This is a genomic window from Bacillus sp. SB49 (assembly GCF_000469135.2).
Classification (GTDB): Bacteria; Bacillota; Bacilli; order Bacillales; family Halobacillaceae; genus Halobacillus.
Genome location: NZ_CP048117.1, coordinates 173,015 through 288,357 on the forward strand (window position 1 = coordinate 173,015; position 115,343 = coordinate 288,357).

The following is a 115,343-nucleotide window of genomic DNA, read 5'->3' on the forward strand; positions in this document are numbered from 1 at the left end:
AGTTGAAGCGAACATTGGTGCTCCACAAGTTGCTTACCGCGAAACATTCCGCGGAAGTGCGCAAGTTGAAGGTAAGTTCGTACGTCAATCCGGTGGTCGTGGACAATTCGGTCACGTATGGGTTGAATTCGAGCCTAACGAAGAAGGCGCTGGATTTGAATTCGTCAACAAGATCGTTGGTGGTGTTGTACCACGTGAATACATTCCATCTGTAGAACAAGGTATTAAAGAGTCTATGGAAAATGGTGTATTGGCTGGTTACCCTATGGTAGACATCAAAGCGACTCTTTATGATGGTTCTTATCACGATGTCGACTCCAACGAAATGGCCTTTAAAGTTGCCGCTTCCATGGCACTTAAAGAAGCTAAAAACAAGTGTAAGCCTGTTCTACTTGAACCGATGATGAAAGTAGAAGTTGTTATTCCTGAGGAATACATGGGCGATATCATGGGTGACGTAACATCCCGTCGTGGACGTGTTGATGGTATGGAAACTCGTGGTAATGCACAAGTGGTTAAAGCGTATGTTCCACTATCTGAAATGTTCGGTTACGCTACAGCATTGCGTTCCAACACTCAAGGTCGCGGTACGTACACTATGCACTTCGACCACTACGAAGAAGTTCCTAAGAGCATCTCTGAGGAAATCATCAAGAAAAATGCTGGTCAATAATTGATTTTTTAAACGAGTTAAAGTATAACTTGTATTGTAAGCACAGGAGTGGCTTTCACTCCTTTGCTTCATCATAAATCAAATGAACTTTCACTTATTTTAAAGGAGGAAATATACAATGGCTAAAGAAAAATTCGACCGGTCCAAGTCCCACGTTAACATTGGTACTATCGGACACGTTGACCACGGTAAAACTACTCTAACGGCAGCGATCACTACTGTACTTCACAAGAAATCTGGTTCTGGTGAAGCTATGGCATACGACATGATCGACGGTGCTCCAGAAGAGCGCGAGCGTGGAATCACAATCTCCACTGCACACGTTGAGTACGAAACAGAAACTCGTCACTACGCACACGTTGACTGCCCAGGTCACGCTGACTACGTTAAGAACATGATCACTGGTGCTGCTCAAATGGACGGCGCGATCCTAGTTGTATCTGCAGCTGACGGTCCAATGCCACAAACTCGTGAGCACATCCTACTTTCTAAAAACGTAGGTGTTCCAGCTATCGTTGTATTCTTGAACAAAGTTGACATGGTAGACGACGAAGAGCTTCTTGAACTAGTTGAAATGGAAGTTCGTGATCTTCTTTCTGAGTACGACTTCCCTGGCGATGACGTACCAGTAATCAGCGGTTCTGCTCTTAAAGCCCTAGAAGGCGATGAGAAGTATGAGCAAGCGATCTTCGATCTAATGGATGCTGTTGACGAAAACATCCCAACTCCAGACCGTGACACTGACAAGCCATTCATGATGCCAGTTGAGGACGTATTCTCTATCACTGGTCGTGGTACAGTTGCTACAGGTCGTGTTGAGCGTGGACAAGTTAAAGTCGGTGACGAAATCGAAATCATCGGTATGGCTGAAGAGTCCAGCAAAACTACTGTAACTGGTGTTGAAATGTTCCGTAAGCTTCTTGACTATGCAGAAGCTGGAGACAACATCGGTGCACTTCTTCGTGGTGTAAGCCGTGAAGATATCAACCGTGGACAAGTACTAGCTAAGCCTGGTTCTATCACTCCACACACAAACTTCAAAGCTGAAGTTTATGTACTAGCTAAAGACGAAGGTGGACGTCACACTCCATTCTTCTCTAACTACCGCCCACAGTTCTACTTCCGTACTACGGACGTAACTGGTGTTATTCAACTTCCTGAAGGCGTAGAAATGGTTATGCCTGGGGACAACGTTGAAATGACAGTTGAACTTATCTCCCCAATCGCGATCGAAGACGGTACTCGTTTCTCTATCCGTGAAGGTGGACGTACAGTAGGTTCAGGCGTAGTTTCTACAATTACTAAGTAATTAGAAGCTATGATTACAAGCGAGCATAGGCCTTGGCCTTTGCTCGCTTTTTCTATTCGTGCGCATGTGCTGTCGGGGTTGAATTTGACGCGGTTCGCTAGTATAATGTGAAAAGTGCTTGCGGATAAATTAAATGTTGATTTATCCTTGCAATGACCGCATTTCTTCTATATAATGAATAATGTTGGTCATAAAAGGCGATGAAGCGAAAGGTTGTTGACACACCCGGCCCCTTTGCCATGGCGGGTAGTCAAGTTTTTTTCGCGGAGAATGTCTATTTTAAAAATGGGCGAAGAAGGAGGGAACATAATGGCAAAAGAGAAAATTCGTATTCGTTTAAAAGCGTATGATCACAGAGTGTTGGATCAGTCCGCAGAAAAGATCGTAGACACAGCGAAGCGTTCCGGTGCTAACGTATCAGGTCCGATTCCGCTTCCTACAGAGCGTTCTATCTACACAGTACTTCGTGCGACGCACAAGTATAAAGACTCTCGTGAGCAGTTCGAAATGCGCACACACAAACGTCTTATCGACATTGTTAATCCGACACCACAGACAGTTGATTCATTGATGCGTTTGGATCTACCATCTGGTGTGGATATCGAAATCAAACTATAAATTAATCTGATAAATAATAGGAGGTGTAACGGATGACGAAAGGAATCTTAGGACGTAAAGTCGGTATGACTCAAATCTTCTCCGAAGATGGCGAATTGATCCCAGTAACAGTTGTTCAGGCTGAGCCGAACGTTGTTCTTCAAAAGAAAACAACTGAAAACGACGGTTACGAAGCGATTCAACTAGGTTTTGCTGACGAAAAGTCTAACCGCTTGAAGAAAGCTGCTCAAGGGCACGCTGATAAAGCAAGCACAACACCTAAGCGCTACATTCGTGAATTCCGTAATTCTAACCTTGACGACTTCGAACTAGGTCAAGAGGTTAAAGTAGATATTTTTGAAGCTGGTGACGTAATTGACGTTACAGGAACTTCCAAGGGTAAAGGTTTCCAAGGTGCAATCAAGCGCCACAACCAATCCCGCGGACCAATGAGTCACGGTTCCCGCTACCACCGTCGTTCCGGTTCTATGGGACAAGGTGCAGACCCATCTAAAGTATTCAAAGGTAAAAACCTTGCTGGACAAATGGGTGGCGAACAAGTAACTCTACAAAACCTTGAAGTAGTAAAAGTGGACGCTGAGCGTAATCTACTACTTATCAAAGGTAATGTTCCAGGCGCAAGAAAATCTTACGTTAAGATTACAAGTGCAATTAAGGCTAGCAAATAATAAACGAAGGGAGGATATGTCATGCCTAAAGTAGCACTATTAAACCAAGGCGGATCCAACGTTGGAGAAATCGAACTGAACGATGCCGTTTTTGGTATTGAACCTAATACTCACGTATTACACGAAACTGTGTTGATGCAGCGCGCGAACCTTCGCCAAGGCACACACAAAGTAAAAGGACGTTCTGAGGTATCCGGCGGTGGCCGTAAACCATGGCGTCAAAAAGGTACAGGCCGTGCACGTCAAGGGTCTATCCGTTCACCACAATGGGTTGGCGGTGGAACTGTATTCGGTCCTACACCACGCAGCTACAGCTACACAATGCCTAGAAAAGTACGTCGTCTAGCTCTTCAGTCTGCTTACTCTTCTAAAGTGAAGGAAGAGAACATCATCGTTCTTGAAAGCCTTTCTCTAGAAGCTCCGAAGACTAAAGAGGTAGTAAACATGCTTAAAGCGTTGGACGTCAATGAAAAAGCGTTGATCGTAACGGCTGGCAAAGATGAAAATGTTACTCTATCAGCTAACAACATCCCTACAGTGAAAAGTCTTCCTGTAGAAGAAGTAAGTGTGTTAGACTTGCTAACGCATGACAAGCTGATCCTAACGAAGGAAGCAGCTGAAAAAGCAGGGGAGGTGCTCTCATAATGAAAGAACCACGCGATATTATTAAGCGCCCTGTCATTACTGAACATTCTGCTGATCTTATGGGAGAAAAGAAATATACGTTTGAAGTTAGCACAAAAGCTAACAAGACTGAGATCAAAGATGCAGTCGAAGAAATCTTTGGTGTAAGTGTTGCTTCTGTCAACACAATGAACCTTAAAGGTAAATTCAAGCGTATGGGTCGTTACGGCGGCTATCGTTCTGACCGTAAGAAAGCAATCATTACTTTGACTCAGGACAGCGAAGAACTAGAATTCTTCGAAGTTTAAATAAAACATTTGACTAAAGAAGGAGGGAAAAAAGATGGCGATTAAAAAGTTCCGACCAATTACAAACGGTCGTCGACACATGTCAGTATCTGATTTCGCTGAAATTACAACTGATAAACCTGAACGCTCCCTTGTCGCTCCACTTCACAAAAAAGGTGGACGTAACAACCAAGGTAAGCTGACAGTTCGTCATCAGGGCGGTGGCCACAAGCGTCAATATCGTATCATCGACTTCAAACGTGATAAAGATGGAATACCTGGACGCGTTGCTACAATCGAGTACGATCCAAACCGCTCCGCTAACATTGCACTAATCAACTATGTTGATGGTGAAAAACGTTACATCCTTGCTCCAAAAGGAATCAAGGTAGGAACGGAAATCATTTCTGGTGAAGGCGCGGATATCAAACCAGGTAACGCACTTCAACTGAAAGACATTCCAGTTGGTACTGTCGTACACAACGTAGAATTGAAGCCAGGACGCGGAGGACAGCTTGTACGTTCTGCAGGCGCTTCAGCACAAATCCTTGGTCGTGAAGAGAAGTACACACTAGTACGTCTTACTTCCGGTGAAGTTCGCTTGGTACTAAGCACTTGCCGTGCAACAATCGGTCAAGTTGGTAACCTTGAGCACGAACTTATCAGCGTAGGTAAAGCAGGACGTTCTCGTTGGAAAGGTAAACGCCCTACAGTTCGTGGTTCTGTAATGAACCCTAACGATCACCCACACGGTGGTGGTGAAGGACGTGCGCCAATCGGTCGTCCATCTCCTGTATCTCCATGGGGTAAACCAACGCTTGGATACAAAACGAGAAAACGCAACAAGCCGTCTGATAAATATATCGTACGTAGACGCGGTAAAAAATAACGGGATTGTCGGGCGGGCAATTAAACCCGTCTTCCAATCGCGAAGGGAGGTTATTTCATGGGCCGCAGCTTGAAAAAAGGACCTTTTGTAGATGATCACTTGATGAAGAAAGTCGAAAAGTTGAACGAAGATAGCAAAACACAGGTCGTGAAGACATGGTCTCGCCGTTCTACTATCTTCCCTAACTTTGTGGGACACACAATTGCCGTTTATGACGGTCGTAAACACGTGCCAGTTTATGTGACTGAAGACATGGTAGGTCATAAACTTGGTGAATTCGCGCCAACCCGTACGTTCAAAGGACACTCTGGCGACGATAAGAAAACAAAACGTTAATATAGAGAGGAGGCACTCTAATGCAAGCTAAAGCAGTTGCTAAAACCGTTCGAATCGCTCCTCGTAAAGCTCGTTTGGTAATTGATTTAATTCGAGGAAAAAATGTAGGTGAAGCTCTGGCTACACTTCGTTTGAACAACCGCGGCGCTTCTCCGGTAGTTGAGAAACTTCTTAACTCCGCGATCGCCAACGCAGAACACAACTATGAAATGGACACGGAAAACTTGTACGTTTCCGAAGCGTTTGTAAACGAAGGCGTAACTCTTAAACGTTTCCGCCCTCGCGCAATGGGCCGCGCAAGCCAAATCAACAAACGCACAAGCCACATCACAGTGGTCGTATCAGAAAAAAAGGAGGGATAATCAGTGGGTCAAAAAATTAATCCGATTGGTCTTCGTATCGGCGTAATCCGCGACTGGGAATCCAAGTGGTACGCTGGCAAAGACTATGCAGACTTGTTACATGAAGACATTAAGATTCGTGAATATGTTGAAAACCGTCTTAAAGATGCTGCCCTTTCTAAAGTCGAAATCGAACGCGCAGCTAACCGTGTGAACATTACTGTACACACAGCTAAACCAGGAATGGTTATCGGTAAAGGTGGTTCCGAAGTTGAAGCACTTCGTAAAGCACTAAATCAACTGAGCGGCAAACGTGTTCACATCAACATCGTTGAAGTGAAAAAGCCTGATCTTGACGCTACTCTTGTAGCTGACAATATCGCACGTCAATTGGAAAACCGCGTATCTTTCCGTCGTGCTCAGAAACAAACAATCCAACGCGCTATGCGTGCAGGAGCGAAAGGTATTCGTACTCAAGTATCTGGCCGTCTAGGCGGAGCAGACATCGCTCGTGCTGAATATTACAGTGAAGGAACAGTACCACTACACACACTTCGTGCAGATATCGATTACGGAACTGCAGAAGCTGACACAACTTACGGTAAGCTTGGTGTCAAAGTGTGGATTTATCGTGGCGAAGTCCTTCCAACTAAATCAAACAAGTAAGGAAGGGGGAAAAGCATTATGTTAATGCCTAAACGTGTTAAATATCGTCGTCAACACCGTACAAGCTTAAAAGGCCGTGCAAAAGGCGGTACTGAAGTAGCTTTCGGTGAATATGGTTTGCAAGCAATTGATCGTGCTTGGATCACAGCCCGTCAAATCGAGGCAGCGCGTATCGCGATGACTCGTTACATGAAGCGTGGCGGTAAAGTATGGATTAAAATCTTCCCAGATAAGCCTTATACTGCTAAACCCCTAGAAGTACGTATGGGTTCCGGTAAAGGTGCTCCAGAAGGTTTCGTAGCTGTAGTGAAACCAGGGAAAATTATGTTCGAGATCGCAGGTGTATCAGAAGAAGTTGCACGCGAAGCGTTGCGTCTTGCTTCACACAAGCTGCCGATCCGTACGAAGTTCGTAAAACGTGAAGAAATTGGTGGTGAAATCAATGAAGGCTAATGAGATCCGTGAATTAACCACTGCCGAAATTGAACAAAAAGTTAAGTCTCTTAAAGAAGAACTTTTCAACCTACGCTTCCAATTGGCAACAGGTCAACTTGAGAACACTGCACGTATCCGTGAGGTTCGTAAGTCTATCGCTCGTATGAAGACTGTTGCTCGTGAACGTGAGCTAGGCGTAAATAACTAATAGATGAGAGGAGGTCACCCTCACATGACTGAACGTAATAATCGTAAAGTTTATACTGGCCGTGTCGTATCTGACAAAATGGACAAAACGATCACAGTTTTAGTAGAAACTTATAAGTTCCACAAGCTTTACGGCAAGCGCGTAAAGTACTCTAAAAAGCTTAAAGCACATGACGAAAACAACCAAGCTAAAAACGGCGATATCGTGCGTATTATGGAAACTCGTCCACTATCCGCATCCAAGCGTTTCCGTTTGCTAGACGTTGTTGAAGAGTCTGTCATTATCTAATAAAAGTTCGCTCGGATTTAATCCGAAGGGAGGTTACATGGTATGATTCAACAGGAATCTCGTCTTAAAGTTGCAGATAACTCCGGCGCTCGTGAAATCCAAACCATCAAAGTTTTGGGTGGATCAGGTCGTAAAACAGCCAACATCGGTGATATCATCACTGCTACTGTGAAACAAGCAACACCAGGGGGCGTTGTTAAAAAAGGTGAGGTAGTTAAAGCCGTCATCGTCCGTACTAAGAGTGGAGTTCGCCGTAAAGATGGTTCTTACATCCGTTTTGATGAAAACGCAGCAGTAATCGTGCGTGATGATAAAGGCCCACGCGGTACTCGTATCTTCGGACCGGTAGCTCGTGAACTTCGTGATGCTAAATTCATGAAGATTGTATCTCTAGCTCCAGAAGTATTGTAAAACCTGAATGAAATGCCTTGTTAAGGAGGTGCGCGAAGCATGCACGTAAAAAAAGGTGACAAAGTAATGGTTATTACTGGTAAGGATAAAGGCAAGCAAGGTACAATCCTTGAAGCTTATCCAAAGAAAGATCGTGTCCTTGTTGAGGGTGTGAACGAAGTTAAGAAACACGCTAAACCTTCTCAAGATAACCCACAGGGGGGTATCTTGACACAAGAAGCACCGATCCACGTATCAAACGTTATGCCAATCGATCCAAAGACTGGCGAGCCAACACGTGTTGGATACAAAGTCGAGGACGGCAAAAAAGTTCGTATCGCGAAAAAATCTGGTGAAGCGCTAGATAAATAACCCATAGAGGAAAGGAGGGCCACACGATGAACGAACTAAAGAAACAATATAAAGAAGAAATTGTTCCATCGTTGATGAACAAATTTGAATATGAATCTATTATGCAAACACCTAAGATCGAGAAGATCGTTATCAACATGGGTGTTGGTGATGCGGTTCAGAACGCAAAAGCACTGGATACAGCAGTAGAAGAGTTGACTCTAATCACTGGTCAGAAGCCAGTTATCACTAAAGCTAAGAAATCAATTGCAGGATTCCGTCTGCGTGAAGGTATGCCGATCGGTGCGAAGGTTACACTTCGCGGTGAGCGCATGTACGAATTCTTCCACAAGCTAGTCGCAGTATCTCTACCGCGTGTGCGTGACTTCCGTGGTATTTCTAAGAAAGCTTTCGACGGTCGTGGAAACTACACACTAGGTGTTAAAGAGCAATTGATTTTCCCAGAAATCGACTACGATAAAGTAAGTAAAGTGCGCGGCATGGACATCGTTATCGTTACAACTGCTGATTCCGATGAAGAAGCGCGCGAACTATTAGCTCAATTCGGAATGCCGTTCCAAAAATAATGAGCTAACATTAAGGAGGGAAAATAGTGGCTAAAAAATCAATGGTCGCGAAGCAACAGCGTAAATCGAAGTACCAAGTACAAGAATACACTCGCTGTGAACGTTGCGGACGTCCACACTCCGTACTTCGTAAGTTTAAGCTTTGCCGTATTTGTTTCCGTGAACTTGCATATAAAGGACAAATCCCTGGTGTCAAAAAAGCCAGCTGGTAAACCCCTAACAGGGAAGGAGGTAAATGAGTTATGACAATGACAGATCCAATTGCAGATATGCTGACACGTATTCGTAACGCTAACATGGTGCGTCACGAGAAGCTTGAGCTTCCAGCTTCCAACGTGAAAAAAGAAATCGCTGATATCCTTAAGCGTGAAGGTTTTGTACGTGACTACGAATTTGTTGAAGACAACAAGCAAGGCGTCCTTCGCATCTTCCTTAAGTACGGTCAAAACAACGAGCGCGTAATTACTGGTGTGAAGCGTATCAGTAAACCAGGTCTTCGCGTTTACGCTAATGCTGAAGAACTTCCAAAAGTTCTTAACGGTCTTGGTGTAGCCGTCGTATCTACTTCTAAAGGTGTATTGACAGACAAAGAAGCTCGTGAACAAGCCATCGGTGGCGAAGTTCTAGCTTACGTCTGGTAAAAAAACAGATCAGACAGGAGGTGCAACAATATGTCTCGCGTAGGTTTAAAAACACTTGAAATTCCTGAAGGTGTAGAAATCACTCAGGATAACAATACAATCACAGTGAAAGGTCCTAAAGGGGAATTGACTCGTACATTCCACCAGGACATCACAGTTAAGATCGAGGACAACGTACTAAGCGTATCTCGTCCAAGCGATCATAAAGATCACCGTGCACTTCACGGAACTACACGCAGCCTGATCGGAAACATGGTTGAAGGTGTATCTAAAGGTTACGAAAAGAGCCTTGAAATCATCGGTGTAGGTTACCGTGCCCAGAAACAGGGTCAGACAGTAGTCATCAACGCTGGTTACTCTCACCCGGTTGAAGTGGAAAACCGTGAAGGCATCGAAATCGAAGTACCGACGAACACGAAAGTAATCGTTAAAGGTATCGATAAAGAACTAGTCGGCGCTGTTGCAGCGAAGATTCGTGCAATCCGTCCTCCAGAGCCTTACAAAGGTAAAGGAATTCGCTACGAAGGCGAACATGTACGCAGAAAAGAAGGTAAGACAGCTAAGTAAGTCTTAATGTAACGTATAGAAAGGAGTGACCCAGATGATCACGAAGGCAGACAAGAATGTCGTACGTAAGAAGCGTCATGCTCGCGTACGTAAGAATGTTTTCGGTACAGCAGAACGTCCTCGTTTGAACGTGTACCGCTCTAACAACCACATTTACGCTCAGCTTATCAACGATGAAGCACAAGTTACAGTTGCTAGCGCATCTACTGTAGACAAAGGATTCGATCTTGATAACACAAGCAACGTAGAAGCTGCACAAAAAGTCGGTGAAATGGTAGCGAAACGTGCGATCGACAACGGTTTTAAAGTTGTTGTATTCGACCGTGGCGGTTACTTGTATCATGGACGTGTGAAAGCTCTAGCTGAAGCCGCTCGCGAAGCAGGCCTAGAATTTTAATAGCCAAAGGAGGGACATAAATGATTACAAACATCGACCCTAACAAACTTGATCTTGAAGAACGCGTAGTTACGATCAACCGCGTAGCTAAAGTAGTAAAAGGTGGACGTCGCTTCCGTTTTGCTGCACTAGTAGTAGTCGGAGATAAAAATGGTCATGTAGGTTTTGGTACAGGTAAAGCCCAAGAGGTACCAGAAGCTATCAAGAAGGCCATCGATGACGCGAAGAAAAATCTAATTACAGTTCCAGTTAAGGACACGACAATCCCACACGAAATCACTGGACGCTTCGGCGCTGGAAGCATTCTTATGAAACCAGCTGCAGAAGGTACAGGAGTTATCGCAGGTGGACCAGTACGTGCGGTACTTGAGCTTGCAGGTGTTCAAGACATCCTTTCTAAGTCACTTGGTTCTAACACACCAATCAACATGGTGCGTGCTACAATCACTGGACTTAGCGAGCTTAAGCGTGCGGAAGACGTCGCTAGACTTCGTGGTAAGTCTGTAGAAGAACTGTAGGATAAGGAGGGAAATAAAATGGCTAAACAGTTAGAAATTACCCTCACGCGCAGTGTTATTGGTAGACCGCAGGATCAGCGCTCTACTGTCAAGGCGCTAGGTCTGAATAAGATCCGTCAAACTGTCGTACTTGAAGATAACCCAGCGATCCGAGGTATGGCTAAAAAGGTGTCTCACCTAGTTACAGTTAAAGAAGTATAATCAAACAAAAGTAATAAGGAGGTGCAACGAATGAAACTGCATGAACTTAAACCTGCTCAAGGTACTCGTAAAGAACGCAACCGTGTAGGACGCGGAATGGCTTCCGGTAACGGTAAAACTTCTGGACGTGGACATAAAGGTCAAGGTCAACGTTCTGGTAGCAAAACACGCCCAGGCTTCGAAGGTGGTCAAATGCCATTGTTCCAACGTCTGCCTAAGCGTGGTTTCACTAACGTTCACCGTAAGGAATTCGCGATCATCAACCTTGATGCATTGAATCGTTTTGAAGAAGGCACAGAGGTTACTCCAGAACTATTGCTTGAAACTGGCGTGGTAAGCAACCAAAAAGCCGGCATTAAAGTACTAGCTAAAGGAAGCATCGAGAAGAAACTTACAGTGAAAGCTCACAAATTCTCTGCTTCTGCTAAAGAAGCTATTGAAGCTGCGGGCGGTCAAACTGAGGTGATTTAATGTTCCGGACAATCTCCAATTTTATGCGCGTAGGTGATATTCGACGCAAGATCATCTTCACTTTGTTGATGCTTGTAGTATTTCGCCTTGGAACATTCATCCCGGTCCCTTTTACCAACAGAGACGCCATCAACTTCATGGATGATCAGAATGCGTTCGGATTTCTGAACACATTCGGAGGCGGGGCATTGCAGAACTTCTCCATCTTTGCTATGGGGATCATGCCCTACATTACTGCCTCCATCATCATGCAGTTATTGCAGATGGACGTTGTTCCGAAATTTGCGGAATGGAAGAAACAAGGTGAAGTTGGCCGTCGAAAGTTAGCTCAGTTTACCCGCTATGGAACCATCGTTCTTGCCTTTATTCAGGCTATTGGTATGTCTATCGGTTTCAATGCTCTCGCAGGTGGTCAATTGATCACAAACCCGGGAGTAGGGAAATTCTTAGTCATTGCCGTTGTTCTGACTGGCGGAACGGCATTCCTTATGTGGCTTGGTGAGCAAATCACTGCACATGGTGTCGGAAACGGGATATCCATCCTGATTTTCGCAGGAATCGTTGCAGCAATCCCGACGGGTGTCAATCAATTGTATGATCAGTACATTTCCGGTGCCGGAGAAGAGCTGTTCATCAATCTGATTATTATCGCGTTGATTTTGCTTGTCATCGTGGCGGTCATTGTCGGAGTTATCTTCATCCAACAGGCCCTGCGTAAAATACCGATCCAATATGCTAAACGATTAGTAAATCGTTCACCTGTAGGCGGGCATTCCACCCACTTACCGATAAAAGTGAATGCGGCAGGAGTTATTCCCGTTATCTTTGCGATATCCTTTATCATCGCACCGAGAACGGTCGCTGGATTCTTCGAAGACAGTGAAGTAGCCTCCGTCATTCAATATATCTTTGATTATCAAAACTGGCCTGGAATGATTATCTATGTTGCGTTAATCATTGCTTTCACTTATTTCTATACATTTGTTCAGGTAAACCCGGAACAAATGGCGGATAATTTGAAGAAGCAAGGCGGCTACATCCCGGGGATCCGTCCTGGTGCCAATACGGAAACGTACTTGACACGTGTGATGTACCGATTGACTTTCGTAGGTTCCATCTTCCTAGCAGCTGTTGCTATCCTTCCAATCATATTAGGTTCTGTGGCTAATCTGCCTGCGAGCGTACAAATTGGAGGCACCAGCCTGCTCATCGTAGTCGGGGTTGCCCTCGAAATGATGAAGCAACTGGAGAGCCAGCTTGTGAAACGCCATTACTCAGGATTTATTAAATAATTAGCTTCAACCGCTAATGAAAATGAGAGCGAGGGGAACACGTTGAATTTAATTCTGATGGGTCTCCCTGGGGCAGGTAAAGGTACTCAGGCTGAGAAGATAGTCGAAAAATATGACATCCCTCATATCTCAACTGGAGATATGTTCCGTTTAGCTATCAAAGAAGGAACAGCACTTGGCAATGAAGCCAAATCATATATGGACAAAGGCGAATTGGTTCCGGATGAAGTTACCATCGGAATCGTTCGCGAACGTCTGAGCAAGCCGGATTGCAATCAAGGCTTCCTGCTCGATGGTTTCCCTAGAACCATTGCACAGGCAGAAGCTCTTGAAAATCTGCTGAACGATATGGATGCATCATTGGATTATGTGCTTCATATCGATGTTCCACAAGACCAACTCATCGAGCGTCTGACTGGACGACGCGTCTGCCCGACTTGCGGCGCTACGTATCACGTAATCTTCAATCCTCCACAAGAGGAAGGGAAATGTGATCACGACGGCTCCGAGTTGATTCAGCGTGAAGACGACCAGCCGGCAACTGTGAAGAAGCGTTTAGAGGTTAATGTTGAACAAACTCAGCCACTCATCGATTTCTACCAGGATAAAGGCTACCTCGTATCCTTTGAAGGTGACAAAGATATCAACGAAGTTTTTCAGGACATCGATCAGAAGCTGGGAGCCCTGGCTGAATGATTATATGTAAAACACCACGGGAGTTAGACATCATGCGTGAAGCAGGCAGAATTGTTGCCTTAACGCACCAAAAGTTGAAAGAAAACATTCGACCTGGTATAACGACGGGCGAATTGGATAAGATTGCAGATAAGTTCATACGCAGTATGGATGCAATCCCTTCTTTTAAAGGTTATAATGGATTCCGTGGCAGTATATGTGCATCTGTTAACGAAGAACTTGTTCATGGTATTCCTGGTGACAGGGTCCTGAACAACGGAGATATCATCAGCATCGACATAGGTGCGAAGTATAAAGGTTATCACGGGGATTCGGCCTGGACGTATCCGGTCGGTACCGTCGATGACGATACAATGGAGTTGCTGAGAGTTACAGAACAATCACTGTTTAAGGGACTTGATGAAGCAAAACCAGGTGTACGCCTTTCAAATATATCGCATGCCATTCAGAGCTGTGTAGAGCCGGAAGGGTTCTCCATTGTTCGTGAATATGTCGGGCACGGCGTCGGCAGGGAACTTCATGAGGATCCGCAGATCCCTCATTATGGTCCGCCGAACAAAGGCCCGCGTTTGAAACCAGGAATGGTTTTGGCAGTTGAGCCGATGGTTAACGCAGGTTCACGCTATGTGAAGACACTGGGTGACCGTTGGACGGTAGTTACTCAAGATGGAAAGATGTGCGCACACTTTGAGCACACCATCGCGATAACGGATGAGGGTTATGAGATTTTAACAAAATCCTAAATGAAGGTGATCGTTTTTGAACGAATCTGAGTCGAGTCCTCGAATAGGTCAAATTGTTCGTATTGTGCAGGGGCGAGAGGCAGGACAGTATGCGGTTGTGATCGATGTGCTGGATGGCCGCTTTGTGCTGCTTGCCGACGGAGAGAAACGTAAGTATGATCGACCAAAGAGAAAGAATTTGCAACATGTTGAGCTTATGGATTTCATCTCTCCGGAAGTCCAGGACAGCCTTCTGGAAACTGGTCGTGTCACAAATGGCAAGCTTCGATTTGCCGTATCAAAATATGTCAATGAAGCAGTGACTGATTTGAAGAAGGGAGATCAACTCGATGGCGAAAGACGATGTAATTGAAGTAGAAGGGACCGTCGTTGAAACCTTACCGAACGCACAGTTCAAGGTTGAACTCGAGAACGGTCACTCCGTTTTAGCTCACGTATCCGGTAAAATTCGCATGCACTTCATCCGAATCTTACCAGGAGATAAGGTAACGGTAGAACTTTCCCCTTATGATTTAACTAAAGGACGTATTACGTACCGTTATAAATAAAACTCCGATCTAAAAGGAGGTATGGATGATGAAGGTAAGACCTTCTGTAAAACCAATTTGCGAAAAATGCAAAGTCATCAAACGAAAAGGTAAAGTCATGGTTATCTGTGAAAACCCTAAGCATAAACAAAAACAAGGCTAAACTGAAGGAGGTGCACGTACCATATGGCACGTATCGCAGGAGTAGATATTCCGCGTGACAAACGCGTGGTAATTTCATTAACTTATGTATATGGAATCGGTAATTCCCTTGCTAAAGACGTACTGGCTGAAGCCGGCGTATCTGAGGATACACGTGTTCGCGATCTTACAGAGGACGAACTAGCGCAAATCCGTCAAGCAGTGGAACAGTACAACGTTGAAGGTGACCTTCGTCGTGAGAACTCTCTAAACATCAAACGTTTGATTGAGATCGGTTCTTACCGTGGTATCCGTCATCGTCGCGGTCTTCCACTTCGTGGACAAAGAACGAAAAACAACTCTCGTACACGTAAAGGCCCACGTCGTACAGTGGCTAACAAACGTAAATAATAAGCAACACAAAGGAGGTAAGCAAACTATATGGCACGTAAAGGAAACACTCGTAGTCGTAAACGCCGCGTGAAAAAGAATATTGAGTCCGGTGTGGCACACATCCGCTCTACATTCAACAACACAATCGTAACAGTCACTGATGTCCAAGGTAACGTAATCAGCTGGAGCAGTGCTGGAGCTCTTGGTTTCAAAGGTTCCCGTAAATCTACTCCATTCGCTGCTCAAATGGCTTCTGAAGCTGCAGCGAAAGATGCTATGGACAACGGTATGAAAACTCTTGAAGTTACAGTTAAAGGCCCTGGTGCTGGTCGTGAAGCAGCAATCCGTTCTCTACAAGCAGCAGGTCTTGAAATCACGGCAATCCGTGACGTAACACCAGTACCACACAATGGTTGCCGCCCACCAAAACGTCGTCGCGTATAATAAGTTCTGAATAGAATTTGTCACCCTGTCTATAATGGGTTATGATAGCTTTTATCATCACCGCAGTAGACAGAGAAAATATGCAGTTGTCTTTTTATCGGGACTGCCTACCTGAGGAATTTCGGTTAGACCGTTTGTCTAACCGGGGTTTCGACGTTTTGAAGGAGGGTTTAGTGTAAATGATCGAAATTGAAAAGCCAAAGATTGAAACGGTCGAGATCAGCGATGAGTCTACTTTTGGTAAGTTCGTCGTCGAACCGCTTGAGCGTGGGTATGGTACAACTCTAGGGAACTCCTTGCGTCGTATCCTATTATCCTCACTTCCTGGCTCTGCAGTCACATCTGTTCAGATTGATGGTGTTCTTCATGAATTCTCCACTATTGATGGAGTAGTAGAAGATGTTACAACTGTCATTCTGAATCTGAAGAAACTAGCTTTGAAGGTTTACTCCGACGAAGAAAAGACTTTGGAAATTGATGTACAGGGTGAAGGAAAAGTTACAGCGGCTGACATCACGCACGATAGTGATGTGGAAATTCTTAACCCGGATCTCCATATCGCTACACTGGACAGCAGTGCCAGCTTCCGTGCGCGCATCACTGCGGAACGCGGCCGAGGATATCGTCCGGCAGAAGGAAACAACCACGAGGATCTACCAATCGGCGTTATTCCGGTTGATTCTATCTTTACACCGGTATCCCGTGTAACGTATCAAGTAGAGAACACAAGAATTGGTCAAACGTCTAATTTTGACAAGTTGACATTAGACGTGTGGACGGATGGCAGCATCCGCCCAGAAGAAGCAATCTCCTTAGGGGCTAAAATCTATATGGAACACCTCAATATCTTTGTCAGCCTTACTGATGAAGCTCAAAAAGCTGAAATCATGGTTGAGAAAGAAGAGGACCAAAAAGAGAAAGTCCTTGAGATGACGATTGAAGAACTTGACCTGTCTGTACGTTCCTATAACTGCTTGAAGCGTGCTGGTATCAACACCGTGCAGGAGCTTGCGAATAAATCTGAAGAAGATATGATGAAGGTCCGTAACCTTGGTCGCAAGTCACTTGAAGAAGTGAAGCACAAGTTGGACGAGTTGGGATTAGGTCTAAGAAAAGAAGATTAATCGATATAGAACATCTAAGAGATTCAGTTAAGGGAGGGATTATCAATGGCTAGAAAACTAGGACGTACAACAGATCAGCGCATGGCGTTGCTTCGCAACCTGGCGACTGACCTGATTGTTCACGAACGTTTGGAGACAACAGAAGCTAAAGCGAAAGAACTTCGCTCTGTAGTAGAGAAAATGATTACTCTTGGTAAACGCGGCGATCTTCATGCCCGTCGTCAAGCTGAAGCATTCCTTTACAACGTGAAGGCGGAAGGCGAAGAGCAAACAGCTTTGCAGAAGCTATTCTCTGAAATCGGCCCACGCTACGAAGACCGCCAAGGTGGTTATACTCGCGTGCTTAAGCTAGGCGAGCGTAAAGGCGATGGAGCGAAAATGGCGATCATTGAACTAGTTTAATGAATACCATTGGGGTAAAAGGGCAGGAGTGAATCTCATCGCGAGGTTACATCCAGCCCTTTTTTTATACACAATTATCGCTTGCTGACGAATAGGAGACTACTCGTCAGCAGTCGTTTGCGGGGAATAGTGTCATATTTCCTGGGAAATAGTCAGTTGAGCAGAGGAGGAACACAGATGGGAGAGAGACAAGTCGAGTTTCGGAATGTATCCTTTCGTTATCAGGAGGACATGCCGTGGGTTTTAAATGACGTTAGCTTCACGCTTGGCCCGAATGAATGGGTAGCCATTATCGGACATAACGGCTCCGGGAAATCGACGATTGCCAAGCTTATGAACGGGCTATTATTTCCTCAAGAAGGGGAAATATTAGTGGATGGTCAGGCGGTAACGCAGGAGAGCGTATGGGAAGTCAGGAAGAAGGTCGGTATGGTCTTCCAAAACCCTGATAACCAATTCGTTGGAACCACGGTTCGTGATGATGTCGCTTTCGGGATGGAGAATCACGGTATGCCCAGAGATTTGATGCAGCAGAGAATCAAAGACAGCCTTGCTTCAGTCCGTATGCAGGAGTATGAGCGTCACGAGCCCCACCGTTTGTCCGGAGGGCAGAAGCAGCGCGTGGCGATTGCGAGTGTGCTTGCTGTATCACCGGCTTTCATCATCCTGGATGAAGCGACCGCTATGCTGGATCCGAAAGGTCGGAAAGAGATCATGGAAACGGTCCGTGATGTTCAACGGGAAAGAGACTTATCCTTGATCACTATAACGCACGACCTTCATGAGGTGACCCAGGCATCCCGGGTAATCGTCATGAATAAAGGACAGGTATGGATGGAAGGAACTCCGAGAGAGGTCTTTTCAAAGAAAGATAACTTAACCGAAATTGGCTTAGATACTCCATTTGTCAGTAAATTGGCAGATCACCTGAAGACAGAAGGTGTGATGCTTTCTCGTGAGCCACTCAATCACCAGGAGTTATTGGAGGAATTATGGACATCACGTTCGACCATGTAAGTTACGTCTATCAACCGAACAGCCCGTTCGAGCATAAAGCATTGGATGATCTATCCTTCGAAATACCTTCCGGCTCTTTTGTCGCCGTCATCGGTCATACAGGATCGGGGAAATCCACGCTGATCCAACACTTAAATGGACTGCTTCAGCCTACGAGCGGAAACGTTCAAATCGGCGACTACAAGCTTACGGCTGGAGAGAAGAATAAAGATTTGAGAAATCTGCGGGAGAGTGTCGGAGTTGTGTTCCAGTATCCCGAACATCAGTTGTTTGAAGAAACGGTTGCGAAGGATATCGCGTTCGGTCCCCAGAACTTCGGGGTGGAACAGAAAGAAATCGATCGCAGAATCAAGGAAGCTGTAGAAGCTACCCATCTCCCGGAGGAATTGTTGGAACGTTCTCCTTTCGATTTAAGTGGTGGACAGATGCGCAGGGTGGCCATATCCGGGGTGCTCGCAATGAATCCGCGTGTCCTTGTATTGGATGAACCGACGGCCGGGCTCGACCCGCGCGGGCAGAAGGAAATTATGAATATGTTTTCCAATCTCCATAAAGAGAAGGAATTGACGACGATCCTCGTCACTCACAGTATGGAAGACGCGCTCTCCTATGCGGATTACATTCTTATTATGAATCACGGGAAGCTCTATATGGAAGGTGCCCCGTTGGATATATTTAAGCAGAAGGACGCTTTGGAGCAGGTGCAGCTCGATGTACCGGAAGTGATTCAGTTCCTTGCCAAAGTTAATGAGAAGTTCGGATGGGATATGGAATACAAAGGAGAAACCATGGAGGAATTGGCAGCTCTTCTTGCTGATAAAGGGAGAGGGGGTGCCGCTCGTGAGTAGTTCGATGATCATCGGGCAGTACATTCCTACGGATTCCTTTATCCACCGGCTGGACCCCCGCTCGAAAATCGCGTTGATCTTCTTTTTTGTCATCGTTGTATTTTTTGCTAATTCTGTTTGGAGTTACGGGGTTCTTGCTGTCTTTGCTGTCGGGAGCGCTCTCCTGTCTAAAGTGCCGTTTCGGTATATTATGAAAGGGTTGAAGCCGGTTTGGTTCCTGATTATTTTCACGTTCCTGCTCCACTTGTTTGTCACGAGACAAGGGGAGGTCGCTTTTTCTGTGTTCGGATGGAACGTGTATGAAGAAGGATTGATCCAAGGGGCAGCTATCTCTCTTCGATTCTTTCTTTTGATTCTGGTCACATCCCTGCTTACATTGACAACGACACCGATTGAAATAACCGATGCTATTGAAGATCTACTCGGTCCTTTGAAGAAGGTTCGATTCCCTGTCCATGAGCTGGCGTTAATGATGTCCATTTCCCTGCGTTTTATCCCGACACTTATGCAGGAAACAGAAAAAATATCAAAAGCACAGGCTTCCAGAGGAGTAGACTTCCGTACAGGTCGTTTTAAGGACCGTGTAAAGGCTGTCGTCCCTTTGCTTGTCCCACTATTCGTCAGCGCTTTTAAGCGTGCAGAAGAGCTCGCTATGGCGATGGAAGCAAGAGGATACCAGGGCGGTGAAGGCAGGACGAAGCTGAGGGAACTCCGCATCGGCCGAATCGACGTCTTTACGTATGTCGTTTTTGCTGTTGTGGTCCTTGTGCTCTTCCTCACCAGAAGCTGAAAAGGGAGGACTGGAAGATGCAGCGTATGAAGTTCACCCTGCAGTATGACGGTACGGCCTATGCCGGGTATCAGGTACAGCCGAACGGTAATACGATTCAGGCGGAGCTGGAGAAAGCACTGGCAAAAATCCATAAAGGAGAAACGGTCAAAGTGACTGCCTCCGGAAGGACCGATGCCGGCGTTCATGCCATGGGGCAGGTTATACATTTCGACACACCGCTTTCCATTCCGGATGAGAATTGGAAGAGGGCCGTCAACTCTCTGCTTCCGGATGATATTATGATCACTCATTCAGAAGCAGTTCCGGAGGATTTCCATGCCCGTTACGGGACCGTAGGGAAAGAATACCGGTACTATGTATGGAATGACAGGGACAGACAGCTGTTCAAGCGCCATCATACGTATCACGTGAAGGCAGAGCTTGATATGGCTGCGATGAAGGAGGCGTGCCGGCTGTTGGAGGGAGAACATGACTTTACGTCTTTTTGTTCTCCGAAGACAGATATTAAAGGCGACAAAGTCCGGACGATTTATGAAGCATCCATCCGGAAAGAAGGGGCAGAGATCGTGTTCCTGTTCCGAGGCTCCGGCTTCCTTTATAATATGGTCCGGATTCTTGTCGGTACACTTTTGGAGGTAGGGCGGCATGAGAGAGAGCCTGCTTCCATCCCAAGAATTCTTGCTGCAATGGATCGGGCTGCCGCCGGGAAAACAGCTCCTCCACAAGGGTTATTTCTCTGGGAAGTTTTTTACCAATAAAAGTTATTAAAAAAACAACGATTCCAGGTGTGCACGCCCTTGACATTTGGCTGTAGGGTGTTATATTATATTCTATGGCATTTTATTTCTATACCACGGTTAGCCCCGGAAATCTAATCGTATTTGAGATAAATGATAAAGTAGTTACGAAGTCTATGTGAAATTAAACAATTCAGGAGGGAAACAGATATGCGCACAACTTTCATGGCAAATGAAAACAACGTTGAACGTAAATGGTATGTTGTGGATGCTGCAGGGCAAACACTTGGCCGTTTAGCGAGCGAAGTTGCTGCGATCCTTCGCGGTAAACATAAACCAACTTACACACCACACGTTGATACAGGTGATCATGTCATTATCATCAACGCAGGTGAAATCCAACTTACAGGTAACAAGATCAACGATAAGATCTACTACCGTCACTCCAACCACCCAGGTGGATTGAAGTCCCGTACAGCTAACGAAATGCGTACGAAATACCCTGAGCAAATGCTTGAGCTTGCTGTTAAAGGTATGCTTCCTAAAGGAAGTCTTGGACGTAAAATGGGCAAGAAACTTCATGTTTTCGCTGGAGCTGAGCACAAGCATGAAGCACAAAAACCAGAAGTTTATGAACTTCGCGGATAATTAAAGGAGGTAATCTAAAGTGGCACAAGTACAATATACAGGTACTGGACGTCGTAAGAGCTCCACTGCTCGCGTACGCCTTGTTCCAGGAACTGGTCGTGTAGTAGTAAACAAACGTGATGCTGAAGACTTTTTCCCATACGAAACACTTCGTGTAATTCTGAAGCAGCCTCTAGCTGTTACGGAAACAGAAGGTAACTACGATGTACACGTAAACGTACATGGTGGTGGATTCACTGGACAAGCTGGTGCGATCCGTCACGGAATCGCTCGTGCTCTTTTACAAGCGGATCCTGAATACCGTACAACACTTAAACGCGCTGGTCTATTGACTCGTGACGCACGTATGAAAGAACGTAAGAAATACGGTCTTAAAGGTGCACGTCGCGCTCCACAATTCTCCAAGCGTTAATCGTACGAACGTACAAAAGCCATCTTTCCCAAGAGGAAGGATGGCTTTTTTTTGTTTGCAAACTTTCTGTATTTACGTTCGTTTGCTTTAGGATTAATCATCGTAACTCAATTGTGTTCATCCCTATGATGTACATGAACAGCTCACTATCTTGGGATGAAAGCGGATACAACGCGGTTGTTTCAGGTGCTACAATGAAATCGTGGAGGGAGGATAGATGGTGGAACTCAATGAGAGAAGTCACAGGATTCTTCAAGAAATAGTAGGCAACCCCAGGGTCACCAGTACGACGCTCGAAAAGAAATACCAACTGACAAGAAGGCAGCTTGGCTACAGTTTCAATAAGATTAATGATTGGCTTGCATCACACCGCCTTCCTGAAATAGAGCGTACCAGACAAGGACAGTTCATTATCGACCACTCGATTTTCGCGCAGGTCAATAAGGATCAGAAACCTGAAATGGATGCCGTCGTCTTGTCTGAGGAGCAGCGCGTTTCCTTGATTATTCTCATGCTCCTTACTCGGAGGGAGCTGTCGTTGAATCACTTCACCTATGAACTCGACTTCAGTAAGAATACCATCTTGAGTGATATGAAACAGGCGCAGTCATTCCTTGACAGGTACCATATAACCATTAACTATTCGAGGAAGTCTGGATACGTATTGGAAGGACCGGAAATTCAGATTCGCCGTGTTCTCCATAAGGTTGTTAGTGACTGGATAGCCTTGAATGGTTCAGGAAAAGTGGAAGCCATGACTTTGTTGTCACCGGATGATTTGAGCAGATATAAGGATATCATTGATGCGTTTGAAGAAAAGCTCAACATTCAGTTTACAGACGAAAAAATGGAAGCGCTACCTTATTTGCTGGCACTAAACATTAGAAGAATGGAAGACGGATATATCATTGAGTCTTTATCCGGGAACCATCAAGACATCATCCGGTCTGAAGAATATCGAGCGGTCGGAGATATATTGAAAGAGCATATCACCCATGAAGAGCGTCTCCTCTTAAGTCTCTATCTCTTAACCACCAATGTGTATCGATCCGAAGAGCTTGCACCGACAGATCCATTAACGACGCTGCCCCCGGTTATAGAACAAATGATCCGTCTTTTTGAACGGGGCGCCTGCGTTCATTTTCATAATAGAAGCCTTTTATCGGATAAGCTGTTCCAGCACATCCGACCTGCTTATTACAGGATCAAGTATGGACTGACAGAGACGCAGGTGATTCATGATTCGATTACGGAAGAATTAAAAGAAGTGCACCATTTGGTCAGACGCTCTGTGCGTCCATTGGAGAGGTACATCGGGGCCGACATTCCTGATAATGAATTGTCTTTTATGACGATGTTAATCGGCGGTTGGATGACGCGGCAGGGAGAGAGCATGAAAGAGAAAGTAAAAGCTGTTGTCGTCTGTCCTCAAGGCGTGTCCGTCTCACGACTGTTGTTTAATCAATTGTCGGAGTTGTTTCCTGAATTTGTTTTCCTCGACTCTTTGTCGGTCCGAGAGTATTGGAGGTGTGAGTTGGATTACACGCTTGTTTTCTCTACCTCACCGCTAGAAGGAGAGGATAAAGTCATTCAATGCAAACCATACCTTGATCAGGACGATCGACTGCGGTTAAGAAAGCAGGTCATGATGGAGGTTCAAGGTTATGTGATGAATGATATCCGTGTGGATCACTTGATGGATATTATCCGCAATCACACAACGATCCACGATGAGAAAGCTTTGAAGGAAACGTTGAGCGTTTATGTGCATCGAGAAGAGGAATCAGTAATCAAGCAGAGGGTGGAGAGCGTTCCGCTTCACCTGGAAGATTTCCTTCCGATCGATCACATTCAAGTAGTGGAATATGTGGACTCTTGGGAGAAAGCACTGTCTATTGCATCCGAACCGTTGATCAGGCATGGCTTTATCAAACAAAGTTATGTCGAGGCGATGCGGCAGCAGGTGAGAGATCCATACATCATCATCGCCCCGCACGTTGCTATTCCCCATGCAGCGCCTGAAGATGGTGTAGCACGAACCGGAATGAGTTTGTTGGTCGTCCGTTCAGGTGTTTCGTTTAATACAGAGGAGACCGTTCATATGATGGTCGTGATCGCGGCGGTGGATAAGAAGAAGCATATGAACGGTTTGATGCAGTTATTGAGCTTAGCCGGGCAGGAGGAAGATCGGGAACGCCTCATTCGTGAGGGGAAACCTAAAGATATACAGGAAGTGATCATGCGTCATTCTGTGTAGTGTCCGGAACAATATTTTATGGATAATGTGGTGAATAGGATGAGTAATGTTTATTTTAATGAATCAGTCATTTTATTAGATCTGGATGCGGGATGCAAGGAAGAAGTGCTCGAGGCAATGAGTAGGAACCTTGTGGATTTAAAGTTGGTCAAGGAGAGTTTTCCACCCGCCATCATCCGAAGGGAAGAGGAATATGCAACAGGGTTACCGACTGCCGGAGTCGCTGTCGCTATTCCGCATACCGATGTGGAGCATGTGCTCCGGAAGACGATAAGTGTGGGAGTACTGAAAGAAGCAGTGGAGTTCGGTGTAATGGGGGATGGAGAGGAAACGATCCCAGTCCGTATTGTCTTTCTGTTGGCTATGGACGAAGCCCACTCCCAGCTTTCTTTGCTTCAACAGCTCATGGGAGTTTTTCAAAACGAAGAAATTTTACGATTGATCCTGGAAGAAAAAAACAAATCAGGCATCCGGCGTTTATTGGAACAGAAACTTGCGTTTGATGCTATAGAAGGAGAGAAATCATAATGGCGAAAAAACAAGTATTGGTAGCATGTGGAGCGGGGATTGCAACATCGACGGTCGTGAACGGGGCCATTGAAGAAATGGCGAAGGAAAACAATTTGAGCGTAGACCTGGTTCAAATAAAAATTGCGGAAGTAGGCGGCTATGTCGATACAGCAGATCTGCTTGTCACAACAGCTATGACTCAGAAAGAATACCCTTTTCCGGTAATTAATGCACGTTCCTTCCTGACTGGAATTGGAACAGAGGCGACGAAGAAAGAAATTTTACAGGAGTTGCAGAAGTAACCGGCATGCTCGCCGGTGGATAGAATCGAGGGAGGACTTTACATGCAGGGTTTCGTCGACATCGTACAAGGATTTTTGGATTTGGGGGCAACAGTCATTCTTCCTGTTGCCATCTTCTTACTAGGTTTACTGTTCGGACAAAAGCCAGGAAAAGCGTTCCGTTCCGGACTGACGATAGGAGTAGCTTTTGTAGGTATATTCCTCGTCGTCGATCTCCTTGTTAACAACCTGGGGCCGGCAGCGCAGGGGATGGTCGATCGGCTTGGAGTGGAATTGAACGTCATTGATGTAGGATGGCCGGCTTCTTCATCTATTGCGTGGGCCTCCATCGTAGCTGCGTTTATCATTCCGCTCGGCCTTGTCGTTAATGTCATCATGCTGGTGACGAAGACGACGAAAACGATGAACGTGGATATTTGGAATTTCTGGCATTATACATTCATGGCTGCCATGGTCTATGCCATTTCCGGCAGCATCGTGCAAGGCTTGATCGCCGCAGTTATCTTCCAGGTTGTTTGTTTGAAAGTAGCAGACTGGACAGCTCCGATGGTCAGTAAATTTTTCGACCTTCCCGGTGTTTCGGTCGCTACAGGCAGTACGATTTCCTACGCGCCGGGAATTTTCCTGGTACAGTTGTTGAATAAAGTGCCGGTAGTGAAGAATTGGAATGCCGACCCGGAGACGATTCAGAAGCGTTTTGGAATCTTCGGTGAATCGATTTTCATCGGACTCTTTCTAGGGGCGGCAATCGGAATATTGGCTGGATACAGTGTTGGGGATGTCATCGAAATCGGCATGGCGATGGCGGCCGTCATGGTTCTTATGCCACGTATGGTCAAAATCTTGATGGAAGGCCTTATGCCTGTATCAGAATCTGCACGGGAATGGCTGTCCAAACGCTTTGGTGACAGAGAGATTTACATAGGCCTTGATGCTGCGGTCGCACTCGGGCATCCAGCAGTCATTTCAACAGCCCTTATTCTTGTGCCGATCACTGTGGCGCTTGCAGTCATCCTTCCGGGAAATGCGCTCCTTCCTTTCGGAGACTTGGCTACCATACCGTTTGTCGTTGCTTTCATTGTCGGTGCAGCCAAGGGGAATATCGTCCACTCCGTCATCGTCGGTACGGTGATGATTGCTTTATCCCTTTATATGGCGACCGATGTGGCCCCGGTATTCACGGAAATGGCAGTGAATTCTAATTTTGACATGCCGGAAGGATCAGCAAAGATATCGAGCATTGACCAAGGGGGAAACCTGGTGAACTGGGTCATCTTTAAAGTATTCAGCGTCTTCAATTAATGGAGGGATAAAAGGTGAAAGCACTTGTGAAAACAGAACTGGGCCATGGCCACCTGCTCGTTCAGGATAAACAGGAACCGTCGGTTGGACCTGGCCAAGTGAAAATTGAAGTGAAATATACCGGAATATGCGGTTCTGATATACACACGTATGAAGGTCACTATAAAGTAGGCGTTCCAGTTACACTGGGTCATGAATTTTCCGGGGTCGTCGTTGATGTCGGTGATGGAGTGACATCATTTCAGGAGGGTGATCGAGTCACGTCAGAGACCACCTTCTATATCTGTGGGGAATGCAAATACTGCAGGAGTGGTGATTACAATCTTTGCAATCACCGAAAAGGTCTGGGGACACAGCAGGATGGAGGATTTGCCAAGTATTTAATTGCGAGGGAAGAAAGCGTCCACCATCTCCCCGACCATGTAGATTTTCGATCTGGTGCGATGACAGAACCGCTCGCCTGTACCTATCATGCCGTTGCAAAAACGGAAATCACCAAAGGGGATGTTGTGGTCGTGATCGGTCCGGGGCCAATTGGGTTGTTCACCGCCCAAGTTGCAAAGAGCCGGGGGGCCGTCGTTATAGCAGCTGGACTATCCCACGATAAGATAAGGCTTGATAAAGCACAGGAGCTGGGAATCGATTACTCGATTAATATTCAGGAGAGTAATTTGAAGGAACTGGTCGAAGATTTGACCGGTGGATATGGTGCAGACGTCGTATATGAATGCTCCGGAGCGGTGCCGGCTGCGAACATGGCATTGGATTTACTGAAGAAAAAAGGGCAGTACGGACAAATTGGAATTTTTGCGAAACCTGAGATTCCATTTAATTTGGAGAAGATCATTCAGAAGGAGATTCGTGTCGTAGGAAGCCGAAGTCAGAAGTCGGCGGATTGGGAACCTTCCCTTGAGTTGATGAACAGTGGCAGCGTAAACGCGCAGTCATTGGTGACACATGAATTCCCCATTACGGAATGGGATCAAGCATATGATGTGATAAAAAAAGGAGAAGCGATCAAGGTTCTTCTGACGCCGGTTGATTAAGGAAGAAAGGTGGGGGATGCAATGGTCGATGCATGGCTGGATTTTATGCTGGGCCCGATGCGGTCGGTCGGCGACGTCTACTTCGAGCATCAAATGATTTTTAACACGCTCATCGTTGCGGCAGCTGTTTGGCAAGTAAGGAAGAAGCGGCCGTCCAGATCCGTAGAAAAAACGGAAAATCTATAGATGAAAAAGGTGACTTCAATGAAAACCTTGAATCTTTATGGAACCCAGGATATCCGATATGAAGAGAGGCCTGCTCCAGTATTGAACAGGGAAGATCACGTCGTCATTAAAGTAAAGGCTGTAGGCGTATGCGGATCTGATATATCAAGATATAAGAAGCTGGGTCCTTATGTAGAAGGAATGACGTTCGGTCATGAGTTTGCAGGGGAAGTAGTGGAAGTGGGCAGTGATGTCAATACTATGGTTCCCGGAGACCGTGTGGCAGCTTGTCCGACTTTCTGCTGTGGGGAATGTGTCAGCTGTTTGAAGGGCGACTTGAGCCAATGCGAGCATTTGACTCTCATAGGGGCCCGGCATCCAGGAGCATATGCCGAATATGTAACACTTCCTGCTTCTAATGTCCTTCCCCTTCCTGAGGGAGTCGATTATGATGCCGCTGCAATGATTGAACCCTCATCTGTTGTGGCTCATGGTTTCTACAGAACCAGTCTTCAGCCCGGATCAAGTGTGGCTGTCGTAGGATGTGGGAGTATTGGTCTGCTTGCAATACAATGGGCGAAGATATTTGGAGCAGCTAAAGTGATTGCGATTGATATTGATGATCAGAAGCTTACCGTTGCGAAACGTGTAGGAGCGGATGAAGTAGTCCATTCAAGAAACGCGGTTGCTCACGAACAAACAGCTGATTGGACAGGCGGGCAAGGTGTCGATCTTGCTGTAGAATGTGCCGGTTCTCCAATAACTTCTGAACAGGTTCTTGCTCTTCCGAAAAAAGGAGGAGAGGTTCTCTATATGGGAATTCCCTATGCCGATGTAGAGCTGAAGCGGTTTTATTTTGAAAAGATTGTCCGGAATGAGCTGAAAGTGATCGGATCCTGGAACGCCATTTCCAGTCCTTTTCCCGGGAAAGAATGGGATGCTACCCTGCACTATATGCAGACAGGGCAGTTGAACGTTAAACCGCTTATCTCTCATCGTCTCGCACTCGAAGAAGGGCCGCTCTTATTTGAACATCTCATTGAGAATAGCAGTGATCAATCGTTTATTAAGGTGCTTTTCCATCCGGATGGGCAACCTTAAATGAAAAGGGCCGCTTCCTGCGGTCCTTTTGCTGTTTATTGAGGAAAGGGATTTTGAGGTTCAGGTGGTACTGCACATTTATGTGGGAGTCTGTATCTCCGTCTTTATTTGCTTCCTTTACATAATCCCTGTTCTCGTCCCATATAGTTGATGTAGGGAGGAGTACAAGGGAGTGAGAGCGCAATGATACGAAGAATGAAGACATTTTTTTGGTTGGCAGGGATCGTTATTCTTGTCTGTGCCGTTTCCTATCCGCTGCAGGAAGCGAAGGATGCTTGGACAGTCTGGTCTTCTCCACTGTCTGGCAAAGTGGTCGTCCTTGATCCGGGCCACGGGGGACCGGACGGAGGAGCAGAGGGGACAGATGGGACACAGGAAAAAGAAATTACCCTCCGGCTGGCGGAATACGTCCGTGATTATCTGCAGCAAGCAGGTGCCATCGTCTATTTGACAAGGTATGATGATGAGGATTTATCCTCAGAAGCGGCCGGAAGTTTATCGCGAAGGAAAGCGGAGGATATTAAGAAGCGGGTACAATTTGTAAAGGATAAAGATGCGGACTTTTATTTGAGCTTACATTTGAATGCTATTCCTTCCCCCAAATGGAAAGGTGCACAAACCTTCTATAATCCGGACGTTTCAGAGAGTGAACAATTAGCAAAATTTATTCAGGACGAAATCCGTTCGAATATCGGTAATACGACGAGAGAAGCTATGGGGTTAACCAACATTTACATTTTAAAGCACATAGAAGCACCGGGGGCACTGGTAGAGGCGGGCTTCTTGTCCAATGAACAAGAGCGGGAACTGTTAAAGACGGAAGACTATCAGAGAAAGGTGGCTGCATCTGTCTACCAAGGTGTGCTCCGCTTCGTGACGGAACGTGAATATCCTTCTCCTGACTGATATAGGCAAATCCCTTAGAAAGCGTTTCACATATGTTATACTAACAACAGGAAACATTTTTTAAGGGATGGTGAAACGGTTTGTTGACTCAAGAAAAAGTACTCGAAGTCCTTCACTCAATCGAAGATCCGTTTTTACATAAAACGCTGGAAGAAACCGGTGGAGTCGAAGAAATAAAAATTAAAGAAGAAAAGAACCACGTCAGCGTCAAGCTGTTAATCGGCAAGACGAATACCGCTGAACAGATGGAGCTGCAGCAGCAGATCGTCAACGCTTTGAAGAAAGAAGGCGCGGCAACTGTCGGCCTCCGATTCGATCAGCTGCCGGAAGAGGTACTGAACAGATTCCAGCCGGAAGCGGAAAAAGCAAAAGAGCAGTCCCTATTGGGAAATGATGCGGACACGAAGTTCATTTCCGTTGCCAGCGGAAAAGGCGGCGTCGGGAAATCGACAGTTACTGTCAACCTCGCTGTCGCACTGGCTCGTCTCGGGAAAAAAGTCGGGATTATCGATGCTGATATATATGGTTTCAGCGTTCCTGATATGATGGGCGTGGAAGAACGCCCGGTCGTCCGCGGGGAAAAAATCATCCCGGTTGAACGCTTCGGCGTCAAAGTCGTGTCCATGGGATTCTTCGTTGAAGATAACTCTCCGATCATCTGGCGTGGTCCGATGCTTGGTAAAATGCTTACAAGCTTCTTTAAAGAGGTGGAGTGGGGCGATCTGGATTACTTGCTTCTCGATCTTCCGCCTGGAACCGGGGATGTTGCGCTTGATGTACACGCGCTGCTTCCTTCCTCTAAGGAGATTATTGTAACGACACCGCACCCGACTGCAGCTTTCGTTGCTGCTCGTGCAGGGCAGATGGCATTGAAGACAGAGCATGAAATATTAGGAGTCGTCGAGAATATGGCGTACTTTGAAAGCAAAGAAACCGGAAATAAAGAATTCGTCTTCGGACGTGGAGGCGGGGTTAAGCTGGCAGAAACGCTGCAAACAGCTGTTCTTGGCCACATACCACTTCAACAGCCGTACGAAGAAGAAGATGTATTTGCACCTTCTGTGTACCAAACAGATCATCCAATCGGTATGATTTATCGGAATATGGCTGCTAAAGTAATCGATAAGTATTAACAGAAAAACCACACGACCTGTTAGGTCGTGTGGTTTTTACTGCGTTAAGACGAGGACTGCGAATTATCTTCACTTTGCTTTTCGCCTTCGGTTTGACCGCTTTGCTCCTGACCTGAAGACCCGGATCCGGAAGACCCGGCCGATTCTTCGCTCTTCATCTTCTCAGCAGCTTTCAACAGCGTATCGCTCATTTTCGCTTGGAAAACCGGACTGTTGATGGTTTCCTCTATTGTTTTCTGCAAATGCTCACGGAATTTCTGTCCTTCCATGACGGTAACCATTTGATCCATCATTTCAGGGTTCTTATAAAGCTCGATCATCAGCTTTTGGTATTCCGGGTCCTTCATGAGACCTTTCATTAAATCCTTCTGCTGTTCTTCAAGGACTTTGCTGAATTCCTGAACGAATTTAGGGTCGGAAAACAATTTGCTCCAGAAGGCTTTTCCTTCTTCTGAAACAAGTGTCTGTTGAACAGCTTTCGATACAACCTCCGAATCGAGTGCCATAGACTGCTGCATCTTTTCATCAGAAAGTACTTCCTGCATCGCTTTTTTACCGTCATCAGACTTCAATATATCAACCATCATTTTCTTGGTTGTGTCATAATCCGCCTGTTCGCTCGCTCCGGAAGCACCGCTGCAAGCGGCCAGAACAGAGAGAAGCAGGACGGTACACAAAATGCGGAGTCTGGACATAAGGAATGTCCCCTTTCATAAGTTCTCCTTGTGTTTACTATTTACTTTTCGACTATTTTTATGCGGCTGGGCAAAAATGGAGGTTTTTCATGATAAAATGAATTTGGAAATGACTTGATATAGGGGGATCATTTAGTGAATAGTCGCAAGTGGGTCCGGTTATTTTTTACGACTTTAATGATTGGTGGAGGGTTAACGCTTCTCCTTAGCTTCTTGATCAAGAGGGAATCTTATGCAGAGGTACTTCAGCCTTTTCAGCTGTTTGAGTTGTTCGGTTTGCTGTTGTTTTTCAGTGGACTCGGGTTTATATTCAGTGTTATCAGTCAAATGGGCTTCTTTGCATACTTGACGGTCAACCAATTCGGTAAAGGCTTCTTCCGTAGTTTATGGGTTCCGGCGCAAGTATTTTTGATTGCGTTTACATTATTTGACCTGGTATATTTCCGCTACCAGGGGTCGGATTCAGGTGATTCGATTTGGTTTTACATAGGAACGGCTGCAGGGTTATTTACTGCCGGAGCAATTATTGCGTATATTAAAGCAAAAGAGACAAACCGTACGGCTTTCATACCTGGTTTGTTCTTTATGGTAGTCGTGACCTCCATTGAATGGGTGCCGGCATTAAATGCAGGGGGGAAGGATTATATATGGCTTATGATTTTTCCGCTATTCGTCTGTAATGCCTATCAACTTCTGCTGTTGCACCGTTTAACACGCAGCACGGATGAGAATATGTCTTAATGAAAGAGGGCCGCTGTTCATCCAGCGGCCTTCTTTTATTCCACCTGAGTCGTTTCTGATTCTCCGCCGCTGACCATTTCGGTGATACTTACAAATTTAAGGCCCTTTTGCTTTAACCCCGGAAGTATTACTTCCAGCGCTTTCGGTGTCTGTTTGACGGAATCGGAAGCGTGCAGAAGGATAATATCTCCTTTAGAACTTTCCTTTAGAACTTGATCAATGATTGCGTTCGTTCCCGGGTTCTCCCAATCCCTTGGGTTTAGACTCCATTGAACGGCCTGCATTCCCGATTTCTCAATTAAAGATAGAACTTCTTTATCTATGTGGCCGTGCGGGGGACGGATCCATTTTACTTCGCCCAAACCAAGCTTTTCAAATACCGCATCTGCTTGTTGGAGATCGGATGTTACTTGTTCAGGTTCCTTTTCCACGTAACTCTGATAGGTGTAGCCCATCATTCCGATTTCGTGGTTTCCTTCTTGGATTTCTGCAACGATGTCGGGATGCCTTTCCGCCCATTCTCCACTTAAGAAGAAGGTGGCCTGTACCTCGTGCGCCTTCAATTGTTCCAGTATGTCGTGCACTTTATCCGTACCCCAGCTGATGTTGAAAGTCAAAGCAACATGGGACTGTTCTTCACTCCCTTGAGTTAAGGCTCGTGCCTCCCCTTTGTTGGAAAACACAGCAAGTTGGCTCCACTGCCCGACCCAAAGCAGAAGGGCGCAGAACAGAGCAAGGACAACAACGATTCCATAACGTTTGAGACGTTCTGCTTTCCATGTGTAGAAGCTCATTGCAGGTATCTCCTTCCTTCCAATATGTTCTATACATATGAAAAAAAGGACAACCTATGCTAAAAGTAATGAAAAAGGGGTAAAAATAAAGAGAGTTGCTAATAGGGAGGTTTCTGCATGCACGGTCTAATGATTGATGAACAAGAGAAACGGGAGATTGAATATTTATTGAAGCGGGAAATGGATGAGATCATATTCGATCTTGGCGATCACCGTATTGATCAAGGACTTAAGAGAGCGATGGAGGACCGGTATGAAGTTCTGTTTCAAATCTTTCGTCGGTTTGCCACAAGACAGGAATGTATGCAATATATGCCCAGGAAGAAAAAACACAACTAGTCTAAGAGCCCTTCTATTAAAGGGCTTTTCTTATTTCGTGCGATCATTACAGTTTTTTGATGAAATTTCAAAAAAGCTATTGCCATCCTTTTGAATTATGTGCTATATTATTAAACGTTGTCGGGAAAACAACAACGAAAAATCAATTTTAAAAACATTGAAAAAAGTTGTTGACGAAACAAGGCAGGCATGATAAATTATTACTTGTCGCCAAAACGACATCAAACAAAACATTGAAAAAGTTGTTGACACAAACAACATTCGATGATAAGATAATAAAGTCGCTCCGAACAGAGCAGACAACGTAATTCGATCTTTGAAAACTGAACGAACCAACCAGTACGTCAAACATTCTTTCTATTATATAGAGGGAATTCAAACAAGCACATTCGGTGTGCAAAATGAGCAAGTCAAACACTTTTATGGAGAGTTTGATCCTGGCTCAGGACGAACGCTGGCGGCGTGCCTAATACATGCAAGTCGAGCGCGGGAAGCGAGCTGATCCCTTCGGGGTGACGCTCGTGGAACGAGCGGCGGACGGGTGAGTAACACGTGGGCAACCTGCCTGTAAGATCGGGATAACTCCGGGAAACCGGGGCTAATACCGGGTAATACTTTCTTTCGCATGAAGGAAAGTTGAAAGATGGCTTCTCGCTATCACTTACAGATGGGCCCGCGGCGCATTAGCTAGTTGGTGAGGTAACGGCTCACCAAGGCGACGATGCGTAGCCGACCTGAGAGGGTGATCGGCCACACTGGGACTGAGACACGGCCCAGACTCCTACGGGAGGCAGCAGTAGGGAATCTTCCGCAATGGACGAAAGTCTGACGGAGCAACGCCGCGTGAACGATGAAGGTCTTCGGATCGTAAAGTTCTGTTGTTAGGGAAGAACAAGTACCGTGCGAATAGAGCGGTACCTTGACGGTACCTAACGAGGAAGCCCCGGCTAACTACGTGCCAGCAGCCGCGGTAATACGTAGGGGGCAAGCGTTGTCCGGAATTATTGGGCGTAAAGCGCGCGCAGGCGGTTCCTTAAGTCTGATGTGAAAGCCCACGGCTCAACCGTGGAGGGTCATTGGAAACTGGGGAACTTGAGGACAGAAGAGGAGAGTGGAATTCCACGTGTAGCGGTGAAATGCGTAGATATGTGGAGGAACACCAGTGGCGAAGGCGACTCTCTGGTCTGTTTCTGACGCTGAGGTGCGAAAGCGTGGGTAGCAAACAGGATTAGATACCCTGGTAGTCCACGCCGTAAACGATGAGTGCTAGGTGTTAGGGGGCTTCCACCCCTTAGTGCTGAAGTTAACGCATTAAGCACTCCGCCTGGGGAGTACGGCCGCAAGGCTGAAACTCAAAGGAATTGACGGGGGCCCGCACAAGCGGTGGAGCATGTGGTTTAATTCGAAGCAACGCGAAGAACCTTACCAGGTCTTGACATCCTTGGACCTCCCTAGAGATAGGGATTTCCCTTCGGGGACCAAGTGACAGGTGGTGCATGGTTGTCGTCAGCTCGTGTCGTGAGATGTTGGGTTAAGTCCCGCAACGAGCGCAACCCCTGATCTTAGTTGCCAGCATTCAGTTGGGCACTCTAAGGTGACTGCCGGTGACAAACCGGAGGAAGGCGGGGATGACGTCAAATCATCATGCCCCTTATGACCTGGGCTACACACGTGCTACAATGGATGGTACAAAGGGCAGCGAAGCCGCGAGGTGTAGCAAATCCCATAAAACCATTCTCAGTTCGGATTGCAGGCTGCAACTCGCCTGCATGAAGCCGGAATCGCTAGTAATCGCGGATCAGCATGCCGCGGTGAATACGTTCCCGGGCCTTGTACACACCGCCCGTCACACCACGAGAGTTGGTAACACCCGAAGTCGGTGAGGTAACCTTTTGGAGCCAGCCGCCGAAGGTGGGACCAATGATTGGGGTGAAGTCGTAACAAGGTAGCCGTATCGGAAGGTGCGGCTGGATCACCTCCTTTCTAAGGATTTAGAACGGAAGCGTACTTGGTTGGTTGTTCAGTTTTGAGAGATCGAAAGATTTCTCTGAACTACGTGAACCTTGAAAACTGGATAAGGAATCATCGTATCATCTAACGATGAAACGATTGATGACAAGACATCAAACATCGAAAGTTTTAAACAAACGTCTTTTCACGACGATAGTTAAGTGAATAAGGGCGCACGGTGGATGCCTTGGTACTAGGAGCCGATGAAGGACGGGACTAACACCGATATGCTCCGGCGAGCCGTAAGTAGGCTTTGACCCGGAGATTTCCGAATGGGGAAACCCACTGTTCGTAATGGAGCAGGATCTTATGCTGAATACATAGGTATAAGAAGGCAGACCCGGGGAACTGAAACATCTAAGTACCCGGAGGAAGAGAAAGCAAATGCGATTTCCCAAGTAGCGGCGAGCGAAACGGAATCAGCCCAAACCAAGAGGCTTGCCTCTTGGGGTTGTAGGACACTCCTTTGGAGTTACCAAGGAGGAAGGTAGATGAATCGATCTGGAACGATCAGCCAGAGCAGGTAACAGCCCTGTAGTCGAAACCTTTCTCCCTCCGGAGTGTATCCTGAGTACGGCGGAACACGTGAAATTCCGTCGGAATCCGGGAGGACCATCTCCCAAGGCTAAATACTCCCTAGTGACCGATAGTGAACCAGTACCGTGAGGGAAAGGTGAAAAGCACCCCGGAAGGGGAGTGAAAGAGATCCTGAAACCGTGTGCCTACAAGTAGTCAGAGCCCGTTAATGGGTGATGGCGTGCCTTTTGTAGAATGAACCGGCGAGTTACGACCGTATGCAAGGTTAAGCAGCAGAAGCGGAGCCGCAGCGAAAGCGAGTCTGAATAGGGCGAGTGAGTATGCGGTCGTAGACCCGAAACCGTGTGATCTACCCATGTCCAGGGTGAAGGTCAGGTAACACTGACTGGAGGCCCGAACCCACGCAAGTTGAAAATTGCGGGGATGAGGTGTGGGTAGGGGTGAAATGCCAATCGAACACGGAGATAGCTGGTTCTCTCCGAAATAGCTTTAGGGCTAGCCTCAGAATAGAAAGTCATGGAGGTAGAGCACTGATTGGACGAGGGGCCCCTATCGGGTTACCGAATTCAGTCAAACTCCGAATGCCATAGACTTTGTTCTGGGAGTCAGACTGTGGGTGATAAGGTTCATAGTCGAGAGGGAAACAGCCCAGACCGCCAGCTAAGGTCCCAAAGTGTGTGTTAAGTGGAAAAGGATGTGGAGTTGCTTAGACAACCAGGATGTTGGCTTAGAAGCAGCCATCATTTAAAGAGTGCGTAATAGCTCACTGGTCGAGTGACTCTGCGCCGAAAATGTACCGGGGCTAAACACACCACCGAAGCTGCGGATTGATCGTAGGATCAATGGTAGGAGAGCGTTCTAAGGGCCGTGAAGTCAGACCGTAAGGACTGGTGGAGCGCTTAGAAGTGAGAATGCCGGTATGAGTAGCGAAAAAAGAGTGAGAATCTCTTTCACCGAATGCCTAAGGTTTCCTGAGGAAGGCTCGTCCTCTCAGGGTTAGTCGGGACCTAAGCCGAGGCCGAAAGGCGTAGGCGATGGACAACAGGTTGATATTCCTGTACCACCTCCTTTCCGTTTGAACGACGGGGGGACGCAGGAGGATAAGGAGAGCGTGCCATTGGATGTGCACGTCCAAGCAGTGAGACGGTCGGATAGGCAAATCCGTCCGGCATAACGTCAAGCTGTGATGGGGAGGGAACTATAGTACCGAAGCTCCTGAGTTCACACTGCCAAGAAAATCCTCTAGTGAGGAAAGAGGTGCCCGTACCGCAAACCGACACAGGTAGGCGAGGAGAGGATCCTAAGGTGAGCGGGAGAACTCTCGTTAAGGAACTCGGCAAAATGACCCCGTAACTTCGGGAGAAGGGGTGCTCCTCTGCCGAGGAGCCGCAGTGAAAAGGCCCAAGCGACTGTTTACCAAAAACACAGGTCTCTGCGAAGCCGTAAGGCGAAGTATAGGGGCTGACACCTGCCCGGTGCTGGAAGGTTAAGGGGATGCGTTAGCGTAAGCGAAGCGTTGAACCGAAGCCCCAGTAAACGGCGGCCGTAACTATAACGGTCCTAAGGTAGCGAAATTCCTTGTCGGGTAAGTTCCGACCCGCACGAAAGGTGCAACGACTTGGGCACTGTCTCAACGAGAGACCCGGTGAAATTATACTATGTGTGAAGATGCACATTACCCGCGACAGGACGGAAAGACCCCGTGGAGCTTTACTGTAGCCTGATATTGAATGTTGGTACAGCTTGTACAGGATAGGTAGGAGCCTTAGAAGCCGGAGCGCTAGCTTCGGTGGAGGCGCTGGTGGGATACTACCCTGGCTGTACGGACATTCTAACCCAGGACCGTGATCCGGTCCGGAGACAGTGTCAGGTGGGCAGTTTGACTGGGGCGGTCGCCTCCCAAAGAGTAACGGAGGCGCCCAAAGGTTCCCTCAGAATGGTTGGAAATCATTCGCAGAGTGTAAAGGCACAAGGGAGCTTGACTGCGAGACCTACAAGTCGAGCAGGGACGAAAGTCGGGCTTAGTGATCCGGCGGTACCGCATGGAAGGGCCGTCGCTCAACGGATAAAAGCTACCCCGGGGATAACAGGCTTATCTCCCCCAAGAGTCCACATCGACGGGGAGGTTTGGCACCTCGATGTCGGCTCATCGCATCCTGGGGCTGTAGTCGGTCCCAAGGGTTGGGCTGTTCGCCCATTAAAGCGGTACGCGAGCTGGGTTCAGAACGTCGTGAGACAGTTCGGTCCCTATCCGTCGTGGGCGTTGGAAATTTGAAAGGAGCTGTCCTTAGTACGAGAGGACCGGGATGGACACACCGCTGGTGTACCAGTTGTTCCGCCAGGAGCATAGCTGGGTAGCTACGTGTGGTCGGGATAAGTGCTGAAAGCATCTAAGCATGAAGCCCCCCTTGAGATGAGATTTCCCTTTGCCTTCGAGCAAATAAGATCCCTCAGAGACGATGAGGTTGATAGGTCCGAGGTGGAAGCGTGGTGACACGTGGAGCTGACGGATACTAATGGATCGATGACTTATCTATCTGATCATAGATCGCGTGAAAAACGTTTCTTTCGATAAAGATGTTTCCTTATCCAGTTTTGAGGGTTTACCTCAATAGAATATTGATGTGGTGGTGAAGGCGAAGAGGTCACACCTGTTCCCATGCCGAACACAGCAGTTAAGCTCTTCAGCGCCGATGGTAGTCGGGTAGATCCCCGTGAGAGTAGGACGCTGCCACATCAATTCTCTTTCCTTATTGCTTTATTTGAAAAAGTTTTTCAATTATTCCAACGTAGCTCAGTGGTAGAGCAATCGGCTGTTAACCGATCGGTCGTAGGTTCGAATCCTACCGTTGGAGCCACTTGCTTCCATAGCTCAGTGGTAGAGCACTTCCATGGTAAGGAAGGGGTCGCCGGTTCAAATCCGGCTGGAAGCTCTGTAGAATGTTTTAATGGCCCGTTGGTCAAGCGGTTAAGACACCGCCCTTTCACGGCGGTAACACGGGTTCGAATCCCGTACGGGTCACCACTCGGAGGATTAGCTCAGCTGGGAGAGCACTTGCCTTACAAGCAAGGGGTCGCAGGTTCGAACCCTGCATCCTCCACCATTAACTTTATATCGCCGGCCTAGCTCAACTGGCAGAGCAACTGATTTGTAATCAGTAGGTTGGGGGTTCAAGTCCTCTGGCCGGCACCACTTAATATTTAGTGGAGGGATAGCGAAGTTGGCCAAACGCGGCGGACTGTAAATCCGCTCCCATCGGGTTCGTAGGTTCGAGTCCTACTCCCTCCACCATTTTATTTCTGTGTGATAGTTGCTGATAGCTATTTGTCAGCTTATTTTTATGAAATTAAATAGACATGATGTATAAGATGAAGAAGAACGTTTATACTATTTCTATACTCATTGGGCCATAGCCAAGCGGTAAGGCAACGGTTTTTGGTACCGTCATGCGCTGGTTCGAATCCAGCTGGCCCAGCCATTTTCAATTAGTGTCTTTCGTATAGTAAGATCCTCTACTAATTGTAAGCACACATTTTGACATCATGAGCCATTAGCTCAGCTGGTAGAGCATCTGACTTTTAATCAGAGGGTCGAAGGTTCGAATCCTTCATGGCTCATTCTTATTTGCGGGAGTAGTTCAGTGGTAGAACACCACCTTGCCAAGGTGGGGGTCGCGGGTTCGAATCCCGTCTCCCGCTCCATATTAAAGGGGCCTTAGCTCAGCTGGGAGAGCGCCTGCTTTGCACGCAGGAGGTCAGCGGTTCGATCCCGCTAGGCTCCACCATTTAAATAATAAACTAACGTGATATTTCATACATAACCTGACAGGTGATTGTCAGGTTTTTTTGTGTGGAGAAACGGGATACCTCTTTTCTTGGATAGACTTGTAAACATGCAGAAGGAACCCCTGATTACCCGGTATATGCGTATATATATACATAATGATGTCTGGTTGAGTCATTGCTGTAAAAACGGATACAATTGGTATAGAGTATAAAGGAGGAGCTTTGATGAATAAACAACTTTCAGTTATTGGTGTTCCGATGGATCTTGGTCAAATGCGCAGAGGTGTGGATATGGGACCCAGCGCCATCCGATACGCAGGAATGATTGAACGGCTGGAGAAATTAAACTACGATATTAAAGATCTCGGGGACATCGAGATTCCTCGTCCGACATATAAACAAGAAGTAAAACAGGATAACTTGAGAAACTTGGATGAAATTACAGAAGGAAGTAAGCGTTTGGCTTCGGAAGTAGATGAGGTAATTAAAGGGGAGCGCTTCCCACTCGTGCTGGGTGGCGATCATAGTATAGCGATGGGCACACTGGCGGGCGTGGCAAAGCATTATGAGAACCTTGGTGTCATCTGGTACGATGCACACGGTGACCTTAATACAGCGGATAGTTCCCCATCCGGAAATATTCACGGTATGCCGCTGGCAGTGAGTCTTGGTATCGGTCATGAAAAGCTGACAGGTATCCACGGGTATGAGCCTAAGATCAAGCCGGAAAACATCGTTATCATCGGAGCTCGTTCCCTTGATGAAGGAGAGCGTGTATTAATTAAAGAAAAAGGAATCAAGGTGTACACGATGCACGAAGTGGATCGAATGGGCATGACAAAAGTGATGGAAGAAACAATAGAATACCTGCAGGATCATACGGATGGTGTCCATTTGAGTTTGGATTTGGATGGATTGGACCCAAATGATGCACCAGGTGTAGGTACTCCGGTTATCGGTGGGTTGAGCTACAGGGAGAGCCACTTAGCTATGGAAATGCTGCATCAATCGAGTATGATTACGTCTGCAGAGTTTGTGGAGGTCAACCCAATTTTAGATGAAAAAAATAAAACCGCTAGCGTAGCGGTAGGGTTGATGGGATCTCTATTTGGTGAAAGCTTAAAGTAACATACATTATCCTTAACAGTAGCTGGCCTTCTTTAAGGCTGGCTGCTGTTTTTTATTATGGAGCAGTTCATACTCGTTAAGTAGATGATCGAGCTGCACGCTGACACGCACAACCTCTGGAGAGCTTAATTGATGGGAACGGGCAAGGCGTGTCATTTCCAGGCGGCAGGCTTCAATTTCCTCTGTCAGAGCGGTCAAACGCTTTATCATTATTTGTCCTCCTAAATTTTTTACATTTACAGCTTTATAACCGATAGTAAAAAAAGTTAAACTTATATTAGACAAAAAAATGTATTTTTTTTTGAAACTTTAGGGCGAGGTCATCCGTAAAGGGTATCGACCGCAGATGCAGCGGAGGTATAGTAGATGGAAACCATGATCAAACAGAAAATAAAACAGGTGAAAAAGGGCGATCAGGCAGCTTTTGAAGATATCGTATCTTTTTACCAGAACAAAGTGTATCACATATGTCTCAGGATGATAGGGAATTCTTATGAAGCGGAAGATTTGGCACAGGAAGCATTCATACGTGCTTACACCAATATTCATAAATTTGATGAGAACCGTAAATTTTCGACATGGCTCTATCGAATTGCTACGAACTTATCCATTGACCGCATCCGTAAGAAAAAACCCGATTACCATCTCGATGCCGAAGTGAGGGGAACGGATGGACTGGATATGTACTCCCAGCTTGCCGCTGATCAGGCGCTGCCTGAAGAAGAGGTGGAGACTATGGAGCTTCAATCCTACATCCACAAAGAAATACTTGCACTGCCTCCGAAGTATAGAAGTGTCATTGTCCTGCGTTATCTTGATGAGATGGCGCTCCAGGAAATTGCAGAAGTATTGGATATTCCTGTAGGAACAGTGAAGACAAGGGTCCATCGGGGTAGAGAAGCGTTACGTAAGAAGCTTCGACATGTGTGAAGGAGTTGAGAGGGAATGAGTTGTAATAAAGAAGCAGTGCTACTCATGCATCAGTATCTGGATGGAGAATTAAATAAAGAAGATGAACGACGACTGAGAGACCATCTGCAGGGCTGCGAAGCTTGTCAGCATCACTTTCATGAATTGAAGAAGACAACGACGTTGATACAGAACAGTACACCGGTTTCTGCTCCTCCAAGGTTTACTGCGAATGTCATGGCGAACCTTCCAAAAGAGAAGAAGCGGAAAGGATACTTGCGGAAACTTCAGCAGCATCCTATTTTAACGGCTGCTGCCGTGTTTTTCCTTCTGATGTTCAGCGGGATCTTTACGGCATGGAATCAGGATCAGCAAGTAACCGTGTCCAAGCAGGAGAACTTGGAGATTCGTGATCAAACCGTGATCGTACCAGAAGGAGTAACCGTAGACGGGGACCTCGTTGTGCGAAATGGAGATCTGCAGATAGATGGAAAGATTAACGGTGATGTAACAATCATCAATGGAGACATTCTCGAGGGAAATCCGAAAGGGAAAGTTGATTCCGGGTTGGATTCCAATAATCTGCGTGCGTACTCTGGAGAACTCACAGAAGTCAATCAGGTGTATGAGTGGGTTTGGTACCACACGAAAGAAACGGTGGAAGATATTTTCTCATTTAATTCTGATGAGCAGTGAGACAGCATGACACCAGTCATGCTGTTTTTTATAGGTGTGGAAAAGTCGCTGGTCACGACGGGATTATATATTAGCAAAAAGTTATGTGATATAATGGGAACCGTGAAAAAATTTAAAAAGCTTTATCTTATATAAAAGGAAGTGTAGGCATGCTTGATGGGGGATTAGATGTGTTAGATTACCTTCTGATTACTGTTGATATCGCCCTTGTCTGGTTTGTTGTATATAAATTAATCATGCTGATTCAGGGGACGAAGGCTGTTCAGTTGTTGAAAGGGATCTTCGTTGTCCTTGGAATCTGGTTGCTGAGTAATTTATTTGGGCTTACCACGTTAAGATGGTTGATGTCGCAGGCAATTACATGGGGATTCCTGGCTATAATCATACTGTTCCAGCCGGAATTGAGAAGAGCATTGGAGCAGCTCGGCCGCGGCAGTTTCTTCAGTCGGAATAATTCAGAAGAAGAAGACGCGGAGAAGACGCTGCAGGCGATTATCAAGTCATGTAATTACATGGCAAAACGTAGAATTGGTGCCTTGATTACTATTGAAAGAGACACGGGGATGAACGATTATGTGGAGACAGGTATTCGTGTCGGCGGCCACTTGTCGAGCGAGTTGTTAACCAACATATTTATTCCTAACACTCCGCTTCATGACGGAGCGGTCATACTTAAAAGCAATGAGATCGTTGCCGCTGCCTGTTATCTTCCATTGTCGGAGAGTCCATTCATCTCCAAAGAGCTTGGAACGAGACACCGCGCGGCGATGGGAATCTCTGAAGTGACCGATGCACTTACAATCGTCGTATCGGAAGAAACAGGGGCTATATCCTGCACCAAAAACGGTGAACTGCACCGTGACCTCGATCAGGTCAAACTGGAAGAGATATTACGAACAGAATTGGATCATTCATCCCCCGCGGTGAAAAGCTGGAACTGGAGGGGGAAAAAGAATGGATAATTGGCTGAAAAGTGTCTGGTTTATCCGGATTATTTCGTTGATTCTGGCCGTGCTGCTTTGGGTGACAGTCAATGTCGAAAGTAACATGGATTCTGATTCTCTTTTCTTTAATCAGACATCGTCGGATATGAAAGTGATGGATGACGTACCACTGGAGATCCGGTTTGATAGTGAAGAGTATGTAGTCAGCGGCCTGCCTCAGGAAGTCTCTGTTAGGGTGGAAGGTCCTGCAGGAGCAGTTGCTCCCGTCGAAAGACAGAGGAACTTCACTGTCTTTGCAGATTTAAACGGTCTTGGTCCAGGTACGCATGAAGTTTCTCTTCAACATTCCGGTATTTCAAATCAGTTGGCTGTAACGCTGGATCCGAAGATGATAGAAGTGACCATTGAAGAGAAGGCTACCGAAGATTATGAGGTCAATGTCGATTACATTAATGAACGTGAGATGAACCCGGGCTTGGAAATTGGAGAAGCGGAAGTCGATCCTGCTGCTGTCTCCATTACCGGTGCCTCTTCCGTCATGGAAAGAGTCGCTTCCGTTAAAGCAATTATAGACGTGGGAGACGCTTCTGAGACTATTGAAAATCAGGAAGCTCCTGTTAAAGTGTATGACAACCAAGGAAATGAATTGAATGTCCTTGTCGAACCGACGACAGTTAATGTGACCGTGCCGATTGCAAAACGGCAGAAAGAGGTCGGTGTGAATGTCGTTCCAGAGGGCGAAGCGCCGGATGGTGTCGTGGTTAATTCTGTTACGACAGAGACAGAGACCGTTACCGTTTCCGGTTCAAAAGAGGCGTTGGACAGCATGGAAGAACTGCCGGACATTCCAGTGGATGTGTCTGATATTACAGAGGACGATACTGTTGAAGTAGAAATCCCGGTACCTGAAGGGGTGACAGAGGTCAGCCCCGGGAATCTGGAAGTTCAGGTGGATGTGGATACTTCAACAGACTCGGGCGACTGAAGCTCTGAAAGCATGAGTAAAAGAAAAATAATTCGTAGAAAATAAAGAATCGGTAAGAATAGAAAGAGGGGTCTTGAAATGGGTAAATATTTTGGTACGGACGGCGTCCGCGGCGTCGCCAACAAAGAGTTGACGCCTGAGCTGGCTTTTAAATTGGGGCGTTACGGTGGATATGTAGTGACGAAAGGTGCGGAGAGGCCGAAAGTGTTGATCGGCCGTGATACAAGGATTTCAGGAGAAATGCTGGAAGGGGCGCTTGCGGCAGGTTTACTCTCCATTGGAGCGGAAGTCATGCGTCTCGGTGTCATTTCTACACCAGGTGTCGCTTACTTGACGAGGGCACTTCAAGCGGAAGCGGGAATCATGATTTCTGCTTCTCACAACCCTGTACAGGATAACGGAATCAAGTTCTTCGGTCCGGACGGCTTCAAGCTGACGGATGAACAGGAGAAAGAAATTGAAGCATTGATAGATGCGGAAGAGGACAACCTCCCACGTCCTTCTGGTGCAGACCTTGGACAAATCAATGATTACTTTGAAGGTGGACAGAAATATTTGCAGCATTTGAAACAGACGGTGGACTATGATTTTGATGGTCTTCACATTGCGCTGGATTGCGCTCACGGAGCTACGTCTTCGCTTGCGTCCCACTTGTTCGCGGACTTGGAAGCAGACATCACGTCCATCGGTTCGTCCCCGGACGGTCTGAACATTAACGAAGGTGTCGGATCGACTCATCCGGAACTGCTTCAGGACCTGGTCAAAGAAAAGAAAGCGGATGTGGGACTGGCTTTCGATGGAGACGGTGACCGTTTGATTGCAGTCGATGAGAAAGGGAATATCGTAGATGGCGACCGTATCATGTACATATGTGCTAAACATATGAATGGAAATGGAACGCTTAACCATTCCACTGTCGTATCCACGGTCATGAGTAACCTTGGTTTCTACAAAGCTGTAGAAGCAAATGGTATGAAGAGTGACAAGACGGCAGTAGGCGACCGTTATGTCATGGAGGAGATGCGTCGCGGCGGCTATAACCTTGGAGGTGAACAATCCGGTCATATCATCTTCCTTGATCATATAACTACCGGTGACGGAATGCTTTCTGCACTTCAATTGGTCAACGTCATGAAAGAAACAGGCAAGCCTCTTTCTGAGCTTGCTGGTGAAATGGAACAGTTCCCGCAAGTATTGAAAAACGTACGAGTTATCGACAAGAACCGTGTTCAGACCCATCCGCGTATTCAAGACGCTATTCAAGCTGTAGAAGAAGAGATGGGCGGCAGCGGCCGCGTACTTGTAAGGCCTTCCGGTACGGAACCACTTGTCCGGATCATGGTTGAGGCACCGACGGAAGAACAATGTGAAACATATGTAGACAGAGTAGTCCAAGTCGTTCAAGAAGAACTTGGAATGGAAGAGTAAGATGAATGATGCGCAGGTTTCACAATGGTGGAGCCTGCGCATATGTTATTACAGAGAACTTACATTTCTGTAACGGTCTAATAATTATATTGACCAATTGATGTTCTCTCAGGTAAAATGAACGAAGTCCTTGAATTTTGAAAAAAAGTAGGGGAATACCCAATTCCTGGACGTCCGAATTTAGAGATAGATAAGGAGGATTGTCAGGTTGAGAATCACAATAAAGCGCCAGGACTGTGTAGGACGAACGAAGCAAACACAGTTGACGAGGTGGAGGTTCATCGATGTTTCGGCGGATGCCTCCCGGTTGCGTACTTCGACCGTCTGTTTCCGTGTAAACCGTAGAGGTGACTCTTCGAACAACACATGGGAACCAAGTACATCATAAAAAAACAATGATCGGGAGAGGGGCAGCGAATCGCCCCTTGGATTATAGACGGCATATTCGTTGCCCTTCTTCTTTTTATAGGAGGATAACAATTATGTGTGGAATTGTAGGATATATTGGACAAGAAGATACGAAGGAAATTCTTTTGACTGGTCTTGAGAAGCTTGAGTACCGCGGATATGACTCTGCTGGTATCGCTACTTTAAATAATGATGGTGTGGAAGTGACGAAGGTGAAAGGCCGTATCGCTGCGTTGAGAGAAGCAGTCGACGGAGATGTGAAGGCGACAATGGGGATCGGGCATACGCGTTGGGCGACACACGGTGCGCCAAGCGTAGAGAACGCACACCCTCACCAAAGTACTTCCGGCCGTTTTACTATCGTACACAACGGTGTCATCGAGAACTATGTGGAAGTCCGCGATGAATACTTGACGGATGTTGAGTTGAAGAGTGAGACCGATACTGAAATCATCGTACAATTGATCGAAGTGCTGTATAACGACATGAAAGACGTAGCAGCTGCTTTCCGTAAAGCGGTTGAACTGCTCACAGGTTCTTATGCAGTAGCGATGATCGATCGTGAGAATGAAGATACCATTTACGTAGCGAAGAACAAGAGCCCGCTTCTAGTCGGTCTTGGTGAAGGCTTCAATGTCGTAGCCAGTGACTCCATGGCTGCTTTGCATGTGACGAATGAATTCATGGAATTGATGGATAAAGAAACAGTTATTCTTCACCGCGGCGGTGTAGAAATCCAGAAGCTTGACGGCTCTACTGTTTCCCGTGAATCATTTACAGCAGAATTGGATGCTACAGACATCGAAAAAGGTACTTATCCTCACTTCATGTTGAAAGAGATCGATGAGCAGCCTTTCGTAATCCGTAAAATCATCCAGGAATACCAGAACGAAAATGATGAAATCAAATTGGATCCGGAAATCCGCGGGGCAATGAAAGCATGTGACCGCATTTATATCATTGCTGCGGGTACCAGCTATCATGCCGGTCTCCTTGGAAAAGAATTCATCGAGAAATTGGCCAACATTCCGGTAGAGGTACATGTAGCGAGTGAATTCTCCTATAACATGCCGCTTCTATCAGAAAAACCGTTGTTCATTTTCATTTCTCAATCTGGAGAAACAGCAGACAGTCGTTCTGTCCTTGTCCAAACGAAGAAACTTGGTCATCCGGCGTTGACGGTTACAAACGTCCCTGGATCCACCCTTTCCCGTGAAGCGGATTATACCCTGCACTTACATGCAGGTCCTGAGATTGCCGTTGCATCAACGAAAGCATATACGGCACAAATGGCTGTCCTTGCTATCCTTGCCGTGGATACTGCCCGTGCGAAAGGATTGAAGCTTGATTTCGATCCGATGCAGGAGCTTGGTATCGTAGCTAACACAATGGAGGCATTGACAGAGCAGAAAGAGAAGATGGAAGAATTAGCTCGTGATTACCTTGCGACAACGCGTAACTGTTTCTTCATCGGCCGTGGTTTGGATTACCACGTAGGCTTGGAAGGGTCCTTGAAATTGAAAGAGATTTCTTACATCCAGGCGGAAGGTTTTGCAGGTGGAGAGTTGAAGCACGGTACCATTGCTTTAATTGAAGAAGGTACACCGGTTATCGCATTGGCTACCCAGGAGAACGTGAACCTTTCCATCCGTGGTAACGTTCAGGAAGTAGAAGCACGTGGGGCTAACAGCATGATTATCAGTATGAAGGGCTTGGATAAATCCGGCGATGCATTCGTCATCCCGCATGTCCACGAATTACTGACACCACTTGTGTCTGTAATCCCGATGCAGCTGATTTCTTACTATGCTGCTTTACACCGTGATTGTGACGTTGATAAACCGCGTAACCTTGCGAAGAGTGTAACAGTAGAATAAAACAAAAAGCTTCGGAAGCATTTGCTTCCGAAGCTTTTTTTAATCTCCAAACATATAGGTTCGATGGTGGTACGATATAGAAAATGCAACACCTAGTGCAATCAGATTCCCAAGCAGGGCACTACCTCCATAACTGATGAATGGAAGCGGGATACCCGTAATCGGCAGGAGCTGCACGCTCATTCCGATGTTTTGGAATACGTGAAAGGCAATCATAGCAATGATACCGACCATGACGTAGGAACTATAGTTGCTGTTGGCGCGGAACGCAATCGTCGTGAATCTATAGATCAGGAAAAAGAACAGAATGATGACGATACAAGAACCGAGAAAACCGTATTCTTCTGCAATAATACTGAAAATGAAATCCGTCTGTGATTCCGGCAGATATACTTCCCGTTCTCCAAATCCCTTTCCATACAACTGACCGGAACCGATTGCCCTCATCGCTTTGACGAGCTGGTAACCGGTTGAATCTTCGTATTTCGTAGGTTGGAACCAGGAATAAATCCTTCCCAACTGGTATGATTTTACTCCTAAGTATTTGTCCAAGATCTGTGGTGCCTGCAGAGCGAGCCAGATCAACGTCGTTCCCAGTGCAGCAATGGATCCGAAAATAGGAAGAATGATTTTCCATTGAATGCCGGAAATAAGAATAAATCCGGACAAGATGGCGATGAACACAAGGCCTGTCCCTAAATCGGGCTGCTGCATGATCAACAGTAATGGAAGACCTGTCGTCGCAACGAGCTTCAGCAGGAGAATACCATCACTTTTTAATGTAGATACACGGTGTATTTGGTTGTGGTTGACGGCGACTCTGCCGAGGGCAAGAATCGTAAAGATCTTCATCAGCTCGGCCGGCTGCATCGATCCTAAACCAGGAAGAACAAACCAGCTTTTTTGTCCTTTGATCACGGGTGCGATTGATGGAGGAGCAATAACGAGAAGAAACAGCAGGAGCACGCCGAATGCGTATAAATACCAGCTGATGTTCTTGAAATCCTCCGGGTCAGCGAGGAGCATGAAGCCGATAACGACAGCTCCCAGTCCATACCACAGCAATTGTTTAAGGACAAAGTTTTCATTATATTGTCCACTTTGCTGGGCGCTGTATAAGGCGACGATACTGACAACGACAAAACAACAAGCAATAAAGAAGAGCTGCCAATCAAACCTTTCTTCAAACTTCATATTGAGTTATACATCCTCTCGTGTTGACGAAACCAAATCATTCAAAAATATGCATACTGATTTCTATTATAAGCACTTCTTTCCTTTTTGAAAAGTAGGCTCGTTTCTCCTTCTTCTATTATAGTTGATAATTTTGTGAAGAGGAGACGCAATAAAAAAAGACAGGACCACATTTCCGGCTCCTGCCTTTAGAAACAAGTGAATGTCTTCTGAACCTTCATATATTGATACAAGGTATGAGCATGTCTGCCTTCCTGCGTTTCCGGTGTTTGAAGTTTTTTTAATCGTTTCAGAAATGCACGGTCACAAGCGCAGTAGTCTTTTTTTATCCGGTAGCACTCATCGTGCGCTCTGCAGGCGGCATCGACGGCATTGATGGGCTCTCCCGGTCCGCTGCACCCCGGACCGCAGTACCTGTATCCTGGAAAAACGCAAAACCCCGGCCTTCGAATCCTGCGATCTTTTCTTTTTCTTGGCATACTTTTCTCCTCCAAGTCTCGGGTCTTCCTTCCCAATATATGAAAATAGAGGCGGGATGCATGGTCATTCGTCATTGGTATAAACGGTTGACGGAGGGGTCTTTTCCTTTTCAGATGCATACATTAATTCTGATGAGGTTCATATTGGAATCGTGGACAAAAAGGAAAAGAAGAGGGGGAGCATTCATGACGTATCAAGCAATAATATTAGGCACAGGACCTGCAGGGTTGACCGCTGCCGTCTATTTGGCGAGAGCGAACATGAAGCCGCTTGTCATAGAAGGTCCGGAGCCGGGGGGACAGCTTACCATGACAACGGAAGTGGAAAATTTCCCAGGGTTCCCGGATGGAATTATGGGACCTGTTCTCATGGACCATATGAGGAAACAGGCGGAACGGTTCGGCGCAACTTTCCAGCAGGGATGGGTTACAAATGTGGAAGTGGATCAGAAGCCGTTTAAGCTGCAAGTGAGCGGAATAGGAGAATTGGAGACAGAGGTATTGATTGTGTCCACAGGCGCTTCTGCCAAGCTGCTTGGAATTCCTGGAGAGAAAGAGAACATCGGTCGAGGGGTCAGTACGTGTGCCACGTGTGACGGTTTCTTTTTCAGAGGCAAGAAGGTACTCATTATCGGCGGGGGGGATTCCGCCATGGAAGAGGCCGCTTTTCTTACGAAATTTGCGGATCACGTCCAAGTCGTTCACCGACGGGAAGAACTGCGGGCATCGAAGATTATGCAGACCCGGGCGAAAGAGAATGCAAAAGTAACATGGGCGCTGAATAAGACACCGGTGGAGATGATCTCGGACGGGGCCAAAATTACCGGCATGAAAGTGAAGGATAACGAATCAGGCAAGGAGGAAATGATCGAAGCGGACGGAATATTTGTGGCGATCGGACACCATCCTAACACCGATTTCCTGCATGGAAAATTGGATATGGATGAGAAGGGGTATTTGCTGGTTGAGCCTGGAACGACAAAGACGAATGTTCCGGGAATATTCGCATGCGGTGATGTGCAGGATCAGAAATACCGTCAGGCCATAACGGCGGCAGGAACCGGCTGCATGGCGGCCCTTGATGCCGAACGTTTCCTGGAGGCGGAATTACGAGAAACTTCTTGTAATAGGACGGAGGAACCTTCTCGAACCGGAGACTCTTCCACATAAAGAATGATACAATGATGACAGAATGTGGGAGCGGAGGAGGAGCTGTCATGATTGTAGAGAATGCGCATGGGTTATTTCTTCAAAGGTACGACGGATTGGGAGAAAGAAGTTGGAGGAGAGACGATTGTTATAAGTTTGTCTTCTCTCCATATGGGCAGAGCTGCTACCAGACAGAATCGGGTGACTTGGTCATTGATAAGGAGCAGTTTGTCCTGTTTAATCCAACTATGAAACATAAGCAGTGGAAGGCAGATGAAGAAAAGTTCCTTGTAGAAATCCGTCCTGAATTTTTGATGGAGACCGCTAGAGAGCTTGGCTACCCATCGGAATCCCCGGAATTCGCCGCTCTTCCTTATCGGCAGGAGCCCGTTCATCAGTGGGTATCATTCGTCCGGTCATTTTTGAAGTCGGAGGGGGGAGATTCCAGCTCCCTGTTTGTGGAAAACAGTATGGTGCAGCTTGCCATCCTCCTGCTCAAGTATGGACTTGGCTCTCACCGACATGACGTAGTTTTAACACAAAGCGTTGATCCGTTAAACCGGGTGATGGATGCACTGAAGGAAGGCTACCGCGAGAACTGGACGCTTGGAGATATAGCGGAAGTCGCTCGTATGGATAAATACCAGCTCTCTCATCTATTTAAGCGGGAGAGCGGGGTCTCTCCTTATTCATGGCTTCAGATGTACCGCTTGTTCAGAAGTCAGCAGGATCTGCTTCATACGAAACGATCCGTCTTAACGATAGCAACGGAACACGGGTTTTCAAGCATTGCGGTTTATAATCAATTATTTAGACGTATTTATCATCAGACGCCGACGCAGTTTCGTAAACGGCACGCCTTTACCTAACCACGAAGCCACACATAAAAAGACGATACAGCAGCCACTTATAATCATAAGTGTCTGAATGGACAGGAAAGTCGAGAGCAGTCCAAAGAAGGCAAGGGAAATGGTATTTGCGGCATACAGTAGAACGGCATTTGTACTGAATGCCCTTCCCATCTTGGACTCCGGCACGTATTTCTGCAGTAAATAGACCCGGGAAAGGCTTGCAACAGGAATACCGATGCCGATAAGGATCGTGCCAATGACAAACTGCTCCGGTTTATAGAAAGCGCCGTAATACAAAATACCGGTTCCCCAAACGGCTGCACCGATTACATAGTGGTGCAGCCCCCATTTCTGAATGAATAGCGGGGCGAGAAGATTGGTTATAATGACGACTGCACCGAATACTCCTTGAATTCCGCTGTACCACAGCTCCCCGTCCGGTCCTGCCTCCATAAGGGCGAGCAGCAATCCCACCTGCCATACCCACGTATTCATAAACACCGTATAAAACGTGAAGAAAAAAAGGCTTCGGATAGTCGGCATTCTTCCCGCCCACTTAAGAAAGGACCCGACAGAAGGCGCGATGGAACGGATCGAGAACTTTGTACTTCGCTTTTCTACCATTATGATCTGCGCAAGGCATAGGACACTCCATACATAGGTCAACGCATCTAAACTGAAGAAGTGGACCACTCCCATGGTTTCAATGATGAGGATCGATAGAAGAGGCGTCCCTATTGTAACGCCTCTAGTCATGGTGTCGTAAAGGCTGTTGGCGGCAGAACGTTCTTCCTCCTTTGTAATCATAGGCAGGACAGCACGGTGTGCCGGATTGAAGAAACAGCCGATTGACTGGAGAAGAAAGCTGATGATAAGAAGGGCGCCGAAGGACAACGCATCTGCATAATGGAGCAGCAGGATGGACGCGACCAAGGGAATACGGAGGAGATCCAGGATGATCAACAGCTTCTTCTTGGGCAGGGCATCCGCTATTGCTCCGCCGATTAATCCGAAAAGTAAATAGGGAGCGGTTTCTGCTGCTGCCATGGCTGTCGTATGGGCCGCGGACCCCGTCAGGTCATGGGCAAGAAACAAAAAGGCCATTGCAGCTAAGCTGTCGCCAAGTCGTGATATGCTTCCGCCTAATAAATAAAAACGCACATTTCTGTTTTTCCATAGTATTCGATACATAACTTCACCTCATCTCCATCATAAGAAAGAGTGGAGTGGGCGTCTGTATGTATATTGGTGGGATATGTTCAATATTTCATCAGGTGATATAAAAAAGCACCCGGAAACCCGGGTGCTTCTGTTGTTACGCGTTATTTTCTTGTCGTTTGTGTTCCGGCAGGATGAGTGACCGCGGAGCACATTTCTTCTTCGTCAATTCAGAGACGATGAAGATCATAAGGAAGGCCGCGATACATGCTGTCGTACGGAATGGGAAGAGGACGATGCCGTCTTCGATCATCGGGTACGGTAGGAATGCCGGGAGACCTAGTGCTGGCTCTCCGCCTCCAAGACGAAGGAAGAGGGAAACCGCAAAACCGGCGATCGATCCGTAAAGGTTGGCATTCTTATAAAACAATGCCATTGTCAGTTGAGGGAACAAGATTGTGTAAACAAGGTCGGAGGCCAGATACCAGAGAGTGTAGACACTCTTTACGTTCAAGGCGATAATCATGGATCCGACACCAACGATGATGATGGTACGCTTAATGACTTTCTTCAGTTTGTCTGAGTCTGCATTTGGGTTGATCAATGGACGATACACGTTCCAGGATGCCATAGAAGAGGCAGATAGGATCGAGGAGTCCATGGATGACATAACAGCAGCTGCAAGTGCACCAAGTCCGATGGCTGATACCAGTTCAGGAGTCAGATATCGAAGAACGTGCGGCAAAATGACAGATGCGTTTTCAGGCGTTGGGATACCCATGGATGCCCAGTCGATATTGACTCCAACGACACCGATCAACACAGCTGGAATGGCAGCGATGATACAGATGACCCCTGCTGTGATGGAAAGCCACATAGCTGTCTTCTCACTTTTAGCGGAAAGGACACGCTGGAAATATACCTGCCAGGCAATTCCACCGAATATAAGCAGCAATGCGTAGTCGATCCAGTTCCAGAAGTAATTGCCCCATTCAGGGTCCTGCCAGCCGTTCAGTGGAGGGAACAGGTTGGCGTAACTTCCGAACTCTGTTTTGTAACCGCTCCATGCGGCATCCAGTCCACCTACATGTCCTAATGTGAAAGGCACGACCAGGATAAGACCGATAAGCAGGATAGCCATTTGGAACACGTCTGTATAAGCAACGGCCCACATACCTCCGGCTACAGTATAAGCGATAGCGATGATACCGGAAAGAATGATAGAGGTAGTGAAGTCGATATTCAGAATGGTTCCAAACGTTGTACCAAGTGCTGTCAGGATAGCGGCACTCCAGAACATCTCACCAAGGAGCGCAGGTAGGTACAGAACACCTGCCATTTTCTTACCAAAACGTTGTTCAAGTGGATCGAGGATGGTCATGAATTCATAACGGCGCATCTTACGGGCATAGAAGATACCACCAATGATCAAACTTAGTGCATAGCCCCAAGGCGCCTGGGCCCATACGATTCCGTCGGCATAAGTGGATTCCGCCGTCCCGTTGATGTAACCACCACCGACCCAGGTAGCGGCCATTGTAAACATGGCGACGCCGAGCGGCATGCTGCGGTCAGCGACCATCATGTCTTCGAGAGATCCGGATTTTTTAGTAGCGAAGATAGCACCGATGTAGTAAACGAGGGCATAAAAGGCAATCATGGCGATGAATCCGCCCCATTGGATGTTTTCATTTGTGAAGGCGATGTAGAGGACAAATATACCTAATAGTGTTGCAAGCAAAATAGCCGGTCCGTTCTTAGCCAAGAAGGACTTCGATTGATTTGACGGTTGCAATGATATCACTCCTTGTAGTTTTTTGAATTTTCTGCAAATAACAGCGCGCATACGTCTCCCCTGAAATAACATGTTCTGTTATTTTTGAGAGGCGCATAGAAACAATTATTCTTCAGAATCAATAGGGATGTACTCGAAAATCTCTCCACTTTCTATGGAATCGACTAACTTCAACAGCCATTTATAATAAGGCTTGGATCCTTCCAACTGACGGTGGATCCGCTCTGCTTCAAATCTGGTGTCCTCATCAATATCCGTAGAATTCATGATCATTTCCAGTTCAGCTTGTGCCTTTTTTACGGCATCCATATTGATCTTCGCTTCTCTGATCCATTTTCTTGAGAAGAAATTGGAGAAGAAGTTGAAGAAATCTTTTTCTGCGACAAATGTCTGACGGCGTGTTCCTTTTCGGAATGTCTGCTTGACGATGCTGTAGCTTTGGAGCTTCTTCACTCCTGTGCTCATGCTCGGCTTACTCATTCCGAGTTTCTCACGCATTTCATCGAGGGTCATGTCCTTTTCGAAGTACATCGTTCCATAAAGGGTTCCGGCACTCCGCGTCACGCCATACAAATCCATCGTTTCTGCTATGGAGTCGATGACTAAGGCTTTGGCATTCTCGATGACGTCTCTGGAGTCATCTTCATGATTCTTGGTCATTAAAAACCTCCTCGCCACGCATGCAGTAAAGTTCATTAAATTTTTTCTTTACAAACTTATCTTAACGAATATAATCTGCTTGTCAAAATTTAATCTTTTTTGAATATGTACTGAGCCTTGCTATCCCATAGGTTATACAAGATTCATTTTTATTTTTCCTTTGACAGCAAATTATAAACATGTTAATGTTGAAAATTTGCAAAAAAATAGCTGATAATGTCGAAAAGAATAGGGAATAGTCGAAAAAAGCATGAAAAATCATAAAAAAAGATAAATACTTCCTGTAGAATGACCTCCCATTCCCCCTTTTATTCGTAAAGGGAAAAGAAAGGTATGACAGTGTTTGGAAAAGGGGACGATGATACAGAATTGTCACAAAATCCGGCGCCTTTTCTTTAGAAACCGTCAAAGATATGAATTATAATGTAGATAATGTGAAGTTTTTCACAAAAATGCATATAAGGAGCTAATGAACAGCTATGAAGCAACTAAGCCGTGTAGCTTTTCGTAATAAAGGTGTGCTATGGGCATTGATTGTAACCTCCTTCCTGATCGGGGCAACCATTATTGGTCAATCCTATTTCTTCGTAGCGATTGTCGACCGGATCTTTCTCGGTAACGAAAGCTTCGGGGAGATTGTGCCGCTTCTTGCGGGCTTATTACTGGTGTTGGCAGGACGCACATTCTTCACATGGTGGAACGGAAGAATTGGAGTGAAAATGGCAGCAGATTCGAAACGATATTTTCGCAGGCAGGTGCTGTCTAAGTTCACCAGGAATCCGCTGCAGTCCGCAATGGAAGGTCAATCCGGGCGTAAAGTAAGTGTCCTTATGGATTCCGTAGATGAAATCGACGGTTATTATAGTAGTTATCTGCCACAAATGATTCAGACGATGATTATTCCTTTTATGATCTTGATTGTTGTATTTGCGGAACATTTATATTCTGGATTGATCATGATCATTACCGCACCGTTTATTCCATTATTTATGGCGATTATCGGCGTGATGACGAAGAAGAAATCGGAAGAACAAATGGAGAAGCTGTCTGCCTTCTCCGGGAAATTCCTCGATACACTGCAGGGTCTTACAACGCTTAAATTGTTTGGACGTTCCAAACAGCAGGTGAAGGAAATTGAAACAAGCAGTCACGGTTTTCGGGATGCCACGATGGAAGTATTGAAGGTGGCGTTTGTATCCTCTTTGATGCTCGAATTTATTTCTATGTTAAGCATTGGACTGATTGCATTGGAAATTGCAATTCGATTGGTCGTTTATGAACAAATATCCTTCTTCTCCAGTTTCTTCATTCTTATACTTGCTCCGGAGTTTTACTTAACATTAAAAGATTTCGGCAGCGCGTTCCATACAGGGAGAGGGAGTGCCGGTGCCGCCAATCAACTGGCTGCGGAACTGGAAAAAGAGGAAGAGGATTTGAACTGGGGAGAAGAAAGGCTGGTCACTGATGCTCCTCCGCTTATAGAGTTCAAAGAGGTCTCTTTTCAATACGGGGAAGGGTTCTCTCTCCAGGACCTTAACTTAAAATTACCCTCAGGAACGCAATTGGCGATCGTGGGAAAGAGTGGCGCAGGAAAGACGACCGCTCTCCATATGTTTGCGGGTCTCGTAAAACCTCAGAAGGGCGAAATTATTGTTAATGGAAAATCATTATTTTCTTATCATGAGGAAGATTGGTTCAGACGTGTCAGTTACATTTCCCAGAATCCGTATCTATTCTCCGGGACAATGGCAGAGAATATCGCAATCGGTGACAACGGTCGTCACTCGATGGAAGAGATCAGGGAAGCGGCGCGTAAGGCCGGTATATCAGATTTAATTGAATCGCTGGATCAAGGGTATGACACTCCTGTTGGAGAGGGAGGGCGCGGCCTTTCCGGCGGGGAAAAACAGAGGCTGGCAATCGCACGGGCTTTTCTGAAGAAACCATCGATCATCTTGTTTGATGAACCGACAACCGGCCTTGACCTAAAGACGGAACGGGTTCTTCAGCATTCCATAGCTGCATTGGCAGAGTACTCTACGATCATTACAGTGGCCCACCGTCTGCACACCATCAAAAACGCTGACCAAATTTTATTTCTTGATAAAGGGGAACAGGTTGGCCTCGGGACCCATGAAGCGCTGCTTCAAGAGGTTCCTGAATATAGACGGATGGTGACTGTACAGAAAGGAGACAGCACGTGATGAAAGAATTGAGAGAAGTCATCCACCTGGTCGTCAAGGAAAAGAGAGACATCGTCTTATCTGTTCTTTTCGGATTTCTTGCCGGAATGTCCGCGGTGGGTCTGTTTGCCTCAAGCGGCTATCTAATTTCCCGTGCAGCACTGATTCCACCGTTGTACGCCTTGACTGTCATGATTGCTTTCTTGAAACTGTTCGGCTTCGCCAGAGCGCTTGGCAGGTATGCAGAGCGGTATTTTTCACACAGGGCTACGTTTACCATATTGAGTAATATCCGTTTGGCATTCTATAAAAAACTGGAGCCTCATGCACCCCGGATTTTTCGGAGATATCGGAGTGGAGACTTATTAGCCAGAATAGTCGGGGACGTTGAAAGCCTGCAGAACTTCTTTCTGCGCGTTTACTATCCGCCGGTCGTCCTTGTGATTATCTTCCTTGCAACAATCGTATTCACGGCTATTTTCAGCTTGCCTGTGGCGCTTGTTCTGTTGGGTGGCCTTGTTGTCACCGGCCTCTTCATCCCGTCCTGGTATGCAGTAAAGCAGCGGAAGTTAGGGAGCCGTGTGCGAACCGCTCGCGGGGCTCTGTCCACTGAAGCGACAGAATTTCTGTATGGATTCCGGGATTTAAAGATTTATCAGCAATTGGAAGGAAGAGAGAACAGCTTGCGTGAGGCAGCGGGAACGTATATTCATGAACAGGAACGGGACGGAAAAGCGATGCTTGCCAGTCTGTCATGGAACACAGGAGTATCCCTTATCGTCTCCTGGGTTGTGCTAGGCGTCGGGGCATATCTTGTTGCCCGAGGGGATCTCAATGGTCTTTTCCTTGCCATGCTTGTCATGATATCGTTGACGGTTTTTGAAAATGCGACACCAATGGCCGTTCTACCTTCGCATCTGGATGACAGCAAGCGTGCAGCGGAACGACTCTTTACCATCACAGAGGAAGAGAGTGTACCTACTACGTCCGAGTTAAACGTTGAATCAGGTGCTCCAGCCATCGAATTTGAACATGTCGATTACACGTTTCCTAATGAAGAAAGAAAGGCTTTATCCGACGTGTCCCTCTCTATTCCGGCCGGATCCAAGACGGCCATCGTTGGAGCGAGTGGGTCGGGGAAGTCTACATTACTGCAGCTTATGCTTCACTTTCAGCTGCCAGATCAGGGGAGTGTAAAAGTGAACGGCGTGCCGATCGAGCAGGTTAAGGAAGAAAGCGTATGGGCGCGGAGTAATGTGGTTCTTCAAGAAAACCACTACTTTTATGGCACAATCGAAGAGAACTTGGCCATTGCAAGGGACGGTTTGACACAGTTGGAGATGAAGCAGGCTTTGAAAGATGTCGGGCTGGATTTTTCTCTTGAACAGGTCGTTCTTGAAAAAGGGGAAAACTTGTCCGGCGGAGAGAAACAGCGTCTTGCAATTGCCAGAGCATTTTTGAAAGGGGAGAAGTGGTGGATGCTTGATGAACCAACCTCTTCCGTTGATGCTTTGACAGAACAATCTATTTATAAGCATCTCTATCAGAAAGCCGAGCGTGATACGGTCATCCTTGTTAGCCATCGTCTGTCCGGCCTGGAGAAGATGGATCAAATCATAGTGATGGACCAGGGTATGGTGATAGAAACAGGGTCTTATGAGACATTAATGAGAAAACGCGGACATTTTTACGAATGGAAGCAGGTAGAGAAGGACATCTTTTTGTAATACCAAAAAAACCCCCTCCGGCTTTGGAAGCGGAGGGGGTTTATAATGGAGATAAGATTCATAGGACGAGATAGGTCAATAATAGTATGGGTACGGGTAGGAATAATAAGGATACGGTGCGTAATAGGGTATAAGCGCGAGGGTAGCGAGTCCGGCCAATGGAAGCAGGACATTTTGGAAGCGGCGGGCTCTCCAATAGCCGTACTGGCGTTCACCGGTGTTGTCCTTCCCCTCATTCCTATCCACATCTTCACTGACAAGCATCGCCACCTGATCCGGAGTGACGTCGGTGATGATCCCGTTTAACGTTCTTCCGTCCTTCAGTTTGACGTTGACGTGATAGTACTGGTACCTCGTGCATTGTTCGTAAGTAGGTTTCATTTGCTCGGGGGAGGACATGTTCTGATTTTGCTTCACTTTCACCAACTCCTCAGAAACCATGATATTCACCTAGTTCGGGAAGTGTGACACGTATTCTGAGAGAAAACGTTACCAATGTGACATGGTTTTTTGTAGAATGGAAGTGATTGGAAGGGAGAGGGGTAAATGAAGATTCCATGGAAACTTGCAGAAGATACGTATCTCATTGATGGTATGGATATGGGATTGGAAGGTCGCACAGGTACATATGTGCTGACAGGAGAAAACATCGTCTTAGTTGAAACAGGAGCCAGCTTGTCCGTAAAGGAAGTCAAGGCGGGGCTGCAGGAGTTGAATATTTCCCTGGATCGTGTGAAGACCATCATACTTACACATATTCATTTGGACCATGCAGGTGGGGCAGGACTCCTGTTGCAAGACTGCCCGAATGCGGAAGTGATCGTCCATGAGAAAGGGAAACGACACCTGATCGATCCATCCCGATTGATCCAAGGTGCAAAAATGGTCTATGGAACCAAGTTTAATGAGTTGTTCGATCCTATCGTACCAATACCGGAAAATCGTTTGTGTGTAAAAAAAGAAGGAGAAACAATGCCCCTGTCGCCCGAACGGGTGTTGACCTTCTACGATACACCGGGACATGCCAAACATCATCTTGGTATTCACGATTCGCTGACGAACGGAATATTTACCGGCGATACATGCGGGATTCGTTACCACCAAACAGATGATCACGGATTGATCTTTCACTTACCGACGACCTCTCCGAATCAGTTCGACCCTGGAGCGATGGAGCAATCTATAAGAATGTTTCGGGATGTAAATCCAGACAGGCTTTATTTCGGCCATTTCGGGATGGGGGAAGATCCTGATCAAACGTTTGACCAAGTGCTTGAATGGCTTCCCGTATTTACGAATACTTCCTATGAGATTCTTAGTGATGGAGGAGGAGTACTGGACATTCAAACCTCCTTGATGAATAAAGTTTCATCATTCTTAAAAGAACACGGCATACCTGACGATCATCACATCTATACTATATTGAAATTGGATATGGAAGTATGCGCCATGGGACTGGCTGACTATTGGATGAATACAGGGAAACAAACAGGTTCTTCTTAATGGCGATAATCCGAACGGTCCTTCCAATTCGCAAAAAAGTGGGCGGCCGTTCGGATTTTTCGTACTTGCTTTCATGTGAAAAGTGAAACTTCATGGAGGGATGAAACGTAAAGAAATATATAAAAGGGGGAAGTACATATGCTTGGTATGTTACTTGCGTCGGTATTATCATTTATTCTCTATTTCATACTGACGATCATTGCTTATTTCAAAAACAGAATGCGTAGAACGAAGATTATGAAAACAGGCATCGGCCTGTTCGTGTTCGGTATGGTTGTTATGGTCATCGTTGTTTATGTTTTCATGCCTACGATTACGATTCCAAATCTATTAGTACTGAATGCGATTGTCGCCATCGTACTCGTACCTCTTGTCTATGGGGGAGCGAAAATACCGGTTTCTATGCCGGCAGCAACCCGGTCGCTTACCGGAGGAGTCGTTCTCCTCGTTGCTGTGGCCATCCTTGCTGTATTCGTATACAGCATCATCGCTTTGCAGACGTCTCACGATACGATCACGCAGTCCCAAGAGGAAGAAGCGAAGCCGTTGAATGAAGAAAACACGCCGATTTCCGTAGCACCTGAATCGGCGCGGAACAAAGTTCAAAAAGCGATGAGTGTCGTTCCGAACACACAGTTTTATGATCTTGGAAAACTACAGGCTCAACAGGTAGATGGAGAAATCGTTTATATCGCACCTGTCGAATTCTCGAGTTTCTGGAGATACTTCCGAGGAAAAGAAACGGAAGGCTACTTCTCTATCTCAGCGACGAACATCAATGCGCAGCCGGAATTTGTGGAAAGTAAGATGCGGTACACGAACTCCAGCTATTTCCAACACAACGTGCAGCGGGCGGTATATAATAAACACCCGAATTACATTCAGAGTGGAGAAGCGCAAATCGAGGTGGACGATGAAGGGAAACCTTGGTATGTCCAAACCATATACAAACCGTTGTTCTTCTCGAATCGTCCGGATATGGACGAGATTAAAGTAGCAGTTGTCGATCCGGTATCCGGTAATGTGAAAACCTATGACTCGGCAAAAGCGCCGGAATTCATAGAGGGATCTGTCAGCTCGGAGTTAGCGGCATTGGAGAACGAATACTTCGGTAAATACATTAATGGTTGGTTAAACTCAATTTTCGGCAAGAAAGATGTCAAAATCCCGAATGAATCCGGAACAGAAAGCAGCGTCACTCCGATCTTTAACGAGCAGGGAGAAATGTTCTATTTCACCGACATGGCCTCACCGAAAGAAAACATCGACTCCGCGCTTGGTTATACGCTTATTCATGCCAGGACCGGTGAGCTGACTTACTACAATGGTCAAAAAAATCAAGGGATCATGGACAGCAAAGGTGCTATTCAAATTGTAGATAAGCAGTATCCGGAGAAGAAATGGACCGGAACCATGCCGGTGCTCTATAACGTAGACGGAGAACCAACCTGGATCGTCAACGTATTGGATCCGAACGGTTTGTTCAAACAGTATGCGTACATCAAAGCATCTGATTCCGATTTTGCCGTTTTCGGTGATACAGCGAAGCAGACCTTGAATGCATATCGTCTGCAGGTTGCACAGGATCCAAGTAATGTGGAGGGAAGCGAAGCGGTTGATTTGTCAGAAAAGAGCGGTGTCATCAACCGGGTCTTGGTTACCTCCACGGAGTCCCGTCAATCGGTGCAATTCCTTCTAGAAGGCGATACGACGATTTATACCGTTACGACGAGCAAAGCGCCTCTCGCCATATTCCTGAAAGAGGGAGACCAGGTCGAGATGCAGGTGCGTGTTCGTGAGAATGGTACAGGAACCGTAGAAGAGATGCAGATCGAGGGAATTACACAATAAACGGAAGCAGCAGGTTGATCGTACCTGCTGCTTTTTTTATGTGGTAAAATGGGTAACAGATAACTATAGGAGGGATTTGTATGTCAGAATTTGCTACAGCAATAAATTGTATGGATGGAAGAGTTCAACTTCCTGTCATCAAATGGATGCAGGAACAGTATGGTGCTCCGTATATCGACATGATTACAGAAGCTGGACCGACCAAATACCTGTTAGAAGGGACAGAAGACCAGCTGGCTGCCGTTAAGTCCAAGCTTCGCATTTCTGCAGAAAACCATGGTTCCGGAGTACTTGCCATCGTAGGTCACCATGACTGTGCCGGTAACCCTTGCCCTCGTGAAGAGAAGGAAGAACAGATTAAGAAGGCTGTGGATTTGGTTCATTCTTGGGACCTCCAGTTGAAAGTAATCGGCCTGTTCGTCAATGATCAATGGCAGGTAGAAACAGTAACGGAATAAAAGAAATGCTGAAAACCCGGAATCCTCCGGGTTTTTTGTTCGCCTGCATTGGAGCAGGTTCCCATCCTCTTATACAATGGGGGTGGTTTTAATAAAAGAGGAAAAAGGTGTTGGAGGAATGAAAAAATACATTGTTGTAGGCGGCGGGGTCCTTGGTGCCTCGACGGCCTATCATTTAGCAGCGGCCGGTGCAGATGTGAAGATTGTAGATCGGAAGGACCGTGGGCAGGCGACGGATGCTGCGGCCGGGATCGTTTGTCCGTGGCTTGCTCAAAGAAGAAATAAACGATGGTATAAACTTGTTAAGGGCGGTGCCGCCTATTATCCGGAATTGATCCGTCGTCTGGAAGCGGATGGGCAGACAGAAACCGGGTACCGTCGTGTCGGGGCAATCGGTCTGCACACTGACGAAGAAAAACTGCAAAAAACGTTGGATCGAGCATTGAAAAGAAGAGAAGATGCTCCTGAAATGGGGGAAGTTACAATCATTTCCGAGGAAGAGACGAAGCGTCTGTTTCCACCCCTTAAAGATGGATACAAAGCCGTTCATGTAAGTGGAGCAGCGCGGGTGGACGGGCGTGCTCTGCGTGATGCTCTGCTTGCTTCGGCAGAAAAGCATGGAGCGGAGTGGATCAAAGGTGAGGCACAACTGTCTTATGATGAGCAGCGTGTGGATGGTGTACACGTGAATGGTGATTTCCACGAGGCCGATGCTGTACTCGTTACGGCCGGTGTATGGGCGAAGGACCTGCTCGAACCGCTGGGGATCGACTTTCTCGTGCATCCCCAGAAAGCACAGATTGTTCATTTAAAGCTCAGCGAGGAGAGAACGGAGGACTGGCCTGTGGTCATGCCGCCAAACAATCAATACATGCTTTCTTTCGGAGCTGGAAAATTGGTCGTTGGTGCTACGCATGAAACGAAAGCAGGCTTCGATCCGCGGGTCACTGCAGGGGGGCTTCACTATATCTTCGATAAAGCGCTTGACGTAGCACCCGGCCTTTATGATGGAACCGTAGTGGAGACAAGAGTCGGTTTCCGCCCGTTCACGCCGGACTCTCTGCCTGTATTCGGTGCCCTGCCTTCGCACGAAGGATTGTATGCAGCTAATGGCCTTGGAGCCTCAGGTCTTACCTCAGGTCCTTACCTCGGAGCTGAGCTTGCACGCCTTGTCTTAGGAGAGCAGACAGAGCTGGATCCTGCAGATTTTGATGTCCAAGGTGCAATCGGCGAAAAATAAAAAAAGAAACCCCTGTGCCGTTCGAAACGGCGCGGGGGTTATTTTGTGTCTGGATAATCACAATACTCAATAATGGTACCTTCTGTATCCACCGGGTTTAAGTAGATTAAGCGGCGACCGTGCTTGTTTGTCCGCATCGTCCCATCCAGAGTGCGGATTCCCTGCTGCTCTAATTCCTTCAATGCAGCGTCCAGATCGCCGACATCATAGGCAACATGATGAACGCCTTTTCCCTTTTGTTTAATGAAGCGTGCGATGGGAGAAGTAGTGTTGTTCGTAGGCATTAAAAGCTCTGTGCGCTGCCCGTGAATATCAATGATTGCAATTTCACTCTCCACGCCTTCTGCTTCGTTACGATACCGATCTATGAGCTTTCCCCCAAGGGTTTCTGTATGGAAAGTTATACTGTCCTCGATGTTTCGTACGGCTATACCGATATGATCGAAACGTTTCTCCATGTGTCATTCTCCTTTATGTATGCTGATGATGCTTATTATTCTACCATATTCGAATGACCCGCCTCTTTTACGAGAAGGAAGCACAAACGTACAAGCTGATTAGTTCTATCTACATAGAGTAGGGTATGGGAGGTGAATAGTTATGCCTGCCTGGATCAATCGTAGTTTGAAAATTGTTTCTTCGGCGGTCTTTTATATTGTCGTGACGATAACGCTGCTTGGTGCAGTCTTTCACACATTGGTAACCGGATGGACGATTTGGAAAGCTGTGATGGTCGTCAGCCTGTTCGTTCTTTGGCTGCTTTCTTATATCATTCTCATCCAGAAACTGTATGGGTACTTGTTTGGTAAGCGGCAATAGACGGGCATCATAAGGAAGAGGCACCCTCGTTTAAGGATGGTGCCTCTTCAACACTTTGAAAAAAGGCATCCCAATGGGATGCCTTTTTGTCTTATTTGTTAAGGTGTTTGACTACTTCTTTAGCTACTGCCTCGGTAGATTGTGGGTTCTGACCTGTGATCAGATTGCCGTCTACTTCAACATGAGTGGACCAATTCGGGCCGGTTAACACCGTAGCTCCAAGCTCGTTCAACTTGCTTTCAAGCAGGAACGGCATGTACGCATCAAGCGTAGTGTCTGCTTCTTCTGCATCTGTAAATGCGCTGACACGCTTCCCTTTTACAAGAGGCTCACCACTGGACAAGGTCGCTCCTACAAGTCCCGCCGGGCCGTGGCAGACAGCTGCGACTGTCTTATCCGATTCATAAAAGCTGCGTAGTAGTTGCTGCAGCTTCTCATTGTCCGGGAAGTCAAACATCGTCCCGTGTCCCCCCGGAAGAAAGACAGCATCAAAACCGTCCGCTTCTACGTCGGAAAGTGGTAGTGTATCCTCCAGATGCGGTTTCGTATCAAGGATTTCCTGTGGCTCATCCTCACTGACACTTGCCGGGTCTACTGGAGAAAGGCCGCCTTTCGGACTGGCTACAGTCACTTCATATCCTTGTTTTTTAAATTCGTTATATGCTTCACCGAACTCGGATAACCAAATGCCGGTGGTTTTTCCTTCTGTAATTTGATCGTGGTTCGTTACAATCATTAAAACTTTTTTAGACATTTTCCATTTCCTCCTTCTTTGGTAGCGAATGGACTTCATATTCTAATCCCAAACTCTATTCTATGACAAATGATTTGTTTGAACAGGTGGGGCTGTTCTATTTTTACCCGGTAACAGCAATTATAAAACAGGCTCGTACCGCATTGACAAAAATGGAGAGCCGGCATACGATGAGTATATGAATATATGCGCATATAAGGAAGGTGTCGAATAGTGAGCAAAGAACATAATAAAGAAACCGCTCCTGATAAAGAGGTGGAGGAACTGGATGATGAAACGCTTTTTGTTGTTTCCCAGACGTTTAAGGCGTTATCTGATCCTACCCGCATCCGCATTCTCCATCTGCTTTGTGAACAGGAAATGCCCGTAAACCAAATCGCAGAAACATTGGAATTAAGACAGTCGACCGTTTCTCATCAACTGCGTTTTTTAAAAAATCTGCGTCTGGTGAAGTATAGGAGATCGGGAACTACGCTTTTCTATTCAAATGATGATGAACACGTGATCGACCTCCTGCAGCAAACGATCAACCATGCGCTTCACCATTAAAGGGGAGTTTGATAATGAAGGAATACAAGTTGCAGGGTTTATCCTGCGCCAACTGTGCCGCGGAAATGGAAGCAGAGATAAAGAAGCTGGATAAAGGTCAGGATGCACAGCTTCTATTTAATTCGAGTAAGCTGGTCGTCAGTGAACAGGTCGATTTGGATCGTGTCAGAAAAATACTCCGGTCGGACGGTGCGTCCATGATGGAAGATGGAAAACAGGAGTCCTCCGGTCCCAACATGCTGCACCTCGTCCTCCTTTCGAGCTTCATCTTTGCGGCAGCGCTTGCCGGAGGCAGCGTTCTTCCTCCTGCTCTATTGACTTTCTTATACTTGGCAGCCATAGCGGTCAGCGGGTACAGGACGTTCTTTAAAGGAGCGCAAAACCTGGTTAAGCTGAAGTTCAACATTGATACATTGATGACCATCGCTTTAGTCGGAGCGGTTGCTATTGGAGAATGGAAGGAAGCGACCCTTGTTGCAATTCTGTTTGGTTTGAATGAGTATCTGGAAGGCCTTGGGATGGAGAAGGCCAGAAATTCGATGGAACAATTGCTGAAGGTTGCCCCGAAACAGGCGACGCTGTTGATGGAGGATGGTTCTGAACAGGTCGTTTCAATTGAAGACTTGGTAAAGGGGGACCGGGTTATTGTTAAGGCCGGTGAGAAAATACCTTCTGACGGTAAGGTCCTCTCCGGATACAGCTCCGTCAACGAGGCAGCCATCACCGGTGAGTCGCTGCCTGTTGAGAAGGAAGCGGACCATCTGGTCTATGGCGGGAGTATCAACAATGAAGGGGCATTGATGATTGAAATCACGAAAAGCTATGATCAGTCCTCCTTAGCTAAGATTCTTCAGTTGGTGGAGAAAGCACAGGAAAATAAGACACCCACAGAGCTCTTCATCAATCGTTTTGCAAAATATTACACCCCTCTGATCATGGCTGTTTCTTTGCTTGTGATGATTGTTCCACCTGTTTTGTTCTCCGTTGCCTGGGGAGATGCATTCTACCAGGGGCTGGCCGTACTGATCGTAGGATGTCCGTGTGCCCTCATTTTATCTTCCCCGATTGCCATTCTATCGGGGATAACAAAGAACGCCCGAAACGGAATATTAATTAAAGGCGGAGCCATTCTGGAACAGCTCGGAAATGTCACCAGTATCGCTTTTGATAAAACGGGAACGCTGACGAAAGGAGAGCCGACGGTACAGTCAGTCAAGGTGTATGACGAGGAACGCTTCTATAAGATTGCCCGTGCAGTGGAGTCGCAGTCCTCGCACCCGATTGCTCGTGCCGTTTTGGCCGATCCCAAGGTTCGCGAAGCCCGAGGTTTAGAACCATCTTCTGTAGAGGCCGTTCCTGGAAAAGGCGTTTATGCCATGATTGAAGGCAGGGGGTACTATGTAGGTAGTGAAAAGACGCTTCGGGAACTGGATGTCACCCGGCAGCAGAAGGATGACATAGAAGAGTGTAAGCGCTCCGGTTACTCGCTTGTGATCATCTCTGATGAAAAATCCATTTTAGGCATGTTCGGTGTAGCGGATGAAGTCAGAGAGGAAAGCAGAAGTCTTATCCGCAAGCTTCACAAACTAGGCATTAAACACACAATCATGCTGACAGGGGACCATGAACAGACGGCCCGTAAAGTCGCAGCACAAGTAGGGGTCACCGATGTTCATGCCGAACTGCTGCCGGAACATAAAGTAGAGAAAGTGGAGGCTTGGAAACAGTCAAGCAAAGTAGCTATGGTTGGTGACGGTATCAATGATGCCCCTGCACTTGCCGTTTCGGATCTTGGTATAGCTATGGGGAAAGGGACGGACAGTGCTATTGAAACAGCGGATATCGTGTTGATGCAGGACCATTTAGGCAAACTGCCGAACGCTGTCAGGATAGCCAAGAAGGTGAACCGGATCGTGAAAACGAACATAAGTATTGCTCTCGGCCTTAAGTTGATCGCTCTCTTGTTAACGATCCCGGGATGGCTGACCTTATGGGTGGCTATATTGTCGGATATGGGTGCAACGATCCTGGTGACATTGATCAGTTTGACCGTTCTTATTACAAAGGATTGAACAGGACCCGCTGCCGGGACGTGCAGCGGGATTTTTATATCCGCGGAAAATAGTGGGGAGGTTTCCGCTTATTCTACGCTCCTTCTGTACATACTTTTCACACGAAAAGACGACGATAAAGCATATAACATTTTGTGAGGAAATGAAGCGATGATTATACGAAGGGACCATCTCAAACAATTAAATATACTCGAATGGTACGGACCGGAGGAAGCAATGGTGTCTTCTCTTGCTTTCCACTCTCAGCAAGTAAAGGAGAATACGGCTTTTTTCTGTATTAGAGGGGAGAACTTTAATGGGCATGCTTATATAGAGGATGCGTTGAATTCAGGAGCTTCCATGATTATAGGCAGTGCCCCCTTATTGTTAAAACAGTGGCAGGGAAAGGCGCCGTCTGTCATTTTCGTGGTGTTGGAAGAAGTTCGTTCTGCTATGGCCGTGGCAGCGAAAGTATTTTATAACCACGCTGATCAAGAGTTGAAGACAATCGGTGTGACGGGGACAAATGGAAAGACGACGGTTGCTGCTTATGTCCGTTCCCTCTTAACCCTGCTTGGAATGCGGACAGGGTCGATCGGTACAACAGGAATATGGACATCCCGAGGGAAATTGGAATATAAGAAAAGTACACCGACAACGCCTGAATCGATAGACCTGCACCGGATCTTCCGTGATCTTCGTAACGAAGCGGACGAAGCCGCCGTAATGGAGGTATCTTCCATTGCTCTCGATCAATGTCGCGTGGAAGGAATTGTTTTTGATGTAGCTATCCACACCAACTTTTCGGAGGAGCACCTGGAGTATCATCACACACTGGAACATTATAAAGCCTGTAAGCTCCGGTTGTTCCGTCAAGCTGATCATACAGTTGTCAATGTTGATGATGAAGGCATGTCAAAGGATCTGCTGGAGATGGATGGAAAGCACCGTTTGACATACAGTATCACCGGAGCGGAAGCAGATATTCACGCTTCCGAATTGGAAAGGATGCAGGAAGGATCAAGGTTCCGCCTGTCCTTTCAAGAAATGAGCGAGACGGTTACCGTTCCTGTTTACGGTTCTTACAATGTTGCAAACGTCCTGTCTGCTATCGCTGCAGCTATTCATTTAGGGTACGAGTTTCCAGCTATTCTTCGTGTGCTCCCCTTACTGGAAGGCCCGGAAGGACGATTTCAAGTTATTCCCATAGAAGATGGTCCGACGATAATATTGGATTACGCCCATACTCCTGTTGCGCTGGACAGACTGTTGGAGGAAGTGAAGAACTTGGAGCACAGACGTTTGATTGTCATGATTGCAGGAATTGGAATTCGTGATTTCAGTAAAATGCCTAAGATGGCTGCGACTATAGATGGACGGGCAGATGAAATTGTTGTCACGGTCGATCATCCGGGATACCATGACCCTGCTGCTATCGTCGATCAGGTCATGACGGGGTTCTCCAATCCCGAAGCTGTTCATATTCATAGAACAAATACGCGGGAAGCAGGCGTTCGAAAGTCTCTATCCCTTGCAGGAAGCGGTGATATCGTATTGCTGACAAGCGGTTGTATCAACAATGCGCAAATCGTTAGAGGGGAAGAAATCCCTCATTCTGATGAAGCAATCATTGAAGAATTCTATGCTTCCGTCCTACGTTAAAACAGGCGGATTCTCTTTTAAAAGGGGAATCGGCTTGTTTTTTTATGGGAGGTTGTTTTATAAGGGCAGAATCATTGCAAAATCAGGTGTTGGTTGATTAAATAAAAGGAGATAATATAGAATAGACAGGTTTAATTCAAGTTGGAAGGGATGCTTTGCTAATGGAAACTATCGAAGTCACGGGACGACCGCCGGAAAGTTCCGAACCGAAGGTACTCATTATCGGTAAAATGGACGGCGTCCATCTCGGTCATCAGGCACTGCTGAGAGAAGCGAAGAGCCTGGCAGCCGAAGGAGAGAAGCTGGCCGTGTATGCGTTCTCTGATCATCCGAAATGGGTACTTCGCGGTGATGAAGCATTTAAAGCCTCTTTGTCCACGGATATGGATAAACAGCGTTATCTCAAAGCCTATGGTGTCGAGCTGTACTATCACGTTCATTTTACGAAAGAATATGCCAAAACGTCTCCGGAAGAATTTGTTTTGGAACATTTAAATCGTTTAAATATCCGACATGTCGTCGTCGGGGAAGATTTCCGATTTGGGAAGGGCAGAGGATCGGACGCCGAAGGGCTGAAAGAACTCTGTGCATCCATCGACATTGGAGTTTCTATCGTTCCGGGTGTGCTGATGCACGGGGATAAAGTGAGCAGTACAGATATCCGGAATCATGTGATGGGAGGCAGAATGGAAGCTGCCCAGTCGATGCTCGGCCGCCCCTTTGAAGTAACAGGGGTTGTTGAAAAAGGCCAGCAGCTCGGTCGTACGCTCGGGTATCCGACGTTGAACGTAGGTGGGATTGACGCTTACGTGAATGTGAAACCGGCCGTCTATCTTGGAACGGTCCAGATCGGATGGGACAAGCCGGAGTATCACTACACGTTAATCAGTGCCGGTTACCGCCCGACCGTGAACGGGGATTCTTATAAAGTCGAAGCATACTTGCTGGACTTCTCCGGTGACTTGTACGGTCGGGAAGTTACGGTGCAATTTCTGCGTCATCTCAGAGATGAAGTGAATTTCAATGGAATGGATGCACTCGTCGAACAGATGAAGCACGACGAAGAGGAAGCACGAAGCATTTTAGGTTTAGCTTGATAACATCTTAGAAAGGGGTACGCACGATGGGGATTGTAGTCGTAGAAGTTTGTGACGGGAACTTGATCAATGAATTGGATATTGAGGGTCTGATCGAGTCCGAATACCCGGAAGTGGCTGTACTCATGAATGATTGTCTATCTTTCTGCGGTATGTGCGCCGTGCGTCCTTACGCCATTGTCAACGGCCACAGGGTATTCGGTAAGACACCCGAAGAAGCATTGGATAAAATCCGCAGAAAAATTGAAGAAGAACTGGCGATTTACGCTGAATAAGGCGGGATGAGACGATGGGATTCCTTGATTCCTTGATGAACAGTCTGCGTTTACCGAAGAAAGAAGCCATGTTCCGCTTGAATAGAAAAGGGATCACCCACACGATCGGCTATTTATTTATTCTTCTGGCCCTGTTGTTCCTGCCGGATATGGTTGCAACAATCGTTCATATGGAAACGAATTTGACGGAGATTTCCCGTGGGCGGTATGTGGTTCAGTTTTTAGTCTTTTACCCATTGTTGATCATTTTTATCATATTGGTCGGCATTTCCCTGCTGGCTGCTGCGAGTATGCTGCTCAGGAGAGTGCTTTCGAGAAAACTCATTTATCAGCAGCTTTGGAAATTGTCCGCTTATGCTGTCACGCTGCCATTGATTCTAAGCGTTGTTCTGAAATATATGGAGGTGCCTGATCGTTACAGTGCCCTGTTATTTCTGATTATTTTCGGTTTCTTTATGTACAAAATGATTATCGTCTATCCGAAAGTACCTGCCAAGGCGTGATCCTGCAGGTGCTTTTTTGTTTGAGCAGATTCATCTATGGGTACGGAACTAGTGTGCTACAATATTCGTGAATGAAACCCTGATCAGAAAAGGAGAATGACAATGAAAACAGTTACGTTACATAACACCATTGAAATGCCGCAGCTTGGCTTTGGTGTTTGGCAAGTAGAAGAGAATGACGCAGTACCTGCTGTTACGAAAGCGATCGAAACGGGTTACCGTTCCATCGATACAGCTGCCATTTATGGGAACGAGAAGCAAGTCGGCGAAGCGATTCGTCAAAGCGGCGTTTCCCGTGACGAGCTGTTCATTACAACCAAGGTCTGGAATACGGACCAAGGATATGACAATACGATTCAAGCACTGGAAACAAGCCTGGATAAACTCGGTCTTGATTACGTGGATCTTTATTTGATTCACTGGCCGACTCCGGAATTTGATGAATATGTAGAGACGTATAAAGCACTGGAACAACTGCAAAAAGACGGCAAAGTGAAAGCAATCGGCGTGTGTAACTTCGAAATCGAACATCTGCAGCGTCTGTTGGATGAATGTGAAGTGAAGCCTGCCGTCAACCAAGTGGAATGCCATCCTTACCTGGCACAGAACGAATTGAAAGACTTCTGCCGTCAACACGGCATTCACCTGGAAGCATGGAGTCCATTGATGCAGGGCGGAGAAATCCTGAAAAATGATTCCGTACAGGCCATTGCTGAGAAACACAGCAAGACTCCGGCGCAGGTTATTATCCGCTGGCACTTGCAGAACGATACGATCGTTATTCCAAAGTCCATTACACCTTCCCGAATTGAAGAGAACTTTGATGTTTTCGATTTCGAGCTGACTGCGGAAGATATGGACGCAATTAATAAATTGGACCGTGGTGAGCGTAAAGGTCCGAAACCTTCTGAAATGAACGTTCGATAAATATAAAAAAAGGAGCCGGCATTTCGAAGCCGGCTCCTTTTTTTATTTTAAAATCCTTTTTGCCTCCATGAAGCGTTGACCGCCTGTGAACAGTTCGACGCCGATGAATAAGAGCGTCGACCAAAGAAGGAAGTCAGGGAAGAGGAGCATGAGACTGAAAAGGATGAAACCTTCCGTCCGCTCCGCCAAGCCTGCTTGATAGTAGAATGATTTAATCCCGGATCTATCCGATACCGCTCCAACTACGAGAAAGATAGTCATGGAGATAATGATCGAAACACTTAACAACAGGAGCGGCCATAGGACTTCAGGGTGAACGTATGCGATAGCCAGTATCATCCCGATTTCCACAATCCGGTCGAAGGTTACGTCCATCACTGTGCCGAATGGCGAACTACTCGTACTTCGAGCCATTGTTCCGTCTACGGCATCCAGAAACCCGGACAGCCATAAGAGAAGGACGGCAATGACCGGCTGCCCGAGGACATAAAGGACACTTGTCCCTACGCCTGCCACGAGTGCCGCAATGGTCACTTCATTGGGGGTTCGGCCCATATGTATGAGCTGCTCAGCTGTCTTCTTAATGACTGGTTCTACATATTTCCTTGCGTGAGTATCTAACATGACAACACCTACTTTTATCTAATCCATATTCTTTACCCAAAAGCATCCGTCCCTAGACTTCGAATAGAGCGTTCAACGGTTCACAAGGCTGGTAATCTTGGAAAGAATTAATAATGAATTCATCTGACCTCTATGTTACCTTGTAATAGATCAAATTCAAGGAGGTAGAAGGATAGTGTTTAAGAAAGTTTTGATGTCTGGAATCGCCGCTGTCGGCGTTCTTGCTTTGTCATTCCCACAGCTGAGTTCTGCCGAAGTGAAGATGCATAACGTAAAGCAGGGCGATTCTATTTATAAGATTGCCCAAAATTATGGAATTTCAGCCGATCAGTTGGCGGCTATGAATGATAAAAAGGGAGACGAAATCCATCCTGGAGAGCAGTTGAAGCTTCCTGTGATGCTCAACGAAGGGGAAAAAGACTTATTGGCCCGTCTTGTTGAAGCAGAAGCAAAAGGGGAGAGCTATGCTGGTAAGGTAGCTGTAGCTACGGTTGTTCTGAACCGGATCGAGAGCGATATTTTTCCGGATACGCTGTATAACGTCATCTATGATGGGTACCAGTTCTCGCCGGTATTGAACGGGACTATTGAGCAGCCTGCTGGTGAAGAATCCAAGCGTGCGGTGGAAGAGGCGTTGGATTACCAAGGTTATGACCGCGAATCCATCTTTTTCTATAACCCCGATAAAGCACAAAGTGATTACTTGAGTAAGAAAGAAGTAACGACAGTAATCGGTAACCACGTGTTCATGAGATAACAAAGAAGCACCCTGTAAGGGGTGCTTCTTTGTTTATTAGAAATAGGATCAGCTGGCGTCTTCTTCGTGAAAGAGTTCCACTTCTCTTTTCTTTCGGCGTTTTTTATACACGCGGTCGATGTAATCGTCTGTTAATGCTGCCACTTCTTTATGAAGGAACAGCAGCGGGATGATGTTGGCGAGCAGGACAAATGCCAGAAGCAGATCCAGGAAGTTCCAGACGAACTGCAGTCCGCCTATTGCCCCGACAAAAACCGCGAGAATATATACGATCCGCATAAACTTCGCAGCTTTCAATCCGTATAGATATTCCGCTTGTTTCTCTCCATAGAAAACGAGAATACCTATCGTAGTAATAACGAAGAAAATGAGGAAGACGCTGATAAAGCTGCTTCCAAAGGCATCTCCGAATTCACTGCCGATGGCGACATTGATCATGTTGGATGCATCGCTTCCTTCCACTTCTCTCCATGCACCTGTTACGAGTACGGTTAAGCCCGAAATTGTACAAATAACGATTGTATCGACGAAGACACTGACCATGCCCCACATCGCTTGTTTGGATGGATGATCGGTTTTAGCAGCAGCGTGGGCGATTGGTGCTGTTCCAAGGCCTGCTTCGTTGGAATACAGTCCCCGGGCAATTCCCCATCTGAGAGCTGCGGCAATTCCGGCACCTGCGAATCCTCCGGTAGCGGAAATAGGAGTAAATGCATGGGTGAAAATCAGGCTGAATACGTTAGGAATCTGCTCGATATTTGCAAAAATTACATATAAACAGATACCTACATACACCAGCACCATACCTGGAACCATCTTGTCCGTAACTTTGGCAATACGCTTAATGCCGCCGAATACTACAAGGGCGATGGCTGCACACATGACAGCACCGGTAATATAAACGGGCCATCCAAAGGCACCCTCCGTTTGGGTAGCAATCGAATTCGATTGGACCATAGCACTTGGTATCAACTCAATCATCAGGAAGAAGGCGAAGGCGGTGGAGACCCATTTCCATCCTAGGGCTTTCTTTATGTAGTATTGCGGGCCGCCTACCCATTCGTTGTTTTTATTTTTTTCGCGGTATTTCATTCCCATCAGGATTTCACTGTACTTCGTAGCCATTCCGATCAGAGCTACGACCCACATCCAGAACAGTGCGCCGGGTCCTCCGAGAGAAATCGCGACCGGTACCCCAACAATATTGGTTGCACCTGCCGTAGAGGCGAGTGCGGAAGTGAATGCCTGGAAGGGTGTAATCGTCCCCTTTTTCTTCGTCTTCTTGAAAATCTGTCCGATTGTTTGATGAAGAATATGTCCGAAAAAACGGAACTGAAAAAAGCGGATACGGATAGTGAGAAAAATGCCGCCGGCGATAAGGATGATCGCGAGCGGGTAAGTCCATAGGAAATCGGAAATGGCTGCGATTCCTGCCTTGATACTATTCCATGTCTCTAACAAGATTTTGTCTCCTCTCCATATCAATAGATACCCATATATTCCCTTATTTTAATTTGTTAAACAATAACAGGAATTCATAGGAGTGTGAAAATTTAGAATATAATTTATCATTGTATTATACAAGTCTTTTCAAGGAGGAAGAATTATGTTAATTAAAGAGGTGGACTTTAAGGACCATTATATGAACAAACTTATTAAAGGCGCAGTCGTACCAAGGCCGATTGCCTGGGTATCAACCGTCAATAGCAAAGGCGGACGTAACTTGGCGCCTTTCAGTTTCTTCACGGTAGCGTCTATGGATCCGGTGACTTTATGTTTTTCGGTTGGAGAAGGGAAAAGAGAAAAGGATACACTGACAAATATTAAGGAAACAGGTCAATTCATTATTAATATCGTTACGGAACGACTTGCTAATGCCATGCACGAAAGCAGCAAGAGTTATGATGCCGGAGTCGATGAATTCATTATGGCAGAAGTGGAAGCAGAAAATGGAGAAACGGTCCGCGTTCCCCGGGTCAAAGAGTCTCCGGTCCACATGGAATGTGAATTAGACCGTATTATAACGATAGGAGCCGGTCATTTAGTACTTGGAAAATTGGTTGGTTACCACGTGGAGGAGGAGGTGTACATGGAAGGGGATAAAGTGGACCCGGAGAAGCTCCGACCTGTAGGGAGAATGGGTGGGAATTACAACATGGTTCGGGATTTCTACTCTCTTCCTAATTCAGACCTTCCTTCCTAGTAGAAGATCGTGCGGTATTCCGCACGATCTTTTTTTATGGGCGTCTGCCCGGCCTTTCTTGCCATGGATAATACCTTTCACAAAAAAACACTTTGCAAATGACATATTCTGCTTTATACTACTGTATTATGAGTAGTAATACAGTTAATACACCTAAGAAATGGAGGTGGATAAATGTTTGAATTGGATGTTCGAAGCCGTAAACCGATTTATGAACAGTTGGTGGAGAAGCTGAAACAGCTGATTATCCGTGGAGTCCTGAAGGGAGATGAGAAGCTTCCTTCCGTACGGGAACTTGCTCAACAACTGACGATAAATCCTAATACCATTCAGAAGGCGTACAGGGAATTAGAATCCCAGGGCTACATTTATTCTTTAAAGGGAAAAGGAAGTTTCGTCCATCCGGAGCGGAACGTAAATAACGATGAGGAGTTGAGGAAGATGAAGGAAGCGTTGAAGAAGCTGTTTGCAGAAGCATTGTATCTCGGTATGACACCGAAAGAAATAGCCTCCCTTCTTCGTGAAGTAGAGGGTGGTGAACAGAATGATTAATGTGAAGGGTTTACATAAATCCTTTCAAAAGGAGAAGATCTTGAACGATGTTACTTTTCAAGTAGGCGAGGGATCGATTTACGGCCTTTTAGGGTCCAACGGAGCTGGAAAAACCTCCCTGATGAGGATCTTGGCCGGAATACTGAAGCAGAGTGACGGGCTTGTACAGATAGGTGGACAGCAGGTGTTTGAAAATGAGGACACACAGCAGAAAGTCTTGTTCTTATCAGACTCTTTGTATTTTCATCCTCAGTATACGACTCGTCAGATGGCTAATTACTACCGGTCCATGTATAAGGCATGGAGTGAAGAGCGATATGAAGCATTGAAAGAGGTATTCCCTTTGGATGAGCACAAGAAAATAAGCCGGTTTTCCAAAGGAATGCAGCGACAGGTTGCGTTTTGGCTGGCGATGTCCTCGAACCCCGATGTGCTTATTCTCGATGAGCCGTTCGATGGTCTGGATGCAGTGATGAGGCAGAGAGCACGAAGTTTGATCATTCAGGACGTTGCCGAGCGGCAGATGACCGTGCTTATCTCTTCTCATAATTTAAGAGAAGTGGAAGATATCTGTGATCACGTCGGTATTCTGCATAAGGGGGAACTTTTACTGGAAAGAGACTTAGATGATTTGAAAGAAGATGTCCATAAAATCCAGGTAGCCTTCCGCGATCAAGAAACCTCCGTTACATCTATCGGACTGGATCTCCTTTATCACGAAAAGCGCGGCAGTGTGAATCTATTGATCGTCCGCGGTAAAGAAGAAGAGGTCGAGCGTTCGATAAGAGCGCAGCATGCGCTCATCTATGACCGGCTGCCTTTAACGCTGGAAGAAATCTTCATCTACGAAATGGGAGGTGCAGGATATGCCTTTGAAAACATCCTCGTTTAACCGGGAAATTATTAAGCAGGATTACCGGAACGTCGGCTGGATTGCTATTGTCTATTTCTTCGGTCTTTTCTTTTTCGGACCGATGCAGGTGTGGATGAGTATGAGTCAGAAGGAGCCGGACTTCTATAACGGCACAGGAATGTTCGAAGGAGCCTTTCTGTATGAAGCCCAGGTCGTCTTCGTTTATCTTCTTCCGGTTTTGATGGCCATATTTCTATTTCGCTATATACAAGTGAGAGGAGCGGCAGACTTTGCGCACAGCTTCCCGGTAAAACGTCCCGCATTGTTTATGCATCACATCCTTTCCGGAGCCTCCTTACTGCTTGCACCGATTCTGTTGAATTACATTCTTCTGCTTGTGACAGCTCTTGCAGCGGATGTAAGTGCGTATTACACATTGGGGAATCTGGGTTACTGGCTTCTGTTAATGGTTGTCATAACGCTGTTGTTTTTCAGCGTTACGGTATTCATCGGAATGCTTACAGGATTGTCTGCTGTCCAGGGAGTGTTAAGTTACATATTCCTTTTACTTCCGGCAGGTCTTTATGCTCTCATCTCGTACCTGTTGTCATCAACCGTGAAGGGTTTCTCACAAAATGTCATTCTTAATGAATCGCTGGATAAGTTCTCACCGCTTTTGGACATCGTTGTCTTTGAGAGAAGCTATTATGTTTCTGGTGAAGGAGAAGTCGCAGGGGAACTGCCGGTTGCCAATATGAGCTTGCTTATATACGGAGCAGCAGCTGTCTTTTTCTATTTTGCCGCCCTGTATTTGTACAAAAAGCGACCGCTGGAAGCTGCTTCCAATGCCTTGGCGTCTCCGATCCTGCACCCTGTTTTTAAGTTTGGCACAATGTTCTGTTCCGCATTGTTTGGAGGGATGTACTTTGGCCTGACGCAGAATTCTCATTCCTGGATGATTGCAGGGTTCGTTATCGGAGGAACGATCGGATACTTATTGATCGTCATGTTAATTGAAAAGACCTGGAGAATTTTTATCTGGAAGCATGCGAAAGGCTGGGCAGGCTATGCGTTGATCACCGCGGTGATGATTGCTGTCATTCCATTCCTTTGGAAGGGATATGAATCCTATATTCCAAGTGCCGGGGAAGTGGAGAAAGTGTACTTCGGAAACGGCTACTACCAATATGAAGAATCCCAGCGGGAAGGAAGCAATTACTCGTTTGTCCGTTCGAAGGAAGCCATTGAGCAGGTGAGGGCTGTCCATGAATCGTTAATAGCAGAAAGCGAACCTCTTGAAAAATCCGGGGAAGACTTCTTTATCGGTTATCAACTGGACAATGGTAAAGAAGTGCTCCGCCAGTACTACGTGGACAGAAAAGAGATTACGGAAGGCTTGAAGGAATTGTATGAAACAGAAGAATATAAAAATATGCATTATCCAATTCTTCAAGCGGATATGTCAAATATTGGGAAGGTGGATCTATATCCTGTAACGAATGGCAGTGAGATGCCGAGGTTGTACGATCCAGAAAAAATCAGTGGTTTCGTTGAAGCATTGCGGAAGGACTTGGAAGGACTTACTTATGAAGAAATGGTTGATCCGAAAGGGTTTGGAACCAATATTGACTTTACGGTGTCCGGAATGGAGAATCGAGGCTTCTTGTCTACCAGTGTCTATCCTTCCTACGAACATACAATGGAATGGCTGAAGGAAGAAGATCTTTATGAAGAGGTAATGGTTGATTCATCCATGGTGGATAAAGTGGAAGTGTATCCGCTTGGAAATGATAAATATGACACGTACGATTTCGAAGGCTATGCAATGGCGCTTCAAGGAGAAGGATATACTCCGATGACCCTGAACAGTGCGGATCAAATAGAAGCTGTCATGAATGCAGACGAAAACTGGAGAGAGAACGGGTACCTTTTCGTCTATTATCTCAAAGGGGAAGACTCGGAAAACAAGGTGTACTTAAGTATGGAGGAAGCGGAAGCTCCTGATTTTGTTAAGGAAAACTTTGAATAAGGGAGAGACATGAGGATGGATTTCCGTGACATGTATGAACAGTTTTACCAAAGGGTTTATTATACAGCTTTGAAAGTGACCAGGGATGCTTGTGCGGCGGAGGATATCCTTCAGGAGACTTTCATGAAAGCACATGAGAAGTGGGAAGAAATCAGGGATCAAGGTAAGGCAGGTGCCTGGTTGGCTACGATTGCCCATCGGAAGGCTATTGATTACCTCCGGAAAGAGAAACGTACACAGGTGGTTCCGTTGGAAGAAGCATTGACACAGCCTTCCAAAGAATCCCCATTCTCGGAAGTGGAACATACCTGCGTCCTTCATCAAATGGAAGAGGGGATAAGGAAACGTGTCAGCTTGTTATCTCCGAAGCTCCGCGATGTTTTTCAGCTCCATGTAACCCGGCAAATGTCAGAAGGGGAGATTGCGCAAGAGTTGAATATTTCCCTCTCCGCTGCTAAGTCCCGATTACACAGAGCCAGAAAAGCTGTTAAAGGAAAGATGACAGAGGAATGGAATTTTGGGGAAATTGCCTGACTAGTACGGTTATAATATTGACGGGCGCTCTTTCTCGACAGCCTGAAAAATCCGAACGCACGGATGCGTTCGGATTTTTTTCTTTGAAAAGTGTGGACAGCACTAGATATCCGGCGTCGGCGTTGGATCTGCGTAGCCTTGGTTGTAGGTTTCGTCAATGATCGAGCGAATTTCCTTTACAGACTTTCCTTCTTCGGAAGCGACGATAGCTTGGGCGGCTATCTCCAGGCAAACACCGCATTTCGTTCCGTGGTTGTCCCATTCTATCGAACCGTTTTCCTCTTGGGCGTGGACGAAGCAGTCGTAGTTGCTCGTATGTCCGACGCTCTCGCCACATCCGCAGTAGCAAGGCATGGATTCCAATAATCCTCGATACGCCGGTACGGCTGCATAGATCGTTTGAATGTTGTCGGGCTGTTCTGTTAAAAAATTCGGAAGCTTGGAGGCAGAACTTGTTGTTTCACGGATATCGCCGTTGACGTGCATCGCTTTTTCTTCATGGGTGTGTTGTTCCGTCTCTGATTCTTCCTCTAATGTAGAGCAGCCGGAAAGAGACAGTCCGACAGCAAAGCTGACAGTAAGCAGTTTCAGTGATTTCAATAGGAGGCACCCTTTTCTGAGGTAGGATAGTTCCATCATAAGAAGGGTCACTTCTAAAAAGCAATCGCAATCTTATAAAACGGCATTATTTCCCGAAAGAAGACAAAAATTTCACCCTGTCACCCATTGGCGGAATGTTGTCATCCACTAAGGAAATCTCAAGAAGAGAGGGACCGTCTGCAGGGAGAATTTTCGCTATGGTTTCTGTATCTATATCTTCCAACGTCTCTATTCGAACACTTGGAATACCCATAGAGGCAGCCATCTCCGCGATAGCGACAGGCTTTTGGCCGAAGCGTTCGTGCGCCCGCTTATACTGAAGAGCGTGGCCGTGGTGGACCATCCCCAGCCGGGCGTTATTCATGACGATGAATAATACGGGAATGTCGTATTCCTTAGCCGTCAAAATTTCCATTCCGTGCATGAAGAAGCAGCCATCCCCCGTAATGCTCACCGTAGGCCTGTCTGGATCGGCAAGCTTGGCGCCTATGGCACTGCCTATTCCGCTTCCCATAGCACCGAAGTGGACGTTGATATCGAAAGAGTCGGCAGACCGAACCGGCATATGGTGAATAACATAGGACATAAATTCGCCAATGTCGATCGTGAATCTTGTAGAGGCGGGTAGTAGTTCCTGGAGGGCGTGTAATACATTCTGAGTATTGTACTCATCTCTGTCGTTCCTATGTTTCTCCCGAACAGGAACAGCAACCTCTGCAGGATTATAATCTCCTGATTTCAAAGCGGTCGTCAGGGAAGAAATCGTTACATCCAGGTCTCCGTGTAAAGGAAGGTCCACATTGTATCTGCGGTTAAAGACCGTCGCATCGTAATCGACCTGAATCGTGTACTTGCTTCTCGTCAAATGTGGGTTCCAATTGTTTGTAGCGGTTTCTCCCAAACTGCTGCCTAATATAAGAATCGTTTCTACTTCAGAATCGTGGACGAGTGTGCTTGCCTGCTCATGACCGGCGAATCCGAAGACACCCTGATGGAGCGGATGGTCGTCAGGAATATACCCTTTTGCCTGAGGCGTTGTGATGAACGGCCAATGGAGAAGTTCGGCTAATTCTAGAGCATCTTTAACCGCGCCTCTTATCCCCTGCCCGAGCAAAATCATTCCTTTCTTTGTATCCGCGAGTTTATCAGCAGCCTCAGCAATCAACTCATCGCGGGGAAGAAGTTTTGTACGCTGCGGGAACGAAGGGATGGAAGGTGGAGCAATACTTTCCAACTGCACATCGATAGGCATGGCGATGTGGACTGGCCCGGGGACTCCGGTCATGGCGATCTCCACAGCTTTATGAATTTCAGGGAGCAGTTCTTCCGCACGGTCTACTCGCTGGCTGTACTTCGTCACGGATTGATAGATCGGATCAGCATGTAATTCCTGTGACGCATTTAAACCTACTGTATCAACGGGGACGGCACCAGTCAGAAACAATACGGGCAGGTGCTCCCTCATGGCATTGGCAGCACCTGTTACTAAGTTGGTTGCCCCCGGACCGCTGCTTGCTATACATACGCCTAAAGAGCCGGAGTATTTAGCGTAGGCGGCAGCCATATAGGAAGCAGCCCCCTCGTGCTTCGTCACTACTGGAGTTATGGAAGGTGTATCATACAGCTCGTCAAAGAAGGCGTTGACCGAACCGGCGGGTATACCAAACACGTGCGTCACATTACCGTTTACGAGATAATCCATAACGGCTTTCACAGCTTTCATATCAATCCACCTCATTTCTTAATAATTGAAGGAAATTTTCCTCAAATCTGTCTGCCGGAAGGGGGCGGCTGTAGTAATAGCCCTGAACCCAATTACAACCGTGTTCCCTCAGGAATCGTGCCTGCGCTTCATTTTCCACACCCTCTGCAATTGCGTTCAAATGAAGACTGTTTGCTAATGTAATAATGGTCTTAGTAATAGCAGCATTGTTCGGGTTTGTAGTGACGTCATCGATGAAAGATTTATCAATTTTCAGAGTGTGGACAGGGAAATCTTTTAAATAGCCGAGCGAAGAGTATCCGGTCCCGAAATCGTCAATCGATATTTGCACACCGAGATTTTTCAATTCGGCTATGGTTTTAAGCGTTTGTTCCGTGTTGTGAATAATCAAGTTTTCGGTAAGCTCCAGCTCCAGGTTATGAGGAGGAAGGCCGGTATCTTTTAATACCATCTCCACAAAAGGGACAAGGGCCTTTTGGTTAATCTGCTGTGGAGATAAGTTGGCAGAGATGACCAATGACTGTTGACCGGAGTCGTACCAGTTCTTCATTTGTTTACACGTTTGCTCAATAACCCATTCTCCCAGAATAGTTACGAGCCCTGTTTCCTCTGCTAACGGAATGAACTGACTGGGAGACAGTAGTCCCAGCTTTGGATGATCCCAGCGTATGAGCGCTTCAGCTCCAATCAACTGGTCTGTGCGGAGATCGAATTTTGGCTGGTAGTGAAGTTCGAATTCATCGCCTCGTTGGAGTGCTTTAAAGAGGTCATTCTCTAGTTGAATCTGCTCGATGGCTTTGGTGTCACTGCCAGCGCTGAATAACTGAAATTGATTTCCGGACAGCCCTTTTGCTTTGTACATAGCGGCATCGGCATGTTTGATCAGCGTTTCCGCGTTTTCCCCATTATCCGGGTAAATACTGATACCAATGCTCGTTTTCATAGCTACTTCCTGTTCTTGTATAAGGAAGGGTTCGTCGAAAGAGCGGAGAATTTTCTGGGCACAGATCACTGCATCTTCCGTTCCTTCAATGACAGGAAGCAGGATGGTGAATTCATCCCCGCCCTGCCTGGATACGGTGGCTTCTTTCGGGATGGCCCGCTGGAGACGTTTCGCTACTTCTTTAAGCACGGAATCTCCGAAGCTGTGTCCGAATGTGTCGTTGATCTTCTTAAAACGGTCCAAATCGAGAAATAAAATAGCCATAGGGCGGCTGTTGGATTGTGCGTAGCTCAATGCCTGATAGAGGCGGTCTTGAAAAAGCACGCGGTTCGGAACATTTGTGACGCTGTCATAGTAAGCGTGGTATTTAATTTTCTCTTCCATTTGCTTACGTGACGTGACATCTTTAAAAGTGACGACATATCCGACCGTTTTCTGACCTTCTTTCTGTGGATTAATAACGTACTCAACAGGAAAAATCGTTCCGTTTACCGTAAAGAAGAAGTGATCCTGTGTAAGCTGGTCCCGCTTCTCTTCATACATTTCAATAAACTCCGCCGGGGGTTCCATTCCTGAAGCTTCCCAGGCAAATATGTGAGAATAGGGGAGGTCAATCATTTCTTTTTCCCCCTTATACCCAAGGAGACTTGTCGCAGAAGGGTTGGCAAAGGTGATTCTCCCATCCAAGTTCAAACCGAATATTCCTTCTCCGGCAGAATTCAGGATTAAATCTTTCTCCCTGCTGAGCTGTCTGAGTTCCGTGATTGCTTCTTCCAGTTCTGCGTTCTTGCTGGAAAGCTCCGAGGTCCGTTCATGGATGATCATTTCCTGCTTTTCTATATAAATCAAGTTGAAAAGGACGGGGGCTGTAGCATCAACAATGGACTCGGCCAATTGGCGTACAGAAGCAGAATAAACACCACGCTCTTCGGTCAAGTCGACGACAGCGATTGCTCCAAGCACCTCTCCGAGAGAGACAAGTGGGATCATATAGAGACCACGTATCCCGAACTGCCTGCAAATCTCATGATGGACACGTTCATCCTTGTCCACATCCGGAATGAAAATGGATTTCTTCGTTTGAATAACTTCCTGGAATACGGCATCTTCCCTGTGGTTGAACGCCACCCTCGTGTGCGTGTTCTTCCAATCTTCCTCAGTCCACTCACTGTCTTTACTCAGACTTGCCGGCTGCAGGTTGTGTTCCGCTGCCGGATCGATGAAATGGGCGCCGATATTCGGGTTATTCAAAATCCCCCCCAAGTAATGGAAACACTTATCCAGTGCTTCTTGAAGTGAGGAGCAGTGGGATAATTCTCTGGTCACGTTCAACAGCATTTGCTTATCAGCAATCAGCCTTTCCTTCCTGGAGAGGCTGTTCGCATTACGAATGGCTACAGCAGCCATATTAATGTAGGCTTGAACTGTTTCGATCTCCGATTCTGTCAAATTCATTGGTGTCCCATAATCGAAAAGAAAGACAAGACCGTAGAGTTCTTCTGCGTAGGAGATCGGTGCTACGAGGAGGGAGTTGATCTTAAAAGCTTTCACTGCACGTTGATCTGGACGTTCATCTTTAGATGTATCAGGTATATAGATCGCTCTTCCAGTTTCAATAACTTCTTTAGCAAGGTTATCCTGCTCCGGATCGACGATATGCATGTCGAGAGTCATACCGTTGATCAGCGCCGGTTTTCCGACATACCCTTGATACGTACCGTCTTCTCTTGGTAAATAAATGCCGACGGAGTCACATCGCATGATTTCTTCTGAGATGGCTGTGACGACATGTTCTAATACTTCGCGCAGATCCAGCTTCGTGTTGATCAACTTCGTAATTTGTGCCAGGCGGGAATATCTAGTTTGTTCTTCAGCCATTTCGTAACCCCCTTCATGTGTTCATCATGTGATAGTGTTCGACTATAATAGAGAACTTCCTGCACAATATTAGAATCTTTTACAAAATAACCTCAGAAAAGACAAAAGGTGGTTCATTGTGCCTAATGTTTCCGGGTTAAGAATATACCTTACAGGATGAAAAAGAAAAAAGGTGGAGCTTCTAACAGCTCCACCTTTTACTGGTTATTTACTTAGTGTATTCACTACTTTATCAATAGTCATTTCGTGAGCGATAACACCGTCAATCGTCCAATGACTTGGTTCATTCATAAGGTAAACTTGGGCGCTCTTTGCAGCAGGGGTGTTCTGCCAGACGGAACTGTTCTCTAGGATTTCCAGCCCTGGTTCTCCTTCTGCTCCGATCAAGAAAACATGGTCAGCGTCCATTTGTCCGAGTTTCTCCAGGGAAATCGGATTCCATTGCTCTTCTCCTTCTGGTAAATTCTTTATGAATTCAGGCTGAGTGATACCCATGTCTTCGTACATAATTTCCGCCGCATACCGGGTATTATCGAAGACATAGAATTGCTCACCTGTCGTCCAAACAAAAGCAACGGATTCGCCGCCGATGCTGTTTTTAAGTGAAGATTTGGCATCTTCTACTTTTTGATCGAAGTCATTAAGTACCTTCTCCGCTTCCTCTTTCTTATCAAGAATTTCTCCGATTGCTGTTAACTGGGCACGCCAGTCCGCATTCGTTTCTTCCTCCATCACATAGGTAGGAGCAATATTGTTGTAGTCGTCATAGCTCCCGTTCTGGAGTGCGGATGGGGAACTGAAGATGATGAGGTCCGGATTCTGCTCAATAGTCTGTTCAATCGGAAGATCCCAACCGATTTTAGGTATGTCTTTTAATTCAGGCTGTAAGTAGTCGAGTACGGAATCTCCAATAGACCATTGAGCCACAGGCTGTTCACCAAGAGCTACTAAGGAATCTTCCAAATATGGTGCCAGGATACGTTCCGGGTTTTCAGGAATCGTCGTTTCCCCCATCGCATGAGTCATGGTACGTTCTTTTGCTTCCTGTTCCGAATCCTTCTCTGCATTCTCTGTGTCACTATTACAAGCGGTTACAATAATCAGCACAAATAACAGACTGATCATGACAAGCCATTTATTTCGTCTCACGTTCATTCGTCCTCCTAAAAAAGTATTCATGCGATAATGATAATCATTTTCAAATAAAGTGTCAATGTGGTGATGCTTGAATCCTCAACTATTTGCCTATATACTTGGTTTGATGATAATGATTCTCAATAATAGAGTTTACATAGAGAGAAGGTAGAATGCCGTGGAGGAGAAGGGGCGAAAAAGAAAAGAATTAGAAGGGTTGCGCACTCATTATGGGAGCGCTGCGATCTGTATCGCCGTCGGACTATTATTATTAGTATTTTCGGCTTTCGCATCTGTCATTTCAGGTGTGACAGATATCGGATGGAAGACGGTATGGGCGGCGGTCACCGACTTCGATCCTACCCTTACCAGCCATCAGGTGATAAGAGAGCTGCGACTGCCGAGAACGACAGCGGCAGCCTTAGTCGGAGCATTTCTTGCCGTTTCCGGGGCAGTGATGCAGGGGTTGACGAGAAATCCGCTTGCATCCCCGTCTATCATGGGGGTTTCTCATGGAGCGGCGTTTGCGCTTATTCTTGCTCTTGTATTTTTCCCTGGTATCACTAATTTGGGACTGACCGCTGCTTCCTTTATCGGTGCCGGTTTAGGTGTTGTTCTCGTGTTCCTTGTAGGATCTCTGTCCAAGGGAGGTTTGACACCGGTTAAACTTGCCTTAGCCGGCGTTGCCGTCGGTGGGATGCTCAGCTCGTTATCCTCTGCGCTGTCTCTGCATTTCCAAGTGGCAAAACAGATGAGCTTCTGGTACGGAGGCGGTTTGGCTGCAACGAATTGGACGTCCGTTCAAATTCTTGCAGTCGCAGGGGCATTCGGCTTAATTCTGGCACTTCTCCTCTCCCGCGCCGTGACAATTCTCAGTCTTGGAGAAGAGGTATCTAAAGGTCTCGGCCAAAATGTATGGGTCGCTAAGACGCTCGGTGTCATCGTTGTGTTTGTCCTCACAGGAGCTGCCGTCTCTGTGGCTGGAACGGTCGGCTTTATAGGTCTTATCATTCCTCATATCACTCGATATTTTGTCGGTTCGGACTACCGTCTGATCATCCCTGTATCCGCTGTCTTCGGAGCTCTGCTGCTCGTCGTGTCAGACATAGGGGCAAGGCTTGTTAATGCTCCGTTTGAGACTCCGGTCGGGGCCATTACTGCCTGCATCGGAGTTCCTTTCTTTCTCTACCTTGCCCGCGGTGAAGGGAGAGGAATGTAATGAAAAAAAAGCGATATGTAATCATCATGGCCGTGTTGGTCATCGGTCTTTTGGCCGCGATGGCCGTCAGTTTGAATACAGGTGTAGTGACGATTGCTCCTCTTGATGTACTAGAGACACTGCTTGGCAACGGTACCGATCGCCAGCAGCTGGTTCTGTTTGACTTCCGTCTGCCGGGAATGGTGCTTGCACTTGTAATAGGTGCAGGTCTCGGTATTTCCGGTGCTGTCCTGCAAGGGGTCACTAGGAATGATCTTGCTGATCCAGGCGTGTTGGGAATCAATACCGGAGCGGGTTTTGCTGTCATTCTCTACATTTATTTCTTCCAGAAATCAATGACGTCCGTCGGTGGACTCGGAATCTATATCCTGCCGGTGTTCGCACTGCTCGGAGCATTCGTGGCTGCTGGACTCGTTTATATGCTTGCTTGGAAGAAAGGGGTCAACCCCGTCCGTTTGCTGCTTGTCGGAATCGGTGTTAATGCGGGATTTAGTGCAGCACTTGTCATTTTCCAGGTGAAGATGAACCCGCAGGACTTCAATCAAGCCCTCGTCTGGCTTGCAGGGGATATATGGATGGGGAACTGGGAAATGGTCCTCGCTGTTGCTCCTGTCCTTGTCGTGGTTGCAGCATACGCCGTTTATAAGTCTACGACGCTGAATGTCCTGAGCCTCGGCGATCAAATGTCGATCGGACTTGGTGCAATGGTGGAAAGAGAGAGACGTAAATTGCTGTTCGCTGCAGTAGGGCTTGCTGGTCTGAGCGTAGCCGCGGGCGGAGGGATTGCTTTTCTTGGTCTCGTAGCGCCGCACATAGCAAGAAGGATCGTCGGTCCAAGGCATGAACACATGCTGCCGGCTGCTGGTCTGATCGGTGCTTTGCTTCTGGTCCTTGCCGATACAATTGGAAAGAATATCATCGCACCCGCAGAAATTCCTGTCGGGATTGTCGTATCCATTGTCAGTACCCCTTATTTCATTTATTTACTTATGAAAACAGAGTAACGGAGAAGGAGTGACCATCATGGCAGAAATGTTTGACGTGACGATCGTAGGAGGAGGAACGACTGGTTTGTATGCTGCATTCTACAGCGGGATGCGGGGTTTAAAGACAAAAGTGATGGAATACCAGCCGGATGTTGGAGGTAAGGTTTCCTTCTTTTATCCAGAGAAAAAGATATATGATGTCGGCGGTTTTCCGGGAGTGACCGGGGAGAATCTCGTAGCCAACGTTCAGGCACAGGCAGAAAGTGTGAAACCGAAAATAGTGACAGGAGTAAAAGTGACGAGTATCGATGCGCTCTCCGATGGTACTTACGTTTTGAAGGAAGAAGGGGGAGGGGAGCATTATTCCCGAACCATTCTTATTGCTGCAGGAATGGGAACATTTGAAATGCAGCCGCTTCAAGTACCTGGAGCAGAGAAATATGCGGATACTTGTATTCATTACACGATTCAACACTTAGAGCGATATGCCGGAAAGAGCGTAGCGGTCGTTTCCGAAAACCGAGTGGGGGTTGATTGGGCACTTGCTCTGGAAAATTGTGCAGAAGAGGTACATTTGATAAATGCCGGTGATAAGTTCAAAGCTGTTTACGAAGGGGATGTTGAGAAACTAGAGGCATCGAGTATACATGTCCACTACCATCAGTCACTGGAACGTCTTCATGGAGAAGATAAGCTTTCTCACATTACTTTACGTGATGGGGAGAAGATCAAGGTCGATCATCTACTCGTATATGAAGGGTTGCAAATTGATAAGAGTTTATATGAACAGTGGGGGATCACAACCGAGAAAGGAAGGATTCCTGTGGGAACGGATATGTGTACAAATAGGGAGGGAATATATGTCGCCGGTGATGCAGCTATTTATCCTAACAAAACAATGCTGATTGCATCGGGATTCAATGAAGCAATGGCTGCTGTCAACAGTGCTGCCATGTATTTGGATCCGAAGGCTAAATCACAGGTTTACAGTACGGTTATATACAAACATACCCAATGAAAAATCCCGCAGCAAAGAAAGCTGCGGGATTTAATTATTTTTAATGGACGTTGAAATAACGCGCTTCCGGATGGGCGAAAACCATTGCCGTAACCGAAGCTTCCGGCTCCATCATGCATTCTTCGGTCAACTCGATTCCGATTTCCTCCGGTTGAATCAGCTTGAATAATTTACGCTGATCCTCCAGTTCCGGACAAGCAGGATAGCCGAAAGAGAAGCGCTGCCCTTGGTATTTAGCCGAGAAGCGTTCCTGCATGGTGAAGTCTGTAGGATCGGGAAATCCCCACTTATCACGCATCAGTTGGTGCACCTGTTCGGCGAGTCCTTCCGCCGTTTCCAGGGCGAGTGCCTGCACGGCATGACTCTCCAAGTATTTCCCTTCATCTTTCAATGCGGCTGCCCGCTTACGAATGCCTTTACCTGCTGTTACAGCGAAAAAGCCGACATAGTCCATTTCCCCGCTCGATACTGGTCTTAAATAGTCAGCCAGACACAGGTATGGTGCTTTCTCCTGGCGGGGGAAGGAGAAGCGTTCAATGATACGTCCTGGATTCTCCGGGTCGTAAATCAGGACATCGTCCCCGTCCGATTGCGCTGGGAAGAATTTATACATGGCGGCGGGCTGGACCCAGGCTTCCGCTTTCGCTTTTGAAAGCAGGCCGTCGACCACGCTCTTTAAGTGGAGGGCTTTCTCATTTTTCTCTTCGATTAGTTTCGAGAACCTTCCTTTTAATCCAAGGTGGTGGCCGATCAGCATCTGCATATTTATATAAGGCTCAATATGTGCTACTGGATGATTCCTTATGATGTGCTTGTTGAAATCATGCGGGTGATAGATTGGAACCGATGAGGAAACCGTCGACTTAGGTTTTGTTGCTACCGCTGTTGCCGTGTTTCCCTGCGCCTGTGCCTCGGCTGCTTTGGATAGGGCAGCGGCCTGTTTCTGCGCATGATCGTCAAGAAACGGAAGTCGTTTTTTCTCATCACTCAACTGGTTGGAAATGGACAATCCGTCCATGGCGTCTTTGGCATACAAGACGGGCCCTTCATACTCCGGTGATATCTTCGTATGGGTGAATTTCCGTGAAAGTGCAGCCCCGCCAACAAGTATAGGAAGAGAAATGTTCTGCTGCTTCAAGTCCTGAGCCGTTAACACCATCTGCTGAGCCGACTTGACCAACAATCCGGATAAACCGATGATCGTCGGCTGTTCCCGCTTGATCTGCTCAATCAGTTCGACTGGAGTGACTTTAATACCCAGGTCGACTACTTCAAACCCATTGTTGCTCAATATGATCTCTACCAAGTTCTTGCCGATGTCGTGCACGTCTCCTTTTACGGTGGCGAGCAGCACTTTTCCTTTCTTGTTGGAGGAGTCCCCCTTCTCCATATGAGGCTCGAGGAAAGCGACAGATGCCTTCATGACTTCTGCACTCTGCAGCACTTCCGCGACGATCAGTTGGTTATCATTAAAGAGGCGGCCTACTTCCGCCATTCCTTCCATCAAAGGCCCGTTAATTACATCCAGAGGCGTTGGATATTCAGCGAGTGCCAATTCCAGGTCTGGAATTAATCCCTCTTTCGTTCCTTCTACGACATAGTGCGCGAGTCGTTCTGCTAATGTCATCGTCGATGTCGGTACTTTATTTTCTTTTTTCTTCCCGCGGTAGAAGGCTGTGAATGCGGCGAGAGTCTGCTCGTTCGTCTGATAGAGAAGCTCATCTGCAAGTTTGATTTCCGCCTCATTGATGGAAGCGAACCTTTCCAGCTTTTCGGTATTCACGATCGCGTAATCCAGTCCTGCTTTTGTACAGTGGTATAAATAAACCGCGTTTAGGACTTCTCTTCCGACAGGAGGCAGACCGAAGGAGACATTACTTACGCCAAGGACGGTCTGACAAAGGGGTAGTTGTTCTTTGATCAGTCGTATGCCTTCTATGGTTGCCTCGGCAGAACCGATGTATTGTTCATCTCCTGTACCGACAGGGAAGACGAGCGGGTCGAAAATGATGTCGCGCGGATCGATGGCATACTCTTTTACGAGGATGTCGTGCGAACGCTTAGCGATTTCCAGTTTTCTCTCCGCTGTAACAGCCATTCCGACTTCATCGATCGTTCCGACTACGAGAGCTGCACCGTACTGTTTGACAAGTGGGAGTACTTCTTTAAAGCGTTCTTCTCCGTCCTCCAGGTTGATTGAATTAATGATGACTTTCCCTTGGGAATATTTCAGTGCTTTTTCAATAACTTTAACATCGGTGGAGTCGATGACGAGTGGTACCTTTACTTTATTGACGACTTCCTTCATGAAGGCTTCCATATCTGTCACTTCATCGCGGTCCGGATCTGCGAGACAGATGTCGATGACCTGGGCACCTTTCTTAACCTGGGCACGGGCGATCTCGGACGCTTCTTCGAATTTTCCTTCTGCAATCAAACGTTTGAACTTACGGGAGCCGATAACGTTCGTCCGTTCTCCGACCAAGATGGGACGGTCGGCAGGGTCGTCATAAATCATCGGCTCTATTCCAGAGACGGCGTGCGGATGGGAATCCTTTCGTTCTCTCGGTTGATACGGTCGTACGGCATCGGCAATGGCCCGGATATGGTCCGGGGTTGTTCCGCAGCATCCGCCGACAAGGTTCAGCCAGCCTTTTTCGGCGAAACCAGCGACCTTTTGGGCGAGTGATTCAGGCGTTTCGTGATAATTCCCTTCTTCATCGGGAAGCCCTGCATTCGGATAACAGCTTACCGCAGACGTAGCAAGATCAGACAGAGACCGCAGATGATCACGCATGAATTCCGGACCGGTCGCACAATTGAGTCCGACGACGACAGGGTTCATATGCTCAAGGGAGAGATAAAATGCCTCGATGCTCTGCCCGGCAAGGGTGGTTCCCATCGGTTCAATCGTTCCGGAAATCAGAAGAGGAAGCTTCGTATTCGTAGCTTCACTTGCTTTCGTTATACCGACGAATGCGGCTTTGACGTTGAGCATATCCTGAGACGTTTCTAAAAGCAGGAGGTCGACGCCGCCTTTGATAAGTCCTCGCGCCTGCTCCTCATATCCTTTGGCAAGCGCATCGAAAGTAGTGCCTCCCGTGACGGAGAGTGTCTTCGTCGTGGGTCCCATTGCGCCTGCAACAAATCGGGGACTGGTTTCCGATGAGAAGCGGTCGACAGCTTTCCTCGCAATTTTTGCGGCGGCGATATTTATTTCTTCAGCCAGATGCCCCAGATCATACTCATCAAGAACGAGGTCAGTCGCTCCGAAAGTGTTCGTCTCGATGATATCGGCACCAGCCTCCAAGTATTGGGTGTGAATCTTCTCCAACAGATCAGGGTACGTCAAATTCAAGTATTCATTGCAGCCCTCGTAGGCCTCTCCGCCAAAGTCTTCTGCGGATAAATCAGCATCTTGAATCATTGTGCCCATGGCTCCATCAAGAATCAGGATGCGTTTCTCCAGCTGTCGTTCAAACCAAGTGGATGCCATCAGTAACCTTCCTTTCCCGTTGTGCGGTCTTTTCTTTAATGTAATTCGTTAATTCTACAGTCATTTCGTAGCGCAGAAATGGAGTAATTAAATAAATGCCGTTAAACAAATCCATAGCGGTGTCTATTAATGATTTTGCAATGCTGATGCCTTCGGCCTGAGCTTGTGTTTTGTCAGTTCCTGCTTGTTCCATTCTCGCAAGAATTTCAGGAGAAAGCTGAATTCCAGGAACTTCATTATGGAGGAATTCTGCATTCCGTGCGCTTGTTAACGGCATGATACCGATGTAGATGGGAGCTTCAATATGTTTCGTTGCTTCGTAAACCTCTACGATCTGCTCATGATTGAATACAGGCTGGCTGATGAAGTAGTCTGCACCGTATTTCATTTTCTTTTCCATTCTTCCGACTGCCCTGTTCAAGTTCCGTACGTTCGGGTTGAAGGCTGCAGCGACAGAGAAGGAAGTACGTTCGCCCAGTGATTTTCCGGAAAAGGAGATCCCTTTGTTGAGCTGCTTGATGTAATGGATCAAGTCGAAGGACGATAAATCATAGACCGATGTTGCACCAGGGAAATCGCCGATTTTCGTAGGATCGCCTGTCACAGCAAGCAACTGCTGAATGCCGAGCGTATGCAGACCCATTAAGTGGGACTGGAGGCCGATCAGGTTCCGGTCCCGGCAGGCGATATGGACGAGCGGATCAACGCCGTACTTGGTTTTGATAATCGATGCCATCGTATCATTGCTGATCCTCGGTGATGCAAGGGAATTGTCAGCAAGCGTAATGGAGTCAACACCCGCATCCTGAAGCGCTTTTGCTCCTTCAAGGAACTTATCCGTGTTCAGTTTCTTAGGAGGATCGAGCTCGACAATGATGGACCTTCCTCTTTTGGCGCGTTCATGTAAATGCTCCAAGTTCTTTTCCGGTGAGGACAAGGATACACCGTTCCCTTGTTTAACAGGAACTTCCTTCTTTCGAATCGGCTCTTTCCCTTTTACTGCAGCTGCAATCGCCTCGATATGTTCAGGGGTTGTTCCGCAGCACCCTCCGATCAAACGGGCTCCTTGTTGGTAGAGGGACTTTGCGCTTTTCTCAAAGTAATTCGGATCGGTCGCATAGACCAATCTTCCATCCTGGAAAGCAGGGAGACTAGCGTTCGGGTAGGCGGACAGGACGGCCTTATCGGGAAGGGGAACGTCTTCCAAAGATTGAATCATGTGATAAGGACCGAGGCGGCAGTTCACCCCGATAATGTCAGCTCCCTGCTGTTCTAATTGCTGAAGGGCGTCGGATAAGGAGGTGCCTTCTTGGAGAACGCCGGCTTCATGCATGGACACCTGCGCAATAATAGGCAGATCGGTTTCTTTTCGTGCAATCTCCAGCACTGCCTTCAACTCTTCCAAGTCGTAATACGTCTCCAGGAGAAGGCCGTCCACTTCTTCAAACAATAAACAATAAAGCTGTTCGCGGAAGCTGCGTTTGATTTCTTCCAGGCTGAAGCTCTGCTTCTGGACACCGCGTATGCCGCCGATCGTTCCGACCACATAGGTTCCTTCATGAGCCGCTTGTTTTGCAAGTCGTACGGCAGCAGTGTTAATCTCTTTTACTTGTTCCTGCAGCCCGTAGCGTGTCAGTTTAATATAGTTTGCTCCATAGGTATTTGTCTGAATAACATCTGCACCGGCATTCACATAGGCGCGGTGAACGTTTAGAACTTCTTCAGAATGAGAGAGGTTCAGTTCTTCGAAGCAGCGATCAATACCATAGGAGTAGAGGAGGGTGCCCATAGCACCATCACCGATCAATGTTTTGTTCTGTAATGCTTCACGTAAGTTCATGGCTCGGCCTCCCATTCGTAGTAAATGCATATGGTTGAATCTGTTTGAGTGCTTGATAGAAATCAGTCAGCAGCTCTTCCGGGTTTTCCAATCCGACGGATAGGCGGAGCAGTCCATCGGTGATGCCGCGCTTTTCCCGTTCTGCTTTCGGCATGGCAGCATGAGACATGCGTGCAGGATAGGAGAGAATTGATTCTACTGCTCCGAGACTCACCGCAAAGACAGGGATTTGTACCGCTTTGGTGAATTGTCGGACCGCATCTTCATCTCTTAATCGAAAAGAAAGTACCGCTCCCGCACCATCCGCTTGGTAGGAGTGGGTGGAACTGCCCGGATGACAGGAGAACCCTGGATAGTACACTTCTTCAATCAACGGATGCTTCTGCAGCTGCTCTGCAATTAGTTCCGCCGAGCGGGAAGACTGGGTGAGTCGTGTGTGCAGCGTCTTAAGGCCGCGAAGCACGAGCCAACAATCGTGTGCGCCCAAGATCGATCCGAATGAATTCTGCAAAAATCCTAAACGTTCAGCAATTTCAGGGCAGCCGGTAACAGCGAGACCAGCTACGACGTCACTGTGGCCTGCAATAAATTTTGTAGCGCTGTGAAGGACAAGATCGGCACCTAATTCTAACGGCCGCTGGAGGGCCGGTGTCATGAAGGTGTTGTCTACAAACGTCCAACATTCATTGGCTTTTGCGAGCTTCGTTACCGCCTGTATATCAGTGATCTTTAAGGTGGGATTGGATGGTGTCTCAATATAAAGAACCTTCGTGTTCGGTTGGATGGCTCGTGCCACTGCATCCAAGTCTGTCATATCGACAAATGTGTGATCGATCCCAAATCGATCGAGCACGTTGGTGACCATGCGGAACGTACCCCCGTACACATCTTCTGTAATGACGATGTGATCCCCTTGCGATAAAAGCATGAAAGAGGTGGAAATAGCGGCCATGCCGGATGCGAAGGCGAAGCCGTGGGTGCCGCTCTCCAGCCCGGCGATCGTGTCTTCCAAGGCTTTTCGTGTCGGATTGCCGGAACGACTGTAATCATAGTCGCCCGGTTGATCGAAATCCTGCTGGTGGAACGTGGATGCTTGGTTAATTGGAACACTGACGGCACCTGTCTGCGGATCAAATTTATAATCGCTGTGCAGTAGACGGGTTTGAATGGAATGGTCGGTCATTGTACAATCTCCTCCTTCAGTAAGCTGCTCAAGGTCTGTTCCAAATCTTCCAGTAAATCATCGATGTGCTCAATTCCTACAGAGAACCGAAGCAGACGGTTGCATACTCCGTATCCCGTGCGGATTTCTTCCGGTATATCCGCATGCGTTTGTGTAGCCGGATACGTAATAAAGCTTTCAACCCCCCCGAGACTTTCTGCAAAACATATCAAGTTCAGGCTGCGCAGAAACGGGTCGATCCACTGCTCATGCTGCAGACGGAAAGAAATCATTCCGCCTCGCCCCGGATAGAAGACGTCTGTTACCGCAGGGTGCTCTTTTAAATAATCCACAACGGCTTTCGCGTTTGTTTCATGCTGCCTCATTCGCAGCGGAAGGGTCTTCATTCCGCGCATAAGCAGCCACGAATCAAGTGGGGAAAGGACGGCGCCGGATGTATTCTGATGGAACTCCAGCGTTTCGTTGACCTGTTTTCCTTTACTGACAAGAATACCTGCAAGTACGTCGTTGTGACCCGCAAGATATTTGGTTGCGCTGTGGATGACGACATCCGCCCCTTCTTCCAGCGGTTTTTGCAGGACGGGAGTATAGAGCGTGTTATCGACAAGCAAAAGCAGGTCGTGTGCTTTTGCCAGTTTAGATACCTCTCGGATATCTGTTGTATGCATTAGTGGATTTGTCGGTGTTTCAATGTAAATGGCTTTGGTCTGATCGTTGATGTAAGCAGTCAAATTATCCAGCTCTTTGCTGTCACAGTAGTGGAAATTCAGGCCGTAGCGTTCTTTCATATGCTCGAAGAGTCGGTATGTCCCGCCGTATAGATCTTCTGAAACGATAATTTCGTCCCCTTGCTTAAATAGAGAAAGGGCCGTTTGGATGGCAGCCATTCCGGAACTGAAGGCGAACCCGGCTTCGCCGCCTTCGATATCAGCAATGGACTTCTCCAGAGCCTGCCTGGTCGGGTTTCCTGTCCGGGTATAATCGAAGCCTGTGGATTCCCCTAAGCCGGGATGACGGTATGCGGTAGAGAAATAAACAGGGGGATTTATCGCGCCTGTGGGCTCTTCTTTCTGGTTTCCAGTTTGGACGAATTTAGTATCAGTGTGCGGACACATGTGAACATTCCTCATTTCTAGTAATCTTGTATATAAATAAAAAAAGCCTTCTTAGATAAGAAGACTTTGACGTTTCCGTTCTTCTTCTTATCTTCCAAGTTGAATAGACAACTTGCTGGAGTTAGCACCTTTCTGGTTAGACCAGGGGTTGCTGAGGCTTCACAGGGCCAGTCCCTCTGCCTCTCTTGATAAGAGATTCAATTGTATAAATGTAAATGTTGTTGACTACTTTACACTACTCAGAAACTTTTGACAATATACCTTGTAGAAATTTTTTACTTTTATCCGTATTTTTCTTGGTGTCTCTTTTTTTGCTTCAGATACTCTTCATCTTCACGCACCAGCTTCCATTTTTCTTCAAAGATGCGTGCCGATTCCGCTTTTTCTTCATCGATCTGCCGTTCGTTCACCTTACCGTCATCGCCGTACTTTTTTCCGCCTTTATAATTGGCGTATCGTCTGGAGCGTGTGTATCCCATCTGGAGGAATTTACGGGCCATATCCATACCTACAATATCTTCTGCTTTCTTATATTCAAGGAATTGCTCATATATCTTCTCGGAAGATTCTTTAGCAATTTCCGGTGTTTTGAATCGCCAATTCGGCAGGATCTCACTCTTGTAAGGCTCGACAAGGAGGACCCCCTGCTCTCCTTTACCGACCCGGTACTTTTCCGGGTTTTCTTTGAAATTGATATGGTCGAAATCAAGATCGTAGTCAAACGCCATTATGTTCCTCCTCTGCATCTGTATTTTCCACCCCGAACATATTTAAGCCGAGATCTTTGGACAATTTTTTGATTAAGGCTCCGCCGGCTGTGCTGTTCCCCTTCTTATCAATGGCAGGCCCGACGACACCGATTCCCATCCGGCCGGGGACGGAACCGATGATGCTGCCGGATACACCGCTTTTGCAGGGGAACCCTGCTTCTACTGCATAGTGGCCGGATGAATTGTACATGCCGGAAGTCATCATGATCGCCTTCACAGTCCGAAGATGGTGGGGTGGGATCAGCCGCTCTCCGCTTGCGGGGTCTTCGCCGCCTTTTGCCAGAAAGAGTCCTACCTTCGCGAAGTCTGTACAGCACATCATGACTGCATTCATTCGGAAGTAAAGGTCGAGTGCTTCTTCTACATCTGTCACGAGTGTCCCGTTGCTTTGCATAAAGTATGCGAGAGATCGGTTTCTTGCTCCGTTTCCTATTTCTGCTTCGTAGACTTCTTCACTCATCTCCAGCTGATCATTACTTGTGATGCGGCGAAGGAAAGTAAGGTACCGGTCGAAGCGGGTTTCCGTATTCTGCCCCTTAATGAGAGAGGCGACAGCAATAGCTCCTGCGTTGATCATTGGATTAAACGGTTTGTGGGTCACATGTGATTCCAGTTGACTGATCGAGTTGAAGAAATCACCCATCGGTTCCATTCCTACGGTTTGGAAGACGCGGTCTTTCCCGAAATCCTGGAGGGCAAGCATGAGGCCGATGATTTTGGAAGTGCTCTGCATAGGAATGTGCTGATTGTCTCCACCGGCGGAATAGGACTCCCCGTGTGTTGTGAGGATGGAAACACTTAAGTGATCTTTGATTGTTTCATCGAAATGAGGAATGGTCATATTGACATTTCCATGGGAAGCGTACGGTTTGCTGTCTTCGATTGCTTCCTCTAAGTATTGATTGGTCAACTTCTTCATAGTTTCACCTCTCTTTGTCTCTATGTACCCCGTACGGTCCTAAGGATAACGATATAAAAAAGAACGGCAGCTTAAGCTGCCGCTCTTCTATTCCTGTTTCAAGTAACGGCGGTCTTTCAGGAACAAGCGCCAGAACAGGATGAAAGCAGGAATCAGAATTCCGAATCCAATACCGTAGACGACAAGCATCTGATAAAAGATGTCCGGATTTGTGAATCCTTCTTCTATAGTCAAATCAGGATAAATCAGATAGGGGAGGTGCGCATTGCCATAGGCATAGATAGCGATGCCGTATTGAATGATGATCGCAAGGACGGCAAGTCGTGATAGTCCACGCTGTCCATTCTTCCGGCGGATGAACAAAAATGTATAGCCGATCAGGAAGAAAAGAACAGATAATCCGAACGTAAACCAGTTCGCCTGGATATTGTCAACGATCCATGCCGCCTCTTCCGGGAAGGTACCGATGGTCAACATGGCCACGGCAATACTGACCGGTCCAAGCCAAATGGCATGCTTCCGGAACGTGTGATACGCCTTCCAATCGTCTGCCTCTTTTGCATAATCCATCAAGAAGACGGCCGAGATGAATAATTCCGTCGTCAACCCGAAAGCGATATGCATATATAAAGTAGGGTGGGACAGAAGCTCTCCATAATGGAGGCGGGGGTAATCATTATCGAAGTCGATGAATCCTCCTAATGTGATAGGGAGGATACTGACGAGCAGCGCCGGAATGATCAACCCTGTGAATCCCGATGTGATACGAAGCGTATTCTTAAATCGATCGGTATGGTGCTGAAAAACCATGAACGTCGTTCGGATGGTCAAGAGCAAAATACCCAGAGCGACCGGGACGAGCAGAATACTTCCTAAGAGCGTCGTTGCAAATGGGAAGAAGGTTACAACGGAGACAACGAAAATGACGAGAAAAACGTTGGTTACTTCCCATGTCGGTGATAAGAACCGGTTGGCAATCTGAGAGGCGCCGGTTTGCCTGCTCTTACTGTAAATCATTCCCCAGAAACCGGCCCCGAAGTCGAGGGAACCCAGCATAGCGTAGACAAATAGTAAACTCCATAAGATAGTAACCGCCAATGTAGATGCTTCCATTACTCATCCCTCTCCTTTCTAAGTGGTTTCTGAAGGTTCCAGATCTTTGGTCACTGGATGCTTCTTGAAATAATAACGAAGGACGAAGCCGGTGACGAACAACAAGGTGATATAGAGCGTAATGAATAAATAGAACAGAAATCCGACACTGCTGGATTTTGTCGCCGCATCCCCGGTCCGGAGTACATCGGTAATGGTCCAAGGTTGTCTTCCTATACAGCTGAAGCACCAACCGCTTTCAATTGCAATCATTGCAAGGGGACCGCTTACGACGAACAAAGCGAGAAGCCAGCTCGGGAACTCCCGCTTGAGAACATGCTTCCAGAAAAGGGCGATCATCGCTACAAATATCAAGACGCTGCCGATTCCCACCATGACATTAAAAAGGATGTGGACGTATAAAGGGGGCCACAATTCTTCCGGCCATTCGTTCAATCCCATGACTTCCGTGTCAAATCGGTCTCCTGCAAGAAAACTTAGACCGCCGGGTATTTCAATGGCATATTTGACCCGCTCTTCAGCTGCCGATGTATATCCACCGATCGAAAGCGGTGCATAGCGGGTCGTTTCAAACAAACCTTCTGCTGCTGCAAGCTTGCGTGGATTATTTTCATATAATACTTGGGCTGTTTCGTGTCCGTTAATCGCTGTGGCGAGAGAAGTAAGAGCACCGAAGTAGATGGCGATCATCAGCGCTTTCTTATGGTATTTTCGTTCTTTTAATGAAATGTTTTTCCTCATGAGACGCAAAGCGGCAATGGAAGCTACTAAGAAAGCTACGGTCATATAAGCGGATAGGGTCGTGTGAATCGCGGTCACTCCGAAACTCGGATTGAAGAAGGCCGCCCATGTGTCCACATCCGTCACTTCGCCGTCCGGTGTAATACGGAAGCCGGCTGGAGTGTTCATCCACGCATGCACGTCTGTGATGAGAATCGCTGAAGCGGTCGCTCCAAGAGCTACGAATATAATACTGGTAAGTCTTAAGGAAGGCGGGAGTCTGTCCGCTGCATACAAATAGATCGACATGAATACTGCTTCAATAAGAAACGCAAAGATTTCCATTTGGAACGGCAAGGCAATTACCTGCCCGACAATCTCCATGAAATCAGGGAACAGCAAAGAAATCATGACACCGACAATTGTCCCGGAGGCGATGGAAACAGCGAGAAGAATCGCGAATCCTTTTGTCCACCTGCGTGCCATCAATGCGTAGTCAGAATCTTTCTTTATAAAGTAAAGCACTTCTGCGATGATGATCATGACTGGCAGCCCGACCCCGATCGTCGCATAGATGATGTGAAACCCAAGCGACGTTCCGAACAAGGCTCTGGCCATTACAACGACATCCATTCCAATCCCACCTCACTAGTCATCAATACTCCGCTTATTTTTCCTAGGAGGAGGAAGTTTATACACTGTCAGGAACTTTTTGCTCCGACAACCATCCATTCGTCAATGGAGAAAGAATCGACATGACCTTCCGATGTTTGGATGGAGAAGTACTGCTTAGTAGAGGCGGGGGCCGTCATCATATAAGCTTCTACCTGATTCTGAATGGAACGATCCGAACACGTTCGTTCCACCCAGTCACGGAAAGGAAGGTTTTTTTGTTTAAGGCTTTCTTTCTTAATGAGGAAGCCCTCATGAAGGAGCCATTGCTTCCACTCGGATATTTTCCAGGCCCGGACGTGGCTGTCATCTCTCCATTGTTCAAACGTATTATAGAAACGGTCAAGCTCTTCCTTATCCGGAGCCGTGTTATCGATCATCAGAAACGTACCGCCCGGCTTCAATACCCGATAACACTCTTTAATATAAGACAGCGGTTCAGGGAAGTGGTGGGCGGCAATCCTGCATGTGACGGCATCAAAGCTTTCATCGAGGAAAGGGAGCTGTTCGGCATCTGCGACGATATACTCAATATTTTCCAGGTGCTGCAAGTGAGAAGCTGTGTTCTCGAGCATCGCCTTCGTAAGGTCGGTGGCATAGACGGTCTGGACGTATGGAGACAAGGTCCTTGCTACATGGCCGCCTCCGGTTGCAATATCTAGCACTTTCCACGAACGAAGGGGAGAGAGTTGATGAATTAACTCCTGTAAGTCACCAGCATTATTATGCGTCTTGCTTTGTACATACGATTCTCTACTACGCGTGAAGTTTCTTTTTACCCGGTCTTTTCTATCCTCTGTCATCTTCATTCCTTCTTTCTTTATTCATTGGATTACATTTATTGTATAAGAATAAAACAGAGGCTGGTAATACCGTTTTATTATGGAGGGGAATAAGAAATGCTTATTCTGCCGCAGGTATAGGATCGGGAAAAGTGGGCGATGATGGGAGGAACAACCTTTTGACATCCGAAAGATTCCCATGTACTATATGGAGAAGATACGTATAATTCGTTGACGAGAAGAGTAGGCGTGATATGCTGCCTTTAGAGAGTCGCTGGCTGGTGGGAAGCGATGGCAGGTTCAGCTGAAGATCATCTCCGAGAAGTACTGCTGAAATGTTCAGAGTAAGCAGGACCGGCAGACGACCGTTACCCGTTGTGATTACCGAGTGCCGCAAGTATACTTGCGGAATATGGGTGGTACCGCGGATTCCAATCCGTCCCTGTTTTTCTAGTAGAAGCAGGGGCGGATTTTTTAATGCTTTCTTATATTGGTCATACGCTTCTGGTTAGGGATTGTCATGTTAAATAAAAAAAGGGTAAGAGGTGGAAGGAATGCGTAGTGTTAATACGAAAGAAGCGGCTCTCGACCGTGAGAATCGCGTCAAAGATTATTGGAACAGGGAAGATGTCTTCCGTCGCTCTATGAGTGAACGGGAAGGAAACGAGACGTTTGTCTTTTATGAAGGACCTCCGACAGCGAATGGTCTTCCGCACGCCGGACACGTCCTCGGCCGTGTCATCAAAGACTTCATCGGCCGTTATAAAACGATGCAGGGCTATCAGGTCCTTCGTAAAGGCGGGTGGGATACCCACGGTCTCCCGGTAGAACTCGAAGTCGAGAAACAACTGGGTATTTCCGGAAAGCAGCAGATCGAAGAATACGGGGTAGAGAAATTCATTGAAGAGTGTAAGAAGAGTGTCTTCAACTATGAAAAGCAATGGCGTGAATTCACAGAATCAATTGGATACTGGCTTGATATGGATGATCCTTATGTTACCTTGCAAAACCGTTATATCGAGAGCGTATGGAACATCCTGAGTGATCTTCATAAACGGGACCTTTTGACGAAGGGTCACCGTGTAACGCCTTACTGCCCTAGCTGCCAGACGACATTGAGCTCTCATGAAGTAGCACAAGGATATGAAGACGTCAAAGACCTTTCGGCCACGGCAAAATTCAAAGTCAAAGGGTCCGAGAATGAGTTCTTCCTTGGTTGGACGACGACTCCGTGGACGCTTCCTGCCAACGTGACGCTTGCCGTCCATCCGGATTTGGACTATATCAAAGCGGAACAAAACGGGGAAGTATATATCGTTGCGGAAGCATTAGCTGAGAAAAACCTTGGGGAAGAATATAACGTTCTTTCCAAACATAAAGGAAGCGAATTCGCTGGGACGGAATATCATGCACCATTTCCGTTTGTGAAGCCGGAACGAGGACACTTCGTAGTGGAAGCGGGCTTCGTTAACGCGGAAAGCGGTACGGGTGTCGTTCACATCGCTCCTGCCTACGGAGAAGATGACTACAACTTAGTGAAAGAACACAACTTGTCCTTCTTCAACGTTGTTGATGGTCAAGGACGTTATACGGAGGATGTACCTCCATTTGAAGGTCGTTTCGTTAAAGACTGCGATGTTGATATCGTCAAATACCTGGCCAATGAAGGTCTTCTTTTCCATAAAGAGAAATATGAGCACAGCTATCCGCACTGCTGGCGCTGCGACTCTCCGTTGCTTTACTATGCAATCGAGAGCTGGTTTATTAAAACGACAGAAATGAAGGATAAATTCCTGGAGAATAACCAGCAGGTCGAATGGCATCCAGAGCATATCAAGGATGGTCGTTTCGGTAACTTCCTTGAGAATATGGTGGATTGGAACATCGGCCGTAACCGTTTCTGGGGAACACCGCTTCCGATCTGGATCTGTGATTCCTGCGATCACCAATATGCTCCGAACAGCCAGGCAGATCTTCAAGAAAAAGCAATTGGTGATATCGGGGATGTAGAGCTTCACAAACCGTACGTGGACCGCGTTCAATTGACATGTGAGAAGTGTAACGGGACGATGAACCGTGTGCCGGAAGTCATTGATGTTTGGTTTGACAGTGGCTCTATGCCGTTTGCACAACAGCACTATCCGTTCGAGAACAAAGATCAATTTGAGAAGCAGTTCCCTGCTGATGTCATCTGTGAGGGAATTGACCAGACACGCGGCTGGTTCTACAGTCTGCTCGCTGTATCCACTCTGTTCACAGGTAAAGCGCCGTACAAACGCGTCCTCTCCACTGGTCACATCCTGGATGAGGAAGGCCGTAAGATGTCGAAAAGTAAAGGGAACGCCCTTCACCCGATGGATATTGTCAATAAGTTCGGAGCGGATGCTTTCCGTTGGGCGCTGCTTGCTGATAGTGCACCTTGGAACAACAAGCGCTTCTCGGAACGTGTCGTCATTGAGGCGAAATCGAAAGTTATCGATACACTTGTCAATACACACGCATTCTACACGTTGTATGCGAACATCGACGGCTACGAATATAACGAAAAGGAAACAGGAGAGAAAACCCTTCTTGACCGCTGGGTGCTTTCCCGCCTGAACAGTGTGACGGTTGTCGTCAATGAAGCTTTGGATGCTTATGACTTTACAAAAGCAGCGAAAGCGCTGGAGAAGTACATTGATGAGGTCAGTAACTGGTATATCCGTCGTTCCCGTGATCGTTTCTGGGAAGAGGGAATGACAGAGTCCAAAAAGGCAGCTTACCATACGCTTCACGAAGTATTGGTACAGCTAAGCCAATTGATGGCACCATATACACCATTCCTGGCTGATGATATTTATCATAACTTGACGGGTGGAAGCGTCCACCTCGCTTTCTTCCCGAAAGTGGATGAATCCGTTATGAATACACAGCTGGAAGAGGACATGGATGCTGTATTGCAGGTAGTTGAGCTTGCACGTGGAGTCCGTAACACAGAAGCTATTAAGACGAAGCAGCCTTTGTCTGAGCTAGCGGTCATTCCGGTTAATCCAGAGAAAGGAAAAGCTTTGGAAGAATACAGCTCCATCATCCGCGATGAAATCAATGTGAAGGATGTTGTAGTGAAGCAATCTTCTGAAGATCTGGTCCGTTATGACGTGAAGCTGAACTTCCGTGCTGCCGGGCCGGTGCTTGGAAAGAATGTCGGTCTTGTCAAAGGCTTCCTTGAGAAAATGTCCGAGGAAGAAGCAGCTCAAGTAGTACGGGAAGAGAAAGTCCTCGTTCCTACGGCGGATGGCGATGTGGAAGTGACAATGGATCTACTGAACGTAGAACGTGTCGCAGACGCAGGGCTGTCTATGGGATCGAACCAGGACTTCCATGTCGTTCTTGATACAACGATCACGGAAGAACTTCGTCTGGAAGGTATTGCTCGTGAAGTCATCCGTGCCATTCAGGATGAGCGGAAGAAGCAGGATCTCCCGATTGACCTTCGTGTCAATATCGCGTTGAGCGGGGATGCAGATGTTCAACAAGCCATCAAACAGAACGAATCGTTAATTCGTGAGAACGTACTTGTCAATGAATTGAACATGAAAGAACAAGAAGGTATGAAAGAGTACACCGTAGGAGAGAACCAGCTTAAACTCTCTATTCAGCAATAAAGAAAAAGCCCGGGGCCGTCCCCGGGCTTTTTCCAATTATACCGGCGGTTTTTTTGACTTTTGTGCATAGCTGTTTCAAAATAAGGGGTAGGTAAAGAGGTGAGACAATGGCGGAGAAAGTATCAAGTATTAAGTGGTTCGGGATGGCTTTGAAAGCACTGATTGTCCTTGCAAGTAACGAAGGGTTGTGCCCAAGCGGTAAGCTTGCTGAGAAGCTGGAATCCAAATCCGTTTTTCTTAGAAAAATATTGACCCATTTAGTAAAAGCCGAATTGATTCAGGCGAAAGAGGGACGAGATGGTGGTTATTCCCTAGTGAAGCGTCCAGAAGAGATTAAACTATCGGAAATCTATGAAGCGGTGAAGGCGGAAACGATTCCGAAAGATCTATTTGAAACGGACAGCAAAGATTGCTTCGTTCCGGAAACGCAGCTGACATTATCTGAACTAAGGGATGATATGGAAGACTGGATTCTGAATGGTTTGAGCGATCGAACGCTGGCGGACTATATAAAGCGGTAAAAAACGAGGCGGATAAGCCCTCGTTTTTTTTATACTTTAACAAGCAACTGTAATTGACAAAAGAACAGTTAAAAGATTATACTGTTCTTGTATTAAATACAGTTAATGAAGGAGATATATACAATGTCTGAAAAAACAATGAGTAAAGAAGATTACCTAAATAAAGCAAAAGATATGGGTCCGTCCAATGCAGCGCCGAAAGAACTGCCGGATACGGACTTCCTGACGGTGGCAAAAGAGCGCCGTTCCGTCCGCCACTATGATGCGGATTACAAAATAGACCGTGAAGAAATCAAGGAAATTTTGGAGACTGCTTCTCTTGCTCCTTCATCCAGTAACCTGCAGCCATGGCGCTTTCTGATTATTGAAGACCAGAAGGAGAAGGAACGTCTGCTTCCTATCGCTAATAATCAGCAGCAAATTGTAGACGCTTCTGTCGTAATCGCTGTGTTGAGCGATCGTAACGCCTATGAGAATGCTGGTCGTATCTATAATCAAATTGCAGAAAAAGGAAACATGCCGGAAGATGTGAAAGAGATGTACGTAAACAGCATCTATGACACGTACGGAAACTTTCCGCAGGAGCGCTTGACGAAGATTGCCAATATCGATGGCGGAATTATTTCCAACCAGCTTATGCTGGCTGCGAAAGCCAAAGGTTATGATACCGTTCCGATGGGAGGATACGATGTAGATCAATTCATGGAAGCTTTCCATGTGCCGGAAAACTTTGAATCTATCATGTTGATTTCTCTTGGTAAAGGAACAAAAGCAGGATTTGAGAAAACACGCCTGCCGATGGAAGACATTATGGAATGGAACCGTTATTAATCCTTGAGTAAAAAAGAAAACCGGATGCCCTCATGTGAATAGGGGGGCATCCGGTTTTTGTATATGCCGGCAAATAAGGAGAGGGAAAGCAGGATATGCTTGACTCTCCAGTGGATGGAGACATTATGATGGAAAACATTATGTGAAAGAAGGTGTTGTACCATGGCACATGCAGAAGTGCGTGACCATCCTATTTTCTCTCGGTCTTATTTGTACGTATATATTGTTATTCTAGGTTCTTTGAGTGCATTCGGACCACTAACGATCGATATGTACCTGCCGGCCCTGCCGACACTTGCTGATGATCTCGGCACGAGCGCGTCCATTGCTCAGCTGAGCCTGACTGCCTGTTTGATCGGTCTTGCTCTCGGTCAGTTGTTTGTCGGACCATTCTCTGATGCTAAGGGGCGGAAAGGCCCTCTCGTTTCGGCTCTGGTGATCTATACCAGTTCATCGCTGCTGTGTATGTTCGCTGGATCTGTCTGGGTGTTTATCGCCCTGCGTTTTGTCCAAGGTCTCTCCGGTGCAGCAGGTATGGTTATTTCCCGCGCCAGCGTGCGTGATTTGTTCTCCGGTCCGGAATTGACGAAGTTCTTTTCCCTGCTAATGCTTGTCAACGGTCTTGCGCCGATACTGGCTCCTGTTGCAGGGGGACAGTTACTCACAGTCATGTCCTGGCGAGGAGTCTTTGGCGTTCTGGCGGTTCTCGGTGCACTCATGTTTCTGGCGGTTCTCTTTGGACTTAAGGAAACACTGCCGGATACCAATAAAAAATCAGGTGGATGGAAAGAGGCGGTCTCAACATTCGGACTCCTGTTGAGAGATCGTATATTTACCGGCTATATGCTTACGCAAGGGTTCGTAATGGGATCGATGTTTGCTTATATTTCAGGATCCACGTTCGTCCTTCAGGATATATACGGTCTCTCCCCGCAAATGTTCAGTCTGGTATTTGCGATTAATGGATTTGGTCTGATCATCGCCACACAAGTCACAGGTCGACTTGCCGGTAAGATAAAGGAGAGCAGTCTGCTGCGATATGGTCTGGTGCAGGCGGTAGCCGGTGGGTTAGCATTGTTCCTTGCAATCTTTCTGTCCTTGTCCGTAATTTTTTTGTGTGTTGCTTTGTTCCTGGCTGTTTCAAGCGTAGGTATTATCAATACGACGGTCTTTTCCCTTGCTATGGAAACACAGGGGGAGCAGGCTGGCAGTGCATCCGCTCTGCTGGGGCTGCTGCCTTTCTTGATTGGAGCCGTAGTTTCCCCGCTTGTTGGGCTTGGGGACGGAACATCAGGCATGCCCATGGCTCTGGTAATCATCATTTGTGAACTGATTGCCGCTGCTGCTTTCCTGATTTTCGTTCTTCCGGCTGAGAGTAGTAAAGAGAGAACATTGGAATAAAGAAAACAACAATCCCCTGAACAACTGTTCAGGGGATTGTTTACTTATTTCCTGCGTACAACAGTGCCGGCATAACGATCATGAGGGAAAATGGCGCCGCCATCCGCTTCAAAGGATTCTTTGGATTTAATATAATCTATGGTGCTGATGGTATCTCTATAGCCGATCCTTTTTGCAATTACAGCCGATGTTAGTGGAAGCCCGTCTGCATGTTCGAGTTTGAGTCCTGTCTTCTTGTAGCCGATCGTTTGGCCGGAGCGGCGTAGTTGGATGTACTCCAGCCCCCACATCATGAGGGTGGGAGTGACGATGGTATGGAATGCTTCGTTTTTTACCTTTTTACGTAGGAAATATTCCGCAGTGAGTGCTGCAGCAGTCGATATGGCAGTATCAATGAGGAATGCCTGCAGTCTTTTTTTTGTTAACGTCTCCATCAGGGGGGCACCTCTTCCATTTATTCGTTCTACGTTCGATTATAAACGAATGTCGAACGAAATGCCTCTATTATATAAGGCGTTCGTATCTACAGGAAGCGATGATTAGATGGGAGAGCGATTCAAACGATCCTTTTTTTATACTCGCTCCAGCATTCTGGAAAGGGCCTTCTTCGCATCATTGGCGATATACTTGTCAACGGTAATCCTGTTTATTTCCTGTCCTGCATCAAGTGCCTCAAGTGACCAGAGGAGGTGGGGGAGATCGATTCGGTTCATGGTAAGGCAGGGACACATATTCGGATTCAAAGAGATGATGTGTTTATCCGGATGGTCCTTGATAATTCGCTTGACGAGATTCATCTCGGTACCAATGGCAAAGGCGCTTCCGGGAGGGGCTTGTTCAATCGTTTGGATAATGAAGTTCGTGGACCCGGAAGAATCTGAACGGGCGACGACTTCCCTTGTACACTCCGGATGAACGATGATGTGCATCTCCGGGTGATCCTTTCGAACTTGTGCAATATTAGAGGGGGTGAAATTTTCGTGGACGGAACAATGCCCCCGCCATAAGATTACTTGTATATTACTCCAATCACCGTCAAAAAGCAGTGTTTCTTTCATTGGATCCCAAACAGCCATGTTCTCTAAAGGTACTCCTAAATCATAAGCAGTATTTCGCCCAAGGTGCTGGTCGGGTAGAAACAGGATGCGCTGCTTTTGTGTAAACGCCCATTTCACCATTCCAGCCGCGTTCGATGAAGTTACCGTAGCTCCTCCATGCCGCCCGACGAATGCTTTGATCGCTGCTGTGGAATTCACATAGGTCAGTGGTAGAATCGAGTCCCCGAACACATCGTTCAGTTTCTCCCATGCTTTCTCCGTCTGCGCCTTTGTCGCCATGTCTGCCATTGAGCATCCAGCCCGCATATCTGGAAGATAGACGCGTTGATGTTCCCCTGTCAAAATGTCTGCTGTTTCTGCCATGAAGTGAACACCTAAAAAAATGATCGACTCTGCTTCTTTTTGCAATGCGGACTGTTGAGCCAGAACGAGTGAGTCCCCCTTCGTGTCGGCGAATTGAATTACTTCGTCCTTTTGGTAATGGTGGCCGGGGAGGAACACTCTCGCCCCAAGTTTCTGTTTGACCGCAATCGCCCGATCTTCCAGCTCTCTCCTTGTCATTTCTTTATACATGGATGGAATAGAAGGTGTCTCAACAGCTAATTGATCGAATAAATTCATCGTTTCACTTCCTTTCCTGTGCAGGCATTTGCACTGATATCGACGGCCTGATACGAGTGGGTGAGCAGGCCGAGTGACAGGTAGTCCACGCCTGTGTTTCGGTATGTGTGAAGAGTATCCATTGTAATACCGCCGGATGCTTCTGTGATGATGTCCGGCGGTACCAAGCCGGCTAACGCGGCCACTTGTTCCGGTGTGCGGTTATCGAACATAATACAATCGACTCCTGCTTCTACCGCTTCCCGTACTTGTTCGGCGGATTCCGTCTCGACTTCAATTTTCACCATATGTCCGACTCGGTCTTTCAACTGCTTCACGGCAGTCTTGATGGAACCGAAGCAGGCGATGTGGTTGTCTTTAAGCATGACGGCATCATATAAACCAAAGCGATGGTTGTATCCACCGCCTGTCCGAACGGCATATTTTTCAAACATTCGAAGACCCGGTGTTGTTTTTCGAGTATCACAAATCCGCGTGTGGTCACTATTCAGTTTCTGGACGGCCTGCTGTGTCGTTGTAGCAATTCCGCTCATTCTTTGGATCAGGTTTAAAATTACGCGCTCTCCTTGAAGGAGAGCGGACGGAGGGCCTTGTATAGAGGCAATATCCAGGCCTGGATAAAGTGCTTCTCCCTCAGCTGCCAATATCTCTACAGTAATAGAAGGATCGAGTACCCGGAATCCCTCGGTGATGACAGGTCCTCCGCAAAAACAGCCTGTCTGCTTACTTCGTATAATCATTTTTCCGTATGTTTCTTGGTCGAATAAAGATTCGCACCAATCATTATCCCCGACGTCTTCCCGCAGGAACGTTTCCAGGCAGTGTTTCAGTTTCAATCGGTTCATCGTCTATTTTCCACTCCTTCTTCCATACTTGAATAATTTGTTTCGAGCTCCAAGCGTCCTTCGTGTCCGGATAGTCGGTGCGTATATGGGCGCCGCGGCTTTCTTCTCTTTCCCATGCAGATTTGGTAATCAGCCATGCGGTCTGCATGAGAAAGCACAGTTCGGTCTGCCTGACAGACAGGGTGGAAAGGTCACAGAAGACAAGGTCTTCCACCTCGTAGGATGAAAACCAATCCAACTGTTTCTGCAGGGATTTTTTGCTGCGGATGATGCCGACGTTGGCCATCATGTGCGTTTGGATCGTTCTCTGCTCCGGCATGCGCATCGGTTGTTTCTTTTTTTTCCGTTTAACAGGGGGACGGGGATGCACGTGGGGAAGACTGCTCAGGTGCTCCGCCAGTCTTTTTCCGTAAACCAGGCATTCTAATAACGAGTTGCTTGCTAGACGGTTTGCTCCGTGCAGACCGTTACTGGCAGCTTCACCGACAGCATAGAATCCGGCCAAAGACGTTCTTCCAACCGTATCTGTCTGAATCCCCCCCATTTGGAAGTGACAGCCTGGAGCTACGGGAAGAAGCCCTTCTTTGATAGACAGGCCATGCTCCCTGCATCGTTTCGTAATGGCTGGAAATTTATTAGGGAAATCGGAAACACCACGAATATCTAAATAGGCGCTGCGGCCGGCGTTTCGCACCTCGTGGATCCGCTGTGCAACAATATGACGAGGTGCGAGCTCCATTAATGGGTGGACACCATCCATCAGGTTATTTCCAAATTCGTCAACCAGTACGGCTCCTTCTCCTCGGACTGCCTCCGATATCAAGCCTTTGGATTCTCCGTTTATGTAAAGCATGGTCGGGTGAAATTGAACGAATTCCATATCTGACAGTTGTGCACCAGCATGATAGGCGAGAGCTGATCCATCTCCTGTAATGGTAGAGGCATTCGAAGTATTCGGATAAACCTGGCCGCACCCACCTGTGGCCATTACGATATGGGCAGCGAGGAAAGTATGGACATTTCTATTCTGATCTTTACTTCGGACCCCGCAGCAGCGTCCGTATGAATCTTTTATTAGTTCGAACACATGCTGATGCTCATAAACAGAAATGTTGGGAGGAAGGGTTTCGGCGAGGAACTGCATCAAGTACCTTCCTGTCTGATCCCCGCCGCTGTGCAGAATTCTGTTGTAAGAATGAGCTCCTTCCCTGCCGAGGGAGAAGTTCCCATCCTCTTTTAAATCGAACGGGCACCCCTCTGCTGATAGTTCCTTCATTACTCCGGGAGCCTGTTGGGTTAAATGGTGTACCGCTTGGGCGTCACTGATGGAACATCCGGCCTTCATCGTATCCTCGAAATGATAGAAAGGACGATCTTCGCTATCCAACGCCGCAGCAATTCCTCCCTGAGCCAGACGAGAGTTTCCATGCTGTAAATGGGACTTTGTGATAATTATCACATGTTTATCCCTGTGAAGATGTCTCGCAAGCTGGAGGGCGGAGGCGCCGCTGCCAATAATAATTACGTCTGCCATACTCATTCCAACACCTACTGTCTTTACACTTGTATTGACATTAATATTTACATAAGATGTATAGAAAGACAAGTGAAATTTTATTTATCGTTTATGAGGGGGAATGAGAGTGCACTACTTTGATTACGCGGCTGCTTGCCCAATTGAAGAGGAAGCATTGAGTGTTTATATCCATGCTTCTAAAAATTTTTTTGGAAATACCGGAAGTCTTCATGATATTGGAACAGATGCGAAACGCTTATTGGAACACTGCCGTGAACGGATCGCTCACATGGTGGGTGTAGAGAAAGCAGGTATTTACTTCACGAGCGGGGGAACAGAGAGCAATGAAATAGCGTTGAGATCGCTGCAGGCACTCCGCCCCAACAGGAGTGTGATAATAGCGGGAGGCGAGCATGCTTCCATTCAGTATCTCGTAGATCAATGGGAGGAGGAAGGCGTTTCGGTTACGAGAATCCCGTTTACAGAAGACGGTGTATTGAATATGGCGGTCTTGAAAGCAACCATGAATGACGAGACAGGGCTTGTTATCATGCAGCACGTAAACGGAGACATCGGTACGACACAGCCTGTGGAAGAAGTGAACCAACTTTGTGATACATATGGTGCTCTTATGCACTGTGATTGTGTACAATCCTTCGGGAAAAAAGATTTACGTGCTGTATCAAAGGTGGTAGACAGCCTTTCTTTATCTGCTCATAAGATAGGTGGTCCAACAGGGATCGGTGCTGTCTACATAAAGCCTTCCTTGAACGTCCCGCCTAAAACACCTTCTCCTGCACACGAATCCGGCATGAGACCAGGGACGGTTCCTTTACCAGGAGTGGCAGCATTTACAGAAGCAGCCGGTAAAAGTGTAGACAATCTTATTGAAAATCAACGGAAGATCAGCGAGAGAAAGCGCTGGTTCCTTGAGAGGATGCAGGAATGCCGGGAGTCATTCCGTGTCGTCGGCAATGGGAATGCCGTGGTGGGAATCTGTTTGAAAGGAGTGGAAGGTCAGTGGGCGATGCTGGAGGCGAATAGACTCGGCTACGCCTTTTCAACCGGCAGCGCCTGTCAAGCAGGTAAGACGCCTTATGCCCTAACCGCTATGGGAATGTCGAAAGAAGAAGCGAAGACATTCATTCGAATCTCTTTCCATCCTAGCCACACAAGGCAGGAAGTGGAGGGGCTTGCAACAGTTTTAAAGAAAACCATACATGCACACAACCTTGTGTGAAAAAACACCCTGCCATTGGCAGGGTGTTTGATTGATTAACCGGTCAATACTTCTTCTTTTGGGTACTTGATCGGATCCGGCCGTGGTTTTGTAAAAGCAAATGCAAAGGTAAGCGGCCCCAGCTTACCAAAAAGCATCAACGACACAAGGATCATTTTTCCGGCAATGGTCAAGTCTCCTGTAATTCCAGTGGAAAGACCGACTGTGCCGAATGCTGAAATGGCTTCAAACAAAATGGAAAGGAAGGAGGCGTCCTCCGTCATGTTTAAAAAGAAGGTACTGGTAAAGACAAGAAACACACTGCCTACCGTCAATGCAAGAGCCCGCATGACAAGTCTTGGGCGCAGACTTCTGCGGAAGAGAGTCAAATCTTCCTTGTCGCGGAAGAAAGCAAGGGTAGCAACGATGATAATCACAGCTGTAGTAAGTTTAATACCTCCGGCGGTAGAGGCGCTCCCCCCACCGATAAACATCAGTATGAGCATGAAGAAAAGCGAATCGTCTTCCATCGCTCCAATATCAATGGTGTTGAATCCGGCCGTTCTCGGCGTTACCGCCTGAAAATAGGAGGCTATCAGCTTTCCTGGCGTAGACATATTTCCTATTGTTTCCGGGTTGTTAAATTCCAAAACGAAAATCATGAGAATGCTGAAGACATTGATGGCAATCGTTCCGACAAGCATCGTCTTCGTATGGAGGGAAAGTCGATGAAAATCTTTGGTTTTCCACAAGTCAAAGACGACCGTGAAACCTACCCCTCCGATAATGAATAAAAAGGAAATGACTATATTGACGACTGGATCGGTAACATATCCGGACAGGCTGTCCGACCAAACGGAAAATCCAGCATTATTGAAGGCTGAAATTGCATGGAACGTGCTGACATAAATTCCTCTGGCCAGCCCGAATTCAGGCACCCATCGAAAGGACAACAGGACGATGGCGACCAGTTCCATACTGATGGAGAAAATCAACAGCTTCTTAACAAGGAGGATGATCCCTCCGACTGCCGTCTGGTTTAGAGACTGCTGAATAATCATTCGCTCTTTCAAGCCTATTTTCTTACCGAGAGCCATGAAAATAAGTACAGCGAATGTCATGATTCCTAATCCACCTAATTGAATAAGCGCAAGAATGACCCACTGACCGACTAATGTGAATGCTGTCCCGGTATCGACAACGGCAAGACCTGTTACTGTCATAGCAGAGGTTGCTGTAAACAATGCATCCCCTAATGTAATACCCTCCGTAGTAGAGAAGGGAAGCATCAATAGAAATGTTCCTAATGTAATAAAGAATAAAAAGACCAGGATTAGAATTTGAGGAGGATTCAATTCCGTTCTCTTCTTCTCCATTTACCGTACACCTTCTTCCATTCAAGTTAGTGCTCTTATTATAAGCGAATAAGTGGAAACGTAAAGATGTTTTTTATAAATG

General features: G+C 46.8%; 117 protein-coding genes, 10 tRNA genes, 3 rRNA genes, 1 pseudogene, 1 riboswitch and 1 other annotated feature (1 of these 133 cut by a window edge). Of the genes and pseudogenes, 100 read left to right on the forward strand and 31 right to left on the reverse strand.

Annotated features, from left to right (window positions below):
• The 48 genes and pseudogenes from fusA to M662_RS01135 all read left to right on the forward strand — a co-directional run.
• Positions 1–673, forward strand: the 3' end of a protein-coding gene (gene fusA / locus M662_RS00905) for an elongation factor G (protein WP_008636069.1). Its footprint begins 1,406 nt before the window's first position; the window shows 673 of its 2,079 coding nt (coding positions 1,407–2,079); its start codon lies beyond the left edge, outside the window; it ends in the stop codon at positions 671–673.
• A gap of 118 nt (positions 674–791) precedes the next feature.
• Positions 792–1,982, forward strand: a complete 1,191-nt coding sequence (gene tuf / locus M662_RS00910; protein WP_008636068.1) for an elongation factor Tu — start codon at positions 792–794, stop codon at positions 1,980–1,982.
• Between the two features lie 309 nt (positions 1,983–2,291).
• Positions 2,292–2,600: a 30S ribosomal protein S10 gene (gene rpsJ, locus M662_RS00915; RefSeq protein ID WP_008636067.1), complete on the forward strand. Its 309-nt coding sequence runs from the start codon at positions 2,292–2,294 to the stop codon at positions 2,598–2,600.
• Between the two features lie 32 nt (positions 2,601–2,632).
• Positions 2,633–3,268 (forward strand): 50S ribosomal protein L3, encoded by a 636-nt coding sequence (gene rplC, locus M662_RS00920; protein WP_008636065.1) that lies wholly within the window; start codon positions 2,633–2,635, stop codon positions 3,266–3,268.
• A 21-nt stretch (positions 3,269–3,289) separates the two neighbouring features.
• On the forward strand, positions 3,290–3,913 hold the full coding sequence (gene rplD, locus M662_RS00925; protein WP_008636064.1) for a 50S ribosomal protein L4: 624 nt from the start codon (positions 3,290–3,292) through the stop codon (positions 3,911–3,913).
• On the forward strand, positions 3,913–4,200 hold the full coding sequence (gene rplW, locus M662_RS00930) for a 50S ribosomal protein L23 (protein WP_008636063.1): 288 nt from the start codon (positions 3,913–3,915) through the stop codon (positions 4,198–4,200). Before rplD ends, rplW begins: the two co-directional genes overlap by 1 nt.
• A gap of 34 nt (positions 4,201–4,234) precedes the next feature.
• Positions 4,235–5,068: a 50S ribosomal protein L2 gene (gene rplB, locus M662_RS00935; RefSeq protein ID WP_008636062.1), complete on the forward strand. Its 834-nt coding sequence runs from the start codon at positions 4,235–4,237 to the stop codon at positions 5,066–5,068.
• Positions 5,069–5,125: 57 nt separating this feature from the next.
• Complete coding sequence (gene rpsS, locus M662_RS00940; protein ID WP_008636061.1) at positions 5,126–5,404, forward strand: 30S ribosomal protein S19; 279 nt, start codon at positions 5,126–5,128, stop codon at positions 5,402–5,404.
• A 20-nt stretch (positions 5,405–5,424) separates the two neighbouring features.
• Positions 5,425–5,766: a 50S ribosomal protein L22 gene (rplV, locus tag M662_RS00945; RefSeq protein WP_008636060.1), complete on the forward strand. Its 342-nt coding sequence runs from the start codon at positions 5,425–5,427 to the stop codon at positions 5,764–5,766.
• Between the two features lie 3 nt (positions 5,767–5,769).
• A pseudogene (gene rpsC / locus M662_RS00950) lies at positions 5,770–6,436 on the forward strand (30S ribosomal protein S3).
• Positions 6,430–6,864, forward strand: a complete 435-nt coding sequence (rplP, locus tag M662_RS00955) for a 50S ribosomal protein L16 (protein WP_008636056.1) — start codon at positions 6,430–6,432, stop codon at positions 6,862–6,864. Before rpsC ends, rplP begins: the two are co-directional and overlap by 7 nt.
• Positions 6,854–7,054 (forward strand): 50S ribosomal protein L29, encoded by a 201-nt coding sequence (gene rpmC / locus M662_RS00960; protein WP_008636054.1) that lies wholly within the window; start codon positions 6,854–6,856, stop codon positions 7,052–7,054. Before rplP ends, rpmC begins: the two co-directional genes overlap by 11 nt.
• A 24-nt stretch (positions 7,055–7,078) precedes the next feature.
• Positions 7,079–7,342 (forward strand): 30S ribosomal protein S17, encoded by a 264-nt coding sequence (gene rpsQ / locus M662_RS00965; protein WP_008636053.1) that lies wholly within the window; start codon positions 7,079–7,081, stop codon positions 7,340–7,342.
• Between the two features lie 42 nt (positions 7,343–7,384).
• Positions 7,385–7,753 (forward strand): 50S ribosomal protein L14, encoded by a 369-nt coding sequence (gene rplN, locus M662_RS00970; protein ID WP_008636052.1) that lies wholly within the window; start codon positions 7,385–7,387, stop codon positions 7,751–7,753.
• 39 nt (positions 7,754–7,792) lie between these two features.
• Entirely contained in the window at positions 7,793–8,104 is a 312-nt protein-coding gene (rplX, locus tag M662_RS00975; protein WP_008636051.1) for a 50S ribosomal protein L24, read from the forward strand.
• Positions 8,105–8,130: 26 nt separating this feature from the next.
• Positions 8,131–8,670, forward strand: coding sequence for a 50S ribosomal protein L5 (gene rplE, locus M662_RS00980; RefSeq protein WP_008636050.1), 540 nt, complete (start codon positions 8,131–8,133; stop codon positions 8,668–8,670).
• Positions 8,671–8,696: 26 nt separating this feature from the next.
• On the forward strand, positions 8,697–8,882 hold the full coding sequence (locus M662_RS00985) for a type Z 30S ribosomal protein S14 (protein WP_008636049.1): 186 nt from the start codon (positions 8,697–8,699) through the stop codon (positions 8,880–8,882).
• A 30-nt stretch (positions 8,883–8,912) separates the two neighbouring features.
• Positions 8,913–9,311, forward strand: a complete 399-nt coding sequence (gene rpsH, locus M662_RS00990) for a 30S ribosomal protein S8 (protein ID WP_008636048.1) — start codon at positions 8,913–8,915, stop codon at positions 9,309–9,311.
• Positions 9,312–9,341: 30 nt separating this feature from the next.
• The gene (gene rplF / locus M662_RS00995; protein WP_008636046.1) at positions 9,342–9,878 is read left to right on the forward strand and encodes a 50S ribosomal protein L6; all 537 of its coding nucleotides are present in this window, start codon (positions 9,342–9,344) and stop codon (positions 9,876–9,878) included.
• A gap of 34 nt (positions 9,879–9,912) precedes the next feature.
• Positions 9,913–10,275, forward strand: a complete 363-nt coding sequence (rplR, locus tag M662_RS01000; RefSeq protein ID WP_026577045.1) for a 50S ribosomal protein L18 — start codon at positions 9,913–9,915, stop codon at positions 10,273–10,275.
• Positions 10,276–10,298: 23 nt separating this feature from the next.
• A complete protein-coding gene (gene rpsE, locus M662_RS01005) occupies positions 10,299–10,793 on the forward strand; it encodes a 30S ribosomal protein S5 (RefSeq protein ID WP_201276727.1) in 495 nt (164 codons plus the stop codon).
• A gap of 18 nt (positions 10,794–10,811) precedes the next feature.
• Entirely contained in the window at positions 10,812–10,994 is a 183-nt protein-coding gene (gene rpmD, locus M662_RS01010) for a 50S ribosomal protein L30 (RefSeq protein ID WP_008636039.1), read from the forward strand.
• Between the two features lie 30 nt (positions 10,995–11,024).
• Entirely contained in the window at positions 11,025–11,465 is a 441-nt protein-coding gene (rplO, locus tag M662_RS01015) for a 50S ribosomal protein L15 (RefSeq protein ID WP_008636038.1), read from the forward strand.
• On the forward strand, positions 11,465–12,757 hold the full coding sequence (secY, locus tag M662_RS01020) for a preprotein translocase subunit SecY (protein WP_008636035.1): 1,293 nt from the start codon (positions 11,465–11,467) through the stop codon (positions 12,755–12,757). The genes rplO and secY overlap by 1 nt, the downstream gene beginning before the upstream one ends.
• Before the next feature lie 42 nt (positions 12,758–12,799).
• Positions 12,800–13,453: an adenylate kinase gene (locus M662_RS01025; protein WP_008636033.1), complete on the forward strand. Its 654-nt coding sequence runs from the start codon at positions 12,800–12,802 to the stop codon at positions 13,451–13,453.
• On the forward strand, positions 13,450–14,196 hold the full coding sequence (map, locus tag M662_RS01030; RefSeq protein ID WP_008636031.1) for a type I methionyl aminopeptidase: 747 nt from the start codon (positions 13,450–13,452) through the stop codon (positions 14,194–14,196). The genes M662_RS01025 and map overlap by 4 nt, the downstream gene beginning before the upstream one ends.
• A 16-nt stretch (positions 14,197–14,212) precedes the next feature.
• Positions 14,213–14,548 (forward strand): KOW domain-containing RNA-binding protein, encoded by a 336-nt coding sequence (locus M662_RS01035; protein ID WP_008636028.1) that lies wholly within the window; start codon positions 14,213–14,215, stop codon positions 14,546–14,548.
• The gene (infA, locus tag M662_RS01040; RefSeq protein WP_008636026.1) at positions 14,526–14,744 is read left to right on the forward strand and encodes a translation initiation factor IF-1; all 219 of its coding nucleotides are present in this window, start codon (positions 14,526–14,528) and stop codon (positions 14,742–14,744) included. Before M662_RS01035 ends, infA begins: the two co-directional genes overlap by 23 nt.
• 28 nt (positions 14,745–14,772) lie before the next feature.
• Positions 14,773–14,886 carry a 50S ribosomal protein L36 gene (gene rpmJ, locus M662_RS01045; protein WP_002509257.1) on the forward strand — a complete coding sequence of 38 codons (114 nt, stop codon included), beginning with the start codon at positions 14,773–14,775 and terminating at the stop codon, positions 14,884–14,886.
• 23 nt (positions 14,887–14,909) lie between these two features.
• Complete coding sequence (gene rpsM / locus M662_RS01050) at positions 14,910–15,275, forward strand: 30S ribosomal protein S13 (RefSeq protein ID WP_008635973.1); 366 nt, start codon at positions 14,910–14,912, stop codon at positions 15,273–15,275.
• 30 nt (positions 15,276–15,305) lie between these two features.
• Positions 15,306–15,701 (forward strand): 30S ribosomal protein S11, encoded by a 396-nt coding sequence (gene rpsK / locus M662_RS01055; protein WP_008635972.1) that lies wholly within the window; start codon positions 15,306–15,308, stop codon positions 15,699–15,701.
• Between the two features lie 179 nt (positions 15,702–15,880).
• A complete protein-coding gene (locus tag M662_RS01060; protein WP_008635970.1) occupies positions 15,881–16,825 on the forward strand; it encodes a DNA-directed RNA polymerase subunit alpha in 945 nt (314 codons plus the stop codon).
• Positions 16,826–16,870: 45 nt separating this feature from the next.
• On the forward strand, positions 16,871–17,227 hold the full coding sequence (gene rplQ, locus M662_RS01065) for a 50S ribosomal protein L17 (protein WP_008635969.1): 357 nt from the start codon (positions 16,871–16,873) through the stop codon (positions 17,225–17,227).
• Positions 17,228–17,404: 177 nt separating this feature from the next.
• The gene (locus tag M662_RS01070) at positions 17,405–18,244 is read left to right on the forward strand and encodes an energy-coupling factor ABC transporter ATP-binding protein (protein WP_026577044.1); all 840 of its coding nucleotides are present in this window, start codon (positions 17,405–17,407) and stop codon (positions 18,242–18,244) included.
• Complete coding sequence (locus tag M662_RS01075; RefSeq protein ID WP_008635965.1) at positions 18,220–19,092, forward strand: energy-coupling factor ABC transporter ATP-binding protein; 873 nt, start codon at positions 18,220–18,222, stop codon at positions 19,090–19,092. Before M662_RS01070 ends, M662_RS01075 begins: the two co-directional genes overlap by 25 nt.
• Complete coding sequence (locus tag M662_RS01080; RefSeq protein ID WP_008635963.1) at positions 19,085–19,882, forward strand: energy-coupling factor transporter transmembrane component T family protein; 798 nt, start codon at positions 19,085–19,087, stop codon at positions 19,880–19,882. The genes M662_RS01075 and M662_RS01080 overlap by 8 nt, the downstream gene beginning before the upstream one ends.
• Positions 19,883–19,899: 17 nt before the next feature.
• Complete coding sequence (gene truA, locus M662_RS01085; protein ID WP_008635960.1) at positions 19,900–20,643, forward strand: tRNA pseudouridine(38-40) synthase TruA; 744 nt, start codon at positions 19,900–19,902, stop codon at positions 20,641–20,643.
• 189 nt (positions 20,644–20,832) lie between these two features.
• Entirely contained in the window at positions 20,833–21,270 is a 438-nt protein-coding gene (rplM, locus tag M662_RS01090; RefSeq protein ID WP_008635959.1) for a 50S ribosomal protein L13, read from the forward strand.
• A gap of 19 nt (positions 21,271–21,289) precedes the next feature.
• The gene (rpsI, locus tag M662_RS01095; RefSeq protein ID WP_008635956.1) at positions 21,290–21,682 is read left to right on the forward strand and encodes a 30S ribosomal protein S9; all 393 of its coding nucleotides are present in this window, start codon (positions 21,290–21,292) and stop codon (positions 21,680–21,682) included.
• Positions 21,683–21,899: 217 nt separating this feature from the next.
• A complete protein-coding gene (locus M662_RS01100) occupies positions 21,900–23,939 on the forward strand; it encodes a BglG family transcription antiterminator (RefSeq protein WP_051348845.1) in 2,040 nt (679 codons plus the stop codon).
• 39 nt (positions 23,940–23,978) lie between these two features.
• Entirely contained in the window at positions 23,979–24,467 is a 489-nt protein-coding gene (locus tag M662_RS01105) for a PTS sugar transporter subunit IIA (RefSeq protein ID WP_008634262.1), read from the forward strand.
• Positions 24,467–24,751 carry a PTS sugar transporter subunit IIB gene (locus M662_RS01110; RefSeq protein WP_008634259.1) on the forward strand — a complete coding sequence of 95 codons (285 nt, stop codon included), beginning with the start codon at positions 24,467–24,469 and terminating at the stop codon, positions 24,749–24,751. Before M662_RS01105 ends, M662_RS01110 begins: the two co-directional genes overlap by 1 nt.
• A 42-nt stretch (positions 24,752–24,793) precedes the next feature.
• Positions 24,794–26,053 carry a galactitol-specific PTS transporter subunit IIC gene (locus M662_RS01115; RefSeq protein ID WP_026577042.1) on the forward strand — a complete coding sequence of 420 codons (1,260 nt, stop codon included), beginning with the start codon at positions 24,794–24,796 and terminating at the stop codon, positions 26,051–26,053.
• Positions 26,054–26,067: 14 nt separating this feature from the next.
• Positions 26,068–27,099, forward strand: coding sequence for a zinc-binding dehydrogenase (locus tag M662_RS01120; protein ID WP_026577041.1), 1,032 nt, complete (start codon positions 26,068–26,070; stop codon positions 27,097–27,099).
• A gap of 21 nt (positions 27,100–27,120) precedes the next feature.
• Positions 27,121–27,285 carry a hypothetical protein gene (locus M662_RS19420; RefSeq protein ID WP_008634255.1) on the forward strand — a complete coding sequence of 55 codons (165 nt, stop codon included), beginning with the start codon at positions 27,121–27,123 and terminating at the stop codon, positions 27,283–27,285.
• 18 nt (positions 27,286–27,303) lie between these two features.
• Entirely contained in the window at positions 27,304–28,365 is a 1,062-nt protein-coding gene (locus tag M662_RS01125) for a galactitol-1-phosphate 5-dehydrogenase (RefSeq protein ID WP_026577040.1), read from the forward strand.
• Positions 28,366–28,548: 183 nt separating this feature from the next.
• Positions 28,549–29,271, forward strand: a complete 723-nt coding sequence (gene cwlD, locus M662_RS01130) for an N-acetylmuramoyl-L-alanine amidase CwlD (protein WP_026577039.1) — start codon at positions 28,549–28,551, stop codon at positions 29,269–29,271.
• An 80-nt stretch (positions 29,272–29,351) separates the two neighbouring features.
• A complete protein-coding gene (locus tag M662_RS01135; RefSeq protein ID WP_008634249.1) occupies positions 29,352–30,404 on the forward strand; it encodes an Mrp/NBP35 family ATP-binding protein in 1,053 nt (350 codons plus the stop codon).
• Positions 30,405–30,448: 44 nt separating this feature from the next.
• Here the strand turns inward: M662_RS01135 and gerD are convergent, their stop codons facing one another.
• A complete protein-coding gene (gerD, locus tag M662_RS01140) occupies positions 30,449–31,099 on the reverse strand; it encodes a spore germination lipoprotein GerD (protein WP_008634247.1) in 651 nt (216 codons plus the stop codon).
• Positions 31,100–31,234: 135 nt separating this feature from the next.
• Here gerD and M662_RS01145 point away from each other — a divergent pair, with 135 nt between their 5' ends.
• On the forward strand, positions 31,235–31,840 hold the full coding sequence (locus M662_RS01145; RefSeq protein ID WP_008634244.1) for a KinB-signaling pathway activation protein: 606 nt from the start codon (positions 31,235–31,237) through the stop codon (positions 31,838–31,840).
• A gap of 35 nt (positions 31,841–31,875) precedes the next feature.
• Here the strand turns inward: M662_RS01145 and pdaB are convergent, their stop codons facing one another.
• On the reverse strand, positions 31,876–32,634 hold the full coding sequence (pdaB, locus tag M662_RS01150) for a polysaccharide deacetylase family sporulation protein PdaB (protein ID WP_026577038.1): 759 nt from the start codon (positions 32,632–32,634) through the stop codon (positions 31,876–31,878).
• Between the two features lie 117 nt (positions 32,635–32,751).
• Between pdaB and M662_RS01155 the strand changes: the two genes are divergently transcribed.
• From M662_RS01155 to rocF, 15 genes are all read left to right on the forward strand, one after another.
• A complete protein-coding gene (locus M662_RS01155; protein ID WP_008634240.1) occupies positions 32,752–32,973 on the forward strand; it encodes a hypothetical protein in 222 nt (73 codons plus the stop codon).
• Between the two features lie 419 nt (positions 32,974–33,392).
• Positions 33,393–34,956, forward strand: a 16S ribosomal RNA gene (locus M662_RS01160).
• Positions 34,957–35,138: 182 nt separating this feature from the next.
• Positions 35,139–38,057, forward strand: a 23S ribosomal RNA gene (locus tag M662_RS01165).
• An 86-nt stretch (positions 38,058–38,143) separates the two neighbouring features.
• Positions 38,144–38,257 (forward strand): 5S ribosomal RNA (gene rrf, locus M662_RS01170).
• The 16S, 23S and 5S rRNA genes sit together here with 10 tRNA genes alongside, the layout of an rRNA operon.
• A 46-nt stretch (positions 38,258–38,303) precedes the next feature.
• Positions 38,304–38,378, forward strand: a tRNA-Asn gene (locus M662_RS01175).
• A 3-nt stretch (positions 38,379–38,381) separates the two neighbouring features.
• Positions 38,382–38,453 (forward strand) — tRNA-Thr (locus M662_RS01180).
• 17 nt (positions 38,454–38,470) lie between these two features.
• Positions 38,471–38,545 (forward strand) — tRNA-Glu (locus M662_RS01185).
• A 3-nt stretch (positions 38,546–38,548) separates the two neighbouring features.
• Positions 38,549–38,624 (forward strand) — tRNA-Val (locus tag M662_RS01190).
• Between the two features lie 13 nt (positions 38,625–38,637).
• A tRNA-Thr gene (locus M662_RS01195) sits at positions 38,638–38,713 on the forward strand.
• A gap of 13 nt (positions 38,714–38,726) precedes the next feature.
• Positions 38,727–38,812: transfer RNA gene (locus tag M662_RS01200), tRNA-Tyr, on the forward strand.
• Between the two features lie 112 nt (positions 38,813–38,924).
• Positions 38,925–38,999, forward strand: a tRNA-Gln gene (locus tag M662_RS01205).
• 66 nt (positions 39,000–39,065) lie between these two features.
• A tRNA-Lys gene (locus tag M662_RS01210) sits at positions 39,066–39,138 on the forward strand.
• A 9-nt stretch (positions 39,139–39,147) separates the two neighbouring features.
• Positions 39,148–39,222: transfer RNA gene (locus tag M662_RS01215), tRNA-Gly, on the forward strand.
• Between the two features lie 7 nt (positions 39,223–39,229).
• Positions 39,230–39,305, forward strand: a tRNA-Ala gene (locus M662_RS01220).
• A gap of 226 nt (positions 39,306–39,531) precedes the next feature.
• Positions 39,532–40,434 carry an arginase gene (gene rocF / locus M662_RS01225; RefSeq protein ID WP_026578841.1) on the forward strand — a complete coding sequence of 301 codons (903 nt, stop codon included), beginning with the start codon at positions 39,532–39,534 and terminating at the stop codon, positions 40,432–40,434.
• 12 nt (positions 40,435–40,446) lie between these two features.
• Here rocF and M662_RS01230 read toward each other — a convergent pair whose 3' ends face one another.
• Positions 40,447–40,644 (reverse strand): aspartyl-phosphate phosphatase Spo0E family protein, encoded by a 198-nt coding sequence (locus M662_RS01230; RefSeq protein ID WP_008635809.1) that lies wholly within the window; start codon positions 40,642–40,644, stop codon positions 40,447–40,449.
• 156 nt (positions 40,645–40,800) lie between these two features.
• Here M662_RS01230 and sigW point away from each other — a divergent pair, with 156 nt between their 5' ends.
• The 6 genes from sigW (at position 40,801) to glmS (ending at position 47,681) form a co-directional block, all read left to right on the forward strand.
• The gene (gene sigW / locus M662_RS01235; RefSeq protein ID WP_008635810.1) at positions 40,801–41,364 is read left to right on the forward strand and encodes an RNA polymerase sigma factor SigW; all 564 of its coding nucleotides are present in this window, start codon (positions 40,801–40,803) and stop codon (positions 41,362–41,364) included.
• 15 nt (positions 41,365–41,379) lie between these two features.
• Positions 41,380–42,039, forward strand: coding sequence for an anti-sigma factor family protein (locus M662_RS01240; RefSeq protein ID WP_008635811.1), 660 nt, complete (start codon positions 41,380–41,382; stop codon positions 42,037–42,039).
• A gap of 149 nt (positions 42,040–42,188) precedes the next feature.
• On the forward strand, positions 42,189–43,001 hold the full coding sequence (gene cdaA, locus M662_RS01245) for a diadenylate cyclase CdaA (RefSeq protein WP_008635812.1): 813 nt from the start codon (positions 42,189–42,191) through the stop codon (positions 42,999–43,001).
• On the forward strand, positions 42,994–43,968 hold the full coding sequence (locus M662_RS01250) for a CdaR family protein (protein ID WP_008635813.1): 975 nt from the start codon (positions 42,994–42,996) through the stop codon (positions 43,966–43,968). The genes cdaA and M662_RS01250 overlap by 8 nt, the downstream gene beginning before the upstream one ends.
• Before the next feature lie 78 nt (positions 43,969–44,046).
• Positions 44,047–45,396: a phosphoglucosamine mutase gene (gene glmM, locus M662_RS01255; protein WP_026578842.1), complete on the forward strand. Its 1,350-nt coding sequence runs from the start codon at positions 44,047–44,049 to the stop codon at positions 45,394–45,396.
• A 482-nt stretch (positions 45,397–45,878) separates the two neighbouring features.
• Entirely contained in the window at positions 45,879–47,681 is a 1,803-nt protein-coding gene (gene glmS, locus M662_RS01260) for a glutamine--fructose-6-phosphate transaminase (isomerizing) (protein ID WP_008635816.1), read from the forward strand.
• A 39-nt stretch (positions 47,682–47,720) separates the two neighbouring features.
• Here glmS and M662_RS01265 read toward each other — a convergent pair whose 3' ends face one another.
• Both M662_RS01265 and M662_RS01270 read right to left on the reverse strand, forming a co-directional pair.
• Positions 47,721–48,875 carry an FtsW/RodA/SpoVE family cell cycle protein gene (locus M662_RS01265; RefSeq protein ID WP_008635818.1) on the reverse strand — a complete coding sequence of 385 codons (1,155 nt, stop codon included), beginning with the start codon at positions 48,873–48,875 and terminating at the stop codon, positions 47,721–47,723.
• A 188-nt stretch (positions 48,876–49,063) separates the two neighbouring features.
• Positions 49,064–49,354, reverse strand: a complete 291-nt coding sequence (locus M662_RS01270; RefSeq protein WP_026578843.1) for a phospholipase A2 family enzyme — start codon at positions 49,352–49,354, stop codon at positions 49,064–49,066.
• Between the two features lie 186 nt (positions 49,355–49,540).
• Here M662_RS01270 and trxB point away from each other — a divergent pair, with 186 nt between their 5' ends.
• Positions 49,541–50,524: a thioredoxin-disulfide reductase gene (gene trxB / locus M662_RS01275; protein ID WP_051349009.1), complete on the forward strand. Its 984-nt coding sequence runs from the start codon at positions 49,541–49,543 to the stop codon at positions 50,522–50,524.
• Between the two features lie 47 nt (positions 50,525–50,571).
• Positions 50,572–51,372, forward strand: coding sequence for a helix-turn-helix transcriptional regulator (locus tag M662_RS01280; RefSeq protein ID WP_051349003.1), 801 nt, complete (start codon positions 50,572–50,574; stop codon positions 51,370–51,372).
• Here M662_RS01280 and M662_RS01285 read toward each other — a convergent pair.
• From M662_RS01285 to cudC, 3 genes are all read right to left on the reverse strand, one after another.
• Positions 51,310–52,545 carry an MFS transporter gene (locus tag M662_RS01285; RefSeq protein WP_026578845.1) on the reverse strand — a complete coding sequence of 412 codons (1,236 nt, stop codon included), beginning with the start codon at positions 52,543–52,545 and terminating at the stop codon, positions 51,310–51,312. The two genes, M662_RS01280 and M662_RS01285, sit on opposite strands and share 63 nt — an antisense overlap.
• A gap of 124 nt (positions 52,546–52,669) precedes the next feature.
• Positions 52,670–54,253, reverse strand: a complete 1,584-nt coding sequence (locus tag M662_RS01290) for a high affinity choline transporter 1 (protein WP_369815279.1) — start codon at positions 54,251–54,253, stop codon at positions 52,670–52,672.
• Between the two features lie 159 nt (positions 54,254–54,412).
• Positions 54,413–54,967 (reverse strand): choline uptake/conversion transcriptional regulator CudC, encoded by a 555-nt coding sequence (cudC, locus tag M662_RS01295; protein WP_008635826.1) that lies wholly within the window; start codon positions 54,965–54,967, stop codon positions 54,413–54,415.
• Positions 54,968–55,446: 479 nt separating this feature from the next.
• Between cudC and cydD the strand changes: the two genes are divergently transcribed.
• On the forward strand, positions 55,447–57,171 hold the full coding sequence (gene cydD / locus M662_RS01300; protein ID WP_026578847.1) for a thiol reductant ABC exporter subunit CydD: 1,725 nt from the start codon (positions 55,447–55,449) through the stop codon (positions 57,169–57,171).
• A complete protein-coding gene (gene cydC / locus M662_RS01305; protein ID WP_026578848.1) occupies positions 57,171–58,877 on the forward strand; it encodes a thiol reductant ABC exporter subunit CydC in 1,707 nt (568 codons plus the stop codon). The genes cydD and cydC overlap by 1 nt, the downstream gene beginning before the upstream one ends.
• 75 nt (positions 58,878–58,952) lie before the next feature.
• On the opposite strand, the gene M662_RS01310 is transcribed toward cydC, so the two are convergent.
• Entirely contained in the window at positions 58,953–59,294 is a 342-nt protein-coding gene (locus M662_RS01310) for a hypothetical protein (protein WP_152522249.1), read from the reverse strand.
• Between the two features lie 129 nt (positions 59,295–59,423).
• Here M662_RS01310 and M662_RS01315 point away from each other — a divergent pair, with 129 nt between their 5' ends.
• From M662_RS01315 to M662_RS01330, 4 genes are all read left to right on the forward strand, one after another.
• Positions 59,424–60,380, forward strand: coding sequence for an MBL fold metallo-hydrolase (locus M662_RS01315; RefSeq protein WP_026578850.1), 957 nt, complete (start codon positions 59,424–59,426; stop codon positions 60,378–60,380).
• Positions 60,381–60,518: 138 nt separating this feature from the next.
• Positions 60,519–62,231, forward strand: a complete 1,713-nt coding sequence (locus M662_RS01320) for a hypothetical protein (RefSeq protein ID WP_008634935.1) — start codon at positions 60,519–60,521, stop codon at positions 62,229–62,231.
• A gap of 80 nt (positions 62,232–62,311) precedes the next feature.
• The gene (locus M662_RS01325) at positions 62,312–62,689 is read left to right on the forward strand and encodes a carbonic anhydrase (protein ID WP_026578851.1); all 378 of its coding nucleotides are present in this window, start codon (positions 62,312–62,314) and stop codon (positions 62,687–62,689) included.
• Between the two features lie 118 nt (positions 62,690–62,807).
• Complete coding sequence (locus M662_RS01330; protein WP_026578852.1) at positions 62,808–63,929, forward strand: NAD(P)/FAD-dependent oxidoreductase; 1,122 nt, start codon at positions 62,808–62,810, stop codon at positions 63,927–63,929.
• A 38-nt stretch (positions 63,930–63,967) separates the two neighbouring features.
• Here M662_RS01330 and M662_RS01335 read toward each other — a convergent pair whose 3' ends face one another.
• Positions 63,968–64,387: a VOC family protein gene (locus M662_RS01335; protein WP_008634926.1), complete on the reverse strand. Its 420-nt coding sequence runs from the start codon at positions 64,385–64,387 to the stop codon at positions 63,968–63,970.
• A 142-nt stretch (positions 64,388–64,529) separates the two neighbouring features.
• Between M662_RS01335 and M662_RS01340 the strand changes: the two genes are divergently transcribed.
• Entirely contained in the window at positions 64,530–64,748 is a 219-nt protein-coding gene (locus tag M662_RS01340) for a hypothetical protein (RefSeq protein WP_008634923.1), read from the forward strand.
• A gap of 91 nt (positions 64,749–64,839) precedes the next feature.
• Here the strand turns inward: M662_RS01340 and M662_RS01345 are convergent, their stop codons facing one another.
• Positions 64,840–65,502: a type 1 glutamine amidotransferase domain-containing protein gene (locus M662_RS01345; RefSeq protein ID WP_008634921.1), complete on the reverse strand. Its 663-nt coding sequence runs from the start codon at positions 65,500–65,502 to the stop codon at positions 64,840–64,842.
• 213 nt (positions 65,503–65,715) lie between these two features.
• On the opposite strand from M662_RS01345, the gene M662_RS01350 reads away from it, so the two are divergent.
• From M662_RS01350 to M662_RS01380, 7 genes are all read left to right on the forward strand, one after another.
• On the forward strand, positions 65,716–66,051 hold the full coding sequence (locus M662_RS01350; RefSeq protein ID WP_051349006.1) for an ArsR/SmtB family transcription factor: 336 nt from the start codon (positions 65,716–65,718) through the stop codon (positions 66,049–66,051).
• A gap of 14 nt (positions 66,052–66,065) precedes the next feature.
• Positions 66,066–68,123 (forward strand): heavy metal translocating P-type ATPase, encoded by a 2,058-nt coding sequence (locus M662_RS01355; protein ID WP_026578854.1) that lies wholly within the window; start codon positions 66,066–66,068, stop codon positions 68,121–68,123.
• 150 nt (positions 68,124–68,273) lie between these two features.
• Positions 68,274–69,764 carry a UDP-N-acetylmuramoyl-L-alanyl-D-glutamate--2,6-diaminopimelate ligase gene (locus M662_RS01360; RefSeq protein ID WP_026578855.1) on the forward strand — a complete coding sequence of 497 codons (1,491 nt, stop codon included), beginning with the start codon at positions 68,274–68,276 and terminating at the stop codon, positions 69,762–69,764.
• Between the two features lie 161 nt (positions 69,765–69,925).
• On the forward strand, positions 69,926–70,861 hold the full coding sequence (gene ribF / locus M662_RS01365; protein ID WP_008634913.1) for a riboflavin biosynthesis protein RibF: 936 nt from the start codon (positions 69,926–69,928) through the stop codon (positions 70,859–70,861).
• A 26-nt stretch (positions 70,862–70,887) separates the two neighbouring features.
• Positions 70,888–71,136: a YuzB family protein gene (locus tag M662_RS01370; protein WP_008634912.1), complete on the forward strand. Its 249-nt coding sequence runs from the start codon at positions 70,888–70,890 to the stop codon at positions 71,134–71,136.
• Between the two features lie 14 nt (positions 71,137–71,150).
• Entirely contained in the window at positions 71,151–71,639 is a 489-nt protein-coding gene (locus M662_RS01375) for a DUF1189 family protein (protein WP_026578856.1), read from the forward strand.
• A gap of 102 nt (positions 71,640–71,741) precedes the next feature.
• A complete protein-coding gene (locus M662_RS01380) occupies positions 71,742–72,566 on the forward strand; it encodes an aldo/keto reductase (RefSeq protein WP_026578857.1) in 825 nt (274 codons plus the stop codon).
• A gap of 42 nt (positions 72,567–72,608) precedes the next feature.
• Here the strand turns inward: M662_RS01380 and M662_RS01385 are convergent, their stop codons facing one another.
• Complete coding sequence (locus M662_RS01385) at positions 72,609–73,190, reverse strand: CDP-alcohol phosphatidyltransferase family protein (protein WP_026578858.1); 582 nt, start codon at positions 73,188–73,190, stop codon at positions 72,609–72,611.
• A gap of 175 nt (positions 73,191–73,365) precedes the next feature.
• Here M662_RS01385 and M662_RS01390 point away from each other — a divergent pair, with 175 nt between their 5' ends.
• Complete coding sequence (locus M662_RS01390; RefSeq protein WP_008634908.1) at positions 73,366–73,947, forward strand: cell wall hydrolase; 582 nt, start codon at positions 73,366–73,368, stop codon at positions 73,945–73,947.
• Between the two features lie 48 nt (positions 73,948–73,995).
• Here M662_RS01390 and M662_RS01395 read toward each other — a convergent pair whose 3' ends face one another.
• Positions 73,996–75,408 (reverse strand): alanine/glycine:cation symporter family protein, encoded by a 1,413-nt coding sequence (locus M662_RS01395; protein ID WP_008634907.1) that lies wholly within the window; start codon positions 75,406–75,408, stop codon positions 73,996–73,998.
• A 145-nt stretch (positions 75,409–75,553) separates the two neighbouring features.
• On the opposite strand from M662_RS01395, the gene M662_RS01400 reads away from it, so the two are divergent.
• From M662_RS01400 to M662_RS01420, 5 genes are all read left to right on the forward strand, one after another.
• A complete protein-coding gene (locus M662_RS01400; RefSeq protein WP_026578859.1) occupies positions 75,554–76,150 on the forward strand; it encodes a flavin reductase family protein in 597 nt (198 codons plus the stop codon).
• A gap of 174 nt (positions 76,151–76,324) precedes the next feature.
• Positions 76,325–76,702 carry a GntR family transcriptional regulator gene (locus tag M662_RS01405; RefSeq protein ID WP_026578860.1) on the forward strand — a complete coding sequence of 126 codons (378 nt, stop codon included), beginning with the start codon at positions 76,325–76,327 and terminating at the stop codon, positions 76,700–76,702.
• Entirely contained in the window at positions 76,695–77,594 is a 900-nt protein-coding gene (locus M662_RS01410; RefSeq protein ID WP_026578861.1) for an ABC transporter ATP-binding protein, read from the forward strand. Before M662_RS01405 ends, M662_RS01410 begins: the two co-directional genes overlap by 8 nt.
• Positions 77,569–79,584: a DUF6449 domain-containing protein gene (locus M662_RS01415; RefSeq protein WP_026578862.1), complete on the forward strand. Its 2,016-nt coding sequence runs from the start codon at positions 77,569–77,571 to the stop codon at positions 79,582–79,584. The genes M662_RS01410 and M662_RS01415 overlap by 26 nt, the downstream gene beginning before the upstream one ends.
• A 15-nt stretch (positions 79,585–79,599) precedes the next feature.
• The gene (locus M662_RS01420; protein ID WP_026578863.1) at positions 79,600–80,118 is read left to right on the forward strand and encodes an RNA polymerase sigma factor; all 519 of its coding nucleotides are present in this window, start codon (positions 79,600–79,602) and stop codon (positions 80,116–80,118) included.
• A 102-nt stretch (positions 80,119–80,220) separates the two neighbouring features.
• Here M662_RS01420 and M662_RS01425 read toward each other — a convergent pair whose 3' ends face one another.
• From M662_RS01425 to M662_RS01440, 4 genes are all read right to left on the reverse strand, one after another.
• Entirely contained in the window at positions 80,221–80,718 is a 498-nt protein-coding gene (locus M662_RS01425; protein ID WP_051349010.1) for a PCYCGC motif-containing (lipo)protein, read from the reverse strand.
• Positions 80,719–80,803: 85 nt separating this feature from the next.
• The gene (locus tag M662_RS01430; protein ID WP_026578865.1) at positions 80,804–82,441 is read right to left on the reverse strand and encodes a thiamine pyrophosphate-binding protein; all 1,638 of its coding nucleotides are present in this window, start codon (positions 82,439–82,441) and stop codon (positions 80,804–80,806) included.
• 1 nt (position 82,442) lies between these two features.
• Complete coding sequence (locus M662_RS01435) at positions 82,443–85,262, reverse strand: sensor domain-containing phosphodiesterase (protein ID WP_008634882.1); 2,820 nt, start codon at positions 85,260–85,262, stop codon at positions 82,443–82,445.
• A 204-nt stretch (positions 85,263–85,466) separates the two neighbouring features.
• A complete protein-coding gene (locus M662_RS01440; protein ID WP_026578866.1) occupies positions 85,467–86,417 on the reverse strand; it encodes an iron-hydroxamate ABC transporter substrate-binding protein in 951 nt (316 codons plus the stop codon).
• A gap of 157 nt (positions 86,418–86,574) precedes the next feature.
• On the opposite strand from M662_RS01440, the gene M662_RS01445 reads away from it, so the two are divergent.
• From M662_RS01445 to M662_RS01455, 3 genes are read left to right on the forward strand one after another with little or no spacing between them, the layout of a single operon-like run.
• Positions 86,575–87,615, forward strand: coding sequence for a FecCD family ABC transporter permease (locus M662_RS01445; protein ID WP_008634880.1), 1,041 nt, complete (start codon positions 86,575–86,577; stop codon positions 87,613–87,615).
• On the forward strand, positions 87,615–88,619 hold the full coding sequence (locus tag M662_RS01450) for a FecCD family ABC transporter permease (RefSeq protein WP_008634879.1): 1,005 nt from the start codon (positions 87,615–87,617) through the stop codon (positions 88,617–88,619). The genes M662_RS01445 and M662_RS01450 overlap by 1 nt, the downstream gene beginning before the upstream one ends.
• 19 nt (positions 88,620–88,638) lie before the next feature.
• Positions 88,639–89,619, forward strand: a complete 981-nt coding sequence (locus M662_RS01455; protein WP_008634878.1) for an NAD(P)/FAD-dependent oxidoreductase — start codon at positions 88,639–88,641, stop codon at positions 89,617–89,619.
• A 40-nt stretch (positions 89,620–89,659) separates the two neighbouring features.
• On the opposite strand, the gene metH is transcribed toward M662_RS01455, so the two are convergent.
• From metH to M662_RS01500, 9 genes are all read right to left on the reverse strand, one after another.
• Complete coding sequence (gene metH, locus M662_RS01460; protein ID WP_026578867.1) at positions 89,660–93,115, reverse strand: methionine synthase; 3,456 nt, start codon at positions 93,113–93,115, stop codon at positions 89,660–89,662.
• Entirely contained in the window at positions 93,096–94,955 is a 1,860-nt protein-coding gene (locus M662_RS01465) for a bifunctional homocysteine S-methyltransferase/methylenetetrahydrofolate reductase (protein ID WP_008634868.1), read from the reverse strand. Before M662_RS01465 ends, metH begins: the two co-directional genes overlap by 20 nt.
• On the reverse strand, positions 94,942–96,138 hold the full coding sequence (gene metC, locus M662_RS01470) for a cystathionine beta-lyase (protein WP_008634866.1): 1,197 nt from the start codon (positions 96,136–96,138) through the stop codon (positions 94,942–94,944). The genes M662_RS01465 and metC overlap by 14 nt, the downstream gene beginning before the upstream one ends.
• Entirely contained in the window at positions 96,135–97,253 is a 1,119-nt protein-coding gene (locus M662_RS01475) for a methionine biosynthesis PLP-dependent protein (RefSeq protein WP_026578868.1), read from the reverse strand. The genes metC and M662_RS01475 overlap by 4 nt, the downstream gene beginning before the upstream one ends.
• An 84-nt stretch (positions 97,254–97,337) precedes the next feature.
• A riboswitch (SAM riboswitch) is annotated at positions 97,338–97,448 on the reverse strand.
• 86 nt (positions 97,449–97,534) lie between these two features.
• Positions 97,535–97,981, reverse strand: coding sequence for a DUF4385 domain-containing protein (locus M662_RS01480; RefSeq protein ID WP_026578869.1), 447 nt, complete (start codon positions 97,979–97,981; stop codon positions 97,535–97,537).
• On the reverse strand, positions 97,971–98,942 hold the full coding sequence (glsA, locus tag M662_RS01485) for a glutaminase A (RefSeq protein ID WP_026578870.1): 972 nt from the start codon (positions 98,940–98,942) through the stop codon (positions 97,971–97,973). The genes M662_RS01480 and glsA overlap by 11 nt, the downstream gene beginning before the upstream one ends.
• A gap of 87 nt (positions 98,943–99,029) precedes the next feature.
• Entirely contained in the window at positions 99,030–100,055 is a 1,026-nt protein-coding gene (locus tag M662_RS01490; RefSeq protein ID WP_008634859.1) for a cytochrome d ubiquinol oxidase subunit II, read from the reverse strand.
• An 18-nt stretch (positions 100,056–100,073) separates the two neighbouring features.
• Complete coding sequence (locus M662_RS01495) at positions 100,074–101,408, reverse strand: cytochrome ubiquinol oxidase subunit I (RefSeq protein ID WP_008634856.1); 1,335 nt, start codon at positions 101,406–101,408, stop codon at positions 100,074–100,076.
• Positions 101,409–101,476: 68 nt separating this feature from the next.
• Entirely contained in the window at positions 101,477–102,250 is a 774-nt protein-coding gene (locus tag M662_RS01500; RefSeq protein ID WP_008634854.1) for a class I SAM-dependent methyltransferase, read from the reverse strand.
• Positions 102,251–102,451: 201 nt separating this feature from the next.
• Positions 102,452–102,676, forward strand: a binding site (T-box leader).
• Between the two features lie 107 nt (positions 102,677–102,783).
• Between M662_RS01500 and ileS the strand changes: the two genes are divergently transcribed.
• The 4 genes from ileS to M662_RS01520 all read left to right on the forward strand — a co-directional run bounded on the left by ileS (position 102,784) and on the right by M662_RS01520 (position 108,626).
• Complete coding sequence (ileS, locus tag M662_RS01505; protein WP_026578871.1) at positions 102,784–105,873, forward strand: isoleucine--tRNA ligase; 3,090 nt, start codon at positions 102,784–102,786, stop codon at positions 105,871–105,873.
• A 107-nt stretch (positions 105,874–105,980) separates the two neighbouring features.
• Positions 105,981–106,394, forward strand: coding sequence for an RrF2 family transcriptional regulator (locus M662_RS01510; protein WP_008637621.1), 414 nt, complete (start codon positions 105,981–105,983; stop codon positions 106,392–106,394).
• Positions 106,395–106,517: 123 nt separating this feature from the next.
• Complete coding sequence (locus tag M662_RS01515; RefSeq protein ID WP_008637623.1) at positions 106,518–107,225, forward strand: nitroreductase family protein; 708 nt, start codon at positions 106,518–106,520, stop codon at positions 107,223–107,225.
• Positions 107,226–107,387: 162 nt separating this feature from the next.
• A complete protein-coding gene (locus M662_RS01520; protein WP_051349007.1) occupies positions 107,388–108,626 on the forward strand; it encodes a multidrug effflux MFS transporter in 1,239 nt (412 codons plus the stop codon).
• A 44-nt stretch (positions 108,627–108,670) separates the two neighbouring features.
• Here M662_RS01520 and M662_RS01525 read toward each other — a convergent pair whose 3' ends face one another.
• The 4 genes from M662_RS01525 to nadB all read right to left on the reverse strand — a co-directional run bounded on the left by M662_RS01525 (position 108,671) and on the right by nadB (position 112,690).
• The gene (locus M662_RS01525; protein WP_008637633.1) at positions 108,671–109,060 is read right to left on the reverse strand and encodes an RDD family protein; all 390 of its coding nucleotides are present in this window, start codon (positions 109,058–109,060) and stop codon (positions 108,671–108,673) included.
• A gap of 138 nt (positions 109,061–109,198) precedes the next feature.
• Positions 109,199–110,305, reverse strand: coding sequence for a quinolinate synthase NadA (nadA, locus tag M662_RS01530; RefSeq protein WP_026578873.1), 1,107 nt, complete (start codon positions 110,303–110,305; stop codon positions 109,199–109,201).
• The gene (nadC, locus tag M662_RS01535) at positions 110,302–111,150 is read right to left on the reverse strand and encodes a carboxylating nicotinate-nucleotide diphosphorylase (RefSeq protein ID WP_026578874.1); all 849 of its coding nucleotides are present in this window, start codon (positions 111,148–111,150) and stop codon (positions 110,302–110,304) included. Before nadC ends, nadA begins: the two co-directional genes overlap by 4 nt.
• Entirely contained in the window at positions 111,089–112,690 is a 1,602-nt protein-coding gene (gene nadB, locus M662_RS01540; protein WP_051349008.1) for an L-aspartate oxidase, read from the reverse strand. Before nadB ends, nadC begins: the two co-directional genes overlap by 62 nt.
• A 97-nt stretch (positions 112,691–112,787) precedes the next feature.
• On the opposite strand from nadB, the gene M662_RS01545 reads away from it, so the two are divergent.
• Positions 112,788–113,906 carry an IscS subfamily cysteine desulfurase gene (locus M662_RS01545; protein ID WP_236096529.1) on the forward strand — a complete coding sequence of 373 codons (1,119 nt, stop codon included), beginning with the start codon at positions 112,788–112,790 and terminating at the stop codon, positions 113,904–113,906.
• 35 nt (positions 113,907–113,941) lie between these two features.
• Here M662_RS01545 and M662_RS01550 read toward each other — a convergent pair whose 3' ends face one another.
• Positions 113,942–115,261: a TrkH family potassium uptake protein gene (locus M662_RS01550; RefSeq protein WP_026578876.1), complete on the reverse strand. Its 1,320-nt coding sequence runs from the start codon at positions 115,259–115,261 to the stop codon at positions 113,942–113,944.
• Positions 115,262–115,343 lie beyond the last annotated feature (82 nt).

Coding starts and splice junctions, on each gene's coding strand:
- tuf (WP_008636068.1), top strand. CDS start 792: ATGGCTAAAGAAAAATTCGACCGGTCCAAGTCCCACGTTAACATTGGT.
- rpsJ (WP_008636067.1), top strand. CDS start 2,292: ATGGCAAAAGAGAAAATTCGTATTCGTTTAAAAGCGTATGATCACAGA.
- rplC (WP_008636065.1), top strand. CDS start 2,633: ATGACGAAAGGAATCTTAGGACGTAAAGTCGGTATGACTCAAATCTTC.
- rplD (WP_008636064.1), top strand. CDS start 3,290: ATGCCTAAAGTAGCACTATTAAACCAAGGCGGATCCAACGTTGGAGAA.
- rplW (WP_008636063.1), top strand. CDS start 3,913: ATGAAAGAACCACGCGATATTATTAAGCGCCCTGTCATTACTGAACAT.
- rplB (WP_008636062.1), top strand. CDS start 4,235: ATGGCGATTAAAAAGTTCCGACCAATTACAAACGGTCGTCGACACATG.
- rpsS (WP_008636061.1), top strand. CDS start 5,126: ATGGGCCGCAGCTTGAAAAAAGGACCTTTTGTAGATGATCACTTGATG.
- rplV (WP_008636060.1), top strand. CDS start 5,425: ATGCAAGCTAAAGCAGTTGCTAAAACCGTTCGAATCGCTCCTCGTAAA.
- rplP (WP_008636056.1), top strand. CDS start 6,430: ATGTTAATGCCTAAACGTGTTAAATATCGTCGTCAACACCGTACAAGC.
- rpmC (WP_008636054.1), top strand. CDS start 6,854: ATGAAGGCTAATGAGATCCGTGAATTAACCACTGCCGAAATTGAACAA.
- rpsQ (WP_008636053.1), top strand. CDS start 7,079: ATGACTGAACGTAATAATCGTAAAGTTTATACTGGCCGTGTCGTATCT.
- rplN (WP_008636052.1), top strand. CDS start 7,385: ATGATTCAACAGGAATCTCGTCTTAAAGTTGCAGATAACTCCGGCGCT.
- rplX (WP_008636051.1), top strand. CDS start 7,793: ATGCACGTAAAAAAAGGTGACAAAGTAATGGTTATTACTGGTAAGGAT.
- rplE (WP_008636050.1), top strand. CDS start 8,131: ATGAACGAACTAAAGAAACAATATAAAGAAGAAATTGTTCCATCGTTG.
- rpsH (WP_008636048.1), top strand. CDS start 8,913: ATGACAATGACAGATCCAATTGCAGATATGCTGACACGTATTCGTAAC.
- rplF (WP_008636046.1), top strand. CDS start 9,342: ATGTCTCGCGTAGGTTTAAAAACACTTGAAATTCCTGAAGGTGTAGAA.
- rplR (WP_026577045.1), top strand. CDS start 9,913: ATGATCACGAAGGCAGACAAGAATGTCGTACGTAAGAAGCGTCATGCT.
- rpmD (WP_008636039.1), top strand. CDS start 10,812: ATGGCTAAACAGTTAGAAATTACCCTCACGCGCAGTGTTATTGGTAGA.
- rplO (WP_008636038.1), top strand. CDS start 11,025: ATGAAACTGCATGAACTTAAACCTGCTCAAGGTACTCGTAAAGAACGC.
- secY (WP_008636035.1), top strand. CDS start 11,465: ATGTTCCGGACAATCTCCAATTTTATGCGCGTAGGTGATATTCGACGC.
- map (WP_008636031.1), top strand. CDS start 13,450: ATGATTATATGTAAAACACCACGGGAGTTAGACATCATGCGTGAAGCA.
- infA (WP_008636026.1), top strand. CDS start 14,526: ATGGCGAAAGACGATGTAATTGAAGTAGAAGGGACCGTCGTTGAAACC.
- rpmJ (WP_002509257.1), top strand. CDS start 14,773: ATGAAGGTAAGACCTTCTGTAAAACCAATTTGCGAAAAATGCAAAGTC.
- rpsM (WP_008635973.1), top strand. CDS start 14,910: ATGGCACGTATCGCAGGAGTAGATATTCCGCGTGACAAACGCGTGGTA.
- rpsK (WP_008635972.1), top strand. CDS start 15,306: ATGGCACGTAAAGGAAACACTCGTAGTCGTAAACGCCGCGTGAAAAAG.
- M662_RS01060 (WP_008635970.1), top strand. CDS start 15,881: ATGATCGAAATTGAAAAGCCAAAGATTGAAACGGTCGAGATCAGCGAT.
- rplQ (WP_008635969.1), top strand. CDS start 16,871: ATGGCTAGAAAACTAGGACGTACAACAGATCAGCGCATGGCGTTGCTT.
- M662_RS01070 (WP_026577044.1), top strand. CDS start 17,405: ATGGGAGAGAGACAAGTCGAGTTTCGGAATGTATCCTTTCGTTATCAG.
- M662_RS01075 (WP_008635965.1), top strand. CDS start 18,220: ATGGACATCACGTTCGACCATGTAAGTTACGTCTATCAACCGAACAGC.
- truA (WP_008635960.1), top strand. CDS start 19,900: ATGCAGCGTATGAAGTTCACCCTGCAGTATGACGGTACGGCCTATGCC.
- rplM (WP_008635959.1), top strand. CDS start 20,833: ATGCGCACAACTTTCATGGCAAATGAAAACAACGTTGAACGTAAATGG.
- M662_RS01100 (WP_051348845.1), top strand. CDS start 21,900: ATGGTGGAACTCAATGAGAGAAGTCACAGGATTCTTCAAGAAATAGTA.
- M662_RS01105 (WP_008634262.1), top strand. CDS start 23,979: ATGAGTAATGTTTATTTTAATGAATCAGTCATTTTATTAGATCTGGAT.
- M662_RS01110 (WP_008634259.1), top strand. CDS start 24,467: ATGGCGAAAAAACAAGTATTGGTAGCATGTGGAGCGGGGATTGCAACA.
- M662_RS01115 (WP_026577042.1), top strand. CDS start 24,794: ATGCAGGGTTTCGTCGACATCGTACAAGGATTTTTGGATTTGGGGGCA.
- M662_RS19420 (WP_008634255.1), top strand. CDS start 27,121: ATGGTCGATGCATGGCTGGATTTTATGCTGGGCCCGATGCGGTCGGTC.
- M662_RS01125 (WP_026577040.1), top strand. CDS start 27,304: ATGAAAACCTTGAATCTTTATGGAACCCAGGATATCCGATATGAAGAG.
- cwlD (WP_026577039.1), top strand. CDS start 28,549: ATGATACGAAGAATGAAGACATTTTTTTGGTTGGCAGGGATCGTTATT.
- gerD (WP_008634247.1), bottom strand. CDS start 31,099: ATGTCCAGACTCCGCATTTTGTGTACCGTCCTGCTTCTCTCTGTTCTG.
- pdaB (WP_026577038.1), bottom strand. CDS start 32,634: ATGAGCTTCTACACATGGAAAGCAGAACGTCTCAAACGTTATGGAATC.
- M662_RS01155 (WP_008634240.1), top strand. CDS start 32,752: ATGCACGGTCTAATGATTGATGAACAAGAGAAACGGGAGATTGAATAT.
- rocF (WP_026578841.1), top strand. CDS start 39,532: ATGAATAAACAACTTTCAGTTATTGGTGTTCCGATGGATCTTGGTCAA.
- M662_RS01230 (WP_008635809.1), bottom strand. CDS start 40,644: ATGATAAAGCGTTTGACCGCTCTGACAGAGGAAATTGAAGCCTGCCGC.
- sigW (WP_008635810.1), top strand. CDS start 40,801: ATGGAAACCATGATCAAACAGAAAATAAAACAGGTGAAAAAGGGCGAT.
- M662_RS01240 (WP_008635811.1), top strand. CDS start 41,380: ATGAGTTGTAATAAAGAAGCAGTGCTACTCATGCATCAGTATCTGGAT.
- cdaA (WP_008635812.1), top strand. CDS start 42,189: ATGCTTGATGGGGGATTAGATGTGTTAGATTACCTTCTGATTACTGTT.
- M662_RS01250 (WP_008635813.1), top strand. CDS start 42,994: ATGGATAATTGGCTGAAAAGTGTCTGGTTTATCCGGATTATTTCGTTG.
- glmM (WP_026578842.1), top strand. CDS start 44,047: ATGGGTAAATATTTTGGTACGGACGGCGTCCGCGGCGTCGCCAACAAA.
- glmS (WP_008635816.1), top strand. CDS start 45,879: ATGTGTGGAATTGTAGGATATATTGGACAAGAAGATACGAAGGAAATT.
- M662_RS01265 (WP_008635818.1), bottom strand. CDS start 48,875: ATGAAGTTTGAAGAAAGGTTTGATTGGCAGCTCTTCTTTATTGCTTGT.
- M662_RS01270 (WP_026578843.1), bottom strand. CDS start 49,354: ATGCCAAGAAAAAGAAAAGATCGCAGGATTCGAAGGCCGGGGTTTTGC.
- trxB (WP_051349009.1), top strand. CDS start 49,541: ATGACGTATCAAGCAATAATATTAGGCACAGGACCTGCAGGGTTGACC.
- M662_RS01280 (WP_051349003.1), top strand. CDS start 50,572: ATGATTGTAGAGAATGCGCATGGGTTATTTCTTCAAAGGTACGACGGA.
- M662_RS01285 (WP_026578845.1), bottom strand. CDS start 52,545: ATGTATCGAATACTATGGAAAAACAGAAATGTGCGTTTTTATTTATTA.
- cudC (WP_008635826.1), bottom strand. CDS start 54,967: ATGACCAAGAATCATGAAGATGACTCCAGAGACGTCATCGAGAATGCC.
- cydD (WP_026578847.1), top strand. CDS start 55,447: ATGAAGCAACTAAGCCGTGTAGCTTTTCGTAATAAAGGTGTGCTATGG.
- cydC (WP_026578848.1), top strand. CDS start 57,171: ATGAAAGAATTGAGAGAAGTCATCCACCTGGTCGTCAAGGAAAAGAGA.
- M662_RS01315 (WP_026578850.1), top strand. CDS start 59,424: ATGAAGATTCCATGGAAACTTGCAGAAGATACGTATCTCATTGATGGT.
- M662_RS01320 (WP_008634935.1), top strand. CDS start 60,519: ATGCTTGGTATGTTACTTGCGTCGGTATTATCATTTATTCTCTATTTC.
- M662_RS01325 (WP_026578851.1), top strand. CDS start 62,312: ATGTCAGAATTTGCTACAGCAATAAATTGTATGGATGGAAGAGTTCAA.
- M662_RS01330 (WP_026578852.1), top strand. CDS start 62,808: ATGAAAAAATACATTGTTGTAGGCGGCGGGGTCCTTGGTGCCTCGACG.
- M662_RS01335 (WP_008634926.1), bottom strand. CDS start 64,387: ATGGAGAAACGTTTCGATCATATCGGTATAGCCGTACGAAACATCGAG.
- M662_RS01340 (WP_008634923.1), top strand. CDS start 64,530: ATGCCTGCCTGGATCAATCGTAGTTTGAAAATTGTTTCTTCGGCGGTC.
- M662_RS01345 (WP_008634921.1), bottom strand. CDS start 65,502: ATGTCTAAAAAAGTTTTAATGATTGTAACGAACCACGATCAAATTACA.
- M662_RS01355 (WP_026578854.1), top strand. CDS start 66,066: ATGAAGGAATACAAGTTGCAGGGTTTATCCTGCGCCAACTGTGCCGCG.
- M662_RS01360 (WP_026578855.1), top strand. CDS start 68,274: ATGATTATACGAAGGGACCATCTCAAACAATTAAATATACTCGAATGG.
- ribF (WP_008634913.1), top strand. CDS start 69,926: ATGGAAACTATCGAAGTCACGGGACGACCGCCGGAAAGTTCCGAACCG.
- M662_RS01370 (WP_008634912.1), top strand. CDS start 70,888: ATGGGGATTGTAGTCGTAGAAGTTTGTGACGGGAACTTGATCAATGAA.
- M662_RS01375 (WP_026578856.1), top strand. CDS start 71,151: ATGGGATTCCTTGATTCCTTGATGAACAGTCTGCGTTTACCGAAGAAA.
- M662_RS01380 (WP_026578857.1), top strand. CDS start 71,742: ATGAAAACAGTTACGTTACATAACACCATTGAAATGCCGCAGCTTGGC.
- M662_RS01385 (WP_026578858.1), bottom strand. CDS start 73,190: ATGTTAGATACTCACGCAAGGAAATATGTAGAACCAGTCATTAAGAAG.
- M662_RS01400 (WP_026578859.1), top strand. CDS start 75,554: ATGTTAATTAAAGAGGTGGACTTTAAGGACCATTATATGAACAAACTT.
- M662_RS01405 (WP_026578860.1), top strand. CDS start 76,325: ATGTTTGAATTGGATGTTCGAAGCCGTAAACCGATTTATGAACAGTTG.
- M662_RS01410 (WP_026578861.1), top strand. CDS start 76,695: ATGATTAATGTGAAGGGTTTACATAAATCCTTTCAAAAGGAGAAGATC.
- M662_RS01415 (WP_026578862.1), top strand. CDS start 77,569: ATGCCTTTGAAAACATCCTCGTTTAACCGGGAAATTATTAAGCAGGAT.
- M662_RS01420 (WP_026578863.1), top strand. CDS start 79,600: ATGGATTTCCGTGACATGTATGAACAGTTTTACCAAAGGGTTTATTAT.
- M662_RS01430 (WP_026578865.1), bottom strand. CDS start 82,441: ATGAAAGCTGTGAAAGCCGTTATGGATTATCTCGTAAACGGTAATGTG.
- M662_RS01435 (WP_008634882.1), bottom strand. CDS start 85,262: ATGGCTGAAGAACAAACTAGATATTCCCGCCTGGCACAAATTACGAAG.
- M662_RS01440 (WP_026578866.1), bottom strand. CDS start 86,417: ATGAACGTGAGACGAAATAAATGGCTTGTCATGATCAGTCTGTTATTT.
- M662_RS01450 (WP_008634879.1), top strand. CDS start 87,615: ATGAAAAAAAAGCGATATGTAATCATCATGGCCGTGTTGGTCATCGGT.
- M662_RS01455 (WP_008634878.1), top strand. CDS start 88,639: ATGGCAGAAATGTTTGACGTGACGATCGTAGGAGGAGGAACGACTGGT.
- metH (WP_026578867.1), bottom strand. CDS start 93,115: ATGGCATCCACTTGGTTTGAACGACAGCTGGAGAAACGCATCCTGATT.
- M662_RS01465 (WP_008634868.1), bottom strand. CDS start 94,955: ATGAACTTACGTGAAGCATTACAGAACAAAACATTGATCGGTGATGGT.
- metC (WP_008634866.1), bottom strand. CDS start 96,138: ATGACCGACCATTCCATTCAAACCCGTCTACTGCACAGCGATTATAAA.
- M662_RS01475 (WP_026578868.1), bottom strand. CDS start 97,253: ATGTGTCCGCACACTGATACTAAATTCGTCCAAACTGGAAACCAGAAA.
- M662_RS01480 (WP_026578869.1), bottom strand. CDS start 97,981: ATGGCGTTTGACTACGATCTTGATTTCGACCATATCAATTTCAAAGAA.
- glsA (WP_026578870.1), bottom strand. CDS start 98,942: ATGAAGAAGTTGACCAATCAATACTTAGAGGAAGCAATCGAAGACAGC.
- M662_RS01490 (WP_008634859.1), bottom strand. CDS start 100,055: ATGGAAGCATCTACATTGGCGGTTACTATCTTATGGAGTTTACTATTT.
- M662_RS01495 (WP_008634856.1), bottom strand. CDS start 101,408: ATGGATGTCGTTGTAATGGCCAGAGCCTTGTTCGGAACGTCGCTTGGG.
- M662_RS01500 (WP_008634854.1), bottom strand. CDS start 102,250: ATGACAGAGGATAGAAAAGACCGGGTAAAAAGAAACTTCACGCGTAGT.
- ileS (WP_026578871.1), top strand. CDS start 102,784: ATGCGTAGTGTTAATACGAAAGAAGCGGCTCTCGACCGTGAGAATCGC.
- M662_RS01510 (WP_008637621.1), top strand. CDS start 105,981: ATGGCGGAGAAAGTATCAAGTATTAAGTGGTTCGGGATGGCTTTGAAA.
- M662_RS01515 (WP_008637623.1), top strand. CDS start 106,518: ATGTCTGAAAAAACAATGAGTAAAGAAGATTACCTAAATAAAGCAAAA.
- M662_RS01520 (WP_051349007.1), top strand. CDS start 107,388: ATGGCACATGCAGAAGTGCGTGACCATCCTATTTTCTCTCGGTCTTAT.
- M662_RS01525 (WP_008637633.1), bottom strand. CDS start 109,060: ATGGAGACGTTAACAAAAAAAAGACTGCAGGCATTCCTCATTGATACT.
- nadA (WP_026578873.1), bottom strand. CDS start 110,305: ATGAATTTATTCGATCAATTAGCTGTTGAGACACCTTCTATTCCATCC.
- nadC (WP_026578874.1), bottom strand. CDS start 111,150: ATGAACCGATTGAAACTGAAACACTGCCTGGAAACGTTCCTGCGGGAA.
- nadB (WP_051349008.1), bottom strand. CDS start 112,690: ATGAGTATGGCAGACGTAATTATTATTGGCAGCGGCGCCTCCGCCCTC.
- M662_RS01545 (WP_236096529.1), top strand. CDS start 112,788: ATGAGAGTGCACTACTTTGATTACGCGGCTGCTTGCCCAATTGAAGAG.
- M662_RS01550 (WP_026578876.1), bottom strand. CDS start 115,261: ATGGAGAAGAAGAGAACGGAATTGAATCCTCCTCAAATTCTAATCCTG.